Source organism: Microbacterium sp. 10L49 (assembly GCF_056395125.1).
Genome location: NZ_JBFTIW010000001.1, coordinates 447,722 through 560,709 on the forward strand (window position 1 = coordinate 447,722; position 112,988 = coordinate 560,709).

Sequence of the window (112,988 nt, forward strand, 5' to 3'; positions counted from 1 at the left end):
TCCTGTCGCGCTGTGCGTCATCGCGACCGCTGTCCTGCTGTGCGGATGCGGCGCGCAGAGCGTCACCGGGGCAGATCCGACCGCCGTCGCGGCCACGCCATCGCCGTCGCCCACGCCTGCGGACTCGGCCGTCGAGGAGGCTCAGCAGCGAGCAGATCTGTGGCTCGCGACGGCGTCGGTGCCTCCGGGCGCGGTGCGCGTCGAAAGCACAGGGGCTGCCTTCTCGTCGTATCAAGGCTGGGTCTGCACGCCGACGATCACGGAGAAGGGCTTCTGGACCGTCACGGGCACGACGGTCGTGGACGTAGCGAACTGGATGATGGATCACCCGACGCCGGGACTCCTGGCGAACCGCACGAGTCATCTCGATCCCGATCGTCCGGCTGATGGCGTTCTGATCGGCAACGTGCCGCGACGAGGCGCCCTCGAAGGTGTTGTCTTCACCGTGCAGTCGATGCCCGACGGTGGTGTCGCGATCCGCGCGGAGATTGGTGCCGAGGCGAAGAACGCGACGTGTCCAACTCCGCCCGGCGGTGGCCAGTGGGGAGAACCAGGAATGGGTTGAGGGGCGACGTTATGTCAGCTTTTTGAGCCCCCGTCGCCGGGCTCTCGGGGAGGAGCGCGCCGATCCGTCTCGGACGCGGTTGTCCTGCCCAAGGTGCTCGCGCCGAAGACCCCGGGTCCCGTTGATCGCACGGGAAACCTCGTACGATCCGATGCGCGCGCGAGGCCAGCGACCGAGACAGCTCCCGTACGTGGCGTTGCATCGTCGCCGCGTCCGACCGTCCATTTTTCGACCGTGCGCAGTCTCCGCGGCGCCTTCGATATCACCGATAATGCACATTATGTCAGATGAAAGTTGGGCGGATGCCACTCCTCCAGCGCTCTACACGGATGCGCTCCAGGCCGTGCTCCGTCAGCTCAGGGGTCAGCATGCCGCTCACTGCCAGGCTGGCGTATCCGTTGAGGCTGACGCGGGCTTACTGCAGGCCGTCTTCGCAGTTGCCACCGGGGCGCTGTCTCGACCACAGTTCGTACTCGGATCCGTCTTCGGTTTGGACCAACCACGGCGGAAACCTGACGAATTCATCCATCGCGAGGCCCCACGTCGAGCCTGCCGCAGCCCGGTGGGTCTTGGCCCATTCATACATCAGCTGACCGGTCTGAGACCAGTCCTGTTCGTTCATCTGCTGGGCGATGTCTGCCGGCATCGGTGCACTCCTCGGAGTGCTGTAGTCATACGTGCACGAATACGTTCGCCCGTTGTCGCTGACGTAGCTCAGCGAGATGGTGACGTTGACCGGGTATCTGAAGTCGCGCACGAGGTCCATCGTCGCGATGACAGCGGCAATGGCGACCGCTGGTACAACGACGATCGCGATGGCCATGATGATCCACGGCATGAGCCGTCGCCGAGCCGACCCGGTGACCGGCTGGACCGCGGTGTGGGTGCCTTCGACGGGCGTGACGCGCTCTGAATCGGGCATGGTCTCACGATACACTTTCTTGAACGCGTTCGAAACACGAGTGCGCCCAGCGCGCTGAGCCTCCGTCCAGGCCTCACCCGCCACGACCCTCTGTTGCCTCAGGGGCGCCCAGGCGACTCCGGTCCGTCTCGTCCGCACTCGCCGCCGGCGGCTGGGCTTCGCGCCAGTACGTCTGGACTACGGCCCCCGTTGCCAGAATCACTTTCGACCTCGGGCGGTACCCCAGAACCTCGTATCTCCTGTCGTTGACGGGATTGGAAGACTCCAGAAAGGTCGGGATGCCGAGCGCGTCGTAACGCGACAGTGCTGCGCGAAGCAGACCCATGCCGTGCCCTCCCCCGCGCCACTCGGGTGCAACGCCGAGGAGCGTGAGGTACGCGTGCGGTTCATCGGGTCGGGCGGCTGCGAACCGCTCCCCTGCTTGAGCGAGCCGGTCCGCAGCGGCGGCGCCCAGAAGTTCGAGAGTCATGGCGTCATAGGCGTCATGGGATGCGTCGGAGACCTCATTCGCGCCGGGTGGCAACCAGACGGATACAGCCTTGAGGGCTGGTCCTGCGGCGACCGTGACCATCGAGTCCGGGAAGCGTAGCGCCTCGGTGCACATGAAGTGCCAGAACGCGTCGGCCACCGCGCGCCGCCGACCGGACTCGGGAAATGCAGGCCCCCACACCGGGTCATCCAGGAACGCGAGCGTGAGTATTCGCGCCATCTCGTCCACGTCGGCTGCGCGTGCAGCGCGCGCGTCCTGCCTGAAGTCGCCCTTGCCCATGCTCTCCTCGAATCCGTTCCCGTCTGCCGCGCTGGTCGCCATCGGAAGCAATGGCCGAGCGATGGCAACCCTAACGCTAGTGCCCTCGGCGTGCATTATGCTGCACTCATGGATTCTCAGCCAGACCCACTTGCGCAGGCCATCGGCGTGCGAGTCAAGCGCGAGCGCATCGCACGCGGATGGACACTCGACCAGTTGGCGGAGCGCTCCGGAGTGAGCCGACGCATGATCGTCAACGTCGAGCAGGGCGCCGCCAACCCGAGCCTGGAGACGCTTCTGCGGATCTCCGATGCTCTGGGTATGGGCTTGCCTGCGCTCGTCGAGCCGCCTGCGCCCAAGACCGCCAAGGTGACCCGTGCCGGCGAGGGGGCGACTCTATGGAGGGGCGAACAAGGCGGATTCGGAATGCTCATGGCCGGCACGGAACCACCGAACGTCGTCGAGCTGTGGGAGTGGGTTCTCGCCCCCGGGGACCGCCATGAGAGTGACGCTCACGCCAGTGGGACCCGCGAGATGCTGCTCGTGACCGAAGGCGCGGTCACCGTCTCCGTCGGCAGCGACGCCTACGACCTGGCGGTCGGCGACACGGTGTCGTTCTATGCGGACATCGAGCACACCTACGTCAACGCTCAGGAGAGTCAGGCTCGACTGGTCCTTTGCGCATATGAGCCGGGCGTCGGGATCGCACATGGAGCGGAGACCGACAATGACTGAGACCTTCACATCGCAAGCGCAGGGATCCGCGGGCCCAGGTCGTGGCCGCCTTTCTCGGATCCCGGCGTGGACCATGGCCGTGGTGGCGATGATCTCGGTCCAGCTCTCCAATGCGCTCTCCGTGCCGGTCATCGAGCAGGTCGGCCCGGCGGGCACAGCATGGTTGCGCATGTGCTTCGGGGCGGTGTTCCTCTGGATCATCGCGCGACCCGCGATCCGTTCGCTGCGCGGCAAGGACATTCCTGCTCTGCTCGCACTGGGCGTCGTGACCGGATTCATGACGACCTGCTTTCTCGCCGCGGTCGAACGCATGCCGCTGGGCACGACCGTGGCGATCGAGTTCCTCGGGCCGCTCACTGTCGCAGGCCTGATGAGCAAGCGACGCCGGGCGCTCGTGTGGCCGCTGCTCGCGTTCGTCGGCGTCGTACTGCTCACCGAGCCTTGGCGCGGGAACTTCGATGCCGTGGGCGTCGGCTTCGCCGCCGCCGCCGGAACATGCTGGGGGCTCTACAACGTGCTCACTCAGCATGTCGGGGATCGGTTCTCCGGCATCAGCGGGCTGTCGCTGACCATTCCCGTCGCAGCTCTGACGACGCTGCCGATGGGCCTGCCCCAGCTCATCGGCGGGACGTTCACCTGGTGGGTGCTGCCCGCCGCGGCAGGTATCGCGTTGATCACGCCGGTGATCGCATTCGGTCTCGAGATGATGGCGCTGCGACGGATGTCTCACACCGCGTTCGGCACGTTGCTCTCCATCGAGCCCGCGTTCGGCGTCGTCATCGGGTTGCTCGTGCTGGCCCAGGCACCCAGCCTGGTGCAGGTCGTCGGGATCGCGATCGTCGTCATCGCCGGCGCGGCGGCTCAGCGCAGCGGCTCTCGCACCGAGGAGCCCACGGTCACCGACGCTCCTCCGTCCGCCAGTGAGAGCAGATAGTCCGTTTGTCCGACGGCGCGACCGTGCGGGCATCCTGCCTGCCGACCCGCAGCGGCAGGGGGATCCCGATGCCCTACGCTGACGGGGTGATGGCTGCACCCCGACGGATCCCTGCCGGCGCCGAGCTGGAAATCCTCATGCGACTCTACGGATACCGCTTCACGCGCACCGGTGGCGTGGTCGGCGCCCAGGCATCGAACGAGGCGATCGATGTGACGGCGGCCGAGTCGTCCGGCTGGCCGGTCCGTGTCATCGAGCGGATCCGGCCGGTCGATATCGTCGAGCGCTCGATCGCCACCGCATCGGTGCTGGACGAGGCAGCCGTGCTCGGCGCCTTCGTCGCAGGCCTCGGCAGTGCCCCGCACGGACGCCAGATCCTGATCTCCTTCGCCTGGGCACGGCATCTCGCGTCTGCGCCTGCGGCCGAGAACGGGTTGCCCGATTGCGGTCTGGACGCGCGTTCGGAGGATGCCTACGAGCTGGATTCGACCGAGGTGCTGCTGCGTCTCGCGCTCGGCTGGGCCTGGAACGAGCAGCCGCATCGCTATCTCCCCGATCTCGAGACCGCGGTCGCGGCGGGCCTCCCCTCCCCCACGGTCGATGACAAGGAGCGGCTACGCGCTTTGCTCGAGGTGATCTCAGCCCAGCCCGACGGCAGTCGCGCAAGCGAACTCGAGAAGGCGGTCGCGCGCGCGAAAGTCGTATCGGGCACAGACAAGTACCAGCGATATGGCATCCTCATCGGCGTTGCCGAGTACGGATTGCTGCCAAGCACTCTCGACCCCAGCTGGGACAGGTTCGTGTCTCGCCGCGAGATCGCCGAGGCTTGGTCCGGCGGACCTCGATCGGACATCACGCCGCCCCTGTCCGGCTGGCGCGGCGGAATCGACGCGGGACGGGCGGCGCGGCTGCTTGCCTTATGAGGATCCCCATGCTGGCGGAACCTCGGCGCAACAAGAAGCGGGCGTCCCGGCACGTGAGTGCCGAGGACGCCCGCTTGCCGTGAAGTCTCAGAGAGCCTGGATGTTCGCAGCCTGCATGCCCTTGGGGCCGCGCTCGGAGTCGAACGAGACCTTCTGGTTCTCTTCGAGGTTGCGGTATCCGTTACCGGTGATTGCGCTGAAGTGCGCGAAGACGTCGGCGCTGCCGTCGTCGGGCGCGATGAATCCGAAGCCCTTTTCGGTGTTGAACCATTTGACGGTGCCAGTGGCCATGTCGTCATTCCTTCTTGTCTGGGACCCGTTGAATGGTCCGCGAATCCGCGACGAGGCCGTCGGGAAATCTGGGGTGGCGCGTTCCGGCGCCAGGGTTCGTCCGTGAACGGACGGGCTGAGAGGGGTCCACGCGAGTCCCGGGGCCGGTGTCGGCCACGAGTCGGATACGGGAACAGCAGGAGAGATCAGAGAACCAACCGGTCAGAATGCATCACAATGGCTGACGCAACCAGAGTCACTGAACTGAATACCCGCTCGATCGATGATCGAGCCCAGAAGCTGGTCCGGAGCAGGACTCCGGCAGAAACCACAACTTCAACAACCTGGGCAACAGCCTATCCCTTCCCACCTGGGTGAAGGCCCAGAGCGTCACCGATCATGCAGGTCCGTCAGGATGTGCCAGGTCGTAGGCACGAGACACCATCTTCGGTACGACCATGCGCCACGCGTCGACGACGAACTCGCGTGCCTCCCCCGGGTCGAGCGCCGCGAGTTCGGAACGCACCCAATGGAATCGCATGTCGGACGGCGACGGCAGCTGGAATTTCTCGGGTTGACCTCCGACGAGTCCTTCGCGCAGTTCTTTGGGGAAGCCGAACTCCATCGTCCGTTCGTCCGCCGAGAACGCGACATACACGAGCTGACCGACGCGGAACTTCAGCCGCCCTCGGACGTAGACCTCGTACGAGCGTTCCAAGGTGGATCCGAGTGCGCGTACATCCTCGATCGTCGCCATGCTCGACCTCCTTGCGTCGAGAATAGGCCGGTCAGGGAGTGGGATCCCGCACGGTGAGCAGTGAACGACCGTGTGTGCCTTCCTTCGTCACCGTGCCGGTCTCGACGAACCCGAGCTTCTCCAGCGCGCGCCGTGACGCGAGGTTCCAGTCCCACACGCTCGCCCAGAGGCGCGCATGCCCGGACTCGCCGGCCCAGGCGATCACCGCGCGACCGGCTTCTGTGGCGTACCCGTGGTTGTGCACCTCGCGGAGGAGCTCGAAGGCCAGTTCCGGCTGGTTCGCATCGCCCGTGCCGTCGAACACCACACCGCAGTATCCGATCGCCTCACCGGTCGCGCGGAGCACCACGGTGAGCAGACCGGGAGCCTCCTGACCGCTCCCCCGACGGATGTCCTTCGCGATATCGGCGACAGTCGGTCGCCCCTCCGCATCGAGTCGACGGTGGGGAGGAACGCGCTCATCGCGCTCGGTCCACAGCTGATGGAACACGAGGGCGTCTGCTTCCTGCTGCGGTCGCAGGATCAGGCGCTCGGTCGTCAGCGTCGGACGCGTGCTCTCGGCCATGATGCCATCCTCGCATCGGTGTGCACGGTCGGGGGCGGTGGCGCCTTTCGATGGAACACGCTCGGCGGGCGTCAGCGCCGGGGCGTCCAGCCCGACGGCAGCGGACCGGCGAGAAGCGCTCTCTCCTCGTCCGCGTTGAGCGACCAGCCCTGGGCGGCGTCGACGCCGTCGAACCCGCCGCGGGCGAGGCGGAAGCCCAGGTCGTCCTGCGTGGTGCGGGGATCTCCCCCGCGACGTACCGATGCGCGCACGCTCCAGGCGTCATCGGCGAAACCGCCCCCGCGGAACACGCGGTACTCGCCGTAGCGCGCCGGATCCAGCAGATCCCAGCACCACTCCCAGACGTTGCCGAGGGTGTCGAAGAGCCCGTTCAGGTTCGGCATCCGCTCCCCCACACGTTGCGCGTGGCGCAGGCCATCAGCGGCGGTCCAGGCGATCTCCGGGAGCGGTCCGTAGTGCGGCGTGGTCGACCCGGCGCGGCACGCGTATTCCCACTCCGCCTCGGTCGGCAGGCGGTAACCGTCGGCTGTGACATCCCAGTGCACCTCCGTGCCATCGAAGCGATAGGCCGGATCCAGCCCCTCCCACTCCGAAGCGGCGTTGCAGAAGCGGATCGCGCGCTGCCAGGAGACGTCGACGGCAGGGCGATCAGGGTGCTCGGCCGCGATTCCGAGCAGCTCCGAGACCTGCTCCTCGGTCACCGCGAATGCGCCGATCTCGAATGGTTCCAGGTCCACTCTCCAGCGGCGCTTGGTCCGTGCATCGTGCAAGACGACGGAACCAGCCGGCAGGGCGCGCATCTCGATGTCACTCATCTCAGGGCAGTCTAGGAGCGGCCGAACGTACGATCGGGTCCATGACGGCCGCCGCTTCCCACCGCGCTCTGGATCGGGTCTTCGCGGTGAGCATCGTTCTCAAGGGACTGGACGGCGCGGCCGAGCTGATCGGCGGTCTTGCGTTGCTCTTCCTCTCACCCGCCCGACTGCGCGAGTGGCTCGGCGATGTGGTCGCCTTCGTCCTCGTCGGACACGAGCACTCCCCTGTCTTCCACTGGGCGATACACCTCAGAGACTCGTGGGGCACTAGGACGACGCTCTTCGCGGCCGCGTACTTGCTGCTGCACGGCGTCATCAAGGTGGTGCTCGTCTGGGCGTTGCTGAAACAGCAGTTGTGGGCGTATCCGTGGATGCTCGCGGCGCTCGCGGTCTTCATCGCGTTGCAGTGCTACGAACTGATCGTCCACTTCAGCTGGTGGATGCTCGCGCTCACCCTCTTCGACGTGTTCATCGTCTTCCTCACCGCGCGCGAGTGGCAACTGCACCTGAAGCGCCGCGCTGCGGGCGCCGATGTCGGAGCCGTCCCGTAGCGTCTCCGACATGACACGCGCGATCTTCTACACCGCCTCGACGCTGAACGGATTCCTCGCAGATCCCGACGACTCGCTGGACTGGCTCCTCACGATCCCGCAGGAGCAGGCCACGGGCGACATCGCGGCGTTCACCGAAAGTGTCGGCGTTCTCGTCGAGGGGGCGTCGACATACGAGTGGGTGCGCGACCACGAGGACCTCCTCCGCCACCCTGAGCGCTGGCAGCAGTTCTACGGCGATCGTCCGACATTCGTCTTCACACGGCGATCGCCGGAGCCCGTGCCGGGCGCCGACATCCGATTCGTGCAGGGAGAGGTCGCCGAGCACTGGCCCGACATCGTCGAGGCAGCCGGTGGCAGGGATGTGTGGATCGTGGGCGGCGGAGACCTGGTGGGCCAGTTCGCGGACGCAGGCCTGCTCGATGAGATCGTCGTCACCTTCGCTCCCGTGACTCTCGCGGCGGGCAAGCCGCTGCTCCCCCGGGACCTCGATCACACCAAGCTCGTGCTCACCAGTGTTCGCCAGGCTGGGCCGTTCGCCGAGCTCACCTATCGGCTGACCGGACGCTCCTGAGCGCCCTGATGGTGCACCGTCGCCCGGCGTCGGCGGACTGTGCGGAACCTCTACGCTGAACACGTGCCCGAAGCCCTCCTGACCGCCGAGCGACTCGTGCGACGGTTCGCCCGCGACACCAACCTGCTGGTGGCAGGCCGAACCTTCGACGTCATCGGCGAAGGCGATGTTCCCGACGAACTCCGCACGCTTCTCGTTCGCCTCGGAGCTCGCGTGGGCGATGGCGCCGTCGCGTTCGTCCCGGGGGAAGAGGCCGAGATCCTGCTCGACGGGGCCCCGTTCCCTCCGCGAGAGGGCGCCGATGACCGGATCGACTTCGCGGGCGACCACATGCCCGTGTCGCGCGACATCGCCGCGAGGCTGAGGGACACAGGTGCGGTGCGCGGCGTTCGCATCGGCATCGCGATGGTCCTCGAGCCGAAGACGGCGCAGCTCGCCCTGCTCCTGCGCGACGCCGGGGCCGAAGTCGCGGTCTACGCCCACCCGGATGAGATCGACGTCGACGTGGCCGCCGCTCTGCCCGCTCGAGGTATTCCGGTCGACGGGGATCCTGCGCTGTCCGGCGTCGCAGAGCGTGAAGCCGCCGTCGCGTTCCTCCGCCGGGGCCACGAGCTGCTGCTTGATGACGGTTCGCACTTGATCCGGCTCGCGCATGAGGCCGATGTCCTGGCCGACCTCAGAGGCGCGGCTGAGGAGACGACGAGCGGGTTGACTCCCCTGCGCCGGATGGCGGCCGAAGGCGCGCTGCGGATCCCCGTGATCGCCGTCAACGACGCGCCCATGAAGACAGCCTTCGACAACCGCTACGGCACCGGTCAATCCTGTGTGTTCGCGATCGCCGACGTTCTGGACGTGGCAGGTATCGGAATTCGGGACCAGCCTGCGGTCGTGGTCGGCTACGGCCCCGTCGGTGAGGGCGTCGCGGCGCATCTGCGCGCACTCGGCGCCGCGGTCGGCGTGACGGAGACGGATCCGGTGCGCGCCCTGCGCGCCGCGCACGACGGCTATGCGATCGGTCTTCTGAGCGACCTCGCGCCGAACGCCCTTGTCGTCTCGGCCACAGGTGCGCCGCACACGATCGATGCCGAGACCCTCCGCGCGGCCCGCGTCGTGGCCGTGGCCGGCGGCGTGCCCGAGGAGGTGGATCTCGACCCCACGAGCCTGCAGCCGGTCTCGCACGCGGGAGCCGTGCTCCCGCACCTGGAGCAGGTCGGCGACGGCGCCCTGCTCGTGGCTCGAGGAGGCTGCGTCAACCTTGCCGCGGCGGAGGGCAACCCGATCGAGATCATGGACCTGTCGTTCGCGGTGCAGCTGTCTGCTGTCGAGCAGCTGCTCGCCTCGCCGCTGCCGGCGGGAGTGCACCCGTTCCCCGGCGACGCCGACGAGCTCGTCGCCCGTGCTGCTCTCGCGGCGCGCGGCGAGGCCGTCGACGTCCGCAGCACGGCGCAGCAGCGCGCGCAGCAGGACTGGCGCTCCCCTCGCTACCGCCGGGAGGACGTTGCATGAACGACGTCACCCTCTACTCCGCGGGCCAGGTGTTGCCGATCACGGCACCGCCGATCACCGACGGCGCGGTGGCCGTGCAGAACGGCAGGATCCTGCACGTGGGTGAACGCGCCTGGGTGCGGAGATCCCTCTCGGATCGGGGTCTCACGCCCTCAGAAGTGCACTGGCCCGGCGTACTGATACCTGGGCTGGTCAACGCGCACACCCACCTGCAGTACACCGGGATGGCGGAGGTAGGTCGAGGCCGGTATCGCGGATTCGAGGACTGGGCGACGGCGTTCGACCCCGTGTACGAGCAGGGACGGGACTGGGCCGCGGATGCGGCGGACGGCGCGTCGCGCCTGATCCGCAGCGGGACGACTGCCGCCGCCGATGTCGTGACCGACCGCACCGCGGCATCCGCACTGCACGATGCGGGGTTGCACGGCATCACCTACTGGGAGGTGATGAGCTGGACCAATGCGGAGTGGGCCCGCACCGGACGCCGTCAGGTGGAGGAGTCGCTCGACGCACTGCCCACTCCCCCCGGCACCGGGCTGTCGCCGCACGCCCCCTACTCGCTCGATATCGAACCGCTCCTGGAGATCCCTGACATCGTCCGCGAGCGCGGCGGACGCATACACATCCACCTCGGTGAGGCGGCGTTCGAGAGCGAGTTCGCGCACGATCAGGCGCACGCCTGGCATACAGCGGGCCTGGCGAGCTTCCAGGAGCTGCGCGACGCCGGCTTCGGCACGAGCGCGACCGAGTTCGTGGACCAGCTCGGGGTACTCGGACCCGACTGCCATATCGCTCACGGCGTCTACATGAGCGCGCGCGATCGGGCGATCCTGCGCGAACGGCACACGAGCGTCGCGCTGTGCCCCCGCTCGAACGCCGTCATCGGGTTGGAGGAGCCGCCGATCGCCGCATACCTGCGCGAGGGCAACCCGATCGCGGTGGGGACCGACTCGCTCTCGTCCAGCCCCTCGCTGGACCTGCTCGCGGACGTCGCCGAGCTCGCACGCATCGCCCGGTCGCAGGGGTACACCGACCGTGACCTGCACGCGCGGCTCCTGAACGCCGCGACCCTGGGCGGCGCGCACGCCATGGGGATCGACGTCGGCCCGGACCGCACCGGCTACCTCGCCGTGGGCGCGCTCGCAGACCTGGCGTTCTTCGACGTCGCACCGGGGGCGGACGCGGTCGTCGAGCTCGTGGAGTCCGGCGCGGGGCGATCCGCTGCCACCGTCATCGCCGGCGAGGTCCGACACGCGACCGCCGCCTTCGAAACACCCCTGACCGCCCTGTAACGGAGCCACCCATGACTGCGCCTGTTCCCGCGACCGCGATCCGCCTCGATCTCGAACCGCACCCCGAAGGAGGCTGGTTCCGCCGCACCTGGACGAGCGCCATTCCGGTCGAGACCGTCGGCGGCACGCGCCCCGCGGCCACCTGCATCCACTATCTCCTCACGCCGGAGGAATCCAGCGCGTGGCACGTCGTCTCCAGCGACGAACTCTGGCTCTGGCACGGCCCCGGCCGCCTCGAGCTGAGTCTCGGCGGATCCGGAGCCGCTCCGGGAGAAGCCGAGAAGATCGTGCTGGGCCCCGGCGATGCCGCGCAGGCGCTGGTCCCCGCCGGAGTCTGGCAGGCCGCACGCCCCCTCGACGACAGCGAGGTGCTGGTCTCCTGTTTCGTTTCGCCCGGTTTCGACTTCGCCGACTGGCGTCTCGCCGATTCCTCTACGGTATGAACGGGGCACCTGCGCCCGCAGCCATACCCGTCCGCCCCCGCCCCCGCACCTCAGGAGTCCCCGTGTCCCTCGCACCCGCTCTGCGCCGCACCGCGCTCACGGCGACGGTCGTCGCCGCCGCCCTCGTCCTTGCCGCCTGCAGCGGCCCCGCCTCGTCGTCCACGCCGTCCGCTGGTGCGGACGCCACCGGCGCCGCCCTGCAGACCGTCACCGCGGGCAAGCTCACGATCGCCACGGGCGACCCCGACTACGAGCCCTGGTTCATCGACAACGACCCCGCCAACGGCAAGGGCTTCGAGGGTGCTGTCGCCCACGCCGTCGCCACCGAGCTCGGGTTCTCCGACAAGCAGATCGTCTGGACGCGCACCGGCTTCGACGCCGCGATCGCTCCCGGCCCCAAGGACTGGGATCTCAACATCCAGCAGTTCTCGATCTCCGAGGACCGCAAGAAGGCCGTCGACTTCTCGTCGTCGTACTACACGACCACTCAGGCGGTCGTCGCCGCGAAGGGCACCCCCGCCGCCACGGCCACGAGCATCGCCGACCTCAAGAAGGCCAAGGTCGGCGTCGCCACCGGCACGACGAGCTACACCGTCGCGAAGGCGCAGCTCGGCACCGGCGACCTCAGCGTCTTCAACTCGGTCGACGATGTCGTCCAGGCTCTCAAGGGCGGCCAGATCGACGCGATGATCACCGATCTGCCCGGGGCGTTCTACGTGACCGGGGCACAGCTCGAGAACGCCAGCGTGATCGGCCAGTTCGCCGATGACAAGGGCGGAGACCAGTTCGCCTTCGTGCTCCCGAAGAATTCCGCGCTGACTCCGGCCGTCACCAAAGCCGTGGACGCCCTGCAGAAGAACGGCACCATCGCCGAGCTGCAGAAGAAGTGGCTCAGCGAGGCCGTGAACGTCCCCGTCCTGAAGTGACCTCTCCCCTCGCCGACGCGGCGTGGCAGCCGAGCCCCCTCGAGCTGTCGCGTCGCGCACAGCGCCGCCGTGCGACGACGCTTTCCGTTCTGCTCGCGCTGCTGAGCAGCCTGGTGGTGGCTGGCGTCCTCGTCATCGTCATCGCCAACACCCCGGGATGGAAGGTCGTGCGTGAGACCTTCTTCGATCCGAAGGTGGCGGTCGCGAGCGTGGGCCCGATCTTCCAGGGCCTGCTGCTCAACATCCTCGTGCTCGTGATCGCGGCGGTCTGCGTAGCGCTGCTGGGCACGCTGCTCGCCGTCCTGCGCTCCCTTCGCGGTCCGGTGTTCTTCCCGCTGCGTCTTCTCGCGGCCGCGTAAACGGACTTCTTCCGCGGCGTCCCGCTGCTGATCGTGTTGTATCTGGTGGGCTTCGGGATCCCGGCGCTCATGATCTTCCCCCGGATGCCCGCGATGTTCTGGGGCACGATCGCCCTCGTGATCAGTTATTCGGCGTACGTCTCCGAAGTGCTCCGCGCCGGCATGGAGGCCGTGCACCCGTCGCAGCGGGTCGCCGCCCGGTCGCTGGGTCTCACGCATGGGCAGACCCTGCGGATCGTCGTGATCCCACAGGGCGTGCGCAAGGTCGTCCCCGCGCTCATGAACGACTTCGTCTCGATGCAGAAGGACGTGGGACTCATCTCAGTCCTCGGCGCCATCGACGCGGTCCGTGCGGCTCAGCTGCAGGTCGCCGAGACGTTCAACTTCACGCCGTACATCGTCGCCGGACTCTTCTTCGTGATCCTGAGCTGGCCGATGATCCGTCTCACGGACGTCGTCACCGCGCGTCTCAACAAGCGCGAGCAGGCCGGAGGGATCGTATGACCGCCCCCGTGATCGAAGCGATCGGAGTGCGCAAGCGCTTCGGCGACCATGATGTGCTGCGCGGGATCGACCTGGCCGTCGATGCGCATGAGGTCGTCGTGCTCATCGGCGCGTCCGGATCCGGAAAGTCCACGCTCCTCCGCACGATGAACCTCATCGAGCGCGTCGATGACGGGCAGATCCTGCTCTCGGGAACCGACATCACGGATCCGCGGATCGATGCGGACGCGATTCGCGCACGGATCGGGGTCGTGTTCCAGCACTTCAACCTGTTCCCGCATCTCACCGTGCTCGACAACGTCACGCTCGCGGCACGCCGTGTGCACCGCATGCCGAAGGCGGAGGCGAGCCGGCGTGGTAGGGAGCTGCTGACCGCGCTCGGCCTCGGTGACAAGGCGGATGCCTACCCCGACCGTCTCTCCGGCGGGCAGCAGCAGCGTGTGGCGATCGTGCGTGCCATCCTGATCGATCCGGAACTGCTGCTCCTCGACGAGATCACGAGCGCGCTCGACCCGCAGCTGGTCGGCGAGGTGCTCGATCTCGTCCGGGAGCTCAAGGGGCGCGGTACCACGATCCTCATGGCCACGCACGAGATGTCCTTCGCGCGCGACGTCGCCGATCGGGTCGTCTTCCTCAAGGACGGCGTGCTCGTGGAGCAGGGACCGCCCCAGCAGATCTTCGACGCACCGCAGCACCCTGCGACAGCCGAGTTCCTCGCCCGCGTCTCGCACTGACCGCACGGGGGCTGAGCAGTATCGCGCGACCTGCTCAGCCCGCGGAAGACGGTCTGATCTCGGTCCAGTCGGCGAACTTCGGCCGGCGGCCGTCGCCGGAAGACCGGCGCGTCACACGGCGCTTGATCCAGGGCCCGACGTGCCGCCGGTAGTACGCGGCGGTGCTCAGGGGCTCCTCCTCCGGCACGTCGCGGGCCTGCCACCACTCTTCGGGGGCACCGACGCCGACGGCATCCAGCACCCTCGCGGCCACGCGGTGATGTCCGTTGGCGTTCATGTGGAGGCGATCCTCGGCCCAGTACTCGGGTCGGCTGAGTTGGCGGTCCGGCCAGTTCAGCGCCTGGAGCACGTCGGGGCGATCCTGGATCCGGCGGAGCACAGCGGCGGACAGCTCGTCGCCGCGGCGCTGGATCAGTGATGACAACGGGAGTTGTCCCGAGGGGTTCGCTCCGGAGAGCACGATGAGGGTGGCGCCGGCCTCGTCGCAACGCCGGAGCACCCGCGTGAACGCATCGGCGATGTGCTCGATGTCGGCCTTGGGGCGCAGCATGTCGTTGCCGCCGGCGTTGAAGGACAAGTGGGTCGGCTTCAGGGCCAAGGCCGGTTCCAGCTGCTCCTCGACCACCGGCCATGCGAGGCGTCCGCGGATCGCCAGGTTCGCATAGGCGATCGGCTCGCCGAGCGCATCCGCCCAGCCCAGCGCGGCGAGATCGGCCCACCCGCGGACCGTGCCGTCGGGAAGCTCGTCACCGACGCCCTCACTGAAGGAGTCGCCGATGGCGACGAAACGAACAGCACTCATTCGTTCAGCCTACGACGACGGGGCCGGGCAGACGCACGACCGTCCGGCCCCGTCAGCGACCGACGTGGGTCAGTCCTCTGCGAGCAGCTTCCGCACCCGCGGGATCACCTCGGTGCCGTAGAGCTCGATGCTGCGCATGAGCGCCTCGTGCGAGGTCGTACCTGTCGCGTACTTGAGATCGAACCGGCCGAGACCGAGAGTGCGCACCGTGTCGGCGATCTTGGCGGCGACCCGCTCCGGCGAACCGGCGTAGACGGCGCCTTCCGGACCCACCTCGTTCTGGAACTGGGCTCGGCTGTACCCGGTGCCCCAGCCCCGCTCGGCGCCGATCGTGTTGCGCATCGTCTCGAAGCCCGGGTACGCGGTGGACCAGGCCTCGTCGTCGGTGTCGGCGATGTGCCCCGGTGAGTGCACCGCGATGGGGAGCGCCTTGTTCCCGAACGCGTCGACGGAGCGGTGGTACAGGTCGATGAACGGGCGGAACCGCGCCGCCGGTCCACCGATGATCGCGAGCATGAGCCCGAGGCTGTGTCGCGCGACGCGCACGACCGACTCCGGCGATCCCCCGACGCCCACCCAGGTGCGCATGCCTGCGGCGGTCTTCGGGAAGACGTCGGCGTTCTCGAGCGGGGGCCGGACGGTTCCCTGCCAGTTCACGGGCTCCTCCTTGAGAAGCTCGACGAACAGTTCGAGCTTCTCCTCGAAGAGCCGGTCGTAGTCGCGCAGATCGAAGCCGAACAGCGGGAAGGATTCGGTGAAGGAGCCGCGTCCCAGCACCACCTCGGCGCGACCGCCGGAGAGCGCGTCGAGCGTGGCGAAGCGCTCGTAGACGCGCACGGGATCGTCCGAGCTCAGCACGGTAACGGCCGTGCCCAGGCGCAGCCGCTCGGTGCGGGAAGCGATCGCGGCCAGCACCATCTCCGGGCTCGACACGGCGAAGTCCTTGCGGTGGTGCTCCCCCACGCCGAAGAAGTCGACTCCGACGCGGTCCGCGAGGGCGGCTTGCTCGACGATGTTGCGGATGGTCTGCGCGCCGCTGAGGGTGTTCCCCGCCGCGTCGACCGTGATGTCGCCGAACGTGTCCAGCCCGAACTCGATGTCCATACCCGATCCTCTTTCTATTCAGCTGAATGAACCGGGAAGGGGCCGCGGACATTCCCGCGACCTCTCGGGCCGGAGCGAGCGCGCTCAGTCGACCTGGAACACGCTCCGCAGCGTGTCGAGCCCGACCCCTCCCATGTCGAGGGCGCGCTTGTGGAACGCCTTGATGTCGAAGGCATCGCCCTCGCGCTCCTTGACCGCGTCGCGGACCTGCTCCCAGATGCGCTGGCCGACCTTGTACGACGGCGCCTGCCCCGGCCAGCCGAGGTAGCGGTTCACCTCGAACTGTCGGAACTCGTCGGACATGTTCACGTTGCGGCGCATCATGTCGAGTGCGTAGTCGTGATCCCAGACACCCTCGCCGTCGAGGCGCGGCTTGCCGAGATGCACGCCGATGTCGAGCACCACGCGCAGCGCGCGCATGCGCTGCCCGTCCAGCATGCCAAGTTGGTCGGCGGGATCGTCGAGGTAGCCGAGCTGCTCCATGAGGCGCTCGGCGTAGAGCGCCCAGCCCTCCGCGTGACCGGAGGTGCCGGCGAGCACGCGACGCCAGGTGTTCAGCTCCGCCCGGTTGTACGTGGCCTGGGCGATCTGCAGGTGGTGCCCGGGAACGCCCTCGTGGTAGACGGTGGTGAGCTCGCGCCAGGTGTCGAACTCCGTGACGCCCTCCGGCACCGACCACCACATGCGCCCGGGACGGGAGAAGTCATCGGTCGGGCCGGTGTAGTAGATCCCGCCCTCCTGCGTCGGCGCGATCATGCATTCCAGTTCGCGGATCTGCTCCGGGATGTCGAAATGCGAGGCGCCGAGCTCGGCGATCGCCCGATCGCTGGTCTCCTGCATCCATCGCTGCAGGGCGTCGGTGCCGACGAGCTTGCGCGCAGAGTCGGCCTCGAGGTGGGCCACGGCCTCCTCGACGGTGGATCCGGGCAGGATCTCGTTCGCGATGGCGGTCTGCTCGGCGACCATGCGCGCGAGCTCTTCGCGGCCCCATTCGTAGGTCTCGTCGATGTCGATCGTCGCCCCGAGGAACCGGCGAGAAGCCAGGGCGTACAGCTCGCGTCCCACCGCGTCCTGTTCGCCGGCGACGGGAGCGAGTTCAGCGCTGAGGAACGTGCGCAGGCCGTCGTAGGCGACGCGGGCGGCGGCGGAGCGGTCGGCGAGGTCGCGGGCGAGGCTCGCGGGCAGCTGCCCTTCGTCGGTCGAGGCCTCGGCGACGAACGCGGCGAAGAAGCCGTCGTCGGCCGTGTACCGCGCGATCTGCGTGGCGACCTCGACGACCTGTCGCCGGGCCGGGACGACACCCTTCGCGATGCCCTCGCGCAGAGTCTCGACATATCCGTCCAGCGCGGCGGGAATCGCGCCGAGACGCTCGGCGATGACGCTCCAGTCATCGGCCGTCGCCGTCGGCATGAGGTCGAAAGCCTGGCGCACATCCTGTGCGGCGGAGGCGATGACGTTCAGGTCACGCAGATGCCACTGCGCATCGTGCTGCTCCAGCGTCAGCCCGAGCTCGGCGGAGAGATCCGTCTTGGTGACCCGGTCGATCTCGTCGACGGGCTCCGCCGCCTCGAGCTCTGCGAGTACGCGGCGGGTCTGGGCGATGGCGTGCTCGTGGCCCGCCGGGCTGAAGTCGTCGAGGCGGCCGTTCACCTCGTTGCGGCCGATGTAGGTGCCGAGGATCGGCGAGAGCTCAGTCAGGGTGTCGACCCAGCCCTCCGCGATGTGATCGATGGTGGACGGCCTGCGCGTCGTGGGCTGCTCTGCGGTCATCCCTTGAGCCTATCCACGGAACGGGCTCCGCTCCACGGAACGACGCGGCTGAGGGCGCGCATCGTGGAGCGGTTCCCGTTCCGCGGCGTTGCGTCAGTGCGCGGCCTCGTTCCAGTCGCCGCCGCGACCGACCTGCACGTCCAGCGGCACAGACAGGTCCGCGGCGCCGGCCATGCGCTCGCGCACGATGCGCTCGGTGGCATCCCATTCCCCGGGCGCCACCTCGACCACGAGTTCGTCGTGGATTTGCAGCAGCACCCGGGAGGCGAGGCCGGCCTCGAGCAGGTCGGCGTGGATGCGGAACAGCGCGACCTTCATGATGTCGGCCGCACTGCCCTGGATCGGAGCGTTGAGCGCCGCCCGCTCGGCGTTCTCACGGAGCACGCGGTTCGGGCTGACGAGGTCCGGGAACGGTCGGCGTCGCCCGAAGATCGTCTCGGTGTAGCCGACCTCCTTCGCGGCGATCACCGAGGCGCGCAGGTAGTCGCGCACGGCGCCGAAGCGGGCGAAGTACTCCATCATGAGCTGCTTCGCCTCGGACTGCTCGATGCGCAGCTGCTTGGACAGGCCGAAGGCGCTGAGACCGTAGACCAGGCCGTAGGACATGGCCTTGACCTTGGTGCGCATGGCCGGCGTGACCTCCTCGGGCTCCACGCCGAACACGCGCGCACCCACGAAGCGGTGCAGGTCCTCCCCCGAGTTGAACGCCTCGATGAGGCCTTCGTCGCCGGAGAGGTGCGCCATGATGCGCATCTCGATCTGCGAGTAGTCCGCCGTCAGCAGCGTCTCGTAGCCCTCGCCGACCTGGAACGCGCTGCGAATGCGCCGCGACTCCTCGGTGCGCACCGGGATGTTCTGCAGGTTCGGGTCGGTGCTGCTGAGCCGGCCCGTCTGGCTGCCCGTCTGCACATACGTCGTGTGCACGCGGTGGTCGGCGCGGATGGCCGTGTCGAGCGACTCGATGATCTGCCGGAGCTTCGTGGCCTCACGGTGCTGCAGCAGCAGGTCGAGGAACGGATGCGGGTTGCTCTCCTGCAGGTCTGCGAGCACGGCCGCGTCGGTGGAGTACCCGGTCTTGGTCTTGCGGGTCTTCGGCAGCTCGAGCTGCTCGAAGAGGACCTCCTGCAACTGCTTGGGCGAGCCGAGGTTCACCTCGCGCTCGATGATCGCGAAGGATTCCTCCGCGATGCGGCTCGCGCGCTCCCCCAGCTCCTGCGAGAAGCCGGAGAGGATCTCGTGCGAGACGGCGACGCCCGCGAGCTCCATGTCGGCGAGAGTGATGAGGGTGGGCAGCTCGATCTCGCGGAGCACCCGGTCGACGCTCTCCGGAACGTCCGTGCGCAGGGCGGTGGCGACGCGGGCCGTGAACCAGGCGAGCTGGGCGGGCGAGGCTCCCTCCGTCTCCGGCACGAGCTGGCTCGGATCCGCCTCCGGCAGCTTCTCACCCAGGTAGCGGTCGACGAGGTCGGCGAGCGTCTTGTCGGGATAGCTCGGGCGGAGCAGCCATCCCGCGAGGTTCGTGTCGTAGGCCAGCCCGCCCAGGCGCACGCCTGCGCTGTGCAGTGCCTTCACCTGCGGCTTCGCGTCGTGGAAGATCTTCGGCGCGTCGGACGCGAGCCAATCGGCGAGAGCGGCCTGCACCTGCGGCGACCACGAGAGCTCGACGAGGTCGTCGCCGTGTGCGAGCCCCACGCGCCGTGGCAGTCCGCCGGCGGCGGTCACCTCGACCGCGACGTCGCCGGTGGCTGTGGCGAGCCACGCCGCGACCCCTTCGACGGAGAGCTCCGTGGCAGCCGGTACGGCGACGGTGGCAGCGGTCTCCTCGGCGGGCGCATCCTCGCCGACCGCCTCGAACACCCGCGGCAGCAGCGTGCGGAACTCCAGGCGGGCGAAGATGTCGCGCACGGCCTGCGCGTCGATCGGACGCGTCTCGAGGTCTGAGGGGCCGACGGGGAGCTCGACGTCCTGCAGCAGCCGGTTCAGCTTGCGGTTGCGGCGCACGTCCTCGATGTGCTCGCGGAGGTTTCCGCCCACGACGCCCTTGATCTCGTCGGCGCGATCGAGCAGCTCATCGAGCGATCCGAACTGCGTGAGCCATTTCACGGCGGTCTTCTCGCCCACCTTCGGCACGCCGGGCAGGTTGTCGCTCGTCTCACCCACGAGAGCGGCGATGTCGGGGTACTGCTCGGGGCGCACGCCGTAGCGCTCCTGCACGGTGATCGGGTCGTAGCGCTTGAGCTGCGACACGCCCTGCACGTTCGGGTAGAGCAGCGTGACCTCGTCGTTCACGAGCTGGATCGTGTCGCGGTCCCCGGAGACGACGAGCACGTCGAAGCCCTGCGAGGATCCCTGCGCGGCGAGCGTGGCGAGGATGTCATCGGCTTCGATGCCCTCCTTCGTCAGGACCGGGATCGACATCGCCGCGAGGCAGTCCTGCAGCAGCGGGATCTGCCCGCGGAACTCCGAAGGGGTCTCCGAGCGGGTCGCCTTGTACTCCGGGTATACGTCGGTGCGGAACGAGTGCCGCGACGTGTCGAAGGCGATCGCCATGTGCGTCGGCCGCTCCGCCTTGATGAGGTTCACCAGCATCGACAGGAAGCCGTAGATGGCGTTCGTGTGCTGGTTGTCCTTTGTGGTGAAGTTCTCCACCGGAAGGGCGAAGAACGCCCGGTATGCGAGCGAATGGCCGTCGACGACCATGAGGGTAGGCTTTGCGGAGTCCGTCACGACTCCAGCCTAACGAGCCCTGCGGACATCGAATCGAGGAGGATCCGCGTGAGCGACCCTGTGGACACGACCGCTGCACCGACCGGCTCCGGGATGGACTGGGCGGTCGAACGCGGCATGGGCGCCCTGGCGGAGAAGATGGGTCTGAGCTGGGTCGAGTTCTCGGTGGACCGCTGCGTGGCCACGATGCCGGTCGAAGGAAACACGCAGCCGGTCGGGCTCATGCACGGCGGCGCCTATGTCGTGCTCGGCGAGTCTCTGGGCTCGATGGCGGCGAACCTGCATGCCGGCCCCGGGCGACTCGCGGTGGGCGTCGACATCAACGCGACCCACACGCGCTCGGCCACCAGCGGCGTCGTCACGGGCGTGTGCACCCCGGTGCACCTGGGCCGCAGCATCACCGTGCACGAGATCGCCGTGAGCGACGATCAGGGCCGGCGCTGCTCCACGATCCGGATCACGAACATGATCAAGGACCTTCCCGGCGCCTGACCGCTCAGGACCCGCTGTCCGGAGCATCCTCCAGGATCCGCTGGAACAGCAGGTGGTCCTGCCACTCCCCCGCGATGCGCAGGTAGCGCGCAGCGTGACCGATCTCGGTGAAGCCGATGGCCCGCAGCACGCGCTGCGACGCCTCGTTGTGCACGAGCGTCGCCGCCTGGACCCGGTGCAGTCCGAGGTCGTCACGTGCGAGCGCGCAGACGGCGGAGACCGCGGCGCGCATGACCCCGCGGCCCGTCAGGTCCTTGTCGATCCAGTAGCCGAGGTGCGCACTCCAGAACGCCCCGCGCACGATGTCGCTGAGGTTCACCCGTCCCACGATGCGGTGGTCGGCGTCCTCCAGCACGTAGGCGGCAGTACGCCCTTCGTGCACACCGCGCAGAGACTCTCGGACGAACTCGTCCTGGCGCGCGGTGGTGAAGAACTCCGCTGTGCGGAGCGGCTCCCACGGCGCGAGGTGAGCGCGGTTACGGGTGTACGCCGCGGCGAGCTCGGCGCCGTCTCCGGGAAGAAGCGGGCGGAGCAGGATCCCGTCGCCGAGATCCACGCCCTTACTTCTTGGGGGCGAGCTGCTCGATGATCGCCTTCGCCACGTCCTGCATGGTGAGGCGGCGATCCATCGATGCCTTCTGGATCCAGCGGAACGCCTCGGGCTCGCTGAGGCCCATCTTCTCGTTCAGCAGGCCCTTGGCCCGGTCGACGAGCTTGCGGGTCTCGAAGCGCTCGACCATGTCCGCGACCTCGGCCTCGAGCGTGATGATCTGCTCGTGGCGGGCCAGGGCGATCTCGATGGCCGGGAGAAGGTCGTTCGGCGTGAACGGCTTGACGACGTAGGCCAGGGCACCAGCCTCGCTCGCGCGCTCGACGAGCTCCTTCTGACTGAACGCGGTGAGCAGCACGACGGGCGCGATGTTGCCCTTGTGCAGCTTCTCCGCGGCGCTGATGCCGTCGAGCTGGGGCATCTTCACGTCCATGATGACGAGGTCGGGACGCAGCTCCGTGGCCAACTGCACCGCGGTCTCTCCGTCTCCGGCTTCGCCGACGACATCGAAGCCGTTGTCGCGGAGGATCTCGACGATGTCGAGGCGGATCAGCGACTCGTCCTCGGCGACGACAACGCGTCGCGGAGCGGACGAGGCGGGCTGCTCAGGCTGCTGCTCTTCAGTCACGGATCCATCCTACTGGACAGCAGTTTCGGATCTTGTGAACCATGGTGCCGGCGGTGGGACTCGAACCCACACACCCTTCCGGATAGAGCATTTTGAGTGCTCCGCGTCTGCCATTCCGCCACGCCGGCCCGGATCGACTGTAGCGCACCTGCGGATGCCACGAGGGCCGGCCCCATGGGGCCGGCCCTCGTGTGCGCGTCCTACTTGGCCTGATAGGCCGGAGCGGCGCCGTGAACGGTGTCGCCGACACGGTGGATGCGCAGGTCGTTCGTCGATCCGACGATCCCGGGAGGGGAGCCGGAGATGACCACGACCTTGTCGCCCACTTCGGCGAGGCCCGACCCGAGCAGATGCTCGTCGACCTGGTGGAACATCATGTCGGTGTGCGGCACGAAGTTCACCAGGCTCGTGCTGACGCCCCAGGTGACGGCCATACGGCGGCGGATCGCCGGATCCGGCGTGTACGCGAGCATGGGGATGCGCGAACGGAGTCGCGACAGGCGCCGCGCCGAATCGCCCGACTGCGTGAACACGCAGAGGAACTTGGCCTCGACGAATTCGGCGACCTCGAGAGCCGCGAGCGTGATCGCGCCGCCCTGGGTGCGCGGCTTGGTGGTCAGCGGGGCGATCCGCTCCAGGCCGTGGTCCTCGGTGGACTCGATGATCCGAGCCATCGTCTCCACGACGATGACGGGATAGTCGCCCACGCTGGTCTCGCCAGAGAGCATGACGGCGTCGGCGCCGTCGAGGACGGCGTTCGCGACATCGGAGGTCTCGGCGCGGGTCGGCACCGGGCTGGAGATCATCGACTCGAGCATCTGGGTTGCGACGATGACGGGCTTCGCCATGCGGCGGGCGAGCTCGACCGCCTGCTTCTGCACGATCGGGACCGCCTCCAGCGGCAGCTCGACGCCCAGGTCGCCGCGGGCGACCATGATGCCGTCGAACGCGTCGACGATGCTCTCGAGGTTGTCGACGGCCTGCGGCTTCTCGATCTTCGCGATGACCGGGACCTTCACGCCCTCTTCGGCCATGATCTCGTGCACGCGGGTGACGTCGGACGCGTCACGGACGAACGACAGCGCGATGAGATCGGCGCCGATGCGCAGACCCCAGCGCAGGTCGTCCTCGTCCTTCTCGCTCAGCGCGGGGACGCTGACCGCGACGCCGGGCAGGTTGATGCCCTTGTTGTTGGACACGGCGCCGGCGACCACGACACGCGTGGTGACGACGGTGCCGTCGGTCTCGATGACCTCGACACGGACCTTGCCGTCGTCGATGAGGAGGAAGTCGCCGGGCTTGACGTCCTGCGGAAGACCCTTGAAGGTCGTTCCGCAGATGTCCTTGTTGCCCAGGATGTCCTCGGTCGTGATCTTGAAGATGTCGCCGACCGCGAGCTCGTAGGGGCCGGCCTCGAACTTGCCGAGGCGGATCTTCGGGCCCTGCAGGTCGACGAGGACGGCGACGGCGCGACCGGAGTCCTCCGCCGCGCGGCGGACGTTCGCGTAGTTGTTCTCGTGCACGGAGTAGTCCCCGTGGCTGAGGTTCAGCCGGGCGACATCGACCCCCGCATCGATGAGGGCCCGCACCGTTTCATACGTCGAGGTTGCGGGGCCGAGTGTGGCCACGATTTTGGCACGTCTCAATGCGTTCTCCGATAAGTGTCAGGGGGATGGAATAAGGGCCACGAGGCCGGGGCCAGCCTACGCGGGCTGGACCCCGATCGCGACATCAGACGGGCGGACCGGAGCGGGCAGCACGGTCTGTCCCATGAGGTGCCTGTCCACAGCGGCCGCTGCGGCGCGTCCCTCGGCGATCGCCCACACGATGAGGGACTGGCCTCGTCCGGCGTCGCCGGCGACGAACACGCCCGGGATGGTGGATGCGTAGTCCTCGTCACGCCGGAACGCGCCGCGCTCGGTGCGCTGCGGACCGTCCTCGCCGTACGCCTCGTGCTCGGGGCCGGTGAAGCCCATCGCGATGAGCACCAGATCCGCGGGGATCTCCCGCTCGCTGCCGCTCTTGGGAACGCGACGGCCGTCCACGAACTCGGTCTCGGCGACGCGCAATGCGCGCACCTCGCCCGCCTCGTTGCCGAGGAACTCCACGGTGGAGGCCAGGTACTGCCGCTCCCCGCCCTCCTCGTGCGCCGAGGAGACCTCGAACACGGTCGGCATCATCGGCCAGGGCTGGTGCTCCGGGCGTCCCGACGACGGCTGCCGTCCGATCGCGAGGTTCGTCACGCTGAGCGCGCCCTGACGGTGCGCGGTGCCGATGCAGTCGGCACCGGTGTCGCCGCCGCCGATCACGATCACGTGCTTGCCCTCGGCGGTGATCTGGTTCGACACGGGATCCCCGGCGACGGCCTTGTTCGACTCGACCAGGTACTCCATGGCGAAGTGCACGCCGTCCAGGTCCCGTCCGGGGATCGCGAGCTCGCGCGGCAGGGTCGCCCCGGTCGCGATCACCACGGCGTCGTACCGGGCGCGCAGATCGGCCCAGCTGATGTCGGTGCCGATGTTCACGCCGGCGCGGAACCGCGTGCCCTCCTCGGACATCTGGCGCAGGCGCGCGTCGAGGTGCGACTTCTCCATCTTGAAGTCCGGGATGCCGTAGCGCAGCAGCCCGCCGATGCGGTCGTCGCGCTCGAACACCGCGACGGTGTGCCCTGCACGCGTGAGCTGCTGAGCGGCGGCGAGACCGGCGGGGCCGGATCCGACCACGGCGACGGTCTTGCCCGTGAGCCGTTCCGGCGGCTGCGCCTCGACCCAGCCCGAGGCGAAGGCCTCGTCGATGATCGAGACCTCGATCTGCTTGATCGTGACGGCGGGCTGGTTGATGCCCAGCACGCAGGCGCTCTCGCACGGCGCCGGGCACAGCCGTCCGGTGAACTCCGGGAAGTTGTTCGTCGCGTGCAGGCGGTCGATCGCCGCGCGGCCTTCGCCGCGCCACGTGAGATCGTTCCACTCCGGGATGAGGTTGCCGAGCGGGCAGCCCTGGTGGCAGAACGGCACACCGCAGTCCATGCAGCGGCTCGCCTGGCGGCGGAGCACGGCCGAATCGCCCGGCTCGTACACCTCCTTCCAGTCCATGATGCGGACCGGAACGGGCCGGCGGGCGGGGAGCTCGCGCTCCGTGACGGTCAGAAAGCCCTTGGGGTCAGCCACCGGTCACCTCCAGGATGCGGGTCCAGACGATGGAGCCGTCGGGGTCGATCCCCTCGGCCTCTGCCTCTGCGCGGGTGCGCAGCACGGCGGCGTAGTCCCGCGGCAGGATCTTCGTGAAAGAGGCGGCGAAGTCGTCGTCCGCCAGGATCTCCGCCGCGAGCGGGGATCCGGTGCGCTCCACATGCTGCGACAGCAGCTCGCGCAGCTCCTGCGTGTCCACCTCGTCGAGAGCCAGGAGCTCCAGCTCCCCCGCGCTCAGCGAAAGCGGGTTCACGCGCTCGGTGTGCAGATCGCGCACGTAAGCGATGCCGCCGGACATGCCGGCGCCGAGGTTGCGTCCCGTGCTGCCGAGGATCACGGCGACGCCGCCGGTCATGTACTCGAGCGCGTGGTCGCCCACGCCCTCGGCGACGGCCGTCGCCCCGGAGTTGCGGACCAGGAACCGCTCCCCGACGACGCCGGAGATGTGGATCGTGCCGCTCGTTGCGCCGTAGCCGATCACGTTGCCGGCGATCACGTTGTGCTGCGGCACGAACGTCGCATCGGGATGCGGACGGACCGCGATCTCGCCACCGGAGAGACCCTTTCCGACGTAGTCGTTCGCGTCGCCCTCCAGACAGATCGAGATGCCCCGCGGCAGGAACGCGCCGAGCGACTGCCCGGCAGTGCCGTGCAGGGAGATCCGGATCGTGCCCGCGGGCAGCCCCTCTCCCCCGTGCTGCACGGTGACTTCGTGGCCGAGCATCGTGCCGACGGCGCGCTCGGTGTTGCGGATCGGCAGATCGAAGGAGACCGGCGTGCCCTGAGCGATCGCCTCGCGGGCGGCCTCGAGCAGAGGAGCATCGAAGTGCTTCTCCAGCTCGTGGTCCTGCGCGCGAGCACTGCGACGGGGCTCCCCGGCGGGGAACACAGGACCTTCGAGCACCGGGGCGAGGTCGAGACCGTCCGCCTTCCAGTGCTTGATGGCCGCGTCCGTGCGCAGCAGATCCGCCCGGCCCACGATCTCTTCCAGGCTGCGGAAGCCGAGTGCGGCGAGGTGCTCGCGCACCTCCTCCGCGATGAACTCCATGAAGTTCACGACGAACTCGGGCTTGCCCGTGAACCGCTCGCGCAGCACCGGGTTCTGGGTGGCGACACCGACCGGGCAGGTGTCCAGGTGACACACGCGCATCATGATGCAGCCGCTCACCACGAGCGGCGCCGTGGCGAAGCCGAACTCCTCCGCACCCAGCAGGGCGCCGATGATCACGTCGCGGCCCGTCTTCAGCTGGCCGTCGACCTGCACCACGACGCGGTCGCGCATGCCGTTGAGCATGAGCGTCTGCTGCGTCTCGGCGAGGCCGAGCTCCCACGGGGTGCCCGCGTGCTTGAGCGAGTTCAGCGGGCTCGCGCCCGTGCCACCGTCGTGGCCGGAGACCAGCACGACGTCGCTGAGCGCCTTGGCGACACCGGCAGCGACCGCGCCGATGCCGGACTGGCTGACCAGCTTGGTGTGGATCCGGGCGTTCGGGTTGGCGCGCTTCAGGTCGAAGATGAGCTGCTTGAGATCCTCGATCGAGTAGATGTCGTGGTGCGGCGGGGGCGAGATGAGCCCGACCCCGGGCGTCGCGTGCCGGGTGCGCGCGATCCACGGATACACCTTCTGCGGCGGCAGCTGACCGCCCTCACCGGGCTTGGCACCCTGTGCGAGCTTGATCTGGATGTCGTCGGCCGCCGTGAGGTACTGGCTGGTCACGCCGAAACGGCCGGACGCGACCTGCTTGATCGCGCTGCGGCGCTCCGGGTCGACCAGGCGATCCGGATCCTCACCGCCCTCGCCGGTGTTCGACTTCGCGCCGAGACGGTTCATCGCGATCGCGAGCGTCTCGTGCGCCTCCTGCGAGATGGATCCGTAGCTCATCGCACCGGTGGAGAACCGCTTGACGATGGAGGACACGGGTTCGACCTCGTCGATCGGCACCGGCGGGCGCTCCCCCGTGCGCAGCTCGAACAGGCCGCGCAGGGTCTTCAGCTCCTTGGCCTGGTCGTCCACGAGCTGCGTGTACTCGCGGAAGATGTCGTACCGCCGGGTGCGCGTCGAGTGCTGCAGACGGAACACGGTGTCCGGGTTGAACAGGTGCGGCGAGCCGTCACGGCGCCACTGGTACTCGCCGCCCGTCCAGAGGCGCTCGTGCGCACGCGCCGCGGCGTCCTCGGGGTAGGCGAAGTCGTGGCGCGCCTGGTTCTCGGCGAAGACGTCCTCGATGCCGATGCCGCCGAGCTTGGTCTCGGTGCCGGTGAAGTACGCGTCGACGAGCTCCTGGCTGAGGCCGACCGCCTCGAACACCTGCGCGCCGGCGTACGAGCCGACCGTGGAGATGCCCATCTTGGACATGATCTTGAGCACGCCCTTGCCGAGCGCGTAGATCAGGTTGCGGACGGCCTTCTCCGGCGTGATGCCGGTGATGTAGCCGGTGCGCACGAGGTGCTCCACCGTCTCCATCGCGAGGTAGGGGTTCACCGCGGAGGCGCCGTAACCGATCAGGGTCGCGACGTGGTGCACCTCGCGCACGTCTCCGGCCTCGACGATCAGCCCGACCTTCATCCGGTCCTCACGGCGGATGAGGTGGTGGTGCACCGCGGACAGCATGAGCAGCGACGGGATCGGGACGAGGTCCTTGTTGGAGTCCCGGTCGCTGAGGATGATCAGCTCCGCGCCGTCCTCGATCGCGGCGTCGACCTCGGCGCACATCTCCTCGAGGCGCCGTGCGAGCGCGTGCGGACCCAGATCGAAGTGGTAGAGCCCCTTGATCGTCGCGCTGGAGCGCTCCGGGCGGGCGCGATCGATGTGACGGAGCTTGGCGAGCTCGTCGTTGTCGATGACGGGGAAGTCGAGCACGATCGTGCGTGCGTGGTCGGGTCCCCAGTCCAGCAGGTTGCGCTCCGGCCCGAGACCGAGCGAGAGGCTCGTGACGACCTCTTCGCGGATCGCGTCCAGCGGCGGGTTGGTGACCTGCGCGAACTGCTGCACGAAGTAGTCGAAGAGCAGCCGCGGACGCTCCGAGAGCACCGCGATCGGCGCATCGCTGCCCATGGCGCCGAGCGGTTCGGCGCCGGTCTGCCCCATCGGGGTGAGCAGGATCCGCACCTCTTCCTCGGTGTAGCCGAAGGTGCGCTGACGACGGGTGATCGACGCGACCGGGTGCACGATGTGCTCGCGCTCCGGCAGATCGGCGAGGCGCACGCGTCCCTCATCGAGCCACTCCTGCCACGGGTGCAGGGCGGCGAGGTCGCGCTTGACCTCTTCGTCCTCCACGATGCGGCGCTGGGCGGTGTCGACGACGAACATCGTGCCGGGCTGCAGGCGGCCGCGGCGCTTGATGCGCTCGGGCTCGAACTCCAGGACACCGGTCTCGCTGCCGATCACGACGAGGCCGTCCGTCGTCTCGGTCCAGCGCCCAGGGCGCAGTCCGTTGCGGTCGAGCGTTGCGCCCACGACGGTGCCGTCGGTGAAGATGAGCGCGGCGGGACCGTCCCACGGCTCCATCTGGTTCGCGTGGTACTCGTAGAACGCGCGCAGGTCCGGATCCAGGTCCGTCTGACGCTCCCAGGCAGCCGGCACCATCATCATCACGGAGTGCGGCAGGCTGCGCCCGGTGAGGGTGAGCAGCTCGAGCACCTCGTCGAACGAGGCGGAGTCGCTCGCACCGTCGGTGCAGATCGGCAGCAGCGGGCGGATGTCGCCGAGCAGCTCGGACTCGAGCTGCGACTGGCGGGCGCGCATCCAGTTGCGGTTGCCGCCGACGGTGTTGATCTCGCCGTTGTGCGCGAGCATGCGCAGCGGCTGCGCGAGCGGCCAGGACGGGAAGGTGTTGGTCGAGTACCGGGAGTGCACCACCGCGAGCTCGGAGGCGAAGCGCTCGTCCTGCAGGTCGGGGTAGAACGGCTCCAGCTGCAGAGTCGTGACCATGCCCTTGTAGCCCAGCGTGCGGGCGGACAGCGAGACGAAGTAGGCCCCGAGCTCATGGCCGGCGCGCTTGCGCAGCCTGTAGGCGACCCGGTCCAGCGCGATGCCGGAAAGCGCCTCGGCTCCGCTCGAGGCGGGGCGCGAGACGAACAGCTGCTCGAAGGCGGGGCGGGCCTCGTCGGCGAGCTTGCCGAGGTGCTGGTTCGCGGTGGGCACCTCGCGCCAGCCGAGCACGGTGAGGCCCTCGGCGCGCGCGATCTTCTCGATCCCGGCCTTCTGCTCGCGACGCGACCGCGAGTCGAGCGGGAGGAAGGCGAGCCCGGCGGCGTACTCGCCCACCGGAGGAAGCTCGAACGAGGTGACCGCACGCAGGAACGCGTCCGGCATCTGCGTCAGGATCCCGGCGCCGTCGCCGGTGCCCGCGTCGGAGCCGATCGCGCCGCGGTGCTCCAGGTTGCGCAGCGCCTCGAGGGCGAGCGCGATGATGTCGTGGCCCGGCTCCCCGCGGAGCGTCGCGACCATGGCCAGGCCGCAGGCGTCCTTCTCGAACGCGGGGTTGTACATCCCCTGCTTCGGGGGGTAAGCGCCGGAAGCGCCGTGGGGAGGCTGGAAGTACACCAGTCACCGTCCTCAGATTTCTGATGAACCCGGGGACATCATCGGCCCGCTCGTTCAGTGCGATATTCCCGGTGGACGTACGTCCACCGCAGCGAGGCTCCTGTCGGCGCCGTTCTCAGGGGCGGGAGACGGCGCTCGTGGCGTCCGCCTCCGCGCGATTCTCGTCGGTCTGAGGCTCGCTCAGGTCGACGAAATCATCGGGGTTTTGCGATTCTACCCCAGCGGCGCTCGGCTCCCGACCCGGCTGGTACGGCGAAGGCTCGAAGCCGGGGTGACGGCGAGTCTGCACGAACAGGACGACGATGCCCAGCACGACGCCGAACAGCGCGGCCCAGACGTTCGTGCGCAGCCCGAAGTAGATCTCGCTCGGATCGATGCGGATCGACTCCCAGACCATGCGTCCTGCGCCGTACCAGATCAGGTAGACGGCGAAGAGCTTGCCCCACTGCAGGCGCAGCTTGTGGCCGAGCCAGAGCAGGAACAGGCAGCCCAGAGTGTTCCAGATGACCTCGTACAGGAACGTGGGGTGGAACAGGGTCCCGGGGGCGAGTCCCGCCGGGAAGGCGGAGTTCGTCGACTCGATCTCCAGGCCCCAGGGGAGGTCGGTGGGCAGGCCGAACAGCTCGTGGTTGAACCAGTTGCCGAAGCGGCCGAACGCCTGCGCGAGGATGAGGCCGGGGGCCAGCGCGTCCGCGAAGGCCGAGAAGCGCACTCCGGTCCACTTGCAGCCCAGCCAGGCGCCGATGGCGCCGCCGATGAGCGCGCCGAAGATGGCGATGCCGCCCTCCCAGATGGCCCAGACCGAGCCGGGCTCGAACGGGTTCCAGGTGTTCTTGTCCGGCCCGAAGTAGAAGCCGGGGTGCGTGGCGACGTGGAAGATGCGCGCGCCGATGATGGCGAGCGGCACCGCGATGATGCAGATGTCCACGACGACCCAGCGCTCCGCGCCGCGCTTCGTCAGCCGGTGGTTGGTCAGCAGCGTGGCCACGATGATGCCGGCGATGATGCACAGCGCGTAGAAGTGGATCTGCAGCGGCCCGACCTGGAAGTAGCTGATCGGCGGGCTCGGGATGCTGGCATGCACGCCGATGAGAGCGTTCTGGAGCGCGAAGGGCATGGTCACGAGTCTACGTCGTCAGAGCGCCGTCACCGTGCGAGCGCGGTGCCCGTGGCGAGTTCGCGGGTGACCTCCGCGAGCCGATCCACGCCCCCGTCCCGAAGAGCCCGCACGAGGGCGGTGCCGACGATCGCGCCGTCGGCGTACTCCAGCACGCCCGCGATCTGCTCCGCGGTGGAGATGCCGATGCCCACGCACGCACGACCGGCGCCATGTTCCCTGAGGCGTCCGACGAGCGTGCGGGCGGCCTTGTCCAGCTCGGCCCGCTCCCCCGTGATGCCCATGGTCGAGACGGTGTACACGAAGCCCGTGGAGCTTGCAGCGACCAGGTCGAGGCGGGCGTCGGTGGAGGTGGGCGCGGCCAGGAAGACGCGGTCGAGCCCCGTGCGCTCGCTCGCGGCGATCCACTCGGGTGCCGCCTCGGGAGTGATGTCGGGCGTGATCAGACCTGCACCGCCTGCGGCGAGCAGGTCGTCGGCATAGCGGTCGACGCCGTACTGCAGCACGGGGTTCCAGTAGGTCATGACGACCACGGGGGCGTCCACGGCAGCCGTGATGGCCGCGACCGCCGTGAAGAGATCGCGCATCCGGAAGCCGTTCGCGAGTGCCGCCTGCGTCGCCTCCTGGATGATCGCGCCGTCCATCACGGGATCGCTGTAGGGCGGTCCGAGCTCGATGATGTCCACGCCGTTGCGCGCCAGGGCGATCGCGGCGTCGATGCTGGTCTGCAGGTCGGGGTAGCCGACCGGGAGGTAGCCGATGAAGGCGCCCCGACCGGCGTCATGTGCGCGCTGGATGGCCTCTTCGACGCGGCTCATGCGCCGACTCCGTTCTCTGCAGCGCCCTCGTCGTACAGCCCGAAGTAACGGGCCGCGGTGTCCATGTCCTTGTCGCCGCGTCCGGAGAGGCAGACCGCGAGGATCGCGTCGCGGCCGAGCTCCTTGCCGATCCGCATGGCGCCGGCGAGGGCGTGCGCGGACTCGATCGCGGGGATGATGCCCTCGGTGCGGCTCAGCAGGCGCAGCGCCTGCATGGCCTCGTCGTCGGTCGCGGGGATGTACTCGGCGCGGCCGATCGCGGCGAGCCACGAGTGCTCCGGCCCCACGCCGGGGTAGTCGAGGCCCGCAGAGATCGAGTGCGACTCGATGGTCTGCCCGTCCTCGTCCTGCAGGACGTACGTGCGTGCACCGTGCAGCACCCCAGCGCGACCGCGTTCGATCGAGGCGGCGTGCTTGGGCGTGTCGACGCCGTCGCCGGCCGCCTCCACGCCGTACAGCCGCACGGTCTCGTCATCGAGGAACGCGTCGAACATGCCGATCGCGTTGGAGCCGCCGCCGACGCAGGCGAGCACCGCATCCGGCAGGCGCCCGGCCTCGTCGAGCAGCTGCTGACGAGCCTCCTCGCTGATGATCTTCTGGAAGTCGCGCACCATCGCCGGGAACGGGTGCGGGCCCGCCGCCGTGCCGAAGATGTAGTTGGTGGTCTCGACGGTCGCGACCCAGTCGCGGTACGCGTCGTTGATCGCATCCTTGAGCGTGCGCGATCCCGTGGTGACGGGCACGACCTCCGCGCCGAGCAGGCGCATCCGGGCGACGTTGAGCGCCTGACGCTCGGTGTCGACCTCGCCCATGTAGATCGTGCACTCGAGACCGAACAGCGCGGCGGCGGTCGCCGTGGCGACACCGTGCTGGCCGGCGCCCGTCTCCGCGATCACCCGGGTCTTGCCCAGGCGCTTGGTCAGCAGCGCCTGACCGAGCACGTTGTTGATCTTGTGGGATCCGGTGTGGTTGAGGTCCTCGCGCTTGAGGAAGATCCGCGCGCCGCCGGCGTGCTCGGCGAACCGCGGCACCTCGGTGATCGGCGAGGGACGCCCGGCGTAGGAGTGCAGCAGGGTCGCGAGCTCGGACTGGAATGCCGGATCGGCGATCGCCTCGTGGTACGCCACGGTGAGCTCGTCGATCGCCGCGATGAGCGATTCGGGCATGAAGCGCCCGCCGAAGTCACCGAAGAACGGCCCCGGCTGATCGCGCAGACTCATGATCCGGCCTCCAGGAAAGAATGCAGGGTGGCGACGGGATCGCCGGTGACGAGCGCCTCGCCGATGAGTACCGCGTCGGCACCGGCCGCGCGGTAGTGCGCGACGTCGGCGGGCGTGAGCACGGCGGACTCGGCGATCTTCACGGACGTCGAGGGGATCCGCTCGACCAGCCGGCCGAACAGGTCGCGGTCCAGCTCGAGGGTCTTCAGGTCGCGGGCGTTCACGCCGACGAGGTGCGCACCGAGATCGATCGCGACCTCGAGCTCCTCGGCGGAGTGCGTCTCGACGAGGGGCGTCATGCCCAGCTCGAGGATGAGGGCGTACAGCCGCTCCAGATTCGCGCGGTCCAGGCCCGCCACGATGAGCAGCGCGAGGGACGCACCCGCGGCGCGCGCCTCGAACACCTGGTACGGGGTGGCGATGAAGTCCTTGCGCAGCACGGGGACCTGCACGGCGGCGGTCACGGCCTCGAGATCGGCGAGGCTGCCCCCGAACCGACGTTCCTCCGTGAGCACGCTGATCGCAGACGCCCCGCCCTGCTGGTACAGGGATGCCTGCAGCGCGGGATCCGGGATCTCGGCGAGGGCGCCGCGCGACGGGCTCGCCCGCTTCACCTCGGCGATGATCTTGACCCGGTCCGCGGGCGCCAGCGCGGCGCGTGCGTCGAGGGCGGGGGCGCGATCGAGTGCGGCACGCTCCACGATCGCCAGCGGACGCTCCCGCTCGCGACGGGCGGCGTCCTCGACTGCGCCGGCCGTGAGGTCGGCGAGCACCATTAGTGCGCCTTCGGCTGGTACTTCGGGCCCTTCGCGCCGTATCCGGCCTTGGAGAGCACCCAGCCCACGATCGCGCCGACGACGATCAGCGCGACGCCCACCCAGACCACGACGGGGACGTCGAGGAAGAAGGCGGCGGTGCCCACGCTGAATCCGAGCAGCATGATCACCACGGCGGTCCAGGCCGCAGGCGAGTGTCCGTGGCCGGGATCTGCGATGGGGTTGCTCATGTTCTCCTCCGAGCGTCGGGTGGTGTGGTCAAGTCTATCGGGATCGTGCTTCTCGACGAGGACCGCGGACAGCGCGGGGCGTCGTCGAGGCGGTCTAGCGGGTGGGGTCGGTGCCGCGGCTGAGCTCGTCCCAGCTCTCCACCGCGTCCACCGGTCCGTCGTTCGGCGCCGGGGCGGTGCGATAGCGACGCCCGCCGCTGCGCCACTGCCCCGCGGTGACCAGGGCCAGCCCGCCGCCGAGGAGCAGCAGGATCCAGCCGACGAGCGCAGCCCAGGGCCAAGCGGTCACGGCGATGCCGTCGACGATGGCCTTCAGCGCGGTGTCCCCTGCGAGCCCCGTGGCCTTGGTGAGGGCGGGGCTCACTGCATCCAGCGGATGCTGGAACAGGATGCGCGTGGTCAGCACGAGCAGGAGGGCCCCGACAGCGACCGCGATCGCGGCGAACACGCGTCGCAGCACGGGCCCGACGAGAGCGATGGCTGCACACAGCGCGAGCGCCGTGAGGCTCAGCGGGGCGAGCACGGGCAGCGCCGCGTTGCCGGCGACGTCGAGCGACTCTCCCCCGTCGGCGCGGGTGACGGTCAGCCAGGTCTGCGTCGAGGACAGGACCCCGATCCCGCCCGCGAGCAGGATCAGCAGCAGGCTCGTCGACTTCGCTCGGCGGGCGAGCATCACGCCGTGGCCTTCCCGGCGTCGTCTGCCACAGCCCGGTCCTGCGCCGCGGCGACGACCGGATCCAGATCGCGCCCGTCGAAGCAGGTGCGGGTGCCGGTGTGGCAGGCCACGCCGATCTGGTCGACGAGCAGGAGCACGGTGTCGCCGTCGCAGTCCAGCCGAGCCCCGCGCACGTGCTGCACGTGGCCGGAGGTGTCGCCCTTGCGCCAGTACTGCTGGCGGGAGCGGGACCAGTACGTGGCGCGACCCGTGGTGAGGGTACGGCGCAGCGCCTCCTCGTCGGCCCAGGCCATCATGAGCACCTCGAGGGTGTCCCACTGCTGCACGATCACAGGGACGAGGCCCTGGTCGTCGTAACTCACGTCGGCGAGCCTGGCATCGAGATCCGTGTTCATCGCACCGTCACCCCCGCGGCGTTCAGCGCCGCCTTCACATCGCCGACGGTCAGCTGTCCGGAGTGGAACACGCTCGCGGCGAGCACCGCGTCCGCGCCCGCGGCGATGGCCGGAGCGAAGTCCTCGGCCTTCCCGGCGCCGCCCGAGGCGATGACGGGCACGCTGGAGACCTCGCGCATGAGGCCCACCAGCTCCAGGTCGAACCCGTCCTTGGTGCCGTCGGCGTCGATGGAGTTGACCAGCAGCTCCCCCGCGCCGCGTTCGATGGCCTCGCGGGCCCAGTCGAGGGCGTCCAGGGAGGTCTCGGTGCGCCCGCCGTGCGTGGTCACGGCGAATCCGGACGCCGTGCGCGGACTGCGCTTGATGTCGAGCGAGAGCACCAGCACCTGGGCGCCGAAGCGGTCGGCGATCTCGCCGATCAGAGCCGGACGGGCGATCGCCGCGGAGTTCACCCCGACCTTGTCGGCGCCGACGCCCTGCAGGCGGGCCACGTCGTCGACCGAGCGGACGCCGCCACCGACGGTGAGCGGCACGAAGACCTCTTCGGCGGTGCGGCGCACCACGTCGTAGGTGGTGGCGCGCTCATCGACGGTCGCGGTCACGTCGAGGAAGGTGATCTCGTCGGCGCCCTGCGCGGCATAGTGCCGGGCGAGCTCGACCGGATCGCCCATATCGCGCAGGTTCTCGAAGTTCACGCCCTTGACGACGCGGCCGGCAGCCACATCGAGACACGGGATGACGCGCGCGGTGAGCGACATCAGAGCCTCGCGGCGTGGATCGCGGTGACGAGGATGGCCCGTGCGCCGAGCGCGTAGAGCTGGTCCATCACCTGGTTCATGCCACGGCGCGGGATCATCACCCGCACGGCGACCCAGGCCGGGTCCCGCAGCGGCGACACCGTCGGGGACTCGCGCCCGGGCGCGATCGCGGCCGCCTTCTCGACGAGATCGGCGGGCAGGTCGTAGTCCAGCAGCACGAACCGGTGGGCGACCATGACGCCGCGGAGGCGGCGCAGCAGCTTCTCGGTGCCCTCGGCGTCGCCGGGGCGGCTGATCAGCACCGCTTCGGACTCGATGATCACGGGGCCGAAGATCTCCAGGCCCGCTTGGCGCAGCGTGGTGCCGGTCTCCACGACGTCCGCGATCGCGTCGGCGACCCCCAGACGCACGGCCGATTCGACGGCGCCGTCGAGCGGCACGAGCTCGGCGGTGACGCCGTGCTCCCGCAGGTAGTCGTCGACGAGCCCCGGGTAGGCGGAGGCGACGCGCACGCCGTTGAGGTCCTCCAGCGTCTTGAACCGTCCGGGCGGGGCGGCGAAGCGGAACGTCGAGCGGGCGAAGCCGAGCTGCTCGATCTCACGGGCGTCCGGGCGGCGCACATCGCGCAGCAGGTCACGTCCCGTGATGCCGACGTCCAGCGCGCCCGAGGCGACGTAGGTGGCGATGTCGCGAGGACGGAGGAAGAAGAACTCGACGTCGTTGTCGGCGTCGATCACGTGCAGGGTCTTGGTGTCGCGGCGGCCGGCGTACCCGGCTTCGGCGAGCATCTCGGCGGCGGTCTCGGACAGCGATCCCTTGTTCGGGACGGCAATGCGCAGCATGGGAGGTCTTTCGTTCGAAGCGATCTGTGTGCGAAAGGAGCCCCGTCGGGGCGCCTCACAGATGTCGGTAGACGTTCTCCAGGGTCATTCCCTTGGCCAGCATCAGCACCTGCAGGTGGTACAGCAGCTGGGAGATCTCCTCGGCCGCAGCCTCGTCGCTCTCGTACTCTGCGGCCATCCACACTTCGGCCGCCTCTTCCACGATCTTCTTGCCGATCGTGTGCACGCCCGCGTCGAGCTCGCGCACCGTCCCGGATCCCTCCGGGCGCTCGGCCGCTTTGCGGCTCAGCTCGGCGAACAGTTCGTCGAAGGTCTTCACTCTCCCAGGCTACCGGCTCGTGCGAGACCCCGGAGCCGCGTGACGGCGGCTTCGATGTCGGGGGAGCCGTAGACGGCGGATCCGGCGACGAACGTATCGGCGCCTGCGGCAGCGGCCTGCGCGATCGTCGCATCCGAGATCCCGCCGTCCACCTGCAGCCAGACGTCGGAGCCGCGCCGCTTCGCCTCGTCGGCCAGAGCTCGCAGCTTGGGCATCGTCTCGGGCATGAAGCCCTGCCCGCCGAAGCCGGGCTCCACGGTCATCACGAGAATCTGGTCGAACTCGCCGAGGATGTCGTAGAGCGGTTCCGCCGCCGTGCCCGGCTTGATCGCGACGCCCGCCCTGGCGCCGATGCTGCGCAGGGAGCGTGCGAGGGCGACGGGGTCGGACGCCGCCTCGAGGTGGAAGGTGACGCTCGCTGCGCCCAGTTCCGCATAGCCCGGCGCCCAGCGGTCCGGATCCGTGATCATCAGGTGCACGTCGAGCGGGATCGGGCTCGTCGCCTGGATGCGCTCGACCATCTGCGGTCCGAAGGTGAGGTTGGGCACGAAGTGGTTGTCCATCACATCCACGTGCGCGAAGTCCGCCGTCGCGATGCGGGCGAGATCCGCCTGCATGTTCACGAAGTCGGCGGCGAGGATCGAGGGATTGATCCGGGGGGCTGCGGGCAGTTCGGCGCGGGATGCGGGCATGCGCCCATTATCCCGGTGCCCGCCGCCGCGATCGTACCGATGCCGCCGTCCGATCGCGGTTCAGGCGTCCTTGACGAGCAGCGACAGGAACATCGCGTCGGTGCCGTGCCGGTGCGGCCAGAGCTGCGCGTGACCGGATCCGTTCGACGGCTCCGGCAGATCGATCGGCTGCTGCGACACGGCACCGAGTGCCTCACGGGCATCGAGCTCGTGCACGTCGTCCCGGTCGCGGAGCACAGTCTGCACGACCGCTGCGGTCTCGGCCAGGTGCGGGGAGCACGTGACGTAGGCGAGGATCCCGCCGGGCTTCAGCGCGCCGAGGGCAGCCGAGAGCAGCTCCTCCTGCAACGCGGCGAGTTCGGGGACGTCGGCGGCGGTCTTGCGCCAGCGCGCCTCTGGGCGGCGCCGCAGCGCTCCGAGTCCCGTGCACGGCGCATCGAGCAGGATCCGGTCATAGCCTGCAGGGCGCTCGGCGGCGAGCACGCGGCCGTCCTCCTCGGCGACCTCGACGTGCAGCGGCACCGCGGCGACTGCCTTGCGCACCAGTCCCGCCCTGGCGGGCGCCACCTCGTTCGCGTCGAGTGTCGCCCCGCTGCGCAGCGCCTCCGCGGCAAGCAGGGCGGTCTTGCCGCCGGGGCCGGCGCAGAGATCCAGCCAGCGCTCCCCCGCCGCCACAGGCCGGACGCCGACGAGCGCGAGGGCGACGAGCTGCGACCCCTCGTCCTGCACGCGCACCCTGCCCTTGTTCGCGGCGACGGTCGCTCCGGGGTCTCCGCCTTCGGATCCGAACGCCGTCGGTGCGTACGGCCGCCGGGGCTCGCGCGGTTCCGCAAGTCCGGGCAGCGCGACGAGCGTGACCTCGGGAGCCACGTTGTCCGCCGCGAGAAGCTCCTCGAGCTCGTCCTCCCGCCCCTCGGCCGCGAGAGCACGGCGCAGGGCACGGATGATCCAGACCGGATGCGCGTAGCGGAGCCCCAGGCGCTCGTCGTCGGAGCGCGCCGCGGCCGTGACGGCGTCGAACCATTCCTCCTGCGTGCGCGCGGCGACCTTGCGCAGCACCGCGTTCGCGAACCCCGACGCGCCGCGCCCACTCTCCAGGGCCACCAGATTCACCGACTCGTTGACGGCCGCGTGCGTCGCGACCCGGGTGGCGAGGATCTGGTGCGCACCGAGGCGGAGGGCGTCGAGCACCGGAGCATCAATGCCGGCGACTTCGCGTCCGGCCGCGGCGGCGATGATGGCGTCGTATGTGCCCAGACGGCGCAGCGTCCCGTATGTCAGCTCGGTCGCGAAGGCCGCGTCCGCAGCGTTCAGTCCCGCATCGCGGATCGCCCCCGGCAGCAGCAGATTGGCGTAGGCATCGGAGGTGCTGACAGCGCGGATCACGTCGTACGCGACGCGACGCGCAGGCTGCACGTCGCGGGGACGCGCGTTCCGCGACGCCGAGTGCTGCGTCGCTCCGCCGGTGTTCTGCCGGCGCGGTGCGCCCTGACCGGCCGCGCGCCGCTTCGGGCCCCGGCGGCCGTCGCCGTGCTGCCGTCCCTGTCCGCTCATCGTGCGTCGCTCTGCTCGCTCGAGGGCGCGGCGGCGTCGAACCGCACGGTCTCGCCGTCGCTGGCCCGCAGGCCGCGGAACCAGTCCGCGGCGGCCATCGCGGCCTTCCCCGCCGGTTGCACGCGCACGAGCAGCAGTGGCGCGCTGCCGGTGCCCACGAGCACGCCGCCCTTGATCCCGTGCAATACGCCCGGCGCCAGCGGATCCGCATCATGCGTCCGCGCGAGCTCGCGCACCTTCAGCGGCGCCCCGTCGATGGCCGTGTGCGCACCCGGCTCGCTGGTGACGCCGCGGTAACGGGCGAACACCATGTCGGCGGGCTCGGTCCAGTCCAGCAGGCCGTCCTCGAGGCCGAGCTTCGCCGCGTGCGTGGGTTCGCCCTGCTGCGGCACGGGGCGAGCGGTGCCACCGGCGATGGCGCCGACGGCTTCCGCGGTGAGCCCGGCACCGTCGATGGCGAGGGAGGCGAGCGCGTCGTCCGCGGTGGCGTCGCCGGCTACGGGGTACACCCGCATCGCGTGCACGTCCCCCGCGTCGAGCGCAGGGACGAGCTGGAACACCGTGGCGCCCAGCTCCGCGTCCCCCGCGATGAGCGCCCGCTGCACCGGGGCGGCTCCGCGCCAGGCCGGCAGCAGGGAGAAGTGCAGGTTGATCCAGCCGTGCTCGGGGGCGCTCAGCAGGGGTTCGCGCACGAGGCCGCCGTAGGCGACGATGACACCGAGTTCGGGGCGCAGCGCCGTGATCCGACCCGTCGCCTCCTCGTCCAGGCGCGCGGCCTTGATCACCGGGATCCCGAGCGCATCGGCCTCCTGCGCGACCGGCGAAGGGGTGAGTATCCGCTTGCGCCCGAGCGGCGCGTCGGGGCGGGTCACGACCGCGACGATCTCGTGCTCGCCGGCGAGGCGACGGAGGGTGGGTACGGCGGCCGCCGGAGTGCCGGCGAAGACGAGACGCATGAGGGTCCTTCGAAGGTGCTGCGGGTTGTTCGAGACGAACGGGGTGGATCGGGTGGTTCAGAGGTCGGGTTCGGTGACGTCGAGCCTCACCGAGAGCGTAGTCCGTGGGGTCCTGCCACGGGCTCGGCGACGGCCCATCGCCTCGGCGATCACGGCGGCGCGGAGCACGCCCGCCACGCGCGCGCCCTCGGCGTAGGGGAACCGCACGAGCGCGCGCTCCCGGCCGTCGTCGTCGCCTTCGATCGGTACGGGCCCCAGCACGGCGTCCGGCGGCAGCTGCAGCGCGGCGATGTCGTCGAGGGCGCGACGGATGGCGGCGCCGGTGCCCTCGACCTGGGCGACGCGCACGGACGGCGGCATGCGCAGCGGCGCGCGCTCGGCGAGCTCCGTCCGCGCGTACGACGCCTGGGACCAGGTCGCAAGAGCACGAGCCACGGCACCGTCGACGCCGACGAGATGGATCGGCGCTCCGGGCGCGGCGAGGGCGGCCGCGTTCGACCACCAGCGCAGGCAGGACTCCCCGATCCGCAGCTCCGGCGCCTGCAGCATCCGGGAGCCGTCGAGCAGCACGACCGCCCGGTAGCCTCCCTCGGCCAGAGGCTCGGCGCCGCGGGTCGCTACGACGAGGGCCGGCTTCGCGTCGACACGGACCACCGGATGGTTGCCGTCGGCGACGATCACGCGGATCCCCGGGAACGCGCGCCCCAGCTCCTCCGCGGTCCGCTCACTGCCGGATGCGGCAAGACGCACCTTCTCCCCGCCGCAGGAGCTGCACGCCCAGAGGCGCGCCCCGCGTCCGCACCAGGCGCACACCGGTGTCGCCCCGCGATGTGCGGCACCGAGCGGCCCTCCGCAGGCTCGGCAGCGGGCCGGCGCGCGACACGACGCGCACACGAGCGTCGGCGAGAACCCCGGTCGCGCCACCTGCAGCAGCACAGGTCCGGTCGCGGCGGCCTCCCGTGCCGTGAGGAACGCCCGGGACGGCAGGCGTTGACCGCGCCGGTCCAGATCCTCGGTGGAGTCCAGGACCACGCGCGGCAGCTGCCGCTTGGCGGCCGTGATCGCCCGGATCCACCCGGTCTCGACCAAGCGCTCCACGTCGGTCGTGCGGGTGTGGCCGGCGAACAAGAGGGCGGATCCCTCCTGCTCCTGCCGCAGCAGTGCGACATCTCGGGGATGCGCACCGGGCGCGAGCGGCTCGGCCAGCAGCCCGTCGCCGTCGTCCCACAGCATCACCAGGCCCGCTCGCACCGGGGCGTACACGGCGGAGCGGTTGCCGACCACGATGCACGGGGTGTCCTCGAGTGTGCGCAGATACGCGCGGTAGCGGTCCGGGCCCGTCTGCCGGGAGTCGAGGCGGGCTACAGGGGCGTCCGGCGCGAGCACGTCGAGGGCGGCGAGCAGCAGGTCGAGGTCGCGGTAGTCGGGGACGACCAGGATCGCCGAGGCACCGCCTGCGAGCGTGTGCGCAGCGGCGGCCGCGAGCAAGCGGGTCCACTCCGGCAGATCGTCGGAGGCGAGGCGCGGGATCGCCTCCACGGCCGCGCGGCCCGATTCCGCGAGCACGTCGGCGAGACCGGCGTATCGCGCGATCGTCTCGGAGACGGCGGGGACCGTCACCTGCGCGGCTGCCCCGTTGCCGCCCTCCGCGTCGCCGGCTGCCGCCAGCCACGCCTTCTCCACGCGGACCTGTCGCTTGGGCACGATCAGCCGCAGCACATCGGACGCACTGCCTGCGGCGCGGTCCGCCACGCGACGGGCGAGCATGCAGAGCGGCTCAGGCAGCACCCGGGCGCGGGACACCACGGCGTCGAGCTCCGCCAGCGTCCGGGCGTCGTCGTCCTCCGTGGCCACCTCGACCAGGTACCCGTCGAGGACCCGTCCTGCGGAACGCAGCGGAACCCGCACCCGCACTCCCGGCATCGCGTCGTCGATCAGCTCAGCCGGGATGGCGTAGTCGAACAGCCGATCCAGCTGCGGGACCGGCGAGTCCAGCAGTACGCGGGCGATCGGCCGTGGCACGAGCGGAGCTTGCGGGTGAACGGGGTCGATCAGAGTCCGGCGGCGCGACGCAGGTCGTCGGCGCGCGTCGTCTGCTCCCAGGTGAACGTCGGCAGCTCGCGGCCGAAGTGCCCGTAGGCGGCGGTGGCGGCATAGATCGGGCGCAGCAGATCCAACTCCTCGATGATCGCCTGCGGGCGCAGGTCGAAGACCGAACGGATCGCGCGGGTGATCGTCTCGTCGTCGACCTTGCCTGTGCCGAAAGTCTCCACGTACAGTCCCACGGGCTGCGCCACGCCGATCGCGTACGCGACCTGCACCTCGAGCCGGTCGGCGAGCCCCGCCGCGACCGCGTTCTTGGCGACCCAGCGCATCGCATAGGCGCCGGAGCGGTCGACCTTGGACGGGTCCTTCCCGCTGAAGGCCCCGCCGCCGTGCCGTGCGGCTCCGCCGTAGGTGTCGATGATGATCTTGCGGCCGGTGAGGCCCGCATCGCCCTTCGGACCGCCGGTGACGAAGGGGCCGGCGGGGTTGATGTAGTGCGTGACGCCGTCGAGGTCGAGGCCCGTCGTGGCGAGGACGGGGTCGATCACGTGCTGGCGGATGAGCGCCTTGAGCTCCTCCTGTGAGATCTCCGGGTTGTGCTGGGTGGACAGCACCACCGCGTCCACCGTCTTCGGGGTGAAGCCGTCGTAGCCCAGTGTCACCTGGGTCTTGCCGTCGGGACGCAGGAACGGCAGCGTGCCGTCGCGACGCACCTGGGTCAGGCGCTCCGCCAGGCGGTGCGCTGTCCAGGCCGCCATCGGCATGAGCTGCGGGGTCTCGGTCGTGGCGAAGCCGAACATGATTCCCTGGTCGCCGGCGCCGAGGAGGTCGCGCGGGTCGGAGGAGCCGCCCTCACGGTGCTCGTGCGCCTGGTCGACGCCGCTCGCGATGTCGGCCGACTGCTCCCCCACCGAAACGCTCACGCCGCACGAGGAGCCGTCGAATCCGGTGTCGCTCGAGGTGTAGCCGATGCCGTTGACGACGTCGCGGACGATCGTGGGGATATCGACGTAGCCGGAGGTGCGGATCTCGCCGGCGACATGCACGAGGCCCGTCGTGACGAGCGTCTCCACCGCGACGCGCGCTCCGGTGTCCACCGTGAGCAGGCCGTCCAGGATCGAGTCGGAGATCTGGTCGCAGATCTTGTCGGGGTGCCCCTCGGTGACGGACTCGGAGGTGAACAGACGCAGCGCGCTCATCGGTGCTCCTTGGTGTGGAGTGCGGTCGGGCGGGACGGGATGCGCCCCTGACAACGGGTCGGTGCGCCCATGCCCAGTATGGACGGAGCCGCCGACATCCACGGACGGGATGACGGCGGCTCCCTTGCGTCGTGCCGGCGGAGGGTCAGCTCACTCCGCGTGGCGGATGCGGAGCTTGTCCTCGTTGATCTCGTGCAGCGCGATGGTCAGCGGCTTGTCCTCGACGGAGGAGTCGACCAGCGGACCCACGTTGTCGAACAGGTTGCCCTCGTGCAGGTCGGAGTAGTAGTCGTTGATCTGGCGCGCGCGCTTGGACGCGTAGATGACGAGCTCGTACTTGGACTCGACGCGGTCGAGCAGGTTGTCGATGGGCGGGTCGATGATGCCGTTGTTGTGTCCGGCCATGGTGGACCTCCTGTTGGTGGGATGTTCGGCGACGCGTGTCGCGAAGAATTCGGGCGTGCGCACCGGCCCTGGACGAGTTCAGGACCGGAGAGAGCGGTCAGCGCGCAGACGCCGATGACAATTCTACGACCTCTCGGGCGGCGGTGGCGACGTCCTCGTTCACGACCCGGTGATCGAACTCCGACTGAGAGGCCAGTTCGACCTTCGCCGTGCGCAGACGCCGGGCGCGCTCCTCCGCGTCCTCGGTGCCGCGGCCGACCAGCCGCTGCACGAGTTCGTCCCAGGACGGCGGCAGCAGGAACACGAGGTTCGCGGAGGGATCCGCAGCCCGCACCTGACGGGCGCCCTGCAGGTCGATCTCCAGCAGGACGGTCTTGCCCTCGGCCAGGGCTGCATCGATGGGCCGGCGCGGAGTGCCGTAGCGGAACCGGTTGTGCACGGTGGCGTGCTCGAGCAGCTCGCCCGCGGCGATCATGCGATCGAACTCGGCGTCGTCCACGAAGAAGTAGTGCACGCCGTCCTGCTCTCCCGGGCGCGGTGCGCGCGTGGTCGCGGAGACGGAGAGGTGAATCTCGGGGTGATTCTCGCGGATGTGCGCGGCCACCGTGCCCTTGCCCACCGCGGTGGGTCCGGCCAGCACGAGCAACCGGCTCCGGCCCGCGCGGGGCACGGGCTGCGGGAAGCGCGTGTCGACCCAGCGACGCAGCGCCTGCTGCTGCCGCGACCCGAGGCCCCCGAGCCGCTTGACCGGGGAGATCTGCAGGTCGGCGAGGATGCGATCGCGCTTGCCCGCGCCGATCGCGGGCAGAGCCGTCAGGAAGTCCGGCACGCGCAGCGTTCCCGCCGTGGAATGCGGGTCGGCCGCGGCCGCGGCCAGCACGTCCTGCGGTGCGGTCACCCGCATGGTCAGATCGCGTTTCAGCGATGCGCGCGCGCGGCGGCGCTCGACCGCTCGACGAGCGGCGGCGACGCGATCGACCTCGGGGACTGCGCGTCCTGCCGGTTCAACCACCCATGACCTCCTGGTAGCGCGCGGCGCGCTCTTCGATCGTCGCTACGATCCGGTCCGGACCAGCGGACAGGATGCTCCGGCTTTCGGAAGCCAGGACGTTACCTGCCAGCGTACCGAATCTCGAACGCAGATCCGCTGGTGTCGCACCCTGTGCGCCGAATCCCGGGGCCAGCAGCGGCACCGTGCGCAGTGTCTCGTCGTCCAGGCCGAAATCGCCCCGGTCGATGGTCGCCCCCACCACCAGGCCGACGGATCCGAGCCCGCCCTGCGGCGAGTCGTACGCCGTGACGTCCCGGGTGATGCGCAGCGCGGTGGTCTCCCCCGGCGTGGCAGCGAGCGCTGCGGGGACGAGCGCCTGCTGCACCGGCGCCCCCTCGGGGTTGCTCGTCGCGGCGAGCACGAAGACGCCCTTGCCCGCGGGAAGAGCGCGTGTGATCGCCTCGGCGAGCGACCCGCCGCCGAGGTAGGGGCTGATCGTGAGCGCGTCGGCCTCGAGCGGCGAGCCCGGCTCGAGCCACGCCTGCGCGTATCCGGCCATGGTGGTGCCGATGTCGCCGCGTTTCGCGTCGGCGACGACCAGGAGCCCCGCCGCGCGCGCCGCCGACATCACGTCTTCGAGCGCGGCGAACCCCCGGGATCCGAAGCGCTCGAAGAACGACACCTGTGGCTTGACGATGCCGACGCGCCCCGCGGCGGCCTCGACCGTCGCGAGTCCGAACGCCCGCACGCCGTCGGCCGTCTGCGGCAGGCCCCAGGCGTCCAGCAGCGCCGCGTGCGGGTCGATCCCCACGCACAGCGGGCCATGCGCATCGAGCGCCTGGCGCAGCCGCGCTCCGAAGGACGTCACGCTCACGCGCGCGCCAGCCGGTCCTGGGCGTACTCCTGCAGGCTCCGCACCTCGAAGCCCTTGTCCGCCGCGTCCATTCCGCTGACGGCGGCCCCGAGCGTCGCGATCGTCGTGAACAGCGCCTTGTCCGCGGCGACCGCGGCCGCGCGGATCTCGTAGCCGTCGGCACGTGCGGCGCCGCCGGAGGGCGTGTTCACGATGATGTCGATCGCGCCCTGGTCGATCAGGTCGACGATGTTGGTCTCGCCGCTCGCCTGGGTCTCGCTGTACTTCTCGACGACGGTCACCGGGATGCCGTTGCGGGACAGGATCTCCGCCGTGCCCGTGGTCGCCACGATCGTGAAGCCGAGCTGATGCAGCCGGTGGGCGGGCAGGATGACGGCGCGCTTGTCGGCATCGGCGACCGAGATGAACACGGTGCCGGACGTCGGCGTTCCGCCGTAGGCCGCGGCCTGGCTCTTCGCGAACGCGGTCGGGAAGTCGCGGTCGATGCCCATCACCTCGCCGGTCGAGCGCATCTCCGGCCCGAGGATCGAGTCGACGATGCGGCCGTCCTTGGTGCGGAACCGCTTGAACGGCAGCACGGCCTCCTTGACCGAGACCGGCGAGCCGAGCGGCACGCGGGAGCCGTCGACCGGCGGCAGCATCCCCTCGTCCTTGAGCTCGGCGATCGTGGATCCGGACAGGATCCGGCTCGCCGCCTTCGCGAGCGGGATCCCGAGCGCCTTCGAGACGAACGGCACGGTACGGCTCGCGCGCGGGTTCGCCTCGATGACGTAGAGCACGCCGGCGCTGATCGCGAACTGCACATTGAGCAGGCCCCGCACGCCGACGCCCTCGGCGATGGCCAGGGTGGCGGTGCGCACGCGGTCGATGTCGGTGCGGCCGAGCGAGACCGGCGGCAGCGTGCAGCTCGAGTCGCCGGAATGGATGCCGGCCTCCTCGAGGTGCTCCATGACGCCGCCGATGTAGAGCTCCACGCCGTCGTACAGCGCGTCCACGTCGATCTCGATCGCGTCGTCGAGGAAGCGGTCCACGAGCAGGGGCTTGCCCTCCTCGATGATGACCTCGCCCGCGGTGCGCACGAAGTAGTCGCGCAGCGCCGGGGTGTCGTAGACGATCTCCATGCCGCGGCCGCCGAGCACGAAGCTGGGGCGGACGAGCACCGGGTAGCCGATCTCCTCGGCCACCGCGACCGCGCCCTCGACGTCGATCGCGGTGCCGTTGCGGGGCGCGACCAGACCGGCCGCGTCCAGCAGCCGGGAGAACAGCTCCCGCTCCTCGGCGAGGTCGATCGCCTCCGGGCTGGTGCCGAGCACGGTGTATCCCGCCGCCTCGATCCCCTTCGCGAGTCCGAGCGGGGTCTGCCCGCCGAGCTGGCAGACGACGCCGAGGATGGTGCCGGACTGCGCCTCGGCGTGCAGCACCTCGAGCACGTCCTCGAGCGTGAGGGGCTCGAAGTACAGCCGGTCGCTGGTGTCGTAGTCGGTGGAGACGGTCTCCGGGTTGCAGTTGACCATGACCGTCTCGTACCCGGCGGCGGACAGCGCGAAGGACGCGTGCACGCAGGAGTAGTCGAACTCGACGCCCTGGCCGATGCGGTTCGGCCCGGATCCGATGATGACGACCTTGGTCCGGTCGCTCGGGGTGACCTCGGTCTCGCTGTCGTAGCTGGAGTAGTGGTACGGCGTGAGGGCCGGGAACTCGCCGGCGCAGGTGTCCACGGTCTTGTAGACGGGCCGGATCCCGAGCCCGTGCCGGACGCCGCGCACCTCGGCCTCGGTGAGCCCGCGGAGCTCGGCGAACTGCACGTCCGAGAAGCCGTGGTCCTTGCCGAGGCGGATCGTGGCGGCGTCGAGCTCGGGCGCGGTGCGGATCTGCTCGGCGACCTCGTTGATGAGCACCATCTGGTCGATGAACCAGGGGTCGATCGCCGTGGCCTCGAACGCCTGCTCGATCGTGGCGCCCTTGCGCAGCGCCTGCTGCAGCACGACGATGCGCCCGTCGGTCGGCGTCTTGGAGATCTCGAGGAGCTCCTCGACGCTTCGGCTCTCGGGACCCCAGTGGAACGAGGATCCGCGCTTCTCGAGCGAGCGGAGCGCCTTCTGCAGCGCCGTCGTGTAGTTGCGGCCGATCGCCATGGCCTCGCCGACCGACTTCATGGTCGTGGTGAGCGTCGCGTCGGCGGCCGGGAACTTCTCGAACGCGAACCGCGGGGCCTTGACGACGACGTAATCGAGCGTGGGCTCGAAGCTCGCCGGGGTCACGCCCGTGATGTCGTTCGGGATCTCGTCCAGGCGATAGCCGAGCGCGAGTTTGGCGGCGAGCTTCGCGATGGGGAATCCGGTCGCCTTCGACGCGAGCGCCGAGGAGCGCGACACGCGGGGGTTCATCTCGATGACGATGACGCGGCCGTTCTCCGGGTTCACTGCGAACTGGATGTTGCAGCCGCCGGTGTCGACGCCGACGGCGCGGATGATGTCGATGCCGATGTCACGCAGGTTCTGGTACTCGCGATCGGTGAGCGTGAGCGCCGGGGCGACCGTGATCGAGTCGCCGGTGTGCACGCCGACCGGGTCGACGTTCTCGATCGAGCAGACGACGACCGTGTTGTCGGCCGTGTCGCGCATGAGCTCGAGCTCATACTCCTTCCAGCCGAGGATCGACTCCTCCAGGAGCACCTCGGTGGTCGGCGAGTCGTGCAGGCCGGCGCCGCCGATGCGGCGCAGGTCGCGTTCGTCGTACGCGAAGCCGGATCCGAGTCCGCCCATGGTGAAGGACGGTCGCACGACCAGCGGGTAGCCGAGCTTCTCAGCACCCTCGAGGAGCTCGTCCATCGTGTGGCAGATCACGGACGCGGCGACGTCGGCGCCGGCGTCGAGCACCAGTTGCTTGAAGATCTGGCGATCCTCGCCCTTCTGGATCGCCTCGACCTTTGCGCCGATGAGCTCGACGCCGTACTTCTCCAGGATGCCGCGCTCGTGCAGCGCCATGGCGGCGTTCAGCGCGGTCTGGCCGCCGAGGGTCGGCAGGATCGCATCCGGCTTCTCCTTGGCGATGATGGTCTCGATGACCTCCGGAGTGATCGGCTCGATGTAGGTCGCGTCCGCGAAGTCCGGGTCGGTCATGATCGTGGCCGGGTTGGAGTTGACGAGGATGACGCGCACGCCGTCCTCGCGCAGGACGCGGCACGCCTGGGTGCCGGAGTAGTCGAATTCGCAGGCCTGACCGATGACGATCGGGCCGGATCCGATGACGAGGACGGAGTGGATGTCGTCGCGCTTGGGCATTACTTGCTGTCCTTCGTGGAGAGGTGGGCGACGACGACGTCGCGGAAGCGGTCGAAGAGGTAGTTGGCGTCATGCGGGCCGGCGGCGGCCTCAGGGTGGTACTGCACCGAGAAGGCCGGGATCTCGAGGGCGCGGAGGCCCTCCACGACCTGGTCGTTGAGGCCGACGTGGCTGACCTCGACCTTGCCGTACCCGTTCGGGCTGTCGAAGGATCCCTCGATGGGCGCCTCGACCGCGAAGCCGTGGTTGTGGGCAGTGATCTCGACCCGGCCGGTGGCCTTGTCGAGCACGGGCTGGTTGATGCCGCGGTGGCCGAACGTGAGCTTGTAGGTGCCGAGACCCAGGGCGCGGCCGAACAGCTGGTTTCCGAAGCAGATGCCGAAGTAGGGCAGACCTGCGTCCAGCACCTCCCGGAGCACGGCGACCTGGGCGTCGGACGCCGAGGGGTCACCGGGCCCGTTCGAGTAGAACACCGCGACCGGGTCGATGGCGGTGATGTCCGCGAACGTCGAGGCCTGCGGCAGCACGTGCACGTCGAACCCGCGGGCGGCGAGGTTGTCGAGCGTGGACTGCTTGACCCCGAGGTCGAGTACGGCGAGGTTGCCGATGCGCTCCCCCGTCGCCGGCGTGACCTGTGCGACCTCGACCGACACGGCGGCGGACAGGTTCTGCCCGGCCATCTCGGGCGCCTCCGCCACGCGGCGCAGCTGCTCGTCCGCGTCCAGCGCGGCGTCCGTGCCGGAGAAGATGCCGCCGCGCATGGATCCGGCCGAGCGGATGTGACGCGTGATCGCGCGGGTGTCGATGCCGCTGATGCCGACGATGCCGTCGCGCACGAGGGTGTCATCGAGCGACGCGTTCGCCCGCCAGTTCGAGACGACGCGCGAGGGGTCGCGCACGATGTAGCCGGCGACCCAGATGCGGCGGGACTCCGGGTCCTCGTCGTTCATCCCGGTGTTGCCGATGTGCGGCGCGGTCTGCAGCACGATCTGTCCGGCGTAGGACGGGTCGGTGAGCGTCTCCTGGTAGCCGGACATGCCGGTGGCGAAGACGACCTCGCCCAGGGCGGTTCCGGTCGCGCCGTAGGCGCGTCCGACGTGGCGGGTGCCGTCCTCGAGGACGAGCACGGCGGAGTCGTGAGGAAGGGTCATGCGGATTCTCCAGTCTCGGAGGCAGCGCAGAGGCGCTGAAGGTCGGTGAGCGCGGCGCCGGCGGCATCGGTGTTGCCCAGGTCGCCGGTGATGCGGAGATAGCTGTCGACGACGGTGCCGTCGTCCGTGCGCCAGACCAGGCGGATCAGCCCGCCCGGTTCGACGACCCGGTCGATCGTGACCGTCGCGCGGTCGGCGCCGAGCAGCCGCGCCGAGGAGAGGAACACCGTCGGCGAGCCGTCCAGGCTCAGCGCCGCGCCGCGGTCGGTGATGGTGAGCTCGCCCCGTGCTCGATACACGAGGGGGCGCACCGCGAGGCGCTCGAGCGAGTGGTCGTGCCGGGTGGTCGCGACGTAGAGAGTCTCGTAGCGCGCCTGGACCTCGGCATGCTCGGGAACCCCGATCGGTGCCGCGAGGCCGGAGTCGCGCCGCAGCCGGGCGCGCCACGCCCAGACTCCGGCGAGGATGAGCAGCACGGCGACCCCGAGGACGACCGCGCCGGCGACCTGCTGATTCACGAGCCGAGCTCCACGAGCGCGCCGTCGGCGAGCGTCGCGTACCCGCGATGCACGGTCCAGAGGACCTTGCCCGGCAGGTCGCGACCGAGGTACGGCGAGTTCGTGCTCTGGCCGTGCAGGTCCGCCTCGGCGAACACTCCTTGCGCAGCGGCGTCGTACAGCGTGAACTCGGCCGGCTGCCCGGCGGCGATCGGCGTGCCGTGCCCGGCGAGGGATCCGATCCGCGCCGGAGCGGAGCTCATGACGCGGGCGACATCGGTCCAGTCCAGCAGTCCGGTCTGCACCATGGCCTGGTGCACGACCCGCAGCGCGGACTCCAGGCCGACCATGCCGTTCGCGGCGGCCTGCCATTCGCAGGCCTTCGCCTCGCTCGGGTGCGGAGCGTGGTCGGTGGCGACGATGTCGATCGTGCCGTCGGCGAGGCCCTCACGCACGGCGAGCACGTCCTCCTGGGTGCGCAGCGGCGGGTTGACCTTGAATCGCGCGTCGTAGCCGCGCGCCAGCTCATCGGTCAGCAGCAGATGGTGCGGGGTGACCTCGGCGGTCACCGCCACGCCGCGCTTCTTCGCCCAGCGGATCAGCTCGACGGATCCGGCGGTGGACAGGTGGCAGACGTGCAGCCGGGATCCGACGTGCTCGGCGAGCAGGATGTCTCGCGCGATGATCGACTCCTCGGCGACCGCCGGCCAGCCCGCGAGGCCCAGTTCCGCCGATACGGCGCCCTCGTTCAGCTGCGCGCCCTCGGTGAGCCGCGGGTCCTGCGCGTGCTGCGCGATCACCCCGTCGAAGGCCTTCACGTACTCGAGCGCGCGGCGCATGATGAGCGGATCCCAGACGCAGAAGCCGTCGTCGCTGAAGACCCGGACGTTCGCGCGGGACGAGGCCATGGCGCCGAGCTCGGCGAGCCGCTCCCCCTTCTGCCCGACGGTGACCGCGCCGATCGGCTGCACCGTCGCGTAGCCGGCGGCCTCGCCGAGGGCGAACTCCTGCTCGACGACGCCCGCCGAATCGGCGACGGGTGAGGTGTTGGGCATCGCGAACACCGCTGTGAAGCCTCCGCCGGCGGCAGCACGGGTGCCGGACAGCACGGTCTCGCTCGCCTCGAAGCCGGGCTCACGCAGGTGCGTGTGCAGGTCGACGAGGCCGGGCAGCGCGACCAGGCCGTCGGCGTCGACGGCGCGGGCACCTGCGGCGGAGAGGCCGGCGCCGACTTCGGCGATCCGTCCGTCCTGGACGAGGATGTCCGCGGAATCGGCGCCGAGGATCTTCGCGCCTCGGAAGAGCAGGCTCTCGGTCATCGGTCTCCTCGATTCATTTGAAACTCCTCGGTCCCTGAGCCGGTCCCTGTTCTGACGGGCTCAGAGCGCTCCCCGGCCAGCAGCATGTACAGCGCCGCCATCCGCACCGAGACCCCGTTCGCGACCTGCTCCAGCACGGTGGAGCGGGCGGAATCGGCGGCGTCGGAAGAGATCTCCAGTCCGCGGTTCATCGGGCCGGGGTGCATCACGATCGTATCCTCGGGTAGCCGCCGCAGCCGGGCTGCGTCGAGCCCCCAGTGGCGGGCGTACTCGCGCTCGCTCGGGAAGAAGGCCGCGTGCATGCGCTCGAGCTGGATGCGCAGCATCATCACGGCGTCCGGCTCCTCGGCCAGCGCCGTGTCGAGGTCGTACAGCACCCGCGCCGGCCATGCGGTGACGTCCTGCGGGATCAGCGTCGGCGGGGTGACCAGGGTGACCTCCGCGCCGAGCGTCGCGAGCAGCCACACGTTGGAGCGGGCGACGCGGGAGTGCAGCACGTCGCCGACGATCACGACCCGTACTCCGCTGAGATCGCGTCCGCGGCTGTCCGCGCCGAACCGGCGCTTGCGCATCGTGTACGCGTCGAGCAGTGCCTGCGTCGGGTGCTCATGGGTGCCGTCGCCGGCGTTCACGACGCCTGCCGAAATCCAGCCGCTCGTCGCGAGAGTGCGGGGCGCGCCGGACGCGGGGTGGCGCACGACCACGGCGTCGGCGCCGATCGCCTCCAGCGTCTGCGCGGTGTCCTTGAGGCTCTCGCCCTTGGAGACGCTGGACCCCTTGGCGGCGAAGTTGATCACGTCGGCGGAGAGGCGCTTGGCGGCGGCCTCGAACGAGATGCGAGTTCGGGTGGAGTCCTCGAAGAAGAGGTTCACCACGGTCTTGCCGAGCAGAGTGGGGAGCTTGCGCACCTGGCGGGACTGGGCGTCTGCCATGTCCTCCGCGATGTCCAGGATCTGCAGCGCGTCCTCGCGGGCGAGGGTACGGGTGTCGAGCAGGTGCCTCATTCGTCGCCTCCCTCGATCGAGACGAACTCTTCGCCGTCGTCGTCAGTCAGGCGCACGAAGACGCGCTCCGCGCGGGACGAGGGGATGTTCTTGCCGACGAAGTCGGGGCGGATCGGCAGCTCGCGATGCCCGCGGTCGACGAGGATCGCGAGGCGCACCACCGCGGGGCGGCCGATGGACTGCAGCGCGTCGAGGGCGGCGCGGATACTGCGTCCGGAGAAGAGCACGTCGTCGACGAGGACGACGGTCTTGCCGTCGATCCCGCCCGCGGGGATGTCGGTGCGGTGCGGGGATCGGGTCGGGTGCTTCGCCAGATCGTCGCGGAACAGCGTCACGTCCAGCGAGCCGACGGGGACGGCGGTCTGTGCGATCTCGGTGATCAGCAGCGCGAGGCGCTCGGCGAGAGGGACACCGCGGGTGGGGATGCCCAGGAGGACCAGATCCTCCGCTCCCCGGTTGGATTCGAGGATCTCGTGGGCGATGCGCGTCAAAGCGCGCCTGATGTCGGCTTCCTGCAGCACGATACGTGCGCTCATCTGCCGGCTCCCTTCTCCGCCTCACGGGACGGTGTTAAAGGTTGCTTCTGAGGATGACCTCAGTCTAGCCGAGGCAGCTCCCCGCCATGGACACGACGAGGCTCCGCGGAACTCAGGACGCTTCGCTGAGCACGGCGTCGGTCACCGGATCGATCTGCTTGGCGCGGATCGGATGACCTGCGGTGGAGAGGCACCGGCCCGTTTTCAGATCCCACTTCCAGTCGTGCATGCTGCAGGTCAGCACGCCGTCCTCATCGATGGATCCGGTGCGGGTGAGGTCAGCGCGCAGATGCGGGCACCGGCGCTGGACGACCCAGTCGCCGATCTCGGCGTCCTCGGTCTGATCCGTCTGCTCCTGATACCAATTCTCGACGTACTCGATCCGGTCGACCGACAGGCACTTGAGGAAGGTGGTGAGGAACTCGTTGAACTTGCCGCTGCGGCCCACGGAGAACTGCATCGACAGGAAGATCGAGTTGGACCAGTCGATCTCGTGGTCGGCGATGTTCGTCGAGACCAGGTCTGCGGGGATCGTGTACCAGTAGATGCACTCCTCCCCCGCGTACTCGCGCACCTTCGCCTTCGGGAAGTCCACGACCATGTCCAGCTCGCCGATGCGGAACCGGACGTTGCCGCCGACGCCGAGGCGGATCGTGCGGGACTTCTTCAGCAGCGGCTCCCACCACTCCTTGATCGCGGCGAGCATCTCGTCGGGCGCAAGGATCGGCGAGCGACGTGCCTCTTCGTCGCGGATCTCCTGCTGCCGGCTTGCGCGCTGCTCCTCGAGGTAGTCCCACTTCTCGTCGAAGATGTGGGACAGCTCATCCTCGGTGTACAGGGTCTGCTCGACCGACGCCACCTCGCGGTCCTCCAGCGTCACCACCGTGCCGGGCACGAACAGGTGCCCGTCGTACTGCGGGGCGAGCTCGTTCATGTGCGCCAGGAACTGCTTCTGGTCCGTGAAGATCGACTCGCCGTTGCGGCCGATCCCGTTGAAGTCGAAGAGCTCGTCGCGCAGGAACATCGGCGGGCCTGCCATCGGGAACACGTGCGGCGCGTCGACCTTCTCGATGTAATACATCGCGCGCTTGTTCTGCGCCTCCCGCTTGAGGCGGGCGAAGTTCTGCTTGGCGTCGAGGGGCAGGTCGTAGACCATCGGCCACCAGATCGCGCCGGAGACCTGTGTGAAGTACGCGTCGGGCGTGCCGAACTTCATCAGCTTCTCGAGGTCGAGCGGGTGCGAGTCGTTCTGATTCAGGACGGATCCCGAGCCGTCGTCCACGCTGAGCGACGAGTCTCCGATCGGGCCGTCGCTCGGGGCCCGCAGCGGCGTGATCATGATCTTGAGCGCGCCGCGCTCGATGACCTCGCCGGCAGGCGCGTAGGTGATGTTGTCATACCCGAGAGCGCGGAGATCCTTCTCCAGGTCGTCGGTCGGGTACTCCGGCAGGAGCACCTCGATGTCCTTGCGGATGTAGCGCCCGAGCAGGCGCGGGTCGAAGTGGTCGCGATGCCGGTGCGATACGTACAGGAAGTCGGCCTCGCGTCCGAAGCGCTCCCAGTCGAGGCCGCGGTTGTCGGGGAACGGGAACCAGGAACCGTAGAAGGACGGGCCGAGGACGGGGTCGCAGATGATGTTCCCGCCGACCGTCTCGATGAACATCCCGGCATGCCCGAGTCCCGTGATCCGCATGTTTCTCCTCCTGTGTGGACCTGTCGATCCTACCGGGGCGATTCACGGCGGCCCTGGAGACGGCCCGTGCATAACCCGGATCCGAGCGCTGGCGGCGCCGGGCCTCAGCCGAGCAATTCCCGGATGTCATCCGCGGTCAGGGTCTGCGCGAACAGATCCTCGTCGTCCAGCACCGCCGAGAACAGGCGCGCCTTTCGCTGCTGCAGCGCGAGCACCTTCTCCTCGATCGTGCCTTCGGCGATCATCCGGTACACGAAGACGCGGTTCTGCTGACCGATCCGGTGAGCGCGGTCGGCGGCCTGGGCCTCGGCCGCCGGGTTCCACCAGGGATCGAGCAGGAACACGTAGTCGGCCTCGGTGAGCGTGAGGCCCGTGCCGCCCGCCTTGAGGCTGAGCAGGAAGGCGTCCTGATCCCCCTCGCGGAACTCCTGGACCACGCGGTCCCGGCCCCTGGTCGATCCGTCGAGGTAAGAGATCCGCAGGCCGGCACGGCGCAGGCGTTCGGCGGCGAGCCCGAGGAACGACGTGAACTGGCTGAACACGAGTGCCCGGTGTCCTTCGGCACGCAGTTCGAGCAGTCGCTCAACGAGCTCCTCGAGCTTGCGGGACGCGATGCCGGCGTCGTCGGGCTCGATCAGGCCGGGCGCCAGGCTCAGCATGCGCAGCATCGTGAGCGAGCGGAAAACGATGAAGCGCTGCCGGTCGAGGTCCTCCAGCAGCCCGAGGATCTTCTGCCGTTCGCGCTGCAGCACCGTGTCGTAGCGATGGCGGTGCGCGGGGGCGAGCTCGACGCGCAGCACCTGCTCCTGCCGCTCGGGGAGGTCCCGGGCGACCAGCTCCTTCGTGCGGCGGATGAGGAACGGGCGGATCCTCCGCCGCAGCAGGTCGATGCGCGATCGACGGTACGGGGCGCCCTCGGCGTTCTCGGGCACCTTGCCCTGCTCGATCGGCTGGATGAAGTCCTCCCGGAACTTCCGCGCCGAGGCGAACAAGCCTGGCGACGTGAGGCCGAGCAGCGCCCACAGCTCCCCCAGGCCGTTCTCCAGCGGCGTGCCTGTGGCGGCGTACACCGCCCCGGCGTCGAGCGCGGCGACTGCCTGATGCTGCCGGGTGGCCGGGTTCTTCACGTTCTGCGCCTCGTCGAGCACGACGCCCGACCACGGCCGGCGGGCGAACTCCTCCGCGTCCAGGCGCAGCAGCGTGTACGAGGTGACCACGAGGTCCGCACCGTCGATGTGCGCGGCCAGCTCGACCCCGTGCGCGCCCCGGGTGCGATCCACGATCGCGACCCGCATCCCGGGCGCGAACCGCTCTGCCTCGCGCTGCCAGACCGCAAGCACCGACGTGGGCGCGACGACGAGCCACGGGGCGTCTCCTTCGGCGGCATCCTCGCGGGCGTGCGCGATGAGCGCGAGCAGCTGCAGCGTCTTGCCGAGGCCCATGTCGTCGGCGAGGATGCCACCGAGGCGGTGCTGCCACAGGCGCGCGAGCCGCGTGAAACCCTCACGCTGGTACGGGCGCAGCTCCGCGGTGATGGCGGCGGGCAGGGGAACCGGATCCTGGCCCGGATCGGCTCTGAGGCCTTCGACAGCGGCGCGCCAGGCCTGTGCGGGCACGGTCTCGTCGGCAAGATCCTCGAAGTCCTCCCAGAGCGTCACGTGGGTGCGCGCGATTCGCGGACCCGTCTCCCACTCCGCGAGCTCCGCGGCCTCGTTCAGCAGCTCCTTGAGCCGGTCGAAGGCGGGATGCCGCAGCGAGAACCAGGTGTTGTCGACGAGCTTGAGCTTGCCCTGCCGCAGGGCGAGCGCGCGGAACAACGGCTCGAACGGGATCGAGCGCCCGTCGATCCGCACCAGGATGCCGAGCTCGAACCAGTCCGGATCCGTGCTCTCCACTGTGCTGACGGTGATCGACGGATCGCCGGTGAGCTCCGCGTACGTGCGCGGCGTGCCGGTGCGCTCGACGACGAAGCCGCGCTCTTCGAGAGCCGGCACGAGGTGCGAGACGAACTCGGCCGCATCGGCGTCGCGCAGCGTGCCCGCCAGCGTGAACGGCAGGCCGGTGACCTCGGTCCATGCCGCGAGCACGGACGGACGCAGCCGCGCTTCCACGGCGCCGTCGCGCACCCCGGTGTCGGCGGCCCGCTCATCGAGGGGGAAGCGCGCGTACCCCGGGTAGTCCCAGTGCAACCGGTACGCCACGACGTCGTCGGGGCGGAAGTCGACCACGAGCAGCGGGACCGGTTTCGGCGGCGCCGGCAGCGTGACCCCGTGTTCCGCGCGCACGGCAGCGCCGCGCAGGAGCGTCGGATACCCGTCCCGGAAGAACGCCTTCTTGTCGACCGGGGCGACGGTCAGTCCGGCCGGGGCTGCGAGGAGCGCCCGCACACCGTCGGTCAGCGCCACCGGCCCGAGCACGAGATCGATGCGCTTTCCGATGACGCGATGCGCGTACACCCCACCCGATCCCAGCGCCTGTGTGGTCGCGGCGGGGAATGCCTCGCCCATGGCGTCGACCGCGCCGGAGAGCAGGAGCCCGCCATGGCCGTCCGCCGCGATGTCCACCACGATCCGCAGCTCGTCGGACCACTGCAGACGGGTGCTGCGCTCCGTGGCGACCATGCGGATTCCCGCGTCTGCGGCCGATTGCAGGTGCGGCCACAGCAGCGGCGACGCCACGGGATCCAGCAGCAGCCAGTCCCCCGCCGTGCCGGACAGCAGCGAGTCGCGCGAGATGCTCAGCAGATCGGCGAACCAGCGGGAGTGCGCCGCGTCGTATCGCGTGCCAGGGCGGCGGACCGCGTCCCAGTCAGCGTCCGCCTGCACCCAGGCGGATCCGGCGTCGCTGCGCCGCAACGGACGGACGGCGAGGAACAGCTCGCCCGGATCCTTGACCAGATCCCGTGCGGTGGCGGTGCGCAGCGGTCGTGCGGCCCAGTGCCGTGCGTCTGCACGATCGCGTCGACGCAGTTCGATGCCCAGCGCCAGTGGCACTCCGCTCGCCCGCGCGGACTGCAGCAGTACGCGCCAGTCGTCGGCGTCAGCGGAGGTCATGATCATCCATCCTCCCCCGCGCCGCCGACATCCGAGACCGCGGAGACGGCGAAGCGCCCCACCCGGATTCGCGGGAGTGGCGCCTCGACGGAATGCGTGAGGTCAGGCCGTGCGGGCGACCCGCGCCAGCACGCCGTGCACGAATGCGCCGGACTCGTCGGTGGAGAACTCCTTGGCGAGTTCCACGGCCTCATCGATCGCGACGGCCGTGGGGACCTCGTCGTTGCGCAGGATCTCCCACACGCCGATGCGCAGCAGCGCACGGTCCACGGCCGGCATCCGCTCGAGCTTCCAGTCCCGGCTGTGCGTGGTGATCTGCTCGTCGATCTCGTCGCGGTGGTCGATGATCCCGTCGACGATCTCGCGCGCATAGAGCCACGATCCTTCGCGCGCGGGCTCGGCGGCGGCGCGCTTGGCCTCCGCGGCGAGGGTCACGGCGAGGTCGTCACCGCGTACGTCGGCGGAGAACAGGATGTCGAGGGCGCGCTTGCGCGCCTTGGTCCGGGCGCCCACGCGTCAGTCGTTGATGCGGCCGAGGTAGCCGCCGGTGCGCGTGTCGACCTTGACCTTGGTGCCGGTCTCCAGGAACAGCGGAACCTGGATCTCGTACCCGGTCTCGAGCGTGGCGGGCTTGGTGCCGGCCGAGGAGCGGTCGCCCTGCAGGCCGGGCTCGGTGTAGGTGACCTCGAGCACGACCGAGGCCGGCAGCTCGATGTAGAGGGGGTTGCCGTTGTTCAGCGCGATCTGCACCTGCTGGTTCTCCAGCATGAAGTTCTTCGCGTCACCGACCGTGGCGGCGGCCACGTTGATCTGGTCGTAGTCCTCCTGGTCCATGAAGACGTAGTTGTCGCCGTCCGTGTACAGGTAGGTGAAGTCGCGGCGGTCGACGTTCTCGATGTCGATCTTGGCGCCCGCGTTGTAGGTGCGATCCACGACCTTGCCGCTGACGACGTTCTTCAGCTTCGTGCGGACGAACGCGCCGCCCTTGCCGGGCTTGACGTGCTGGAACTCGATGACGTTCCAGAGCTGTCCGTCGATCGAGAGGACGACGCCGTTCTTGATGTCTGCGGTGGATGCCATGGGTCTGAGAAGTCCGTTCTGAAGTCTGCGCGGTCGATCGACCGACGTCCCATCTTACGCGATGCCCGCCGGACGGCCGGTGGGAGCGGCTCTCGCGTGGGGATCAGCCGTCGGCTTGGCCGGCGATCACGAGGATCAGACGGCGGGTCGCGGTCGCGTAGCCCTGCACGCCCTCCCCTACGACGTGCACGGCGGCGACGTCGGTCAGGTACGAGTGATGGCGGAACTCCTCGCGGGCGTACACGTCCGAGATGTGCACCTCGGCGAACGGCAGCGCGACCCCCGTGAGCGCATCCCGCAGCGCGACCGAGGTGTGCGTGTAGGCCCCGGCGTTGATCACGATGCCGGCGCAGTCCTCTCGGGCGTCGTGGATCGCGTCCAGGAGCACGCCCTCGTGGTTGCTCTGCACGGCTCGGATCTCGTACCCGTAGGCCGCCGCGGCCTCGGCAGTGAGACGCTCGACGTCGGCGAGCGTCGCGGATCCGTAGATCCCCGGCTCGCGCAGACCCAGCAGATTGAGATTGGGCCCGTTGACGAGCAGAAGACGGCGCGGCGTGGTCACATGCTCACGGTATCAGCGCGCGACGGGCACGACCGGGCGGGTCATCACGTACTCGCGTCCGTTCTCGAGCTCGGTGATCTGGCCCGTGCGCGTGAAGCCGCAGCGCTCGTACGCGGCCTGCGCGCGGTGATTGTCCACGTGCACCTCGAGCGTGAGCTCGGTCAGGCCGCCCTCAGCCGCCCACGCCGCACATTCGTCGAACAGCGCCTCGATCGCCCCGGAGCCGCGATGCCCGTCCGCCACGTACACGCCCACCACGAGCGCGGAGGGGGCCGCGTCCCGATCTCCGATCACCGTGGCCGATCCGAACCACTCGCCGTCGTCCGCGATCGTGACGAACTGGCCGTTGGGGCCGCCCTCGGCAGCCTGCTTCGCGCGGTGCTGCCAGAACTCGTCGGGCTGCTCAGACGCGTTCTCGAACGTGTCGAGGAATGCGAGCGCGGCGACGGGATCCTGCAAGGCTCGCAGACGAAGATCCCGCACTTCGCGCCATTCGTCGGTCTCGATGCGCCGGATCGAGAAAGTCACTCGCCGACCTCCTGGTACGCGGCGAAGAGCAGGGACTCGTCGGGTGCCTGCAGCACAGTGGGCTTTGCGATGCCGTCCAGCACGATGAAGCGCAGCATCCCCCCGCGGCTCTTCTTGTCGCGCTGCATGGTGGACAGCAGGGTCGGCCACGCGCCGGCGCGGTACGACGTCGGCAGCCCCAGCGATTCGAGGATCGCGCGGTGCCGGTTGGCGTCGTCGTCCGAGAGCCGTCCGGCGAGCCGGGACAGCTCGGCCGCGAACAGCATGCCGACGGAGATCGCGGCGCCGTGCCGCCAGCGGTAGCGCTCGGCGTGCTCGATCGCGTGCCCGAGCGTGTGGCCGTAGTTGAGGATCTCGCGCTGCCCGGCCTCACGGAAGTCGTCGGAGACGACGCTCGCCTTCATGCCGATCGCGAGCTCGACGGCCCGCCGGAACTCCGGGGTGAGCGGATCGACGGCGCGAGCCGGATCCGCCTCGATGATGTCGAGGATCTCAGGCGACCAGATGAACCCGGCCTTGACGACCTCGGCGAAACCGGCGGTCGCCTCGTTCGGAGTCAGGCTGGACAGTTCGTCCAGGTCGCCGATCACCGCACGCGGGGCCCAGAAGGCGCCGACGAGGTTCTTGCCCTCGTTCGTGTTGATGCCGGTCTTGCCGCCCACGGCGGCGTCGACGAGCCCGAGCACGGTCGTCGGCACCTGCACGATCTGCACGCCGCGCAGCCAGGTCGCCGCGACGAAGCCGGCAAGGTCGGTGACCGCCCCGCCCCCGTAGCCGACGACTGCATCGGTGCGGGTGAAGTCGGCCTGGCCCATGATCTGCCACAGGAACTGCGCGACCTCGATGCGCTTGCCCTGCTCGGCATCGGGGATCTCGGCCAGCAGCACCTCGCGCGGGCCGTTCGCCGTGTCGGCGACGATCCGGTCGCGCAGCTGTGCGGCGCGGTCGGCGAGCGTCGGCGGATGCACGACGAGCACCTTGCGCACGCTCGGCGCCAGCGCCGCAGTGACGCGATCGAGGATCCCTCGTCCCACGGTGATGTCGTAGGGGGTGCTCCCCGTCACGCCGATCGTCGTGACGCCGTCGTTCTGCTCCGCGCTCATGCTCGTCCTCTCATCCATTCCACGACCTGCTCCGCCACCCGCGACATCGGCACCCGTGAGGTGTCGAAGTGCACGTCGGCGACCTCCTCGTACAGTGCGCGCCGCTCGGCGAAGATCCTCGTCCAGCGCTGCACCGGATCCTCCTCGCCCTGCAGGAGCGGACGGGCATCGCCGGCGATCCGCGCCGCCACGGCCTCCGGCGACACCGTCAGCAGCACGACCGGAACGCTCTGCAGCAGCGCTCGGGTCTCGGGGGCGATCACCGCGCCGCCGCCCAGGGAGATCACTCCCCCGCCCGCGATGGCTTCGGCGACGGCCTCTCGTTCCCAGGCGCGGAACTGCGTCTCACCGTGCTCCGTGAAGATCGCGGGGATCGGTCCGTGCTCGCGCGCGATGGCCTTGTCCGTGTCGACGAAGTGGAGCCCTGTGGCCTTCGCGACCCTGCGGCCGATGCTGGTCTTGCCGGACCCCATCGGCCCGATCAGGACGATCGCCGGCTCAGCCGAGTTCATCGTGCAGGATCAGCGCCGCCTCGGAGGCCGGCGTGGTGCGCAGCTCCTCCGGGATCGCGGCGAGGTACGCCTCGAGGTTGCGCCGGGTCTCGGCGACGTTGTCGCCGCCGAACTTCTCCAGCACGGAGTTCGCGAGCTCGATCGCGACCATCGCCTCGGCCACGACGCCCGCGGCGGGCACGGCGCACACGTCGGAACGCTGGTGATGCGCGGTGGCCTGCTCGCCCGACGCCACATCGACCGTGCGCAACGCGTGCGGGATGGTGGCGATCGGCTTCATGCCGGCGCGCACGCGCAGCACAGTACCGGTGGACATGCCGCCCTCGGTTCCTCCGGCGCGGTCGGAGCCGCGGCTGATGCCGGCCCCGGTGGCGAACAGCTCGTCGTGCGCCGCGGAACCGCGCCGGCGCGTGGTATCGAAGCCGTCGCCGACCTCGACGCCCTTGATCGCCTGGATTCCCATCAGCGCGTACGCGAGGCGCGCATCCAGACGACGGTCCCAGTGCACGTGAGAGCCCAGCCCCGGCGGCAGACCGTAGGCGAGCACCTCGACGATGCCACCGAGGGTGTCGCCGTCCTTGCGGGCCGCGTCGACCTCCTCGACCATGCGCGCGGAGGTCGCGGGGTCGAAGCAGCGCAGCGGATCCGCGTCCAGCGCGTCGACGTCGTCGGGAGTGGGGAGGTCGGATCCGTCCGGCACCTGGACGGGCCCGATGGACAGGGTGTGGCTGACCAGGCGGATCCCGAGCTCGCCGAGGAACGCGCGCGCCACGGCGCCGAGCGCGACCCGGGCTGCGGTCTCGCGAGCGCTCGCGCGCTCCAGGATCGGGCGGGCCTCGTCGAAGCCGTACTTCTGCATGCCGACGAGGTCGGCGTGGCCGGGACGAGGGCGGGTCAGGGCCGCGCTGCGGCCCCGGGACTTCTCGGTGAGCTCGACGGGATCGGCGCTCATGACCTCGACCCACTTGGGCCACTCGGTGTTGCCGATCCGCATCGCGATCGGGCTGCCGAGTGAGAAGCCGTGGCGCACGCCACCGGAGATCGAGAGCTCGTCCTGCTCGAACTTCATCCGCGAGCCGCGCCCGTAGCCGAGCTTGCGGCGCTGCAGGTCGGACTGGATCGCCTCACGAGACAGCGGGACGCCCGCAGGCAGGCCCTCCATGACGGCAATGAGTTCGGGGCCGTGCGATTCGCCGGCCGTGAGCACGCGGAGCATTCCCCTAGTCTCCCATGCGTTCAGAGCGCGACCGGCCGGATGACTTCCGTGTGCGCGTCAGCGCAGAGCCGCCCGCATGACGCCGAGCACGGCGGGCTCGTCCGGCAGCGCTGCATCCGGTGCACCATTGAGGAAGATCCGGATCTGGGCGACCGCCTGGTGCAGCAGCATCTCCAGTCCGGTCAGCACCGGCGCATCGGTCCACGCCTGTGCGAGCGGGGTCGGCCACGGCGCGTACGCGGCGGAGAACAGCGCGCCGCCCTCTCGCGCGAGCACCGTCATCACGTCATCCGGCAGCGCCGCGCTGCCGGGCAGAGTCGAGACGGTCAGATCCACCGACGGCGGCGGCGAGCCGGATCCGAGCTCATTCGTGGTCGCTTTCAGGCCGATGCGCTGGGCGAAACCGGCGAGCTCCTCGGCCTGCTCCGGTCGCCGCGTCCGCAGCTCGACCTCATCGACGCCCAGGCGCAACAGTGACACCAGAGCCGACCGGGCCGTCGCTCCCCCGCCGAGCACGCGCGCGGTGCGCACCTGCGCGAGACCTGCCGCCAGGAGCGCGGAGGTGAGCCCGCCGACGTCGGTGTTGAAGCCGTGGATCTCCTCGCCCAGCAGCAGCGTGTTCACGGCGCCGGTGAGGCGGGCGTCGTCGTCGAGGGCGTGGGCGCGTGCATGGGCCCGCTCCTTCAGCGGCATCGTCAGTGAGAGTCCGCGCCAGGTCGCGTCGAGGGAGTCCAGGGCCTCGTCGAAGCCCGCCTCATCCACTTGGCGACGGCCGTACTCCCAATCCAGTCCGAGCAACCGGTAGGCGGCGTTGTGCAGATCGGGAGAGCGGCTGTGGTCGATCGGATCCCCCCAGACGGCCAGCCGTGACGGAGAGGTCACGTCAGCATCCGGAGTCGGGGTTGGCCTTGCACCAGTCCTGCCACTGCTTGACCGCGGCCTCGTGCTCGGCGTAGGTCGTCGAGAACACCGTCTCGCCCGTGTCCAGGTTGACGGTGACGAAGTACAGCCAGGGTCCGTCCGCGGGGTGCATGGCGGCGTCGATCGCCTTGTCGCCCGGATTGGCGATGGGGGTCTTCGGCAGCCCGTCGATCACATACGTGTTCCACGGGTTGTCATCGGTCTGCGCCTCGTCGGAGGTGCTGGCCGAGCCGCTGTGCAGTTCGCCGTAGCCGTACTGCGCGGTGGAGTCCATCTGCAGCTTCATGCCCTGATCCAGGCGGTTCTGGATCACCCGCGAGACCTTGTAGAAGTCCGCCTCGGCACGAGCCTCGCGCTGGATGATCGACGCGATCGTGAGCACGCGCTGCTCGTCGCTCGCGGGGACGGCCGCGGAGGCGAGCGAGTCCCTGGTGCGCTTCACCATCGTGGCGACGATGTCCTTCGCGGTTGCTCCGGGGCCGAACTCGTAGAGAGCGGGGAAGAGCCAGCCCTCCAGCGACGGGGCGTTCACCCCGTAGTCAGCCGGACTCTGCACGGCCGCCTGGAGATCTGCCAGCGGCACATCCACGCTCTTCGAGATCCGTTCCACGGTCTCGGCGACGGTGTATCCCTCGGGGATCACCGCGGAGTTCTGCATCTTGTTCTTCGGGTCGTTGAGCGCCTTGAGCGCGGCGGCGGCGGTCATCTTCTGCTGCAGCTTGTAGACGCCCGGATAGAACGTGTTGACGATGTTCTCCTTCACCATCATGGTGTAGAACACGTCGGAGGTCTTCGTGACGCCGGCCCGGTAGAGCGCCTCGGACACCTGGTGCCCGCCGTCGCCCTTGTTGATGGTGACGAGCGCATTGCCGGTGGCCTGACCCGCTTCATAGTCCTTCGACGGGCCCCAGCCCATGACCTCGCTGATCTTGTCGCCGTAGGCGTTCCAGACCCAGAGCCCACCGCCTGCGGCGCCGGCGACCAGCACGAACACCACGAGCAGGGCCACCAAACAGCCGCGCCGCTTCTTCCGCTTCGGCGCGACGGGCGGCTCGGCCTCATGGCGGAACAGCGCCTCGAGCGTCGAATGGGTCTCGTCGTGCCGTTCCGCGGGGGTCCCGGTGCCCTCGTCGGAGGCTGCCGGCGTGGACGGGGAGGACGCGGCCGCGCGGGCCGCACGACGGGAACCGGGAACCGCAGGCTGTTCGGCCGGGCGCGGGGTCTGCACCTGCGGATCCGGCAGTGCGCCGAACAGGTCGTGCGAGACGGGGTCGTTCTCCGGCGTGGCGGCCGATGGCGATCGGTCGGACATGTCAGGGGTTCTCCTCGTCGAGGATCAGCGGGGAACCGGCTGGGTTGCCGGTGTTCTTCTCGATGTCGATCGCGTGCTGCAGCAGCACGACGGCGGCGGCCTGGTCGACCACGCCGCGCGAGTTGCGCTGCGTGCGTCCCGAGGCGCGCAGCGCCTGGTGCGCAGTGACCGTGCTCAGGCGCTCGTCGATCAGCCGGACGGCGATCCCGCTGGCACGGCCGAGGGACTCGGCGAACTCGCGGGCGTCGGCGGTCGAGGCGGTGTCCTCACCGCGGAGGTTGATCGGCAGGCCCACGACGAACTCGAGCGGTTCGTATTCGGCGGCGAGTTCCGCGATCCGGCCAACCGCCCCGTCGCCGCGGGGCACGGTCTCCACGGGCACGGCGAGCATGCCGTCAGGATCGCACCGGGCCACGCCGATCCTGGCGCGGCCCACATCGATGCCGAGCCGTACGCCCCGTCGGAACCCGGTCACGCGCGACGCAGCTCCTGCTCGATCGCGGAGAACGCCGCCGGCAGTGCCGCCGCATCGGATCCGCCGCCCTGTGCGACGTCGTCGCGGCCGCCGCCTCCGCCGCCGAGCACGCCGGCCGCGATCTTCGCGAGGGCACCGGCCTTCGCGCCCTGGGCGCGGGCGGCGTCGTTGGCCGCGATGACCACCATGGGCCGGCCGTTCGCCACGCCCGAGATCGCCACGACCGCGGCTGCGGATCCGAACGTGTCTCGCACGCCGGTGGCGATCTCGCGCACCTCGTCCGCGCCGCCGACCTCGCCGAGATCGTGCGCGACGAACTGCAGCGAGCCGAGGGATGTGGCGGTCTGCGCGATCGCCGGGACCCGGCCGGCACGTTCTGCGGCCTCGAACTGCGCGATCCGCTTCTCCGCCGCCTTCAGCTGCGCGGCCAGATCCGTCACGCGCTCGGTGAGCTGGTCGCGCGGCGTCTTCAGCGCAGAGGTGAGCTGTGACACGAGGGCGCGCTCGGCGGCGAACTCGCGGAACGCGTCCGCGCCGACGAGAGCCTCCACACGGCGGTTCGATGCGCCGACCGACGACTCGCCGACGAGATTGATGAGTCCGATCTCAGCGCTCGAGGACACGTGCGTGCCGGCGCACAGCTCCCGCGACCAGGGGCCGCCGATATCCACCATGCGCACGGTCGAGCCGTACTTCTCGCCGAACAGGGCCATCGCGCCGGCGGCCTTGGCGTCGTCCAGGGACATGATCCGCGTGGTGACCTCGAGCCCGTCCTGCACGGCGCGGTTCGCGATCTCCTCGATCTCGGTCTTGGTGTCTGCGGAGAGCGCCTGTCCCCAGGAGAAGTCGAACCGCAGGTAGCCGGCGCGGTTCAGGGATCCGGCCTGAGTGGCGGTCTTGCCGAGGGTGTCGCGCAGGGCCGCATGCACGAGGTGCGTGGCGGAGTGCGCCTGACGGGCGGCTCGGCGGTTGGCGGCATCCACGCTCGTCGTCGCGGGCGCATCGACGGACACCACGCCCGTGGTCACCTCGACGGTGTGGCTGATCAGCCCCGGAACGGGACGCTGGACGTCCAGCACCTCGAGTGCGTAGCCGGGCCCGGTGATGACGCCCTTGTCGGCGACCTGGCCGCCCGACTCGGCGTACAGCGTGGTCTCGGCGAGGACGACCTCGGCCACTTGGCCCTCTGCGGCGCTGCGCACGGGCTGGCCGTCGACGAGGATGCCGAGCACGCTCGAGCTGGTCTCGAGCTCGTCATAGCCGAGGAACGCGGTCTCACCCTTCGCGCGCAGGTCGCCGTAGACGGACACGTCGGCGATCTGCCGCTTGCGATTGCGTGCGTCGGCCTTGGCGCGGGAGCGCTGCTCCTGCATGAGCGAGTCGAACGCGGCGCGGTCGACGTTCAGGCCCGCTTCCTCGGCGATCTCGAGAGTGAGGTCGATCGGGAAGCCGTAGGTGTCGTGCAGCAGGAACGCCTCGGAGCCCTTCAGCGTCTCGGATCCGGCCTTCTTCGTGTCGGCGAGGGCGAGGTCGAGGATCGTGGATCCGGCGTCCAGCGTGCGGCGGAACGTCTCCTCCTCCGCGTCCGCGGCGGCCGAGAGCTGCGCCCAGTCCTGCTCGAGGATCGGGTAGGCGCTCTTCATGGCGTCCTTGGACACCGCGAACAGCTCGGGGAACACCGGCTCGTCGACGCCGAGCAGACGCATGGAGCGGACCGTGCGGCGCATGAGCCGGCGGAGGATGTAGCCGCGGCCCTCGTTCGACGGTCGCACGCCGTCGGAGAGCAGCATGAGCGCGGAGCGCACGTGGTCGGCGACGACGCGGAAGCGGACGTCGTCGGCGTGATCGGCGCCGTAGCGGCGGCCGGAGAGCTCGACGGCGCGGTCCAGCACGGGGCGCACCTGGTCGGTCTCGTACATGTTCTCGACGCCCTGCTTGAGGAAGGCGACGCGCTCGAGCCCCATGCCGGTGTCGATGTTCTTCATGGGCAGCTCGCCCACGATGTCGAACTCGGTCTTGCCGCGGATGTTCTCGATGAAGTCCTGCATGAACACGAGGTTCCAGATCTCCAGGAACCGGTTGTCGTCTGCGGCCGGTCCCCCGTCCTGGCCGTACGCCGGTCCGCGGTCGAAGAAGATCTCGCTGTCGGGGCCGCCGGGGCCGGGCTGACCCGTGTTCCAGTAGTTGTCCGCACGGCCGAGGCGCTGGATGCGCTCCGGCTTCAGGCCGATGACGTCGCGCCAGATCGCCTCGGCCTCGTCGTCCGTCTCGAAGACCGTGACCCAGAGGTCCTTCTCATCGAAGCCCAGGCCGCCGTCGCTCTCGGAGCCGGTCAGCAGCTCCCAGGCGTACCGGATCGCGCCTTCCTTGAAGTAGTCGCCGAACGACCAGTTGCCGAGCATCTGGAAGAAGGTGCCGTGCCGGGCCGTGCGGCCGACCTCTTCGATGTCGTTGGTGCGGATGCACTTCTGCAGGTCGGCGATGCGCGGGTGCGGTGCGGGGACCACGCCGGTGAGGTAGGGGATCATCGGCACCATGCCGGCCACGGTGAACAGCAGCGAGGGGTCGTCGCTGACCAGTGACGCCGAGGGGACGATCAGGTGATCGTTCTTCTCGAAGTAGCTCAGGTAGCGCTGCGCGATCTCCGCGGTCTTCATGCTCGTCGAGGGGTCCTTGCTGTCAGGGCGCGCCGGAGCGCAGGTTTCGGGAGAGGGAGCGATCCGCGTCAGTCCGCGGCGCCGTCCTGAGTGAGGCGCGCCTCCTCGGCGTGGAAAGCGCCGGCGAGGATCCCGGTGAACTCGTTGATCCGGTCGTCGACGGCCGCCAGCACGTCGTGTCCTCGCGGATCCTTGTTCATGAAGTGCGCGGCGACGAAGCCGCCGATCACGCCGATGAGGAACCACAGCAGGGTCTTCATGTCACCACCTCCGGTTCGGGCCCGCTCGTCACAACGCTCTCCATCGTATGCGCAAACGCGAAGGAGGCGCCGGGGATACCCCCGACGCCTCCTCGGCGTGTTCGCAGAGTTCGCTGAACTCCGAGAGCAGAGTCGCTGCGGATCAGCGAGCCGCGTAGTACTCGACGACCAGCTGCACGTCACAGGTCACGGGGACCTCGGCGCGCTTGGGACGACGGACCAGACGGGCCTCCAGCTTGTCGAGCTCGACCTCGAGGTAGCCCGGAACCGGGGGCAGGACGTCGGCGTGACCGCCGGCGGCCGCCACCTGGAAGGGCTCGAGGCCCTCGCTCTTGGGCTTGACGTGGATGAGCTGACCCGGCTTCACGCGGAAGGACGGGCGGTCGACGAGCTGGCCGTCGACGAGGATGTGACGGTGCACGACGAGCTGACGCGCCTGCGCGGTGGTGCGCGCGAAACCGGCGCGGACCACGAGTGCGTCCAGACGCATCTCGAGCTGCTCGACGAGGTTCTCACCCGTCAGGCCGTCCTTGCGACGGGCCTCGTTGAACTGGATGACCAGCTGCTTCTCGCGGATGCCGTACTGCTCGCGGAGACGCTGCTTCTCGCGCAGACGGACGGCGTAGTCGCTGTCCTGCTTGCGCTTGGTGCGGCCGTGCTCACCGGGAGCGTAGGGACGCTTCTCGAGGTACTTGGCCGCCTTCGGGGTGAGGGCGATGCCGAGTGCACGGGACAGGCGGACCTTGCGGCGGTCCTGGGACTTCGTGACCACGAAGTGTTCCTTTCGATACGCGGCCGTGTCGATCACGGCTCGCGGACGTATCGTCTCGATTCCGCCCCTCACGAGCGCACGCCGGGGCGGACGAGAGGGTGGTGCAGGAGTGGAGAGATGCCCGAAAACACGGTTTCGAGCCGATCCATGCTATCAGATCAGGCCTGAGCGCCTGTCGCAGTGGCTCTGAGTGCGACGACTTGTGCCACGCCCCGCCTACGCCTCCCCCAGGATCCTCCTGATGCGCTCGAGCCGCGCCTGCACCTCGCGCTCTCCGCCGAGCGCCTTGGGCTGATAGTAGCGGCGCCCCTGCAGCTCGTCAGGGAGATACTGCTGCGGCACGATGCCGGCGTCGCTGTCATGCGGATAGCGGTAGCCCTTGCCGTGTCCCAGGCGCTTGGCGCCCGGATAGTGCGCGTCGCGCAGATGCACGGGTACTCGCCCGAACCCACCCGCACGGATATCCGCGATCGCCGCGTCGATGGCCAGGTACGCGGCGTTCGACTTCGCCGTGGTCGCGAGGTAGATCGTCGCCTCGGCGAGCGGGATCCTGCCCTCCGGCATGCCGATGAAGGCGACGGCATCGGCCGCCGCCGCGGCGATCACGAGCGCTTGCGGGTCCGCGAGGCCGATGTCCTCCGACGCCGAGATGACCAGACGCCGCGCGATGAAGCGCGGGTCCTCGCCCGCCTCGATCATCCGGGCGAGATAGTGCACGGCGGCATCGACGTCGGATCCTCGGATCGACTTGATGAACGCGCTGATGACGTCGTAGTGCTCGTCGCCCTGGCGGTCGTACCGAAGCAGCGCGCGATCCACAGCCTGCGCGACGTCGTCGTCGGTGACGGTCGGCGTCTCGTCCTCGGTGAGGCGATCCGGCGATGCCGCGACGGCCGCCGCAGCCTCGAGTCCGGTGAGCGCCCGCCGCGCGTCGCCCGAAGCGAGCCGGATCAGGGCGGCCCGCGCGGAGTCGTCCAGCGCCGCGCGCCCGCTCAGCCCACGCGGATCGGACACGGCCCGGTCGATCAGAAGGCCGATGTCCTCATCGGTGAGGGGCTGCAGCGTGAGCAGCAGCGATCGCGACAGCAGCGGGGAGATCACCGAGAACGACGGGTTCTCCGTGGTCGCCGCGATGAGGATGACCCAGCCGTTCTCCACGCCCGGCAGCAGGGCGTCCTGCTGCGCCTTCGTGAAGCGGTGGATCTCGTCGAGGAACAGGATGGTCGACTGGCCGTAGAGGTCGCGCTGGTTGAGCGCCTCTTGCATGACCTCGCGCACGTCCTTCACCCCCGCTGTGATCGCCGACAGCTCCACGAAGCGCCGCCCTGACGAGCGCGCGATGGCCTGCGCGAGGGTGGTCTTGCCCGTGCCGGGCGGGCCCCACAGGATCATCGAGACGCCCGACGCGGTCTTCGCCGCGGGATCCGCGAGCGCCACGATCGGCGAACCCGGCCGCAGCAGGTGCTGCTGCCCGGCGACCTCGTCGAGCGAGATCGGACGCATCCGCACGGCGAGCGGCGTCTGGCCGCTCATCAGCGGTGCTGCAGGAGTCATGCGGTCAAGGCTAACGTCGTGCACCGACACGGGGACGCGCGGCACCCCTGCGAAGTCTCGCGTCGCACGGCGCGCCGAGGCGCACGCGATATAAGCTCGGTCCTCGACATCCAGGGAGGATCCATGGCCGCTCGCCGCCCGACGAACGCCCGCGATCAGCGCGCTCGCACGCAGCAGGAGCGCGCGCGCCTGCACGCCGCACGCCAGGGCCTGCACGCCGCGAGCGTCCGGCGCAGAGTGCGTGACAACACCGTCGCCGTGGTCGTGGGAGCCGTCATCGTGATCGGCGCGATCGTGAGCCAGGTCGTGCATGCGGAGGCGACCGCGCCCGCCCCGTCCCCCTCTCCGACGGTCAGCCCGACGGCGGCTCCGAGCTCCGTTCCCGCGCCTGCCCCGACGGCGACGGAGACCCCGGCCGGCTGAGCGGCAGCCCTCTCGCGCCCCGCCCCGGCGTACTAGGCTGGCCCTGTCCTTTCCGCCTCCCGCGGCATGCCGCGCAAGGAGTTCACCGTGTCCACCGAAGAGCACACCCCCGAAAACCCGACGTCCGCCGAGCAGACCTCGCAGACCGACGCCGAGAACGCCACGACGCCCGTCGCCGACGCAGCCGAGGCCCCGACCGCGGAATCGCCCGAGGTCGCCGCGGCACCCGTCGAGAGCGCCGACGCCGAAACTGCTGCACCGGTCGAGGACGCCAGGCCTGTCGAGGAGTCCGCGCCTGCCGAGCAGACCGGTGAGGAAGCTTCCGCTCCGGCCCCTGCCGTCGAAGCGCGCCCCTCGGTCCCGGCTCCGCGTCCGCCGGCGATGCCCCGGCCTCCGGCCATGCCCCGGCCCCCCGCCTCGGCGATCCGCCCCGCCGTGCCGGTGGCGCCCGTCGTCCCGGCACCGGTGAGCACCAGCGACGCGGCCGAATGGGGTCGCGTCACCGAGGACGGGACGGTGTCCGTTCGCGAAGGCGATGAGTGGCGCGAGGTCGGGCAGTACCCCGACGGGACCCCGGCCGAGGCGCTCGCCTACTTCGTGCGCAAGTTCGAGGATCTGGCCTTCAAGGTGAACACCCTGGAGCAGCGGGTGCAGGCCGGCGGGTCCGGCGCCACGGATCTCGCCAAGCAGGCGCAGCACCTCGTCACCGAGGTCACCGACGCAGCTGCGGTCGGCGACCTCGCGAACCTCCGTGCCCGCCTCGACGCGCTGACCGGATCCCTCGCCGACGCCTCTGCGGCAGAGGCGGCCGAGACCAAGGCCGCCGTCGACGCGGCCATCGCCGAGCGCACCGCTCTCGTGGAGCGTTCCGAGGCGATCGCCGCGCAGGACCTCTCCTCCGTCCAGTGGAAGAAGGTCACCGAGGAGATGGGCGCGCTGTTCGACGCGTGGCAGAGCCACCAGCAGAACGGCCCGCGCCTCCCGAAGGGTGCGGCGAATCAGCTCTGGAAGCGATTCCGCGATGCTCGCGCGACGGTTGACCGTCAGCGCCGGGCCTTCTACGCCGAGCTCGACGAGACCCACAAGACCGCGCGCGACCGCAAGTCGCGCCTGGTCGAGCGCGCCGAGGCCCTGGCGCCCAAGGGCGTGGACGGGATTCCCGCCTACCGCAGTCTTCTCGACGAGTGGAAGGCCGCCGGTCGTGCGGGGCGCAAGGCCGACGACGCGCTGTGGGCGCGGTTCAAGGCCGCGGGTGACGCGCTCTACTCAGCGCGCGCCGAGCAGGCGGCAGCGACCGAGGCGGAGTCCGCTCCCCGTATCGAGGCGCGCACCGCGCTGCTCGAAGAGGCCAAGGCCGTCGCTGACGAGCCGAACCTCGCCAAGGCGCGAGCCATGCTGACCCGCATCCAGCGCCAGTGGGATGAGGTCGGACGGATCTTCCCGCGCGAGAAGGAGCGTGCCCTGGACGATCGCCTCCGCGTCATCGAGCAGGAGTTGAAGTCGCGTGAGGACGTCGATTGGAAGCGCAACAACCCCGAGACGAAGGCCCGCGCCGGCGCGATGAGCGATCAGCTCCAGCAGGCCATCGCCAAGCTCGAGGCCGAGCGCGACGCCGCGGAGCAGTCCGGCAACGCCAAGGCGCTCAAGGAGGCGACCGAGGCTCTCGAGGCCCGACGCGCCTGGCTGAACGCTCTCGGGGGCTGAACGACGACACGCACCCCGCATTCGCGGGAGTTGTCCACAGGGCGGGGTTCTCCGGATCCCCGCCCTGTGTCGTGTACCGCACACTGGAGGCATGCGCGGCGCGTTCCTGCACCTCCCCGGAGATCGGCTCTCCCTGCCCGAACTCGCGGCAGCGCGCCTGGATGGGGATGTGGTCGAGCTCGGCGAGGCATACGCTCCGGCGGACCTCGTCGAGACGGCCGCTCTCCGGGCCGCTTCACTGGCCTCCCTCGTCGCGGGGCTGCACGGTGCCGCGTTCGCCGGCATGACCGCAGCGTGGATCCATGGCGCTGGGGATTCCCCACCGGATCCGCACGAGTTGCAGAGCGCGACCGGCCGCCGGCTGCGCGCCCCCACGACGCGACGGATCATCGTGCATGATCCGGTGCTGGACCCTTCGGACGTGCAGCACCTCGGCGGCCACGCGGTGACGACCCCGGAGCGCACACTCATCGACCTGCTGCGCTGGCCCGTGACGGTGCCGGAGCGGCATGACTGGGCCCGACTGCTGGTTCTCGCGGATCCGTCGCTCGTCGCCCGCACCGCTGTCCGCCTGGCACGGCTGCACCACGGCCCCGGCTATCACCGCGTCGCACGGTTCCTCTCCGCTTACGGAGCAGAACCGCCGTCCTGCTGAGCGAGACGACCGCGCCTCGGGGCGCGAAGACCTCGCTCAGGACGAGGTGACGCGGTAGACGTCGTAGACGGCGTCGATCCGGCGCACCGCGTTGAGCACGCGGTCGAGGTGCACCGTGTCGCCCATCTCGAAGACGAAGCGGCTGAGCGCCAGGCGATCGTTGGTCGTCTGAACGGTGGCGGAGAGGATGTTCACGTGGTGCTCGCTGAGCACCCTGGTGACGTCGGACAGCAGACCGGAACGGTCCAGCGCCTCCACCTGGATCTGCACCAGGAACACGCTGCGCGTGGTCGGCGCCCATTCGACGTCCACCATCCGGTCCTTCTCGACCGACAGTGCCTTGACGTTCACGCAGTCGGAGCGGTGCACGGACACGCCGCTCCCCCGCGTGACGAAACCGACGATCTCGTCCCCCGGCACCGGGGTGCAGCACTTTGCGAGCTTCACCAGGATGTCGGCCGCGCCGCGCACCAGCACCCCGGAGTCGCCCTCGCGCGGAATGCGGCTGCGTCCCTGGGCGGGGATGTCGATCGCGCCGGTCGAGGTGTCCTCGGTCGTGGAGATGAGCGCGGTGACCTTCTCCAGCACGGACTGGGTGGACACGTGCCCCTCACCGACCGCGGCGTACAGCGCCGAGACGTCCTCATAGCGCAGCTGGTGCGCGACCTCGGTGAACGACTCCTGGCTCATCAGCCGCTGCAGGGGCAGGTTCTGCCGGCGCATCGCACGGGCGATGGCCTCCTTGCCCTGCTCGATCGCCTCCTCGCGGCGCTCCTTCGTGAACCAGCCGCGGATCTTGTTGCGCGCGCGCGTGCTCTTCACGAACGTCAGCCAGTCCTGGCTGGGTCCGGCGTCGGGGTTCTTCGAGGTGAACACCTCGACCACGTCACCGCTGTTCAGCGCGGTCTCCAGCGGCACGAGCCGGCCGTTGACCTTGGCGCCCATCGTGCGGTGGCCGATCTCGGTGTGCACCGCGTAGGCGAAGTCCACTGGCGTCGCACCGGAGGGAAGCCCGATCACGCGGCCCTTCGGCGTGAAGACGTAGACCTCCTTCGCGCCGATCTCGAAGCGCAGCGAGTCGAGGAACTCGCTGGGGTCGGCGGTCTCGGCCTGCCAGTCCGAGATGTGCGCGAGCCAGGTCATGTCCGCGTCGGCGGTGCCCTTGCCCGTGCCGTTCATCCGCTCCTTGTACATCCAGTGCGCGGCCACGCCGAACTCGGCCTGCTGATGCATCTCGTGCGTGCGGATCTGGATCTCCACCGTGCGGCCGCCGGGGCCGATCACCGTGGTGTGCAGCGACTGGTACAGGTTGAACTTCGGGGTGGCGATGTAGTCCTTGAACCGGCCGGGCAGCGGGGTCCATCGGGCGTGGATCGCGCCCAGCACCGCGTAGCAGTCGCGCACCGTGCCGACCAGGACCCTGATGCCGATCAGGTCGTAGATGTCGTCGAACTCGCGGCCCCGCACGACCATCTTCTGGTACACCGAGTAGAGCTGCTTGGGCCGCCCGGCGACCTTCCCGCGCACTCGCAGGTCACGCAGGTCGCTCTCGACCGCGTCGACCACTTCGTGGATGTACTTCTCGCGCTGCGGCGTGCGCTGTTTGATGAGGCTGTCGATCTCGGCGTAGATCTTCGGATGCAGCACCGCGAAGGACAGGTCCTCGAGCTCGGACTTGATCGCCTGGATTCCGAGCCGATGCGCGAGCGGGGCATAGATCTCGAGGGTCTCGGTGGCCTTCTTCGCCGCCTTCTCCGGCGGCACGAAACCCCAGGTGCGGGCGTTGTGCAGGCGGTCAGCGAGCTTGATGATGAGCACCCGGATGTCCTTCGACATCGCGACGATCATCTTGCGAACCGTCTCGGCCTGCGCGCTGTCGCCGTACTTCACCTTGTCGAGCTTGGTGACGCCGTCGACCAGCATGGCGACCTCGTCGCCGAAGGTCGCGGTCAACTCGGTGAGCGCGTAGCCGGTGTCCTCGACCGTGTCGTGCAGCAGGGCGGCCGCGATCGCTCGCGGGCCGAGCCCGAGATCCGCGAGGATCTGCGCCACCGCGAGCGGGTGCGTGATGTACGGCTCGCCGCTTTGTCGCTTCTGCCCCTGGTGCTTCTCCGCCGCGACCGCGTAGGCGCGTTCGATGATCGCGAGATCGCCGCGCGGGTGGTTCTGCCGCACCGTGCGGATGAGGTTGTCGAGGTCGTTGATCCGGGGCGCGCGCGAGAAGATGCGCGGGACGAGCCTGCGCAGACTCGACCCCTGCGCCGACGCCCCAGGCGTCGTGCCGACCTCGCTCATCCGACCTCCAGGCAGATCATCCTACAAGCGCCGGGGACGGCCGGACGCATCGAGGCTCAGACCTCCACCGCGGTGGCCGTGGCGCGCTCCCGCGCCGCGAGCACGCGCTTGTCGTGCTCACGGATCGCCGGCTCGTTCTCCCGGAACAGCGAGTACAACGGTGCCGCGACGAACAGCGTCGAGTAGGCGGCGACGATGATGCCGACGAAGATCGACAGCGAGATGTCGGTGAGGGTCTGCGCGCCGAGCCAGAACGCCCCGATGAACAGGATCGCGCCGACCGGCAAGGCCGCGATGACGGCCGTGTTGATCGATCTGACGAGCGTCTGGTTCACGGCGAGGTTCACGGCCTCGCCGAACGTGCGGGAGGACTTGGCGCCCTCCTCGGTCGTGTTCTCGCGGATCTTGTCGAACACGACCGTGGTGTCGTACAGCGAGTAGGCGAGGATCGTGAGGAAGCCGATCACGGCCGCCGGGGAGATCTCGAACCCGGCCAGCGCGTACACCCCGACCGTGATGATCAGCACGTCGAGCAGACCGAGGATGGACGCCGCCGACATCTTCCAGGTGCGGAAGTAGATCGCGAGGATCAGGAACGTCAGCGCGAGGAAGATCGCAAGGCCCCAGAGCGACTGGCGTGTCACGCCTTCGCCCCAGCTCGGGCCGATGAACGAGGTGTTCACCTTGTCCTCGGCGACGCCGTACGCCTTCGCGAGGGCGGCCGCCACGTCGTGGCTCTCCTGCTCGCTCTTGAGCTGGGCGGTCTGCACCCGGATGTCGCGGTTGTTGACGGTGGTCACCTTCGTGGTGACATTCGGCAGCACCGAGCGCACCGCGGTCGTCGCGATGTCCTGGTTGCGGTTCGCGGGGGCTTCGACCGTGAACTGGGATCCACCGGTGAACTCGATCGAGAACTGCACCGGACGGAACAGCGGCACCAGCGCGGAGCCCACGACGAGCAGGATCGCGATGATGAACCAGAGCCGCCGCTTCCCGACGAACGGGAACGAGGTCTTGCCGGAGTAGAGGTCGTTTCCGAACTCGTTCATGGAGCGCATCAGTCGTTCTCCCCGTTCCGGCTCGCGCCCTGGGACGCTTCGGCAAGAGCCTCCGCGCGCTTTCGTTCGGCGATGGTCTGACGACGCTCCGCCTCGCCACGGGAGCGGCCGGCGCGAGCCGCCTTGCCCTGAGAGCCGGTGGCGACGGCGCGGTACTCGGTGCGTCCGCGGTAGACGGCGCCGAGCGCCTCCGGGTCCATGCCCGAGAGCGGGTGGCCGTTGCCGAAGAAGCGCGTGCGGGCGAGGATCTGCATCACCGGGTGCGTGAACACCACGAAGATCAGCACGTCGATGAGGGTGGTCAGACCCAGCGTGAACGCGAAGCCCTTCACCGTTGCGTCGGCGAGGATGTACAGCACCACGGCGGCGAGGATGTTGATCGACTTCGAGATGTAGATCGTGCGCTTGGCGCGACTCCAGCCGTCCTCCACCGCACCGGTGATGGACTTGCCGTCGCGCAGCTCATCCCTTATTCGTTCGAAGTAGACGATGAAGGAGTCGGCCGTGAATCCGATCGAGACGATCAGACCGGCGACGCCGGCGAGCGAGAGGCGGAAGCCCATCCGCCAGCCCAGGATGCAGATCAGCACGTAGGTGATGACGGCCATCACGGCGATCGACGCGATGATCACGAAACCGAGGGCCCGGTAGCTGAGCAGCGAGTAGATCGCGACGAGGCCGAGACCGATCAGGCCCGCGATGAGGCCGATCTGCAGCTGCTGGGATCCGAGCGTCGCGGAGATGGTGTCGGAGCTCTGCACCGTGAAGCTCAGCGGCAGCGCACCGAACTTGAGCTGGTCGGCGAGGCTCTTCGCCGTCTCCTGGGTGAACGAGCCGCTGATCGAGGGACGCCCGTCGAGGATCACGCCGTTCATGGACGGCGCGGAGATGACGGATCCGTCCAGCACGAACGCGAACTGATTGCGCGGCGTCTGGTTCTGCTGCGTGAACGCGTAGAGGCGCTGGCTGACCTTGCCGAACGCGTCGGTGCCCTTGCCGTCGAAGGTGAGGTTGACCTCCCACTGGGCATTCTGCTGGTTCAGGCCGGCGACGGCGTCCTTGATCGACGTGCCGTCCAGTTCCACCGGACCGAGCAGGTACTTGGCCTGGCCGCTGCTATCGCAGGCGATCAGCGGCTGGTCGGTGGGCTGCTTCGCCGCATCGCGCTTGGTCTTGCAGTCGTATGCGAGGAACTCGGCCTGCAGCTTCGGCGTCACCCACGACATGTCGCTGCCGTCGGTCGGTGACGGCGACGGCGTGGAGGCGAGATCCGGCGCGGGGGTCGGATACGGCGTCGACTTGCCGTCGTCGCCGACGAAGGACGTGGACGGCGCCGTGGCCGCCAGCACGGCACGCAACTCCATCTTCGCGCTGGCCTGAATGCGGTTGCGCGTCGCCTCGTCCGCCTTGCCGGCGATCTGGACGACGATGTTGCGGCCGCCCTCCGTGGTGATGTCCGACTCGCCGACACCCGAGGCGTCCACGCGCTGGCGGATGATCTGCGCCGCCTGATCGAGCTGCTCGGCGTTGGGATCCTTGCCGTCCGCCGTCTGCGCGCTGAGGATGATCTGCGTGCCACCCTGCAGGTCCAGTGCGAGTTGCGGCGACCAGGAGCTCTTGCCGAAGCCGTACACGCCCAGGGCGTTCAGGCCGAAGAGCACGCCGATGGCGATGAGCAGGCCGAGCAGAACCCGCCAGGCGTGCTTGACGGGAGAAGACGATGCCACGAAGGTTCTTCGCTTTCTGAGGGGGACGGTCTGTCCGGAGGGACGGTCGAGCGGCGCGCGCGGACCGCGTCAGTTCTTGTCGTCGGCGTCGCGCTCCAGGCGCGCCTTGGTCTCCTCGGCCGACTCGATGCGGATGTCCTTGGCGCGCTCGTCCAGCGGGGTCTGCGCGTCGAGAGTCGTCTGCTCGTCGAGCGGCGTGTGCGCCTCATCGGCGACCGGAGCGTTCTGCTCCTCGTCCACGACCCGCAGGATCGCCTGCGAGTGCACCTCGATGACCACGCCGGGCGCGATCTCCACCTTCGCGGGACGGTCCAGGTTCTCCGGGTCGAACTCGACGATCGTGCCGTAGAGTCCGCCCTGCAGCAGCACCTTGGCTCCGGGGACGGTCTGCGTGGCCTTCTTCTCCTGCTCCTCCTTCATTCGCTTGTTGCGCTTGCGGGTCGAGAGGACCATGAAGACGAGCAGGATGGCCAGGACGAAGAACAGGCCGTACTGCGAGAAGAACGTCGCGAGATTCATGCGAGGAGGAGCCTTTCGAGGCGCGCGCCGGCGGTGGGGCGCGGAAGGGGTGGGGAAGGTGAAAGTCTCCAGCGATTATAGGTCATCGAACAACGCGGCCCCCTCGGGGTGCGCGATGCCGAGATGGGCGTACGCCTCCGGCATGGCGATGCGCCCGCGGGGAGTGCGGCCGAGGAATCCGATCCGGACCAGATACGGCTCCACAACGCTCTCGATGGTGTCCGCTTCCTCTCCGACCGAGACGGCGAGTGTGCTGAGCCCTACGGGTCCCCCGCGGAAGCGGCGCACGATCGCATCCAGCACGGCGCGGTCCAGGCGATCGAGGCCGATCCGGTCCACGTCGTAGAGCTCCAGCGCCGCCCGCACGTCATCGACGGAGGCCGAGGATCCGCCACCGTGCACGAGGGCGTAGTCCCGCACGCGCCGGAGCAGTCGGTTCGCAATGCGGGGAGTGCCCCGGGAGCGCCGTCCGATCTCGGCACGCGCGATCGGGGGCACCTCCACGCCGAGGACGTTCGAGGAGCGCTCCACGACCCGTTCGAGCTCCTCCGCCTCGTAGTACTCCAGGTGGGCCGTGAAGCCGAAGCGGTCGCGCAGCGGGTTCGGCAGCAGACCCGAACGCGTGGTGGCGCCGACGAGCGTGAACGGGGCGAGATCGAGCGGGATGCTCGTCGCCCCGGCACCCTTGCCGACCATGATGTCGATCCGGAAGTCCTCCATCGCGAGGTACAGCATCTCCTCGGCGGACCGTGCCATCCGATGGATCTCGTCGATGAACAGCACTTCGCCGGGCGTGAGGCTCGACAGCAGCGCGGCGAGGTCACCCGCGTGCTGGATCGCCGGCCCGCTGGACAGGCGCAGCGGGCGCCCGCTCTCATGCGCCACGATCATCGCCAACGTGGTCTTGCCGAGTCCCGGGGGGCCGGAGAGCAGGATGTGATCAGCCGGGCGATCCTGGATCCTCGCGGCCTCGAGAAGCAGAGTCATCTGTCCGCGCACCTTGTGCTGGCCGACGAACTCGCTCAGGCTCGCCGGCCGCAACGCTCCCTCGACGGCGAGCTCGGCCTCGTCGACGACGTCGCCGGAGTCGTGGAACTCAGCCACGAGCACTTCCGCCCTGGGCAGGACCGAGGGTGGCGAGCGTGCGGCGGAGAAGCAGCGCGACGGATCCGCGCTCGGTCTCGCTGGCCTCGGCGGCGCTGCGTTCCGCGGCGTCCGCGGCGATGCGCTCCGACCATCCCAGTCCGATCAGGGCGGCGATCAGCTGCGTTCCGATCTCGTCGGGGACGGACGCGGCGGCGGATGCGGCGACCGGCGCATGGAGCTTGCCGGTGAGCTGCACCACGATGAGCTTGGCGGTCTTCGGGCCGATGCCGGAGACCCGGCGGAAGGGCGCGTCGTCGTCAGCGGCGACCGCGCTCGCGATCTGGTCCACGGAGAGGTGCGAGAGCACCCCGAGCGCGGACTTCGGTCCCACGCCCGTCACCGACAGAAGATGACCGAACACCTCGAGCTCGGCCTGGTCTGCGAAGCCGTACAGCGACAGCGCGTCCTCCCGGACGATGAGCGACGTGTGCAGTCGGAGTTCGTGCCCGACCCTGGCGGTGTGCGCGACGCCGCCGGGCACGGCGACCCAGAAGCCGACTCCCCCGACCTCGACGACGACGGAATCCGTGCTCGCGGACAGCACGATGCCGCGCAGGGAAGAGATCATGAAAGCAGTCTACGCACGTGCTCGTATGTATGTTCGAGCGACACGCTCCGCGTCGGCCCAGGCCTTCTGCGCCGGGGTCAGGGCGTCGGATCCCGGATCCGCTCCCCCGCCGAGTCCCGCACCGCGCCAGGCATGGCAGAGCGCGATCGCGAGGGCGTCGGCGGCGTCGGCCGGCTGCGGGGGTGCGTCGAGCCTCAGGATCCGGGCGATCATCGCCTGCACCTGCTTCTTGTCGGCGGAGCCGTACCCGGTGACGGCCGCCTTCACCTCGCTCGGGGTGTGCGTGGCCGCCGGCAGCCCGTGCTCGGCGGCGATCAGCAGTGCCACGCCGCTGGCCTGTGCGGTGCCCATCACGGTGTGGCTGTTCTGCTGGGCGAAGACGCGTTCCACCGCGACCGCGTCGGGACCGTGTTCGGCGATCACCGCACGGATCCCCGCAGCGACAGCGGCAAGGCGCTCGCCGATCGGCGCATCCACGGGCGTGCGGATCACGCCCACGTGCACGAGAGTGCCGCGGCGCCTCGCATCGACGTCCACGACGCCCACACCGCAGCGCGTGAGGCCGGGGTCGATGCCCAGAACCCGCCGTACGCCCGTCATGCCTCCAGGCTAGGCGCAGCGCAGTCGGTCGGCGCCGAGGCGCGCGGCCAGCCCATCGCCGCCTGCGCGCGATCCATGAAGGCGCTCTTCGCGCGGGTGTAGTCGTCGTAATCGTCGGCGCCCGCGTGAACCGCGGCGAGGGATCGCTTCAGCCGTTCATACTCCGCCCGTCCCTCGGGATCCGCGCGCAGCCAGTCGCGGAACGAGACCACGAAGTCGGCGAACGGCGAGTCCGCGCGACGGATGTGCAGGATGAGTCCGCGCAGAGAACCGCCGTCGTCCAGGTCCCGGAAGTAGAGCAGCTTCTCGTGGCGGCGCGGGTCGGATCCGGGTCGAGGGATGTCGGCATCGACGCCGGGCGAGTCAGGCCGGGAGCCTCGCGCCCTTTGGATGCCGAGAGAGGCGAGTGCGGCGGTCGCCGCGCCCTCGTCCGGGACCGCGGGCAGAACGGCCTGGAGATCCAGAAACGGCTTCGCCGCGAGCCCCGGCACCGCGGTCGAGCCGATGTGCGCGAGGTCTGTCATGTCGATCCCGGCCCGAGTGAAGGCATCGCGTATCCGGGCGCTCCAGCCGGAAGCGAGAGATGGCCACGCCGGATCATAGGGGACGATCTGCGGCGCGGCCATCGAAAGGGTTCCCTCGGGCTTACTCGTCGTTCTCGAGCTCGGCCTGCACCTCGGCCGTGAGGTCGAAGTTCGCGTAGACGTTCTGCACGTCGTCGCTGTCCTCGAGCGCGTCGATGAGGCGGAAGATCTTGCGCGCCGCCTCGGCGTCGATCTCGACCTTGAGGTTCGGCACGAACTCGACGTCCGCCGATTCGTACTCGATGCCCGCCTCCTGCAGCGCGGTGCGCACCGCGACCAGGTCGGATGCCTCGGTGATGATCTCGAAGCCCTGCGCGTGCGGCTCGATCTCCTCGGCCCCTGCCTCGAGCGCCGCCATCATGACGTCGTCCTCGGTGGTGTTCTCGCCGTCGACGACGATGACGCCCTTGCGGGTGAAGTTGTAGGCGACGGATCCGGGATCGGCAAGCGTGCCGCCGTTGCGGCTGAGCGCTGTGCGCACCTCGGCGGCGGCCCGGTTCTTGTTGTCGGTCAGACATTCGATCATGAGAGCGACGCCGTTCGCGCCATAGCCTTCGTACGTGATCGAGGAGTACTCGACCGACTCGCCGCCGATGCCGGCACCGCGCTTGATGGCGCGGTCGATGTTGTCCTTCGGGACGGAGGTCTTCTTCGCCTTGAGCACGGCGTCGAACAGCGTCGGGTTGCCCGCGAGATCAGCGCCGCCGAGCTTCGCGGCGACCTCGATGTTCTTGATGAGCTTGGCCCAGGACTTCGCACGGCGCGAGTCGATGACGGCCTTCTTGTGCTTGGTGGTGGCCCACTTGGAATGCCCGGACATATCTCTCCCGCTCGAATCAGCCCCGCGGTTCGTCCCGCCAGGGCATCGTCCATTCTAGAAGATCCGCGTCGGAAGCACCGACGGCGGGGCGCAGAGCCGCGAGACTACGCTGCGACAGCAGCCCGTCGGGCCGCGACCAGCTCCAGGAACCGCGCGTGCAGCCGCGCCTCGCCGTTCATCTCAGGGTGGAAGCTCGTGCCCAGCAGGTTCCCCTGCTGCACTGCCACCACTCCGCCGTCGGGCAGCGCCGCGATCGCCGTCGCCTTCGGCCCGACCCGCGTGATGAGCGGCGCCCGGATGAACGTGGCGTCCACCGGCCCTTCGATACCTTCGACCTCCAGCTCGGTCTCGAAGGACTCGACCTGACCACCGAAGGCGTTGCGCGCGACCGTGACGTCGAGACCGCCGAAGGTCAGCTGGCCATCGATCGCGCCCTCGATCTCATCCGCGAGCAGGATCAGCCCTGCGCAGGTGCCGTAGACCGGCAGTCCCTCGGCGATGAGCGCCCGCAGCGGCTCGCGCAGGCCGAAGATCCGGGACAGCTTGTCGATCACGCTCGACTCACCGCCCGGGATCACCAGGCCGTCGAGCCCGTCCAGCTGCTCGGGGCGGCGGACGCGAACCGCCTCCGCCCCGAGCGAGGTGAGGATCGCGGCATGCTCGCGCACGTCTCCCTGCAGCGCGAGCACACCGATCCGCACGGCGGTCGTCACCAGCCGCGCTCCGCGAGGCGGTGCGGTGCGGGCAGGTCGGACACGTTGATGCCGACCATGGCCTCACCGAGCCCGCGCGAGACCTGGGCGATCACGGCGGGGTCGTCGAAGGCGGCCGTCGCCTTCACGATGGCGGCGGCGCGGGCGGCCGGGTCGCCGGACTTGAAGATGCCGGATCCGACGAACACGCCGTCGGCGCCGAGCTGCATCATCATGGCGGCGTCCGCGGGAGTGGCCACTCCCCCGGCGACGAACATGACGACCGGCAGAGCGCCCTTCTCGGCGACCTCGGCGACGAGCTCGTACGGGGCCTGCAGCTCCTTGGCCGCCACGTACAGCTCGTCCTTGCAGAGCGTGGTGAGGCGCGCGATCTCACCGCGGATCGTGCGGATGTGCTTCATCGCCTCGGAGACGTCTCCGGTGCCCGCCTCACCCTTGGAGCGGATCATCGCCGCGCCCTCGGTGATCCGACGCAGCGCCTCGCCGAGGTTGGTCGCACCGCAGACGAAGGGCACGGTGAAGCCCCACTTGTCGATGTGGTTCACGTAGTCCGCGGGAGAGAGCACCTCGGACTCGTCGATGTAGTCGACACCGAGCTCCTGCAGCACCTGCGCCTCCACGAAGTGGCCGATGCGCGCCTTGGCCATGACGGGGATCGAGACGGCGGAGATGATGCCGTCGATCATGTCCGGGTCGCTCATACGCGACACGCCGCCCTGGGCGCGGATGTCGGCCGGCACGCGCTCGAGCGCCATGACGGCGACGGCTCCGGCGTCCTCCGCGATCTTCGCCTGCTCGGGGGTGACGACGTCCATGATGACGCCGCCCTTGAGCATCTCCGCAAGGCCGCGCTTGACGCGACCGGTGCCGGTGGTCGATTCGGGTGCAAGTTCTGTCATAGGACAGATAATACGCTGTCTGCCACGAACCCTGACACTCAGGAGTCGGTGACCGGATCCGCTCCCGCCGGATGAGAGGATCGGAGGATGCTGAAGGTGCTCTCGATCCAGTCCGCCGTCGCGTACGGCCATGTCGGCAACTCCGCGGCCGTGTTCCCGCTGCAGCGCATCGGGGTCGAGGTGCTCCCCGTCTACACCGTGAACTTCTCCAACCACACCGGCTACGGCGCCTGGCGCGGACCGCTGATCGCCCCCGACGACGTGCGCGAGGTCATCACCGGCATCGAGGAGCGCGGCGTGCTCGGCGAGGTCGACGCGGTGCTCAGCGGCTACCAGGGCGGCGAGGGCATCGGCGACGTCATCATCGATGCCGTGGCGCGGGTCAAGGCCGCCAACCCGCAGGCGGTGTACGCGTGCGACCCGGTCATGGGCAACGCCGCGTCGGGGTGCTTCGTCGCGCCTGCGATCCCCGTGCTGCTGCGGGAAAAGGTCGTGCCCGTGGCCGACATCATCACCCCGAACCAGTTCGAGCTGGGTTTCCTGACCGAGACCGAGCCCGACACGCTCGAATCGACCCTGGCCTCGGTCGACAAGGCGCGCGCCATGGGGCCGAAGACCGTTCTCGTGACGAGCGTCGCCCGACCCGATCGGGAAGAGGACACCATCGAGATGCTCGCCGTGGACGACAAGGGCGCATGGCTGGTCGCGACTCCCCACCTGCCGATGAAGGCGAACGGATCCGGCGATGTGACCGCGGCGCTGTTCACCGCGCACTATGTCGAGACCGGCGATGCGAAGCTCGCGCTCGAGCGCACCGTGTCGAGCGTGTATGAGCTGCTCCGCCTCACGCTCGAGTCGGACGAGCGCGAGCTGCAGCTCGTGCCGGCTCAGGAGTTCTACGCGAACCCGCCGCTCCAGTTCGAAGCCCGCCGGGTGCGCTGATCGCCCCACGCCCTCGCGCGGCGCACGGCCGCCTCAGACGGGCCAGGCCGCCGCGACCGTGTTGCGCACGTCTCCGAGCAGCTGCGGCAGTGCCTTCGTCTTCGCGATGATCGGGAAGAAGTTGGCGTCGCTGTTCCAGCGCGGCACCACGTGCTGATGCAGGTGCGCATCCACGCCGGCGCCGGCGACCGCGCCCTGGTTCATGCCGATGTTGAAGCCGTCGCAGCGCGATGTCGCCTTCAGCACCCGCATCGCGGTCTGCGTGAGCGCACCGATCTCGGCGACCTCCTCCGCCGTCGCCTCGTCGTAGGTCGCGATGTGACGGTACGGGCAGACGAGCAGGTGGCCGGAGTTGTACGGGAACAGATTGAGCAGCACATAGGCGGTATGCCCGCGGGCGACGATGAGCCGCTCCTCGTCGGGGTGCTTGGGCGCCTCGCAGAACGGGCACTCCTCGCGCAGCGGCTCCGGGCCCGCCTGGATGTACGTCATCCGGTGCGGGACCCAGAGGCGCTGGAACTCGTCGGGGACGCCGGCGAGGTGCGCGGCGTCTTCCAGCTGCGCCCCGACGCCCGCGTCCCCGACGTCGCTCATGCCAGGTCGCCCGCGGTCTGGATCAGCGCGTGGCTCTCGATCGCTCGACGCACGCGCTCGACGGCCTCTGCGAGCGGCACGCCGTTCTCCTGCGTCCCGTCTCGGAACCGGAACGACACCGTGCCCGCAGCGCGGTCCTGCTCGCCCGCGATGAGGATGAGCGGGACCTTGCCCGTGGTGTGGTTGCGGATCTTCTTCTGCATACGCTCGTCGGAGTGGTCGACCTCGGCGCGCACGCCCGCCTCGCGCAGGGCCGCGACGGCGTCATCGAGGTAGTCGGCGAACGCCTCGGCGACAGGGATACCCACGACCTGCACCGGCGACAGCCAGAGCGGGAAATCGCCCGCGTAGTGCTCGAGCAGGATCGCGAAGAACCGCTCGATCGAGCCGAACAGCGCGCGGTGGATCATGATCGGGCGCTTCTTCTGCCCGTCCTTGTCCGTGAACTCGAGTCCGAAGCGCTCCGGCAGGTTGGGGTCGACCTGCACCGTGGACAGCTGCCACACGCGGCCGATCGCGTCGGTGGTCTTCAGGTCGATCTTCGGGCCGTAGAAGGCCGCCTCGCCGGGCACCTCGGTGAGCTTCAGACCGGAGGCCAGGGCGACGTTGCGCAGCGCATTCGTCGAGTACTCCCAGAACTCGTCGGATCCGATCCACTTGTCCTTCTCGTCGTCACGCATCGAGAGCTCGAGCTCGAAGTCGCTGAGTCCGAAGTCGCGCAGCATCGAGAGGATGAACTCGAGGACCTTGGTGACCTCGGACTCCAGCTGCTCCGGGGTGACGAACAGGTGCGAGTCGTCCTGGGTGAAGCCGCGCACGCGGGTGAGGCCGTGCAGGGCGCCGGAGAGCTCGTTGCGGTAGACGGTGCCGTTCTCGGCGAACCGCAGCGGCAGGTCGCGGTAGCTGCGCGCACGCTCCTTGTAGATGAGGATGTGCATCGGGCAGTTCATGGGCTTCAGGTAGTAGTCCTGGCCCTGCTTGGTGACGTGGCCGTCCTCGTCGCGCTCCTCGTCCATCCGGATGGGCGGGAACATGCCGTCGCGATAGGTGACGAGGTGGTTGGAGGTGAGGAACAGATCCTCCTTGGAGATGTGCGGCGTGTAGACGTAGTTGTATCCGCCGGCGATGTGCCGGCGACGCGCGTGCTGCTCCATCTCGCCGCGGATGATGCCCCCGCGCGGATGCCAGACCGACAGGCCGGATCCGATCTCGTCGGGGAAGGAGAACAGGTCGAGTTCTTTGCCGAGGCGGCGATGGTCGCGCTTGGCCGCTTCTTCGAGGCGCTGCTGGTAGGCGCGCAGCTCGTCCTTGGTGGGCCAGGCGGTGCCGTAGATGCGCTGCAGCTGCGGGTTCTTCTCGGATCCTCGCCAGTACGCCGCGGCGATCCGGGTGAGGTCCCAGCCGTTGCCGATCATGCGGGTGTTCGGCAGGTGCGGACCACGGCAGAGGTCCTTCCAGACGACCTCGCCGTCCTTGGCGACGTTGTCGTAGATGGTCAGTTCGCCCTCGCCCACCTCGACCGATGCGCCTTCGGTCTTGTCGGCGCCTGGACCCTTCAGCCCGATGAGCTCGAGCTTGAACGGCTCGTCGGCGAGCTCGGCGCGCGCCTCGTCGTCGGTCACGACCCGGCGCACGAAGCGCTGACCCTCGCGCTGGATCCGCTGCATCTCCTTCGAGATCGCCTTGACATCCTCGGGGGTGAACGGGGTGTCGACGCCGAAGTCGTAGTAGAAGCCGTCGGTGATGGGCGGACCGATGCCGAGGTTGGCCTGAGGCTTGATGCGCTGCACGGCCTGCGCGAGCACGTGCGCCGTCGAGTGGCGCAGGATCGCGAGCCCCTCGGGGCTGTCGATGGTGATGGGCTGGACGTCGTCGTCCTCGTTCACGAGGGCGGCGAGGTCCTTCTGCTGCCCGTTCACGAGCATGGCGACGACGGAGCGGTCGCTGAAAGGTCCGTTCGCGCCGTAGAGCGCGAAACCGTCGCAGGGATAGGACGGCAGTTCGGGGGCGGACGCCGCGGCTTCAGACGGCACAGGATTCTCAGACAAAGGAAGTTCTCCAGTTTGGCGATGGTCTCGGCTCAGCTTCGGACGCGAAGGCGCCCTGCCCGCTCAGGCCCTGAGAGTTCGCGTGCCGGTGACCGCGATCACAGTCGCGTGCGTCACCCGGGCGAAGTCCATAGGAGAATCCTACGCCGCCCCGTGCGGCCGGCCGGTCACGGCTCCACCCAGCGCCTCGTCCAGATGCCGCTGCGCGAGCCGCCAGCCGCCGGCCTCGTAGGCGACCACGACGAGCACCGGCCCGGCCAGCACCACGAGCAGGCAGCCCCACAGCGGGAGCCCGCCGAAGGCCAGCACGATGCCGAGGAGCGGCAGGATCATCGCGATCACGTGCAGCAGCAGGCCCCGCATGAGCGAGTGCACCAGATAGGAGTGCAGCAGCGCGACCGACACCATGAAGACGATCACGGGGACCGCGATCATCAGGATGACGACGGGCGTGGCGAGCGGATCCTCATGCCGGTACGCGAACCCGATCGCGTGCAGTCCGGCGCCGACGGCGGCGACGCTCGCGAAGACGAAGGCATGCCCGTAGCCCCATACGAAGGACCGACTCCGGTGCACGGCGAGGATCGGGCCGGACGGCATCACGGTGTACGACCACCACAGGGCGAAGGTCATCGCGACACCGGCGCCGATCACGACCACCGTGTCTCCGGACCACCCCTTCTCGTGCGAGACCTCCTGCGCGGCGGCGAGGGTGCCGATGACCGTCTCGCCCAGCGCGATGATCGTCAGGAGCGAGTAACGCTCCGCGATGTGGTGTGCGTGCCAGGGCGTTCCCCTGCGCTCGCCGTCGCCCTTGCGCTCGGCCACGACGGGGCCGCCCAGTTCGATCAGCCAGCACACCGCTGCGGCCGCGAAGGCGGCGCCGAGGGGCAGCGGCGCCCAGGCCACGATGACCCAGCCGATCTGCGCGACGGCGACGAACAGCACATAGGTGAGAGCGTGCCGGCGGTAGGCGGGTTCGCGCGAGGCGCGCAGCCACTGTGCGAGCAGCCCCACTCTCATGACGATGTAGCCGGAGACCATGACGCGGTTGTCGAAGGCGCCGTGCTCCTCGAGCGACGCGAACATGGCCGGCAGGCCGATCGCGAGCACGATGACGCCCGCCATCTGCACCATCGTGAACACGCGGAACAGCCAGTCGTCCGTGTCGAACGCCGACGCGAACCAAGAGAAGTTGATCCACGCCCAGATGATCGCGGCGACCGCGAAGGCGAACGCTCCGACCGCTGCGCCACCGTGTCCGGCTGCGACGCCCTCCACCAGCTGTGTGCTGGCGACCCCGAACGCGGCGGCGAAGACCAAGTCGTACAAGAGCTCCAGCGGCGTGGCCGCTCTGTGCTGCTCATGCAGCGACCGCCCGCGCATCGGGCTCAGCCCATGCCGGTATCTTTCGACGGCGTTCGTCATGCTCTCCCCGATCCCCTCGGACTTCCAGTCCCCTTGGATATGCAGCGTCCAACCTAGCGCGAGCCCGGATCCACCCGACTCCGACGGCGCTCGACGAGCGCGAGCGCGGCGGCGACGGCCTTGATGACCGGAATCTCGCCGAACCGATAGTCGTCCGCGCGGATGAGTCTGGCGGCCAGATCCGGCCGGCGCTCGCGCAGCAGTCCCCTGGCCCGTTCGGCGTGCAGCGCGTTCGAGACGACGGCGATCTCCTCCGCCCCCTCGAGCAGAGGGATCGAGTTGCGGATGTTCTCCTCGGTCGAGTGGCTCTCCGTCTCCAGGAGGACCCTTCCTGGGCATCCCCTCTCGGCGGCGTACCGGGCCAGGATCCGCGCTTCCGGCTCCGGACCCCGCACTGCGCCGCCGGAGAAGATCAGCACGTCATCGGCGCTTCGCAACGTGCGAAGGCCGGCGCGCACGCGGTAGCGGTTCACGGCGTTGGCCCGAGGTCCGCGATTGCCGAAACCCAGCACCAGCACGGCACGGCGCGTGCCGGGGCGACCTTGCTCGAGACCCCGCGCGCTCGCGTGCGCCGAGACCACCTCGCCCCACAGTAAGAATGCGAACCCCGCCGCGGCTGTGCCGGCCGGCAGCATCAGGAGCAGCGACTTCCGCATGCGCCCCAGGTTAGACAGCCGAGGAGCAGTGTGCGCTCCGGCTCGCCTCGGAAACGACAAAACCCCCGGAGGACCGGGGGTTTCTGTTGTGCGCGATACTGGGATCGAACCAGTGACCTCTTCCGTGTCAGGGAAGCGCGCTACCGCTGCGCCAATCGCGCCTGTTCAGGCTATTCAGTTGAGAAGAGCGAGGTGGCGACGGGATTCGAACCCGTGTAAACGGCTTTGCAGGCCGGTGCCTAGCCTCTCGGCCACGCCACCATGTGGATTCGAACCCACATGCGGAAGCCCCCGAAGGGGCTCCTGCACTGGAGCGGATGACGAGACTCGAACTCGCGACCCCAACCTTGGCAAGGTTGTGCGCTACCAACTGCGCTACATCCGCGTTTTGTGTTTCCCCGGTGTCCCGGGCACTTGAAATACATTAGCCGAGGTTTGAGGCTTCGCCAAACCGGGGCCCGTTCTCGGGCGTGTCCGGCGCGCGCCCTGGCACAGTCTGCCGCTCAGACGCGCGGGTTCTCCTGAGGCTCGGCGCCACCCCAGTACGCCCAGCACCAGCGACCGCCCTCACGCGTGAAAACCCCGGTGCTCCAGTACGGAACCCGGGCCACCGCGCCATTCTCGATCACATCGACATGGCCCAGGACCTGCGCCCACGCCACGTCCCCTCGGCGCCACACTCGCACGCCTTCCACGCCCCAGGCGAGCTCGAGCGACGCGATCCTGCGGGCGACGGCGATCACGCGATCCGGGCCGTCGATGAGCTCACCCAGGCCGGATCCTGCGACGGTCATGTCTTCGTGACCGAAGATCGAGGCGAAGTCGCTGCCTGGTGTCGACATCGCGTCGTACGTCCGCTCGACGAGTACCCGGACAGCATCGAACGTCGCCTGATCGGCCTCCATGGCGGTCAGCCTAGGCATGCACGGGCTCGCGACGGAAGCCCCGGCGTTCTCGTCGGGACGCGTCAGGAACAGATCTTCGATGTGGGCGAAGCCGCTTTCACACAGAGGTGCTGACTCAGTCGACGAGCGCTCCCGCCGACAGGTTTGCGATCGCTCCCGTCATCGAGGCGGCCCGCTCGGATGCGGCGAACGCCAGATACTCGGCCACCTCGTCCAGCACCGGCAGCCGGCCGAGCAGTGTCGTACCGACGAGGCCACCGACCCAGTCCCCCATCGGGATCCCTCCCGCCGCCGCGATACGTCCGAACATCTCCCGCGTGTAGGACGTCTCCATCGCATCGGAGATGGCGTGCGGGCGCACGCACACGACCCGCACGCCCGCGGGTCCGAGCTCACCCGCCAGCGCGCGCGAGAACCCCTCGAGCCCCGCGGACTGCGCCGCGTTGCCGATCAGCCCGCGTCCCGTGAGGCGGGCGCCCGGCGTGGAGATCGTCAGGATCACTCCACCGCCCTGCGCGATCATGTGGCGCGACACGGCCTTGGCCGTCACGAAGTTGGTCTGCAGGTAGCCCACGACGGGGCGCAGATAGTCCTCCAGCGATGTCTCGCCGATGGGCAGGCCCTGCACGTGGTCGAAGCCGACAGCGTTGAGCGCGACGTCGATGCGCCCGGCCTCCGCGACGACGTCATCGGCATGGCGGTCGACGGCGGCCTGGTCCATCGCATCGACGACGGTGACGGAGACCTCTCCCCCCTCGCCCCTGGCCGCGACTGCCGCGGCCTCGAGGCGAGGGAGCGACCGACCGGTCAGGAAGAGCCTCGCTCCCTCACGGGCGAACACTCGCGCGGCCGCCGCGCCTATCGACCCGCCACCGCCGTGGATCACTGCGACCTTGTTCTCGAGCAGCATGATGCCGCCTCCTCTCCTGTCCTGTTGTGCAACTTTAGAATTGCACAACAGGACAGGGTACTGCAACCATTGAATTGCAGTAAGCGGATCTACAGTCCCTCGGCGATCTCCTTGATCGCGGCCAACCGGTGTTCCCATTGCCGCCCGATCGCATCGAGCCGTCGCGCGGTCGCACTGAGCTCCTCACCGACGACGCGGTATCGGACCTCGCGCCCCACGCGGACGGGCTCGACCAGAGCGACCTCCGCGAGAACAGTCAGGTGCTTGGCGATGGCCTGCCGCGACACGGGGAACCTCTCGGCAAGAGCGGACGCCGACGCGTCGCCTTCGCCGAGTGCGGCGAGAATGCTCCATCGCGTCTCGTCGCCGAGCGCGGCGAAGACGGGAACGAGGGTCGATGTCATGCGACACCCCCGAACAGGGCGATGAGCTTGTCGAGCTCGGCATCCCACCCGCGACGATGGCTCTCGATGTTCGGCAGCGGATCCGAGGTCTTCTCGAACCCCGACTCCACGACGGTGAGTCGCGTGCCTTCTCCCTCGGGGGCGAGGGTAAAGCGAAAGACGGTCGAGTTCTCCTCATCGAGCTCGACCGGCAGCCGGTCGAGAGCGTTGTCGTTGCTCCAGCGGTAGGTCACCGATCGAGGCGCGTCGATCGCCTCAACCCGGATCGGGACGGCACCATGCCCGTCGAACGTCATCGTCCCGACACCTGCTCCGTCGAGAACGGTGCGCCCGAACCAGAGCGAGAGATGCTCCGGTTCGGTGATCGCGCGCCACACCTTCTCCGCGGGCGCAGCGATCGAGATGCTTCGAGTGACGGTGAAGGTCCGGTCGTCCGCGATCGATGCCTCATTGCGTGTCGTGCTCGTCATAGACGTGCCTCCCGTGGCCCTCCGGAGAGCCTGCGATACCCTCCTGCAACCCAGAGGTTACATCAGGAGTGTGGATCCGATCACGATGCCGGGTCCGCCGTGCGAGTCGACAAGCACCGGAACGACGAAAGCCCCTGGGTCTCCCAGGGGCTTTCTATGGTGGGCGATGCCGGACTCGAACCGACGACCTCTTCCGTGTGAAGGAAGCGCGCTACCAACTGCGCCAATCGCCCATGTGTGGTTTTCCCGTGCCCTGAGGCACAGGTAAAGAGCATACCCGATCCGACGAGCGCACGAGGACAGCGCGGGTCGGCCGGGCGTGGCGAGCCGACCCCGCTCACCGATGTCGGAGGGCGCGGATACCGTCGGCCTCGTGAGCAGCACAGACGTGATCGAAGAGCTGGACGAGATGCAGCGGCGCGCCGTCGAGCATGGCGAGGGACCGCTCGTCGTCGCCACCGGCGCGGGGACCGGCAAGACGCGCGTGCTCACCAGCAGGGTGGCACGGCTGATCGATACGGGCGTGCCCCCGGAGCGGATCCTGCTTCTCACGTTCACCCGGCGCGCAGCCGCCGCGATGACCGCGCGTGCGGCGGCGATGGTCGGCGACACGGCGCTCGCCCAGCGCATCGCGGGAGGGACGTTCCACGCCGTGGCGCACCGCGTCGTCGCCGAGTACGCGCAGCACCTGAGCCTGGCGGACGTCTCTGTGCTGGCCCCCGACGACGTCGTCGACCTGATCGATCTGCTGCGTAGCGAGCACGGGCTGGACGGCACCGACCGGCGGATGCCTACGAGCAGGGCGATGGCCGACATCGCCTCCCGCGCCGTGAGCCTGGAGAAGCCGGGACGCGAGGTGATATCCGAGCAGTTCCCCTGGGCGCTCGGACACGCCGACGAGATCATGGGGATGCTCCGCGCCTATGCGCAGCGGAAGCGCGCCCGCGGCCTTCTCGACCTCGACGACCTCCTGGTGGCGTGGCGCGCGCTCGTACGCGACTCCCATGTGGGTGCGAGGCTGCGCACGCGCTGGGACTGGGTGCTCGTGGACGAATACCAGGACGTGAACCGCGTGCAGGCGGACATCGTGCACGGACTCGCTCCCGACGGGCGTGGCCTGACCGTCGTGGGTGACGATGCCCAGGCGATCTACGGCTTCCGCGGCGCCGGGGCCGGCCAGCTCCAGGAGGTGCTCGAGCGTCATCACGACGCCGAGCTCATTCGCCTCGAGCGGAACTTCCGCTCGACGCAGCCGATCCTCGACCTCGCGAACGCCGCCCGGCCGGAGGACTTCCCGATCCGGCTCGTCGCGGATCGTGCGGGAACCGCGCTGCGCCCCGAACTCGTCCGATGCGAGAACGCCGACGACGAGGCCCGCGCCGTCGCAGATCGGATCCTGGCCGTCCATGCCGACGGGGTGCCCTTGCGGGAGCAGGCCGTGCTGATGCGCACCGGATCGCACAGTGCGATGCTCGAGGTCGAGCTCAAGGTCCGCGACATCCCGTTCGTCAAGTTCGGGGGCATCGGCTACCTCGAGACCGCCCACGTCCGAGACCTGCTCGCGGCATTCCGTGTGGTGCTCAATCCGGGCGACGAGATCGCGTGGTACCGCCTGCTCACCCGGCACCGCGGCCTCGGCAAGGTGAGCGCGCGGCGGCTCGCAGGCATCCTCGCGGATCAGGGCATCGCAGGAGGGTCCGAGGCGATCGCCGCCGCACCCCCGACCGCCCGCGTCGGGCTCGCGACCACGCTCTCACTGCTCGGCGTCGTCGATGCCCAGTCCCCCGTGCCGGATCTGGTGGAGGCCTGCCATGACGCCGTCTCGGCGCTGCTGGAGCAGCACTACCCCGACTGGCAGCGCAGAGCGTCCGATGTCCAGGAGATCGCCGAAGCCGCGGGGCGTCAGAGCGACCTCCGCACGTTCGTCGGCGAGCAGGCGATCGATCCGGTGACGCGGACAGGTGACTGGGCCGCGCAGCCGCATCTGGACGAGGACTGGGTGACGCTTTCCACGATCCACTCGGCCAAGGGCCTGGAGTGGTCGCACGTGCACCTGCTTCGCGCCACGGACGGCGCGATGCCATCGGACATGGCCCTCACTTCGCCCGCCGGCCTGGAGGAGGAGCGGCGCCTGTTCTACGTCGGGCTCACCCGCGCACGCGACACGCTGAGCGTCTATGCACCGGCGACGCTGCCGACGCACCCGACGGCGTTCACCGCACGGCATGTGCAGACCAAGCCGAGCAGATTCCTGACGAGTGCGGCGCTCTCATTCATGACGGTGCTCGATTCGAGGATCCCCGAGCCGGGTCCGACGGCGGCCGCTCCCGGTCCTCGCGTGAGTCTGGGAGAGCTGGACGCCCTGTTCGCGTGACGCACGGGGCGCGGCTGTTCATGGCAGTGTCTGCACTGTCTGGCGGGCGATCTCGAGTTCCTCGTTCGTCGGCACCACCAGCACCGTCACTCGGGACGCATCCGTCGAGATGACGCGGATCCCCGCCCCGGACGCCTCGTTGCGCACCGGGTCGATCTCGACGCCCGCGAAGCCCAGCGTCGCCATCGCCTCCCGGCGGACCAGCGCGTTGTTCTCGCCCACCCCGGCGGTGAACGAGATGACGTCGACGCCGCCGAGCTGGGCGATGTACGCCCCCGCGTACCCGCGCAGACGGTGGATGTACACCTCGAACGCAAGGGCCGCGTGTTCGTCGCCCGACGCCGCACGGGCGAGGACGTCGCGCATGTCCGAGACGCCTGCGAGCCCCTTGAGCCCGCTGCGAGCGTTCAGCAGCTCGTCGAGGTCGTGGGTCGTCATGTCGGCCCGACGGGCCAGCGTGAACAGCACGGCGGGGTCGATGTCGCCCGAGCGCGTGCCCATCACGAGCCCTTCCAGGGGCGTCATGCCCATCGACGTCTCCACCGAGCGTCCTCCGCGCACCGCGGTCACCGAGGCGCCGTTGCCGAGGTGGAACACGATCTGGCGCAGGTCGTCCCGCTCACCGCCGACGAACGCCGCGGCCGCCTCGGACACGTACTTGTGCGAGGTCCCGTGGAAGCCGTACCGGCGGATCCGGTGCGCCTCGGCGAGCTCGCGGTCGATCGCGTAGGTGTACGCGGCGGGCGCGAGGGTCTGGTGGAAAGCCGTGTCGAACACTGCAACATGCGGCACGTCCGGGAAGGCGGCCTTCGCCGCGCGGATGCCCTGGAGCGCGCCGGGATTGTGCAGCGGAGCGAGCGCGGAGAGCTCGTCGATGTTGATCTCCACGAGCGGGGTGATGAGCGTCGGCTCGAAGAAGCGCGCGCCGCCGTGCACCACCCTGTGCCCGAGCGCCGTGGGAGGGGACTCCTCGAGGGACGGCCCGTGCGCATCGAAAGCGTCCAGCATCACCTGGAACCCGACGGTGTGGTCGGGGATCGGCAGGATCCGCTCAGTCTCGCGTCCTTGAGCATCGACATGGACCGCTCGACCCTCCGGCTGGCCGATGCGCTCGACCAGCCCCGAGGCCAGGGCGACACCGCCGGCGACGTCGACGAGCTGGTACTTGAAGGACGAGGATCCGCTGTTGATGACCAGGACGATGCTCACGAGGCGCTCCCCTGCTGGGCCTGGATCGCGGTGATCGCGATCGTGTTGACGATGTCCTCGACGAGAGCGCCGCGGGAGAGGTCGTTGATGGGCTTGTTGAGCCCTTGCAGCACCGGCCCCATCGCCACCGCGCCGGCGGATCGCTGCACGGCCTTGTACGTGTTGTTGCCGGTGTTCAGATCCGGGAACACGAACACGGTGGCCCGGCCGGCCACCGATGACCCGGGAAGCTTCGCCCTGGCGACCGCCGCGTCGGCCGCGGCATCGTACTGGATCGGTCCCTCCACGGGCAGCTCCGGCGCACGTTCACGCACCAAGTCGGTCGCGGCGCGCACCTTCTCGACTTCGGCGCCGGATCCGGAGTCCCCCGTCGAGTACGAGAGCATCGCGACCCGGGGCTCGATGCCGAACGCGGTCGCCGTCGCGGCCGAGGAGATCGCGATGTCGGCGAGCTGCTCGCTGGTCGGATCCGGGATCACCGCGCAGTCACCATAGACCAGGACGCGGTCCGCGAGAGCCATCAGGAAGACCGAGGACACCACGGAGACCCCGGGCCGCGTCTTGATGATCTCGAACGCGGGGCGGATCGTGTGCGCGGTGGTGTGCGCGGCACCGGACACCATGCCGTCGGCGAGGCCCAGGTGCACCATGAGGGTGCCGAAATAGGAGACGTCGGTGACGGTGTCGGCCGCCTGGGCGACGGTGACGCCCTTGTGCGCACGCAGCCGCGCGTACTCCTCCGCGAACCGCGGCACGAGCTCGGGATCCGTCGGCGACACGATGCGCGCCGCGTCCAGGTCGACTCCGAGCTCCCTGGCGCGAGCCCGCACCGCCGCCTCCTCACCGAGGATCACCAGGTCTGCGATCCCACCGGCGAGGACCGCCCCCGCAGCCCGGAGCACGCGATCGTCGCCACCCTCCGGGAGCACGATCGTGCGGCGCTCGGTGCGCGCCCGGTCGAACAGCTCGTACTGGAACATCAGCGGCGTCACGACATCCGAGCGCGCGACGCCCAGCCGCGCGATGAGAGCCGGCACGTCGACGTTCTGCTCGAACATCGCCAGCGCCCGGCCCACCCTGTGCGGAGCGTCCACCGAGAGGCGGCCCGGCGCATTCATGATGCGCACGGTGGTGTCGTAGGTGCCGTGATCCGTCGCGATGATGGGCACCCGCGGCCCCAGCCCGTCGAGCAGGCGTTCGATCGGCTCTGGCAGCGCGAACGGCCCGTTCAGCACGATCGCGGCGATCGACGGGAAGGTTCCCGCCGCCTGCGCCAGCAGGGTGGCCAGCAGTACCTCCTCGCGATCGGCAGGCACCACGACCACCGACGACTCGATGAGCCGTGGCAGCACGTTCACCATGGACATGCCCGCGATCACCACGTCCAGCACCTCACGGTCGAGGAGCTCCTCATCACCGCGGACCATTCGCCCGTCCAGTGCCGTGCGCACACCGCGCACGGAGGGCGCAACGAGCGAGCGATCCTCCGGGATCACCCACACCGGCACCTCCTCGGCGGTCGGCGGCCGCTCCCCCAGCACCGCCGCGACGGCGGCCGCGATCTGATCGCGCTGCGCACCGTCGGCGCGGTTGACGACGATCGCGGAGAGCACGGCCCGCTCCTGTGCCAGCTCGGCCATGCCGAGCCTGGCGAGCTGGCCCACCTGCGCGGGTGTGCGCGCTTCGGTGACGCCGAGGCGCTCGCCGTGCCCCGCCGTGTCTCTTCCGCCCAGCACGAGCAGCACCGGCGCCCCCAGGTTCGCCGCGATCCGCGCGTTGACCCCGAGTTCCGCGGGAGCCGCCACATCGGTGTAGTCGCTGCCCAGGATCACGACAGCGTCGCACTGCGCCTCCACGGCCCGATAACGCTGCAGGATCCGCCCGAGGGCCGCATCGGGGTCGGCGTGGAGCTCGTCATAGCCGACGCCGATGCACTCGGCCGCATCGAGCCCGACCTCGGTGCGGCTCAGCAGCATCTCCAGCACGTCGTCGGAGCCGTCGCTTGCACGGCTGACCGGACGGAACACGCCCACTCGGGCAGCGGCTCTGCTCAGCGCGTCGATCACACCCAGCGCGACAAGCGACTTGCCGGAGTGACCTTCGATGGACGTGATGAGGATGCTCTTCGCCACGCCCTCAGCCTACGTGCCCGCTCCCTCGCTGCCGCTCATGGCTTCTCGCTGAACGCGGCGAAGAGGCGATCCCGGAAAGCGTCCATGCGCCAGATCGGAGAGCCGTCACGCGGCTGAAGGCCGCGCGTCCACCCCCAGCCGTCGATCGCCGCGAACACCGCGGGGTCGCGGGCGATGACGCTGATCGGCACGTCGTGCGAGGCGCCGGCGCCGCTCACGATCGCGGCGGGCTGGTGATCGCCGAGGACGATGACCACGAGGTTCGGATCGTCGACGTTCTCGAGGAACGAAAGCAGGGATCCGAGCGAGTACTGCACCGACTGCCCGTAGAAGCGCTGGACGGTCTCCGCGCTCTGCCAGACCGTTCCTGCGGATTCGCTCTGACCCGGCTGCGGTTCGTAGACGGAGCCGTCGCCGATCTGCTCCCAGGGCACCAGTTGCGGCAGTGGCGCCCACGGGGTGTGCGACGACACCAGGTCGATCTCGGCCATCACGGGATCATGCGGACCCGTGAGCTCCGTGTCGGCGAAGTGCTTGAGTGTGAACTGGTCGGGAATGCGCGCATAGCCGAAGCCAGGGCCGCGGTAACCGACGTCCGTCGCGCCGACCAGCGAGTCATATCGATAGAAGGACGACCCGGTGCGCCAGGCCTCGGTGTCCGAGGGCACGTCGGACACCGTCCGCCACCCGGCTTCACCGAACGCCCGCGCCAAGGACAGGCGGTCGCTGGCGACGAGCTGATCGTATGCCTGCTGCGTCGGCGTCCACACGCCGGTTTGCAGGGTGCCGTGCGCGAGCCAGCTCAGCCCGCCGTAGGTGGGCGATGTGAGCCAGGCGCTTTGCGCGGCGTACCCGTCGGCGACCAGGGAGGCGTTCCCGGCCCGGAGCACATCCGTCACGCCGTCGGCGATCCCCGCGCCCTCCAGCGCGACCCGGCCGTAGCTCTCGACGAACGCGACCACGACGTCCTTGCCCCGGAGTCCGCTGAGCAGGCGAGACGAGGGCATGGCCGCGAACGGATCCTCCGCGATGGCACGCGCGACCGCCGCCTGCTCCGCGAGCACGCGCTCGGTGCGCGACACCGCGGTCGCGACGGAGCCGACCGAGGCGGCGGAGGCGAGGGGATCGCCGGTCGGCGGCGGCGCCACGACCCCTGCGACCAGCCACACCACCGCGAGTCCCGCGATCACGACTCGCCCCGCGCCACGTCGCTGCACCACTTCCGAGACGCGGAGGGAGGCCCAGGCCAGCAGCATCGCGCACGCGAGGGCCGCGCAGAGGAGGCCGACCAGCAGCAGCTCCGCGAGGAAGGGGCCCACCGAGTCGACGACGACCCCATAGGCGGATCCGAGCTGCGGCCAGTCCACGAGGACGAACGGGGTTCCGACGGTGGTACGGAATCCGCGGTCGATTCCGGCGAGAGCAAGGGCAGAGGTGACGAACACACCGAACACCCCGGCTAGGACACGGCGCACGGCGCGCCACGGAACGAGCAGGAGCAGAAGCACGATCAGGAGCGACTCCGCGGGGATTCCGAGGAGTCCGTTCAGTCCGGGAGAGGGCCGGTCCGTCCCCAGCAGTCCCGGAGCGAGCGGGAGGACGACGAGCGCCACGATCGCGACGGTGAGCCCGGCCGCGCCTCTCCCCTGCCACGGGGCCGCGCCGAGGTGCGTCCCACGTGAGGTCCAGCTCCCGGCCTGCAGGCTCATGGCCATGCGGAAGCGGCGATGGCGTGATCCCGGACGGCGGGATCGCCGTCATCCGTAGGGACGTCGCAGCGATCCGACAGCGCGTAGCGCAGCAGCACGACGTCGCCGATCTGCCGCGTGTCCGCCAGACGGGCACGACGCGAAGCCGTCCAGGGATACCGGCCCGCGGCCGCGGCCCGGGGCGCTCCCGGCTCGCCGACGAAGAAGGGCGCGATCACGAGCTGCAGCTCGTCCACGAGATCGGCCTGGAGGAACTGGGTGAGAACGGCACCGCCTCCCTCGACCATGAGCCGGCGGACTGCTCGGCGTTCGCCGAGGTCGTCGAGCACGGCGGCCATGGTCACGTGCTCGCCGAGGCCGACCACCGTGGCCCGCTCGCCGAGCCGTGAGCCAAGACGGCGCACGCCCTCCGACGGCGTGTACACGAGACGCGGCACCTCCCCCGTCGTGAAGAACGCGGCGTCCGGGGACAGAGCGCCCGACGCCGTCACCGTCACCTTCATCGGAGACGCAGCGCATCCGGACGACAGCCGCCGCGCACGCCGCGCGGCATCGCGGACCAGCAGTCGAGGGTTGTCCCGCCGCACCGTCGACGCGCCCACCAGGATCGCGTCGTTGCGGGAGCGCACCTCGTCGACCCGGTCGAAGTCGGCCTCGTTCGACATCGCCAGGCGGCGCGGTGCGGAGCCGTCGAGGTACCCGTCGATCGACATCGCACAGCTGAGAGTGACGTACGGTCGCTCGCTCATAGCCTTCTCCTCTGCTCGACGAGAAGCACGACCGCGCCCGGCAGCACGCCGATGAGCGCCAGCGCGCCGAACGCGGCGGAGGCGGACACGCCGGCGGAGGCGCCGAGGCCGACGAGTGCGAATGCCGCGCCGGCCACGGCCTCCCTCGGGCCCCAGCCGCCGACGTTGAGCGGGATGGCGGAGGCTGCGAGCACGACGAGGCCGACCGCCGCGATCGCACCGTCGGGCCGCAGTCCGACGGCGAGGGACGCCACGAGGAACAGCGCGACGTGCGCCGCCACGACCACGACCGATGCGGTGATGATCGCGAGCAGCGCGGCCGGTCTTGCCAGCACCGGGCGGAGCAGGAGATACTCCTGCTGCAGGAGCCGCCGCGGGCGCGGCAGGATGACCGCCGTCGCCGCCATCACGGCGATCCCGGCCGCGATCGCTCCCGCGCCCCAGACGAGCGGCACGAGCCGGGACCCGAACCCGAGCGGCAACAGGATCGCGAGCGTCAGCGCGACCTGCACGATCTGCCCGAGGATCCGTTCGACGGCCACGGCACGAGCGGCGATGCCCAGGCGCGCCTGGTCCCGGCCGTGCGCCCAGGCGCGATGCACATCGCCGAGGATGCCCGCCGGAAGCACGGCATTGAGGAATTGCGACCGGTAGTAGGCGGCGAATCCGGCGCGCCGGCTCAGCGTCAGCCCGTAGCCGGTGGCGACGACCCTCCAGCGCCACGCGGCGGCCGAGGTCGCGATCACCGCGAGCGCGAGGGCCGCCAGCACGGACAGCGGCGAGATGGCGGCGAAACCGTGCAGGAACGGGCCGAGACCGACGACCAGCACCGTCGCGACCAGGATCGCGATTCCGGCGCCGACGCGGGCGGCGAAGCGGATCCGGGGATGATCGCGCCGCCGATCCGCTGCGTCTGGCGCGTACGGGAGGGCGCCCTCCGAGAAGGGGCTCACCGCGGCCATGCGAGCACATCCTGGTGCGAGACGGTGACGCGCAGCGTTCCCCCGTCGAGCTCGGCACTTCTCCGGGCGAGATAGCCGGCGGCATCGTCTGCGAGTTCGGGACGCTGCTCGACGGCCGCACCGACCCAGCCGTCCAGCCAGGCGGCGAGCAGGGGCCCGTCCGCGGGGCCGAGATGCCACGGCGTCGAGCTCGTTCGGATCCTCCATCCGGCGTCGGCGAACAGCCTCGCCAGGACGGGAGCGGCATCCGGGCCCAGCAGCCGCCGCCCGTCGGCATCCCGCCGCTGGTGCGCGTTGAACGCGTCTCCGAGGGTGGCGTCGATGTCATCGGGAGGATCGAGGACCACCACTCCCGTGACGGAGAGGCTGAAGAACGCGGGAGCACCCGCCGCGACGCACGCACTGACGATGCGGGCCGCCTCGTCGCGGGTGACGACGTCGAGCAGGGCGGAGGCAGTGACGGCGGACGCGCCGGCGAACGCCCGAGCATCCAGTGCTTCCAGTACCTCGACGTTCGTGAGGAAGCGGATCGGCCTCCCGGCGTCGTCGGCGACCGCGTCGAGGTCGAGGTGCTCGAGGATCCCTGCGTCCCCGTCGCGCAGCACCCACTCCTGGGGGCCGGGCAGCCGAGGGGCGAGCCACCGGGTCATGCCGCCGGTTCCGGCCCCGAGGTCGTGCAGCACGACCGGCCCGGATGGCAGCAGGCGCGCGAGCACGGCAGCGAGCTCCGTCGAGCGGGCGGCGTCATCCGCCGCGGAACGCAGCGCGAGCCACGACGGCGTGGCGGTCGAGACGGAGCTCATGACGTCTCCAGCGCGACGGACACGGCATCCACCGTGTCCGACCAGCTCGGCAGGCTGTCGCGAGCGGCGCGGGTCTCGGCGCGCAGCCGCCGGCGCAGCGCCGGATCCGTCATCCAGCCGTCAAGAGCGGCCGCGAGGGCACCGGGATCCTCGGGTGGGACGAGGAGGGCCCCGCCTCCGGCCACGGTGTCGGGGATGCCTCCCACCGCCGCGGCCAGGACGGGCATGCCGTGCCCGCGGGCCTCGGCGATCGCCATGCCCGAGCTCTCCACGCGGGACGGCGCCACGAGCAACCCACTGCGGCGATACTCCGCGGCGAGCTCCGGCCCCTCGAGCACACCGGTGAGTCGCACCCTGCCGGAGAACCGCTGTGCCTCGCGTGCAACCGAGGAGGCGAAGCTGCCGGACGGTGGGGAGGATCCGACGATGCGGCACGTCCAGCCCCGTCCTGACAGCCGATCGAGTGCGGCGAGCAGCACGTCCTGTCCCTTGTGCGGCGCCACGACGCCGACGCAGAGGAGATTCTGCCCGCTCGCCTGCGCACCAGAGGACGAGGGAGCCTGTGGCACGTCGACTCCCGGCACCGCGATCGTCACGCGGTCGGAGTCCGCCAGCCCGCGCCGGCGGAGCTCCTCCGCTGTCCACCGGCTCGTCACGATCACGTGGTCCGCTGCCGTCAGGGCACGACGCTCCGCATCCGTCGTCCGCGCCGTCGCATCCGGGAACGCCGCCGCGACCATGTGCGCCAGGACCACCGTCCGCACCCGGGCCGACGCCTCGGCCAACGCCTCCGATGCCCTGAGGGCGATGAGCCCGTCCACGAGCACGGTCGCGCCGCGCGGAACCTCCCCGAGGGCCGCCGCCGCGTCGGAGGAGCCGCTCGTCTCGACGGTCGTGACGCGCCATCCGCGGGCGCCCAGGCCGTCGCGCACGCGCCGGTCGTACACGTTTCCGCCGCTCACCCGGGCGGGATCGTCGATCCCCTCGGGGACGAGGAAGGTGACGGCGCGGCCGGTCACATCGTCACCTCGTAGGAGGCCCACGCGATGTGCGATTCGTGCAGGGTCACGGCGATGCCGGTCAGCCTGGCATCGCCGAAGCCGCCGTCGCGCGCCCGCCCTGCGAGCCTGTCGCCGATGATCTGGCACAGCCGCTCGGTCGTGGTGTTGACGCCCTGCAGGTCGGGCTCGTCATCGAGGTTGCGGTACGAGAGCGCATCGACGATCTCGTGCAGCGCGGCCGAGGCCCGACCGATATCCACGACGATTCCGTCCGGATCGAGCTCCGCGGCGCGGAAGGAGGCGTCGACGACATAGGTCGCGCCATGCAGTCGCTGCGCGGGTCCGAAGACTTCGCCGCGAAGGCTGTGGGCGATCATCAGGTGGTCACGGACCGTCACGGCGAAGGTCATGGCCTGCTCCAATCGATGGTCTGGCAGAGCTCGGCCGCGGTGCCGTCGGCGAGGCCCGCAGTCACGTCCGGCAGCTGCCGCCACGATGCGGTCGCCCCGAGCAGGACGTCGAACGCGGGGTCCTGCAGAAGGCTGAGCGCGAGTGTGAGCCGATCCCGCGTGCTCCGCCGACCGCGACGGGTCGTGGCGACTGCGCCGACCTGGCTCGAGCGGATCCTCAGCCGGCGCGAGTGGAAGTCTGCACCCAACTCGAGCGACACCGGTTCGGCGCCGTACCAGCTCGCCACGAGCACCTCGCCGTCCGTGGGCGCGCACCGCAGCGCCAACTGCAGTCCGGCACCGGATCCGCTGGCCTCGATCACCACGTCCGCGTCGCCGGGCGGAGCCGCAGCGCCGGCGAACCGCGCACCGAGCGCCTCGACGACGCTCCGCTTCTCGGGGTCGATGTCGACCACGGTGACCTCGACTCCGGGGATGCCGCTCGCCAGGCGTGCCACGGCGCAGCCGATCATCCCGGCCCCGACGATGAGCACGCGGTCGCCGATGGCGGGTGCTGCGTCCCAGAGCACGTTCACTGCGGTCTCCACCGCCCCCGCGAGCACCGCCCGCCGGGCCGGCACGCCCTCGGGCACGGGCACGACGGCTCCCTCCGGCGCGACGTACCCCGACTGGTGCGGGACCAGCGCGAACACCGTCCGTCCCCGCAGCGGCAGCGGGCCGTCCTCGACCACGCCGACGTTGAGGTAGCCGTATTTGACGGGGAAGGGGAAGTCGCCGTCCTGGAAGGGAGCGCGCATCCGCTCGTGCTCGGAGTCAGGCACCGCCCCGCGCGCGACGAGCGACTCCGTGCCGCGGCTGATCCCTGTCCACAGGGTGCGCACCGAGACCTCGCCCGGGGCGGCGGGCCGCACCTGTTCGCTGCGGAACTCGCCATGTCCCTGGCCCGTCGTCCACCACGCGGTCGCCGTCTCTGCGCGATCCGCGTGAACCTCGACCGCCCGCTGCGTCGTGTCACCCATGACTACCATGAAAGTAACACGGAGGCCGGATGCGAAAGGTTCAGCTCACGCCCTGGCTGTGGGGGGCCGCAGGAGTCCTCGCGCTGCTCACGCTCGGTGCGTTCGAACCGCTGTCGCCGGCGGGTTGGACGGCTGCGCTCGGCTACCTGGCCGTGTCGTCCCTGCTGGTCTCACGCGGGCTCCGACGGCGCGGCAGCACGCGCTTCGGCGCCGCCAACGCCGTCACGGCCGCCCGATCGATGCTCGTCGGCATCGCGACGGGCCTCGTCGTGACCTCGTTCACGGATGGAATCTCCGTCGCGCTCTTCGCGACGATCGTGGCCGCAGCCCTCGCCCTCGACGGCGTCGACGGGTACGTCGCGCGCCGCACCGACAGCGTGAGCGAACTCGGCGCCCGCTTCGACATGGAGGTCGACGCGTTCCTGCTGCTTGTGCTGTGCGTGTACGACGTGCGATTCGTCGGCGGCTGGGTGCTCGCGATCGGGCCCATGCGGTACGCCTTCGTCGCCGCGGCATGGGCGCTGCCGTTCCTCGGCCGCACACTCCCCTACCGGTACTGGCGGAAGGTCGTCGCTGCGGCGTGCGGCATCGCGCTGGCGCTGATCGCCACGCAGCTGCTGCCGCCTGTCGCGAACATCGCCATCGCGGCGGGAGCGCTCCTCCTGCTGTGCGAATCCTTCGGTCGCGATGTCGTCTGGCTCGTCCGGATGAACCGGACGAGCTCGCATCTCGTGTCACCCCAGAAGGCCTCGGCTCGAGACGGAAGCAGGTAGCACGATGACGTCGACCACCACCCCGGCGCTGCGGGTCATGCGGATCCTCAGCGCGCTCGTCCTCCTCACCACCGGCGGGATCCACCTCTTCCTCGTGTTCGCAGGAGTCGGCGGGATCCTCGGCGTGATGTTCGTGCTCAACGCCGTGGCGGCACTCGTGCTCGCGGTCGGGATGCTCGTGCTCCACGGCAGGCTCGCGCAGGCCGCGACGGTGCTGTCCCTGCTGTTCCTGATCGCCACACTGGGCGCGCTTCTGCTTGCGCTCACCGTGGGTCTGTTCGGGATCACCGAGGTGTGGACCTTCACGCTCGTCCCGCAGACGGTCGTCGTGGAATCGATCGGGATCGTCGTCCTCGCGGTGACGACTGTGCTCGTGCTGCGAAGCGGATCGCCGGCGCGGCGCTGAGCAGTGCGTTCAGCCCGCCCTCAGGCGGCCGCGGTCCATCCGAACCGGCGCTCCAGCACGCTCGCCACGCGCTCGAAGCGGGCGCGGTCGAGAGCGGCCGCTTCGCGCCGCACACCGGAGATGTGCACGCTGTAGAGCTGGTCGATGTCGACCCAGCTCTCCCTGCCCTGCCCGTCCCAGGGTCCAGATCCGAGCGAGAGGAAGTCGCGGTCCCCGTCGTGCGACTTGCTGGTCAGCTTGACCGCGTACACCCGCTCCGCCGACTGCCCCGCGATCACGAGCACCGGCCGGTCCTTGCCCCGGCCGTCGCGCTCGGCGTACGGCACCCAGGTCCAGACGATCTCCCCCGCGTCCGGAGCACCGTCGCGCCGCGGCGCGTAGGCGACGTGAAGGCCGCGCACCGAGCGGGGATCGAGCTCGAGGGTCTCGGTCGCTCCGCCGTGGCCCACCGTCGGCTCCAGCGTCGCGGTGCCTGTTGAGGCGCCTGCCGTCGTGCGAGCTGCGGGGCCCTGCGGCGCCTTCTCACGGGTGGAGGTGTTCGTGACTGCCTTCGCGATCGCCGCCACGGCGGCGAAGAGCGCGGACAGGATGCCGTTGCCATTGGTGGTCACAACGACACCCTATCCGCGCCTGTCCCGCATCCCCGCGGGCCTCAGGAGGTGAGCGCGTAGCCCTCCTCGCCGTGCACTACGAGGTCGACGCCGGCGATCTCGTCCTCGCTGGTGACACGGAAACCGACGGTCTTCTCGATGGCGAAGCCGATGACCAGCGCCACGACGAAGGAGTAGATCAGCACGCCGCCCGAAGCGAGCACCTGCACCACGAGCAGCCGGAGGTCGCCGCCCGTGAACAGGCCCTGCCCCGTCGCGAAGAAGCCGAGGTAGATGGTGCCGATGAAACCGCCGACCAGGTGCAGACCGACCACGTCGAGCGAGTCGTCGTAGCCGAGACGGAACTTCAGCTCCACCGCCAGCGCGCACACCGCGCCGGTCAGCGCCCCGAGCAGCAGTGCCCAGCCCGGCGTCAGGTTGGCGCACGCCGGCGTGATCGCCACGAGGCCCGCGACGGCACCGCTGGCGGCACCGATCGAGGTGGCCTTGCCGCCGCGGATCCGCTCGATCAGGATCCATCCGAGAATGCCCGCAGCGGCCGCTCCGAACGTATTGATCGTGATCAGCCCGACGCCGTCCATACCCTTCGTGGTCCACTGCGCGCCGGCGTTGAATCCGAACCAGCCGAACCACAGCAGCGCGGCACCGAGCAGCGTGAGGGGCACGTTGTGCGGCTTCTGGATGCCCTTCTGGAACCCGATCCGCTTGCCGAGCACGAGCGCGAGGGCGAAGGCCGCGGCGCCGGCGTTGATGTGCACCGCGGTGCCGCCGGCGTAGTCGATGAACTCGATGCCGCTGTCGGCTCCGAACAACATGGCGCCCAGATGCATGATCCAGCCGCCGCCCCACACCCACGCGGCGATCGGGAAGTAGCCGACGGTCGCGAAGACGCCGACGAAGATGAGCCACGGACCGAACTTCGCCCGGTCCGCGATGGCGCCGGAGATGAGGGCGACCGTGATGATCGCGAACGTGGCGCCGTACCCCACGGTGAGCAGCGCGACGTTGGATCCCTTGCCGCTCGCGAGCGAGGCCAGGCCGAAGTCGGCGAACGGGTCACCGGCGAACTGCGTCGGCGAGGACACACTCGCCATCGACGACCCGAACAGGATCCACAGCACGGCGACGAGCCCGATCGCGCCGAAGCTCATCATCATCATGCTGATGACGCTCTTGGCCTTGACAAGACCGCCGTAGAAGAACGCCACTCCTGGCGTCATGAGCAGTACCAGCGCCGTCGCCGTCACTCCCCAGGAGATGTTCCCTGTTGCTTCCATACTGTGCGCCTCCACCTGATCGCGTCGTGCGTTTCAGTGTGGCGGCGCTGTGTTTCGCGGGAGGGAGGCGCATGTTGCGCCGGTGTTACAGGATCCGCCGCTGTGTGAACAGCGTGTTTCGCGCGTCCGGATCAGCCGGCGACGGGGAGCTCGGCGTGCGAGAGAGCGTTCAGACGAGAGATCGCACGCAGGTACTTCTTGCGGTAGCCGCCGCCGAGCATCTCCTCGCTGAAGACCTCGTCCAGAGGACGTCCGGTCGCCAGGATCGGGATCTGCGCGTCATACGCGCGGTCGACGAAGGCGACGAACCGCAGCGCCTCGGACTGGTCGGTGAGCTGGCGCACATCGCGGATCCCCAGCGCCTCGACTCCGGCGATGAGGCGGATGTAGCGAGACGGGTGCACCTGCGCGAGGTGCTTGACGATGTCGTCGAACGCGTCGTCCGAGACGCGGTGACCTGTGCTCAGCACCGCGATCCGTTCGGCGTAGTCCTCGCCGGACAGCGCCACGGCGTGCCCGTCCAGCGCGCGCTGGCGGAAGTCGACGCCGTCGATGCGGATCGTCTCGAAGCTGTCCGACATCGCATGGATCTCGCGGAGGAAGTCCTGTGCGGCGAAACGGCCCTCGCCCAGCGCGTTCGGCGGGGTGTTGGAGGTGGCCGCGAGCTTCGTGCCGGTGCCGACGAGCTCGCCGAGCAGTCGGGTCATCACCATGGTGTCGCCCGGGTCGTCGAGCTCGAACTCGTCGATGCAGAGCAGATCGGATCCGCGGAGCAGGTCGACGGTGTTGCGATAGCCGAGCGCGCCGACGAGAGCCGTGTACTCGATGAAGGATCCGAAGTACTTCCGCCGGGCGGGCATCGCGTGATAGATCGACGCGAGAAGGTGGGTCTTGCCGACGCCGAAGCCGCCGTCGAGGTAGACACCGGGCTTCGTCTCGGGCACCTTAGGCGCCCGCCGGAACAGGCCGCCGCGCTTGACCGGCTGCGCGCCCGTCGCGAACGTCATGAGATGCTGCTTGGCCTCCTCCTGGGAAGGGTAGGCCGCGTCGGAGCGGTAGCTTTCGAACGTCGCGCCGTCGAACTGCGGCGGCGGCACGAGCCCCGTCAGCAGTTCTGCGCCGGTCATCTGCGGCTGGCGGTCGATGAGGTGGACGACGCCGGAGGTGGCGGCCTGATCGGTCATGCGGATCCTGTGTCGAAGTCTTACCCCGCGGGTGCGCAGGGGCGCACGGGGTTCTAGTGTCGAAGAGACGGATCAACCCTACGCCGTCGCCGTCACCGGTTTCACCGCGCGTCATCGCGCGCGACGGGCCGTTCACGGACATCGTCGCCCTGCATCACCACTTCCGAGGGAGCCCCCTGTGACCGTCGAATTCGACACCGCGTCCGCATCGTTCGCCGAGTACGCCGAGCCCGGACGGCTCGTCAGCACCGACTGGCTCGCCACGCACCTCGGCGAACCGGGCCTGGTCGTGGTGGAGTCCGACGAGGACGTGCTGCTCTACGAGACCGGGCACATCCCGGGTGCGGTCAAGGTCGACTGGCACACCGAACTGAACGACCCGGTCGTGCGCGACTACGTCGACGGCGCCGGGTTCGCCGCGCTCCTGAGCCGCAAGGGCATCTCCCGCGACGACACGGTCGTGATCTACGGCGACAAGAACAACTGGTGGGCCGCCTACGCCCTCTGGGTCTTCTCGCTGTTCGGTCACGAGGATGTACGCCTGCTGGACGGCGGGCGCGACCGCTGGATCTCCGAGGGCCGCGAGATCACCACCGAGCTCCCCGGCCGCGCGGCCACCGAGTACCCCGTCGTGGAACGCGACGACTCAGTGCTGCGCGCCTACAAGGACGACGTGCTCACGCATCTGGGCAACCCGCTCATCGACGTGCGCTCGCCGGAGGAGTACAACGGCTCGCGCACGTCGGCACCGGCCTATCCCGAGGAGGGCGCGCTGCGCGCCGGGCACATCCCGACCGCGCAGAACGTGCCATGGGCGAAGGCCGTCGCCGAGGACGGCGGGTTCAAGCCCCGTACCGAACTCGAAGCGATCTATCTCGATGGCGCCGGGCTCAAGGCCGGCGACGACGTGGTCGCGTACTGCCGCATCGGTGAGCGCTCGGCGCACACCTGGTTCGTGCTGAAGCACCTGCTCGGGTTCGAGAACGTGCGCAACTACGACGGATCCTGGACCGAGTGGGGCAGCGCCGTGCGGGTCCCGATCGTCACCGGCGAGGAGCCCGGGTCGCTCTGAGCATGGGAGGATTGCGGTGATGACTGACACCGCTGCTTTCGCCCTCCCCGACGCGCTCGCAGAGATCCGGGACGCGTTCCTGGAGCTCCCCGAAGCGGACCGGCTGCAGCTCCTGCTCGAGTTCTCGAACGAGCTGCCTGCGGTCTCCGAGGAGGTCGCCGCTCATCCCGAGATGGCTGAGCGCGTGGCCGAGTGCCAGTCGCCCGTCTACATCTACCTGGAGCTGGCGGGCGGCGCGGTGACGATGCACGCCACCGCGCCCGCAGAGGCTCCGACCACGCGCGGGTTCGCGAGCATCCTCGCGCAGGGCATCGCCGGTCTCAGCCCGGAGGCCGTGCTGGCGATCCCCGACGACTTCCCGCAGTCCATCGGTCTCACCCGCGTGGTGTCGCCGCTGCGCATCTCCGGCATGACAGGGATGCTCATGCGCGCCAAGCGGCAGGTGCGCGCCCGCCTCGCGGCCGCCTGACCGATACGCGGCGGAGCCGGCCGACGGAGAGCTCTCAGCCCAAGGAGCTGTCCTGCGCGAAGCCCTGTTCGCCGAGCCAGTCCGTGATCGCGTCGGTCCACCGGTTCTGGTCGTAGTTCCACAGTTTGGTGTGGCGCGCGCCGGTGAACGGCGGCATGGTCACCAGATCCGGCCGCGCCCTCGCCAGTGCGTGCGAGGCGTCCGAGGGCACGAAGCCGTCGTCGTCGCTGTGCAGCAGGAGGATCGGCACGTCGAGCTCGGCGGAGCGGGCGACCATGTCCAGCGCATCGAACGGGATCGCCTGGTCCGCACCACTGAGCCGTGCGGACCAGGGCTGTTCCAGCGCGTCCATCGCGAGCTGCGGAAGCGGATCCGGCAGTCTCATCGCCTTCGCCTGGAAGCGCAGCACCGTCCGCCAATCCACGACCGGGGAGTCGAGGATCATGCCGACCACGGCGCCGCCGTGGTCCGACCTCACCAGGGTCTGCAGCGCGATCGCGCCACCCATCGACCACCCCATGAGCAGGATCCGCTCCGCGCCGTGGCGGAGCGCGTACGCGATCGCCGTATCGACGTCGCGCCATTCCGTCGCGCCGAGGCCGTAGGAGCCCGGACGCGTGCGCGGCCCCTCCCCGTCGTTGCGGTAGGACGTGATGAGCACCGGCAGCCCCGCGGCATGCAGGACGGGAACGGCGCGAAGGCACTCGGAGCGGGTGGCACCCCGGCCGTGCACCTGGATCACCCAGGTTGCCGACTCCGCCGGGAACAGCCACGCAGGACACGGGCCCGCAGGCGTGCCGATCAGCACCGACTCGTACGGCAGGTGCAGCTCACCCGGTGCGAGGTAGTAGGAGCCGCTGAACCCGGCGCGGCGTCCCACCTCAGCGCCCGGCTCGATCTGCGTCAACAGCTTCCGGCGCACGCTGTCGGCGTCCGCGTGCAGCACCGCGCCGAGCTTCACATAGCCGGGGGTGCCGTCGACGTAGAGGCCGTAGCGCCCGGGCAGCTCGGTGTCCGGCGTGCGTGAGAGTTCGATCGTCTGCGCGCCGGTGTCGATCCAGAGCACATCGGTGTCGTTCTTGCGAGGGGCGGGGGTGACCACCTGGCGCGCGATGCGCAGCACGAGGGCGCTGCCGATCGCCGCGCCCAGAGCCGCGGCGCCTGCCAGCGCGATCGCGCCGACCGTCGCGGCGTGCCTGAGACTCTTCATCGCCTCCTGACTCTAGTCTGTCCGCGTGAGCGCTCATCCCGGATCCGACGGCGTCTTCGCGCATGCCGCCGAACAGCTGCGGGCGCTGCGATTCCGCGACGACATCGTGGTGCACGAGATCCCCGCACCGTCCGGCCTCGCGCCCGATGCCCTCGCCCTCGCAGCCGACGTGCGCCCCGACGACAACGGCGACTCGCTGTACGGCACCGGGCGCTTCGTGCTGCTGCACGATCCGTCGGAACCGGACGCCTGGACGGGCCCCTGGC

At 69.8% G+C, this 112,988-nt stretch carries 111 protein-coding genes and 5 tRNA genes (1 of these 116 cut by a window edge); 24 read left to right on the top strand and 92 right to left on the bottom strand.

What is annotated here, in order from left to right; translation table 11 throughout:
- Positions 1 to 193: 193 nt before the first annotated feature.
- A complete protein-coding gene (locus AC1DCT_RS02165; protein ID WP_477384514.1) occupies positions 194 to 565 on the top strand; it encodes a hypothetical protein in 372 nt (123 codons plus the stop codon).
- Between the two features lie 415 nt (positions 566 to 980).
- Here the strand turns inward: AC1DCT_RS02165 and AC1DCT_RS02170 are convergent, their stop codons facing one another.
- A complete protein-coding gene (locus AC1DCT_RS02170; RefSeq protein WP_477427211.1) occupies positions 981 to 1,487 on the bottom strand; it encodes a hypothetical protein in 507 nt (168 codons plus the stop codon).
- A gap of 73 nt (positions 1,488 to 1,560) precedes the next feature.
- Entirely contained in the window at positions 1,561 to 2,256 is a 696-nt protein-coding gene (locus tag AC1DCT_RS02175; RefSeq protein WP_477427213.1) for a GNAT family N-acetyltransferase, read from the bottom strand.
- Between the two features lie 108 nt (positions 2,257 to 2,364).
- Here AC1DCT_RS02175 and AC1DCT_RS02180 point away from each other — a divergent pair, with 108 nt between their 5' ends.
- The 3 genes from AC1DCT_RS02180 (at position 2,365) to AC1DCT_RS02190 (ending at position 4,827) form a co-directional block, all read left to right on the top strand.
- The gene (locus tag AC1DCT_RS02180) at positions 2,365 to 2,970 is read left to right on the top strand and encodes a helix-turn-helix domain-containing protein (protein WP_477427215.1); all 606 of its coding nucleotides are present in this window, start codon (positions 2,365 to 2,367) and stop codon (positions 2,968 to 2,970) included.
- Complete coding sequence (locus AC1DCT_RS02185; protein WP_477427217.1) at positions 2,963 to 3,904, top strand: EamA family transporter; 942 nt, start codon at positions 2,963 to 2,965, stop codon at positions 3,902 to 3,904. The genes AC1DCT_RS02180 and AC1DCT_RS02185 overlap by 8 nt, the downstream gene beginning before the upstream one ends.
- An 86-nt stretch (positions 3,905 to 3,990) precedes the next feature.
- Entirely contained in the window at positions 3,991 to 4,827 is an 837-nt protein-coding gene (locus AC1DCT_RS02190; protein ID WP_477427219.1) for a hypothetical protein, read from the top strand.
- A gap of 87 nt (positions 4,828 to 4,914) precedes the next feature.
- Here AC1DCT_RS02190 and AC1DCT_RS02195 read toward each other — a convergent pair whose 3' ends face one another.
- From AC1DCT_RS02195 to AC1DCT_RS02210, 4 genes are all read right to left on the bottom strand, one after another.
- Positions 4,915 to 5,118 (bottom strand): cold-shock protein, encoded by a 204-nt coding sequence (locus tag AC1DCT_RS02195; RefSeq protein ID WP_440731741.1) that lies wholly within the window; start codon positions 5,116 to 5,118, stop codon positions 4,915 to 4,917.
- Positions 5,119 to 5,494: 376 nt separating this feature from the next.
- Positions 5,495 to 5,854 (bottom strand): MmcQ/YjbR family DNA-binding protein, encoded by a 360-nt coding sequence (locus AC1DCT_RS02200; protein WP_440731742.1) that lies wholly within the window; start codon positions 5,852 to 5,854, stop codon positions 5,495 to 5,497.
- A 31-nt stretch (positions 5,855 to 5,885) separates the two neighbouring features.
- Entirely contained in the window at positions 5,886 to 6,419 is a 534-nt protein-coding gene (locus AC1DCT_RS02205; RefSeq protein WP_441975899.1) for a GNAT family N-acetyltransferase, read from the bottom strand.
- 71 nt (positions 6,420 to 6,490) lie between these two features.
- Positions 6,491 to 7,234: a formylglycine-generating enzyme family protein gene (locus AC1DCT_RS02210; protein WP_440731744.1), complete on the bottom strand. Its 744-nt coding sequence runs from the start codon at positions 7,232 to 7,234 to the stop codon at positions 6,491 to 6,493.
- 41 nt (positions 7,235 to 7,275) lie between these two features.
- Here AC1DCT_RS02210 and AC1DCT_RS02215 point away from each other — a divergent pair, with 41 nt between their 5' ends.
- The 9 genes from AC1DCT_RS02215 (at position 7,276) to AC1DCT_RS02255 (ending at position 14,123) form a co-directional block, all read left to right on the top strand.
- Positions 7,276 to 7,785: a DUF2127 domain-containing protein gene (locus AC1DCT_RS02215; protein ID WP_477427222.1), complete on the top strand. Its 510-nt coding sequence runs from the start codon at positions 7,276 to 7,278 to the stop codon at positions 7,783 to 7,785.
- A 10-nt stretch (positions 7,786 to 7,795) separates the two neighbouring features.
- Positions 7,796 to 8,359, top strand: coding sequence for a dihydrofolate reductase family protein (locus AC1DCT_RS02220; RefSeq protein ID WP_477427224.1), 564 nt, complete (start codon positions 7,796 to 7,798; stop codon positions 8,357 to 8,359).
- Positions 8,360 to 8,422: 63 nt separating this feature from the next.
- A complete protein-coding gene (locus AC1DCT_RS02225) occupies positions 8,423 to 9,865 on the top strand; it encodes an adenosylhomocysteinase (protein ID WP_477229097.1) in 1,443 nt (480 codons plus the stop codon).
- Complete coding sequence (locus AC1DCT_RS02230; RefSeq protein WP_440731748.1) at positions 9,862 to 11,157, top strand: amidohydrolase family protein; 1,296 nt, start codon at positions 9,862 to 9,864, stop codon at positions 11,155 to 11,157. Before AC1DCT_RS02225 ends, AC1DCT_RS02230 begins: the two co-directional genes overlap by 4 nt.
- A gap of 11 nt (positions 11,158 to 11,168) precedes the next feature.
- Positions 11,169 to 11,600: a cupin domain-containing protein gene (locus AC1DCT_RS02235; protein WP_440731749.1), complete on the top strand. Its 432-nt coding sequence runs from the start codon at positions 11,169 to 11,171 to the stop codon at positions 11,598 to 11,600.
- Positions 11,601 to 11,662: 62 nt separating this feature from the next.
- Entirely contained in the window at positions 11,663 to 12,526 is an 864-nt protein-coding gene (locus AC1DCT_RS02240) for an ABC transporter substrate-binding protein (RefSeq protein WP_477229094.1), read from the top strand.
- Entirely contained in the window at positions 12,523 to 12,885 is a 363-nt protein-coding gene (locus AC1DCT_RS02245; protein ID WP_477427226.1) for a hypothetical protein, read from the top strand. Before AC1DCT_RS02240 ends, AC1DCT_RS02245 begins: the two co-directional genes overlap by 4 nt.
- A gap of 33 nt (positions 12,886 to 12,918) precedes the next feature.
- Positions 12,919 to 13,389, top strand: a complete 471-nt coding sequence (locus AC1DCT_RS02250) for an ABC transporter permease subunit (protein WP_477427228.1) — start codon at positions 12,919 to 12,921, stop codon at positions 13,387 to 13,389.
- Positions 13,386 to 14,123: an amino acid ABC transporter ATP-binding protein gene (locus tag AC1DCT_RS02255; RefSeq protein WP_477427230.1), complete on the top strand. Its 738-nt coding sequence runs from the start codon at positions 13,386 to 13,388 to the stop codon at positions 14,121 to 14,123. The genes AC1DCT_RS02250 and AC1DCT_RS02255 overlap by 4 nt, the downstream gene beginning before the upstream one ends.
- A 34-nt stretch (positions 14,124 to 14,157) precedes the next feature.
- Here AC1DCT_RS02255 and AC1DCT_RS02260 read toward each other — a convergent pair whose 3' ends face one another.
- The 4 genes from AC1DCT_RS02260 to polA all read right to left on the bottom strand — a co-directional run bounded on the left by AC1DCT_RS02260 (position 14,158) and on the right by polA (position 20,526).
- Positions 14,158 to 14,925, bottom strand: coding sequence for an SGNH/GDSL hydrolase family protein (locus AC1DCT_RS02260; RefSeq protein ID WP_440731753.1), 768 nt, complete (start codon positions 14,923 to 14,925; stop codon positions 14,158 to 14,160).
- 69 nt (positions 14,926 to 14,994) lie between these two features.
- Entirely contained in the window at positions 14,995 to 16,029 is a 1,035-nt protein-coding gene (locus AC1DCT_RS02265) for an LLM class flavin-dependent oxidoreductase (RefSeq protein WP_477427232.1), read from the bottom strand.
- 84 nt (positions 16,030 to 16,113) lie between these two features.
- Positions 16,114 to 17,799: a DUF885 domain-containing protein gene (locus AC1DCT_RS02270; protein ID WP_477427234.1), complete on the bottom strand. Its 1,686-nt coding sequence runs from the start codon at positions 17,797 to 17,799 to the stop codon at positions 16,114 to 16,116.
- 93 nt (positions 17,800 to 17,892) lie between these two features.
- The gene (polA, locus tag AC1DCT_RS02275; RefSeq protein WP_477427236.1) at positions 17,893 to 20,526 is read right to left on the bottom strand and encodes a DNA polymerase I; all 2,634 of its coding nucleotides are present in this window, start codon (positions 20,524 to 20,526) and stop codon (positions 17,893 to 17,895) included.
- Positions 20,527 to 20,619: 93 nt separating this feature from the next.
- On the opposite strand from polA, the gene AC1DCT_RS02280 reads away from it, so the two are divergent.
- On the top strand, positions 20,620 to 21,018 hold the full coding sequence (locus AC1DCT_RS02280; protein ID WP_440732429.1) for a hotdog fold thioesterase: 399 nt from the start codon (positions 20,620 to 20,622) through the stop codon (positions 21,016 to 21,018).
- Between the two features lie 4 nt (positions 21,019 to 21,022).
- Here the strand turns inward: AC1DCT_RS02280 and AC1DCT_RS02285 are convergent, their stop codons facing one another.
- The 46 genes from AC1DCT_RS02285 to AC1DCT_RS02510 form a co-directional block, all read right to left on the bottom strand.
- Positions 21,023 to 21,574, bottom strand: coding sequence for a GNAT family N-acetyltransferase (locus AC1DCT_RS02285; RefSeq protein ID WP_440731757.1), 552 nt, complete (start codon positions 21,572 to 21,574; stop codon positions 21,023 to 21,025).
- Positions 21,575 to 21,578: 4 nt separating this feature from the next.
- Positions 21,579 to 22,196 carry an ANTAR domain-containing response regulator gene (locus AC1DCT_RS02290; RefSeq protein WP_045252013.1) on the bottom strand — a complete coding sequence of 206 codons (618 nt, stop codon included), beginning with the start codon at positions 22,194 to 22,196 and terminating at the stop codon, positions 21,579 to 21,581.
- A gap of 42 nt (positions 22,197 to 22,238) precedes the next feature.
- Positions 22,239 to 22,324, bottom strand: a tRNA-Leu gene (locus AC1DCT_RS02295).
- A 72-nt stretch (positions 22,325 to 22,396) separates the two neighbouring features.
- Positions 22,397 to 23,842, bottom strand: coding sequence for a pyruvate kinase (gene pyk / locus AC1DCT_RS02300; RefSeq protein WP_440731758.1), 1,446 nt, complete (start codon positions 23,840 to 23,842; stop codon positions 22,397 to 22,399).
- A gap of 57 nt (positions 23,843 to 23,899) precedes the next feature.
- On the bottom strand, positions 23,900 to 25,363 hold the full coding sequence (locus AC1DCT_RS02305) for a glutamate synthase subunit beta (protein WP_477427238.1): 1,464 nt from the start codon (positions 25,361 to 25,363) through the stop codon (positions 23,900 to 23,902).
- The gene (gltB, locus tag AC1DCT_RS02310; protein WP_477427239.1) at positions 25,356 to 29,873 is read right to left on the bottom strand and encodes a glutamate synthase large subunit; all 4,518 of its coding nucleotides are present in this window, start codon (positions 29,871 to 29,873) and stop codon (positions 25,356 to 25,358) included. The genes AC1DCT_RS02305 and gltB overlap by 8 nt, the downstream gene beginning before the upstream one ends.
- Positions 29,874 to 30,042: 169 nt before the next feature.
- A complete protein-coding gene (gene lgt, locus AC1DCT_RS02315) occupies positions 30,043 to 31,044 on the bottom strand; it encodes a prolipoprotein diacylglyceryl transferase (protein WP_477229088.1) in 1,002 nt (333 codons plus the stop codon).
- 29 nt (positions 31,045 to 31,073) lie between these two features.
- Entirely contained in the window at positions 31,074 to 31,862 is a 789-nt protein-coding gene (trpA, locus tag AC1DCT_RS02320) for a tryptophan synthase subunit alpha (RefSeq protein WP_441975915.1), read from the bottom strand.
- Positions 31,859 to 33,082 (bottom strand): tryptophan synthase subunit beta, encoded by a 1,224-nt coding sequence (gene trpB / locus AC1DCT_RS02325; protein ID WP_477427241.1) that lies wholly within the window; start codon positions 33,080 to 33,082, stop codon positions 31,859 to 31,861. The genes trpA and trpB overlap by 4 nt, the downstream gene beginning before the upstream one ends.
- The gene (trpC, locus tag AC1DCT_RS02330) at positions 33,079 to 33,855 is read right to left on the bottom strand and encodes an indole-3-glycerol phosphate synthase TrpC (RefSeq protein WP_477427742.1); all 777 of its coding nucleotides are present in this window, start codon (positions 33,853 to 33,855) and stop codon (positions 33,079 to 33,081) included. The genes trpB and trpC overlap by 4 nt, the downstream gene beginning before the upstream one ends.
- Positions 33,856 to 33,857: 2 nt before the next feature.
- The gene (locus AC1DCT_RS02335) at positions 33,858 to 34,088 is read right to left on the bottom strand and encodes a DUF6704 family protein (RefSeq protein ID WP_440731764.1); all 231 of its coding nucleotides are present in this window, start codon (positions 34,086 to 34,088) and stop codon (positions 33,858 to 33,860) included.
- Positions 34,089 to 34,182: 94 nt separating this feature from the next.
- The gene (locus AC1DCT_RS02340) at positions 34,183 to 34,761 is read right to left on the bottom strand and encodes a Trp biosynthesis-associated membrane protein (RefSeq protein WP_441975964.1); all 579 of its coding nucleotides are present in this window, start codon (positions 34,759 to 34,761) and stop codon (positions 34,183 to 34,185) included.
- Positions 34,761 to 35,159: a phosphoribosyl-AMP cyclohydrolase gene (gene hisI / locus AC1DCT_RS02345; RefSeq protein WP_477427243.1), complete on the bottom strand. Its 399-nt coding sequence runs from the start codon at positions 35,157 to 35,159 to the stop codon at positions 34,761 to 34,763. The genes AC1DCT_RS02340 and hisI overlap by 1 nt, the downstream gene beginning before the upstream one ends.
- A complete protein-coding gene (gene hisF / locus AC1DCT_RS02350; protein WP_441975919.1) occupies positions 35,156 to 35,917 on the bottom strand; it encodes an imidazole glycerol phosphate synthase subunit HisF in 762 nt (253 codons plus the stop codon). The genes hisI and hisF overlap by 4 nt, the downstream gene beginning before the upstream one ends.
- Positions 35,917 to 36,759, bottom strand: coding sequence for an ATP phosphoribosyltransferase (gene hisG, locus AC1DCT_RS02355; protein ID WP_477427245.1), 843 nt, complete (start codon positions 36,757 to 36,759; stop codon positions 35,917 to 35,919). Before hisG ends, hisF begins: the two co-directional genes overlap by 1 nt.
- 55 nt (positions 36,760 to 36,814) lie before the next feature.
- Positions 36,815 to 37,078 carry a phosphoribosyl-ATP diphosphatase gene (locus AC1DCT_RS02360; protein WP_440731769.1) on the bottom strand — a complete coding sequence of 88 codons (264 nt, stop codon included), beginning with the start codon at positions 37,076 to 37,078 and terminating at the stop codon, positions 36,815 to 36,817.
- The gene (gene rpe, locus AC1DCT_RS02365; RefSeq protein ID WP_477427247.1) at positions 37,075 to 37,770 is read right to left on the bottom strand and encodes a ribulose-phosphate 3-epimerase; all 696 of its coding nucleotides are present in this window, start codon (positions 37,768 to 37,770) and stop codon (positions 37,075 to 37,077) included. Before rpe ends, AC1DCT_RS02360 begins: the two co-directional genes overlap by 4 nt.
- A gap of 60 nt (positions 37,771 to 37,830) precedes the next feature.
- A complete protein-coding gene (locus AC1DCT_RS02370) occupies positions 37,831 to 39,324 on the bottom strand; it encodes an RsmB/NOP family class I SAM-dependent RNA methyltransferase (RefSeq protein WP_477427249.1) in 1,494 nt (497 codons plus the stop codon).
- A complete protein-coding gene (locus tag AC1DCT_RS02375) occupies positions 39,321 to 40,280 on the bottom strand; it encodes a methionyl-tRNA formyltransferase (protein ID WP_477229087.1) in 960 nt (319 codons plus the stop codon). The genes AC1DCT_RS02370 and AC1DCT_RS02375 overlap by 4 nt, the downstream gene beginning before the upstream one ends.
- Positions 40,281 to 40,337: 57 nt before the next feature.
- On the bottom strand, positions 40,338 to 42,302 hold the full coding sequence (locus AC1DCT_RS02380; RefSeq protein WP_477427251.1) for a primosomal protein N' family DNA-binding protein: 1,965 nt from the start codon (positions 42,300 to 42,302) through the stop codon (positions 40,338 to 40,340).
- A 29-nt stretch (positions 42,303 to 42,331) separates the two neighbouring features.
- Positions 42,332 to 43,525, bottom strand: a complete 1,194-nt coding sequence (gene metK / locus AC1DCT_RS02385; RefSeq protein WP_477427253.1) for a methionine adenosyltransferase — start codon at positions 43,523 to 43,525, stop codon at positions 42,332 to 42,334.
- A 150-nt stretch (positions 43,526 to 43,675) separates the two neighbouring features.
- Complete coding sequence (gene rpoZ, locus AC1DCT_RS02390) at positions 43,676 to 43,930, bottom strand: DNA-directed RNA polymerase subunit omega (RefSeq protein WP_045273081.1); 255 nt, start codon at positions 43,928 to 43,930, stop codon at positions 43,676 to 43,678.
- Positions 43,931 to 44,027: 97 nt separating this feature from the next.
- The gene (gmk, locus tag AC1DCT_RS02395; RefSeq protein WP_477427255.1) at positions 44,028 to 44,942 is read right to left on the bottom strand and encodes a guanylate kinase; all 915 of its coding nucleotides are present in this window, start codon (positions 44,940 to 44,942) and stop codon (positions 44,028 to 44,030) included.
- On the bottom strand, positions 44,935 to 45,789 hold the full coding sequence (gene pyrF / locus AC1DCT_RS02400) for an orotidine-5'-phosphate decarboxylase (RefSeq protein WP_477427744.1): 855 nt from the start codon (positions 45,787 to 45,789) through the stop codon (positions 44,935 to 44,937). Before pyrF ends, gmk begins: the two co-directional genes overlap by 8 nt.
- Before the next feature lie 2 nt (positions 45,790 to 45,791).
- A complete protein-coding gene (gene carB, locus AC1DCT_RS02405; RefSeq protein ID WP_477427257.1) occupies positions 45,792 to 49,079 on the bottom strand; it encodes a carbamoyl-phosphate synthase large subunit in 3,288 nt (1,095 codons plus the stop codon).
- Positions 49,079 to 50,230 (bottom strand): glutamine-hydrolyzing carbamoyl-phosphate synthase small subunit, encoded by a 1,152-nt coding sequence (gene carA, locus AC1DCT_RS02410; RefSeq protein WP_477427259.1) that lies wholly within the window; start codon positions 50,228 to 50,230, stop codon positions 49,079 to 49,081. The genes carB and carA overlap by 1 nt, the downstream gene beginning before the upstream one ends.
- The gene (locus AC1DCT_RS02415; RefSeq protein ID WP_477427261.1) at positions 50,227 to 50,748 is read right to left on the bottom strand and encodes a PH-like domain-containing protein; all 522 of its coding nucleotides are present in this window, start codon (positions 50,746 to 50,748) and stop codon (positions 50,227 to 50,229) included. The genes carA and AC1DCT_RS02415 overlap by 4 nt, the downstream gene beginning before the upstream one ends.
- Positions 50,745 to 52,046 (bottom strand): dihydroorotase, encoded by a 1,302-nt coding sequence (locus AC1DCT_RS02420; RefSeq protein ID WP_477427263.1) that lies wholly within the window; start codon positions 52,044 to 52,046, stop codon positions 50,745 to 50,747. Before AC1DCT_RS02420 ends, AC1DCT_RS02415 begins: the two co-directional genes overlap by 4 nt.
- Positions 52,043 to 53,050 carry an aspartate carbamoyltransferase catalytic subunit gene (locus AC1DCT_RS02425; RefSeq protein WP_477427265.1) on the bottom strand — a complete coding sequence of 336 codons (1,008 nt, stop codon included), beginning with the start codon at positions 53,048 to 53,050 and terminating at the stop codon, positions 52,043 to 52,045. Before AC1DCT_RS02425 ends, AC1DCT_RS02420 begins: the two co-directional genes overlap by 4 nt.
- Positions 53,047 to 53,586, bottom strand: coding sequence for a bifunctional pyr operon transcriptional regulator/uracil phosphoribosyltransferase PyrR (gene pyrR, locus AC1DCT_RS02430; RefSeq protein WP_477427267.1), 540 nt, complete (start codon positions 53,584 to 53,586; stop codon positions 53,047 to 53,049). Before pyrR ends, AC1DCT_RS02425 begins: the two co-directional genes overlap by 4 nt.
- A gap of 112 nt (positions 53,587 to 53,698) precedes the next feature.
- Positions 53,699 to 55,279 (bottom strand): Rieske 2Fe-2S domain-containing protein, encoded by a 1,581-nt coding sequence (locus tag AC1DCT_RS02435; RefSeq protein ID WP_477427268.1) that lies wholly within the window; start codon positions 55,277 to 55,279, stop codon positions 53,699 to 53,701.
- A 104-nt stretch (positions 55,280 to 55,383) separates the two neighbouring features.
- A complete protein-coding gene (locus AC1DCT_RS02440) occupies positions 55,384 to 58,332 on the bottom strand; it encodes a DEAD/DEAH box helicase (protein WP_477427270.1) in 2,949 nt (982 codons plus the stop codon).
- A 102-nt stretch (positions 58,333 to 58,434) separates the two neighbouring features.
- The gene (gene nusB, locus AC1DCT_RS02445; RefSeq protein ID WP_440731784.1) at positions 58,435 to 58,845 is read right to left on the bottom strand and encodes a transcription antitermination factor NusB; all 411 of its coding nucleotides are present in this window, start codon (positions 58,843 to 58,845) and stop codon (positions 58,435 to 58,437) included.
- 3 nt (positions 58,846 to 58,848) lie between these two features.
- A complete protein-coding gene (gene efp, locus AC1DCT_RS02450; RefSeq protein ID WP_045273064.1) occupies positions 58,849 to 59,412 on the bottom strand; it encodes an elongation factor P in 564 nt (187 codons plus the stop codon).
- 103 nt (positions 59,413 to 59,515) lie between these two features.
- Positions 59,516 to 59,974, bottom strand: a complete 459-nt coding sequence (gene aroQ / locus AC1DCT_RS02455) for a type II 3-dehydroquinate dehydratase (RefSeq protein ID WP_441975931.1) — start codon at positions 59,972 to 59,974, stop codon at positions 59,516 to 59,518.
- Between the two features lie 12 nt (positions 59,975 to 59,986).
- Entirely contained in the window at positions 59,987 to 60,502 is a 516-nt protein-coding gene (locus AC1DCT_RS02460; RefSeq protein ID WP_441975932.1) for a GNAT family N-acetyltransferase, read from the bottom strand.
- Positions 60,499 to 61,605 (bottom strand): 3-dehydroquinate synthase, encoded by a 1,107-nt coding sequence (gene aroB, locus AC1DCT_RS02465; RefSeq protein WP_477427272.1) that lies wholly within the window; start codon positions 61,603 to 61,605, stop codon positions 60,499 to 60,501. Before aroB ends, AC1DCT_RS02460 begins: the two co-directional genes overlap by 4 nt.
- Positions 61,602 to 62,117: a shikimate kinase gene (locus tag AC1DCT_RS02470; RefSeq protein ID WP_477427274.1), complete on the bottom strand. Its 516-nt coding sequence runs from the start codon at positions 62,115 to 62,117 to the stop codon at positions 61,602 to 61,604. Before AC1DCT_RS02470 ends, aroB begins: the two co-directional genes overlap by 4 nt.
- The gene (gene aroC / locus AC1DCT_RS02475) at positions 62,104 to 63,333 is read right to left on the bottom strand and encodes a chorismate synthase (protein WP_477427276.1); all 1,230 of its coding nucleotides are present in this window, start codon (positions 63,331 to 63,333) and stop codon (positions 62,104 to 62,106) included. Before aroC ends, AC1DCT_RS02470 begins: the two co-directional genes overlap by 14 nt.
- 57 nt (positions 63,334 to 63,390) lie before the next feature.
- The gene (locus AC1DCT_RS02480) at positions 63,391 to 64,215 is read right to left on the bottom strand and encodes a shikimate dehydrogenase family protein (RefSeq protein WP_441975936.1); all 825 of its coding nucleotides are present in this window, start codon (positions 64,213 to 64,215) and stop codon (positions 63,391 to 63,393) included.
- Position 64,216: 1 nt separating this feature from the next.
- Complete coding sequence (gene mltG, locus AC1DCT_RS02485) at positions 64,217 to 65,566, bottom strand: endolytic transglycosylase MltG (protein WP_440731791.1); 1,350 nt, start codon at positions 65,564 to 65,566, stop codon at positions 64,217 to 64,219.
- Between the two features lies 1 nt (position 65,567).
- The gene (gene ruvX, locus AC1DCT_RS02490) at positions 65,568 to 66,041 is read right to left on the bottom strand and encodes a Holliday junction resolvase RuvX (RefSeq protein WP_440731792.1); all 474 of its coding nucleotides are present in this window, start codon (positions 66,039 to 66,041) and stop codon (positions 65,568 to 65,570) included.
- Entirely contained in the window at positions 66,038 to 68,698 is a 2,661-nt protein-coding gene (gene alaS / locus AC1DCT_RS02495) for an alanine--tRNA ligase (RefSeq protein ID WP_441975938.1), read from the bottom strand. The genes ruvX and alaS overlap by 4 nt, the downstream gene beginning before the upstream one ends.
- A gap of 68 nt (positions 68,699 to 68,766) precedes the next feature.
- The gene (locus AC1DCT_RS02500; RefSeq protein WP_440731794.1) at positions 68,767 to 68,958 is read right to left on the bottom strand and encodes a hypothetical protein; all 192 of its coding nucleotides are present in this window, start codon (positions 68,956 to 68,958) and stop codon (positions 68,767 to 68,769) included.
- A 142-nt stretch (positions 68,959 to 69,100) separates the two neighbouring features.
- Positions 69,101 to 69,730, bottom strand: coding sequence for a 30S ribosomal protein S4 (gene rpsD / locus AC1DCT_RS02505; RefSeq protein ID WP_440731795.1), 630 nt, complete (start codon positions 69,728 to 69,730; stop codon positions 69,101 to 69,103).
- A 216-nt stretch (positions 69,731 to 69,946) separates the two neighbouring features.
- A complete protein-coding gene (locus tag AC1DCT_RS02510; RefSeq protein ID WP_477427278.1) occupies positions 69,947 to 71,284 on the bottom strand; it encodes a replication-associated recombination protein A in 1,338 nt (445 codons plus the stop codon).
- A gap of 123 nt (positions 71,285 to 71,407) precedes the next feature.
- On the opposite strand from AC1DCT_RS02510, the gene AC1DCT_RS02515 reads away from it, so the two are divergent.
- The 3 genes from AC1DCT_RS02515 (at position 71,408) to AC1DCT_RS02525 (ending at position 74,066) form a co-directional block, all read left to right on the top strand.
- Positions 71,408 to 71,707 (top strand): hypothetical protein, encoded by a 300-nt coding sequence (locus AC1DCT_RS02515; RefSeq protein WP_441975940.1) that lies wholly within the window; start codon positions 71,408 to 71,410, stop codon positions 71,705 to 71,707.
- Positions 71,708 to 71,794: 87 nt separating this feature from the next.
- On the top strand, positions 71,795 to 73,411 hold the full coding sequence (locus tag AC1DCT_RS02520) for a DUF349 domain-containing protein (RefSeq protein ID WP_477427280.1): 1,617 nt from the start codon (positions 71,795 to 71,797) through the stop codon (positions 73,409 to 73,411).
- Positions 73,412 to 73,502: 91 nt separating this feature from the next.
- Complete coding sequence (locus AC1DCT_RS02525) at positions 73,503 to 74,066, top strand: type IV toxin-antitoxin system AbiEi family antitoxin (RefSeq protein WP_477229072.1); 564 nt, start codon at positions 73,503 to 73,505, stop codon at positions 74,064 to 74,066.
- A gap of 36 nt (positions 74,067 to 74,102) precedes the next feature.
- Here the strand turns inward: AC1DCT_RS02525 and AC1DCT_RS02530 are convergent, their stop codons facing one another.
- The 11 genes from AC1DCT_RS02530 to pdxS all read right to left on the bottom strand — a co-directional run bounded on the left by AC1DCT_RS02530 (position 74,103) and on the right by pdxS (position 84,995).
- Positions 74,103 to 76,361, bottom strand: a complete 2,259-nt coding sequence (locus tag AC1DCT_RS02530; protein WP_440731800.1) for a RelA/SpoT family protein — start codon at positions 76,359 to 76,361, stop codon at positions 74,103 to 74,105.
- Positions 76,362 to 76,417: 56 nt separating this feature from the next.
- The gene (gene secF / locus AC1DCT_RS02535; RefSeq protein WP_441975943.1) at positions 76,418 to 77,419 is read right to left on the bottom strand and encodes a protein translocase subunit SecF; all 1,002 of its coding nucleotides are present in this window, start codon (positions 77,417 to 77,419) and stop codon (positions 76,418 to 76,420) included.
- Positions 77,419 to 79,146 (bottom strand): protein translocase subunit SecD, encoded by a 1,728-nt coding sequence (gene secD, locus AC1DCT_RS02540; RefSeq protein WP_441975944.1) that lies wholly within the window; start codon positions 79,144 to 79,146, stop codon positions 77,419 to 77,421. Before secD ends, secF begins: the two co-directional genes overlap by 1 nt.
- A 69-nt stretch (positions 79,147 to 79,215) precedes the next feature.
- A complete protein-coding gene (locus tag AC1DCT_RS02545) occupies positions 79,216 to 79,665 on the bottom strand; it encodes a preprotein translocase subunit YajC (protein WP_440731803.1) in 450 nt (149 codons plus the stop codon).
- A gap of 75 nt (positions 79,666 to 79,740) precedes the next feature.
- Positions 79,741 to 80,769 carry a Holliday junction branch migration DNA helicase RuvB gene (gene ruvB, locus AC1DCT_RS02550; protein WP_477427282.1) on the bottom strand — a complete coding sequence of 343 codons (1,029 nt, stop codon included), beginning with the start codon at positions 80,767 to 80,769 and terminating at the stop codon, positions 79,741 to 79,743.
- Entirely contained in the window at positions 80,762 to 81,379 is a 618-nt protein-coding gene (gene ruvA / locus AC1DCT_RS02555; protein ID WP_477427284.1) for a Holliday junction branch migration protein RuvA, read from the bottom strand. The genes ruvB and ruvA overlap by 8 nt, the downstream gene beginning before the upstream one ends.
- A 9-nt stretch (positions 81,380 to 81,388) precedes the next feature.
- On the bottom strand, positions 81,389 to 81,979 hold the full coding sequence (gene ruvC / locus AC1DCT_RS02560; protein ID WP_441975947.1) for a crossover junction endodeoxyribonuclease RuvC: 591 nt from the start codon (positions 81,977 to 81,979) through the stop codon (positions 81,389 to 81,391).
- Entirely contained in the window at positions 81,976 to 82,605 is a 630-nt protein-coding gene (locus AC1DCT_RS02565; RefSeq protein ID WP_441975948.1) for a GrpB family protein, read from the bottom strand. Before AC1DCT_RS02565 ends, ruvC begins: the two co-directional genes overlap by 4 nt.
- A gap of 19 nt (positions 82,606 to 82,624) precedes the next feature.
- Entirely contained in the window at positions 82,625 to 83,383 is a 759-nt protein-coding gene (locus AC1DCT_RS02570; protein WP_440731808.1) for a YebC/PmpR family DNA-binding transcriptional regulator, read from the bottom strand.
- 104 nt (positions 83,384 to 83,487) lie between these two features.
- Entirely contained in the window at positions 83,488 to 84,099 is a 612-nt protein-coding gene (pdxT, locus tag AC1DCT_RS02575) for a pyridoxal 5'-phosphate synthase glutaminase subunit PdxT (RefSeq protein ID WP_477427745.1), read from the bottom strand.
- Positions 84,093 to 84,995 carry a pyridoxal 5'-phosphate synthase lyase subunit PdxS gene (gene pdxS, locus AC1DCT_RS02580; RefSeq protein WP_477427286.1) on the bottom strand — a complete coding sequence of 301 codons (903 nt, stop codon included), beginning with the start codon at positions 84,993 to 84,995 and terminating at the stop codon, positions 84,093 to 84,095. The genes pdxT and pdxS overlap by 7 nt, the downstream gene beginning before the upstream one ends.
- A gap of 90 nt (positions 84,996 to 85,085) precedes the next feature.
- Between pdxS and pdxY the strand changes: the two genes are divergently transcribed.
- Complete coding sequence (gene pdxY, locus AC1DCT_RS02585) at positions 85,086 to 85,937, top strand: pyridoxal kinase PdxY (RefSeq protein WP_441975966.1); 852 nt, start codon at positions 85,086 to 85,088, stop codon at positions 85,935 to 85,937.
- Positions 85,938 to 85,970: 33 nt separating this feature from the next.
- Here the strand turns inward: pdxY and AC1DCT_RS02590 are convergent, their stop codons facing one another.
- The 12 genes from AC1DCT_RS02590 to AC1DCT_RS02645 form a co-directional block, all read right to left on the bottom strand.
- On the bottom strand, positions 85,971 to 86,531 hold the full coding sequence (locus tag AC1DCT_RS02590) for an HIT family protein (protein WP_477427288.1): 561 nt from the start codon (positions 86,529 to 86,531) through the stop codon (positions 85,971 to 85,973).
- A complete protein-coding gene (gene thrS, locus AC1DCT_RS02595; RefSeq protein ID WP_441975967.1) occupies positions 86,528 to 88,456 on the bottom strand; it encodes a threonine--tRNA ligase in 1,929 nt (642 codons plus the stop codon). The genes AC1DCT_RS02590 and thrS overlap by 4 nt, the downstream gene beginning before the upstream one ends.
- A 264-nt stretch (positions 88,457 to 88,720) precedes the next feature.
- A complete protein-coding gene (locus tag AC1DCT_RS02600; RefSeq protein ID WP_477427290.1) occupies positions 88,721 to 90,007 on the bottom strand; it encodes a low temperature requirement protein A in 1,287 nt (428 codons plus the stop codon).
- 53 nt (positions 90,008 to 90,060) lie between these two features.
- Positions 90,061 to 90,663 (bottom strand): YdcF family protein, encoded by a 603-nt coding sequence (locus AC1DCT_RS02605; protein ID WP_440731812.1) that lies wholly within the window; start codon positions 90,661 to 90,663, stop codon positions 90,061 to 90,063.
- Positions 90,664 to 90,752: 89 nt separating this feature from the next.
- A tRNA-Val gene (locus tag AC1DCT_RS02610) sits at positions 90,753 to 90,824 on the bottom strand.
- Positions 90,825 to 90,853: 29 nt separating this feature from the next.
- Positions 90,854 to 90,924 (bottom strand) — tRNA-Cys (locus AC1DCT_RS02615).
- 48 nt (positions 90,925 to 90,972) lie between these two features.
- Positions 90,973 to 91,048 (bottom strand) — tRNA-Gly (locus AC1DCT_RS02620).
- Positions 91,049 to 91,166: 118 nt separating this feature from the next.
- The gene (locus AC1DCT_RS02625) at positions 91,167 to 91,568 is read right to left on the bottom strand and encodes a nuclear transport factor 2 family protein (RefSeq protein WP_477427292.1); all 402 of its coding nucleotides are present in this window, start codon (positions 91,566 to 91,568) and stop codon (positions 91,167 to 91,169) included.
- 115 nt (positions 91,569 to 91,683) lie between these two features.
- Entirely contained in the window at positions 91,684 to 92,478 is a 795-nt protein-coding gene (locus AC1DCT_RS02630) for an SDR family NAD(P)-dependent oxidoreductase (RefSeq protein WP_477427294.1), read from the bottom strand.
- An 89-nt stretch (positions 92,479 to 92,567) separates the two neighbouring features.
- A complete protein-coding gene (locus AC1DCT_RS02635; protein WP_440731815.1) occupies positions 92,568 to 92,882 on the bottom strand; it encodes an ArsR/SmtB family transcription factor in 315 nt (104 codons plus the stop codon).
- On the bottom strand, positions 92,879 to 93,352 hold the full coding sequence (locus tag AC1DCT_RS02640; RefSeq protein ID WP_477427295.1) for an SRPBCC domain-containing protein: 474 nt from the start codon (positions 93,350 to 93,352) through the stop codon (positions 92,879 to 92,881). Before AC1DCT_RS02640 ends, AC1DCT_RS02635 begins: the two co-directional genes overlap by 4 nt.
- Before the next feature lie 157 nt (positions 93,353 to 93,509).
- A tRNA-Val gene (locus tag AC1DCT_RS02645) sits at positions 93,510 to 93,585 on the bottom strand.
- A 140-nt stretch (positions 93,586 to 93,725) separates the two neighbouring features.
- Here AC1DCT_RS02645 and AC1DCT_RS02650 point away from each other — a divergent pair.
- Entirely contained in the window at positions 93,726 to 95,726 is a 2,001-nt protein-coding gene (locus tag AC1DCT_RS02650) for an ATP-dependent helicase (RefSeq protein ID WP_477427297.1), read from the top strand.
- An 18-nt stretch (positions 95,727 to 95,744) separates the two neighbouring features.
- On the opposite strand, the gene AC1DCT_RS02655 is transcribed toward AC1DCT_RS02650, so the two are convergent.
- From AC1DCT_RS02655 to AC1DCT_RS02695, 9 genes are read right to left on the bottom strand one after another with little or no spacing between them, the layout of a single operon-like run.
- Complete coding sequence (locus AC1DCT_RS02655) at positions 95,745 to 96,935, bottom strand: acetate/propionate family kinase (RefSeq protein WP_477427298.1); 1,191 nt, start codon at positions 96,933 to 96,935, stop codon at positions 95,745 to 95,747.
- Entirely contained in the window at positions 96,932 to 99,067 is a 2,136-nt protein-coding gene (gene pta, locus AC1DCT_RS02660; protein ID WP_477427300.1) for a phosphate acetyltransferase, read from the bottom strand. The genes AC1DCT_RS02655 and pta overlap by 4 nt, the downstream gene beginning before the upstream one ends.
- 35 nt (positions 99,068 to 99,102) lie before the next feature.
- Positions 99,103 to 100,782: an alkaline phosphatase family protein gene (locus AC1DCT_RS02665; RefSeq protein ID WP_477427302.1), complete on the bottom strand. Its 1,680-nt coding sequence runs from the start codon at positions 100,780 to 100,782 to the stop codon at positions 99,103 to 99,105.
- Positions 100,773 to 101,525, bottom strand: a complete 753-nt coding sequence (locus tag AC1DCT_RS02670; protein ID WP_477427304.1) for a RibD family protein — start codon at positions 101,523 to 101,525, stop codon at positions 100,773 to 100,775. Before AC1DCT_RS02670 ends, AC1DCT_RS02665 begins: the two co-directional genes overlap by 10 nt.
- The gene (locus tag AC1DCT_RS02675) at positions 101,522 to 102,487 is read right to left on the bottom strand and encodes a lysylphosphatidylglycerol synthase transmembrane domain-containing protein (RefSeq protein ID WP_477427306.1); all 966 of its coding nucleotides are present in this window, start codon (positions 102,485 to 102,487) and stop codon (positions 101,522 to 101,524) included. The genes AC1DCT_RS02670 and AC1DCT_RS02675 overlap by 4 nt, the downstream gene beginning before the upstream one ends.
- On the bottom strand, positions 102,475 to 103,290 hold the full coding sequence (locus AC1DCT_RS02680; RefSeq protein ID WP_477427308.1) for an SAM-dependent methyltransferase: 816 nt from the start codon (positions 103,288 to 103,290) through the stop codon (positions 102,475 to 102,477). The genes AC1DCT_RS02675 and AC1DCT_RS02680 overlap by 13 nt, the downstream gene beginning before the upstream one ends.
- On the bottom strand, positions 103,287 to 104,309 hold the full coding sequence (locus tag AC1DCT_RS02685) for a glycosyltransferase family 4 protein (RefSeq protein ID WP_477427310.1): 1,023 nt from the start codon (positions 104,307 to 104,309) through the stop codon (positions 103,287 to 103,289). The genes AC1DCT_RS02680 and AC1DCT_RS02685 overlap by 4 nt, the downstream gene beginning before the upstream one ends.
- Entirely contained in the window at positions 104,306 to 104,701 is a 396-nt protein-coding gene (locus tag AC1DCT_RS02690) for a 6-pyruvoyl trahydropterin synthase family protein (RefSeq protein WP_440731825.1), read from the bottom strand. Before AC1DCT_RS02690 ends, AC1DCT_RS02685 begins: the two co-directional genes overlap by 4 nt.
- Complete coding sequence (locus AC1DCT_RS02695; protein WP_477427312.1) at positions 104,698 to 105,720, bottom strand: zinc-dependent alcohol dehydrogenase; 1,023 nt, start codon at positions 105,718 to 105,720, stop codon at positions 104,698 to 104,700. The genes AC1DCT_RS02690 and AC1DCT_RS02695 overlap by 4 nt, the downstream gene beginning before the upstream one ends.
- Before the next feature lie 29 nt (positions 105,721 to 105,749).
- On the opposite strand from AC1DCT_RS02695, the gene AC1DCT_RS02700 reads away from it, so the two are divergent.
- A complete protein-coding gene (locus AC1DCT_RS02700; protein ID WP_477427314.1) occupies positions 105,750 to 106,493 on the top strand; it encodes a CDP-alcohol phosphatidyltransferase family protein in 744 nt (247 codons plus the stop codon).
- Between the two features lie 4 nt (positions 106,494 to 106,497).
- The gene (locus tag AC1DCT_RS02705) at positions 106,498 to 106,899 is read left to right on the top strand and encodes a hypothetical protein (protein WP_441977785.1); all 402 of its coding nucleotides are present in this window, start codon (positions 106,498 to 106,500) and stop codon (positions 106,897 to 106,899) included.
- A 20-nt stretch (positions 106,900 to 106,919) separates the two neighbouring features.
- Here the strand turns inward: AC1DCT_RS02705 and AC1DCT_RS02710 are convergent, their stop codons facing one another.
- From AC1DCT_RS02710 to zapE, 3 genes are all read right to left on the bottom strand, one after another.
- Positions 106,920 to 107,510, bottom strand: coding sequence for a type II toxin-antitoxin system PemK/MazF family toxin (locus AC1DCT_RS02710; protein WP_477427316.1), 591 nt, complete (start codon positions 107,508 to 107,510; stop codon positions 106,920 to 106,922).
- A 41-nt stretch (positions 107,511 to 107,551) separates the two neighbouring features.
- On the bottom strand, positions 107,552 to 108,787 hold the full coding sequence (locus tag AC1DCT_RS02715; protein ID WP_440731830.1) for an ammonium transporter: 1,236 nt from the start codon (positions 108,785 to 108,787) through the stop codon (positions 107,552 to 107,554).
- 131 nt (positions 108,788 to 108,918) lie between these two features.
- Positions 108,919 to 109,971, bottom strand: a complete 1,053-nt coding sequence (gene zapE, locus AC1DCT_RS02720) for a cell division protein ZapE (RefSeq protein WP_440731831.1) — start codon at positions 109,969 to 109,971, stop codon at positions 108,919 to 108,921.
- 178 nt (positions 109,972 to 110,149) lie between these two features.
- Here zapE and AC1DCT_RS02725 point away from each other — a divergent pair, with 178 nt between their 5' ends.
- Entirely contained in the window at positions 110,150 to 111,043 is an 894-nt protein-coding gene (locus tag AC1DCT_RS02725; RefSeq protein WP_440731832.1) for a sulfurtransferase, read from the top strand.
- A gap of 19 nt (positions 111,044 to 111,062) precedes the next feature.
- Complete coding sequence (locus AC1DCT_RS02730; protein ID WP_477427318.1) at positions 111,063 to 111,512, top strand: SufE family protein; 450 nt, start codon at positions 111,063 to 111,065, stop codon at positions 111,510 to 111,512.
- A 34-nt stretch (positions 111,513 to 111,546) separates the two neighbouring features.
- Here the strand turns inward: AC1DCT_RS02730 and AC1DCT_RS02735 are convergent, their stop codons facing one another.
- On the bottom strand, positions 111,547 to 112,722 hold the full coding sequence (locus tag AC1DCT_RS02735; RefSeq protein ID WP_477427319.1) for an alpha/beta hydrolase family protein: 1,176 nt from the start codon (positions 112,720 to 112,722) through the stop codon (positions 111,547 to 111,549).
- A 25-nt stretch (positions 112,723 to 112,747) separates the two neighbouring features.
- On the opposite strand from AC1DCT_RS02735, the gene AC1DCT_RS02740 reads away from it, so the two are divergent.
- A protein-coding gene (locus tag AC1DCT_RS02740; RefSeq protein ID WP_477427321.1) for a DUF3000 domain-containing protein crosses the window boundary here: on the top strand, positions 112,748 to 112,988 show its 5' portion. It continues 341 nt past the right edge of the window; the window shows 241 of its 582 coding nt (coding positions 1-241); the start codon lies at positions 112,748 to 112,750; the stop codon falls past the right edge of the window.

Coding starts and splice junctions, on each gene's coding strand:
- lgt (WP_477229088.1), bottom strand. CDS start 31,044: ATGCCCTTCGCGCTCCAGAACGCTCTCATCGGCGTGCATGCCAGCATC.
- trpA (WP_441975915.1), bottom strand. CDS start 31,862: ATGAGCCGCGTCGAAGAGGCCATCCAGCGCGCACATGACGCCGGTCGG.
- AC1DCT_RS02570 (WP_440731808.1), bottom strand. CDS start 83,383: ATGTCCGGGCATTCCAAGTGGGCCACCACCAAGCACAAGAAGGCCGTC.
- AC1DCT_RS02590 (WP_477427288.1), bottom strand. CDS start 86,531: ATGAGCGACGTCGGGGACGCGGGCGTCGGGGCGCAGCTGGAAGACGCC.
- ruvA (WP_477427284.1), bottom strand. CDS start 81,379: ATGATCTCTTCCCTGCGCGGCATCGTGCTGTCCGCGAGCACGGATTCC.
- AC1DCT_RS02235 (WP_440731749.1), top strand. CDS start 11,169: ATGACTGCGCCTGTTCCCGCGACCGCGATCCGCCTCGATCTCGAACCG.
- AC1DCT_RS02200 (WP_440731742.1), bottom strand. CDS start 5,854: ATGGCGACGATCGAGGATGTACGCGCACTCGGATCCACCTTGGAACGC.
- AC1DCT_RS02340 (WP_441975964.1), bottom strand. CDS start 34,761: ATGCTCGCCCGCCGAGCGAAGTCGACGAGCCTGCTGCTGATCCTGCTC.
- AC1DCT_RS02705 (WP_441977785.1), top strand. CDS start 106,498: ATGACGTCGACCACCACCCCGGCGCTGCGGGTCATGCGGATCCTCAGC.
- zapE (WP_440731831.1), bottom strand. CDS start 109,971: ATGACCGATCAGGCCGCCACCTCCGGCGTCGTCCACCTCATCGACCGC.
- AC1DCT_RS02530 (WP_440731800.1), bottom strand. CDS start 76,361: ATGAGCGAGGTCGGCACGACGCCTGGGGCGTCGGCGCAGGGGTCGAGT.
- hisG (WP_477427245.1), bottom strand. CDS start 36,759: ATGCTGCGCATTGCCGTCCCGAACAAGGGATCGCTGTCCGAGACCGCC.
- gltB (WP_477427239.1), bottom strand. CDS start 29,873: ATGTACAACCCCGCGTTCGAGAAGGACGCCTGCGGCCTGGCCATGGTC.
- secF (WP_441975943.1), bottom strand. CDS start 77,419: ATGCGCTCCATGAACGAGTTCGGAAACGACCTCTACTCCGGCAAGACC.
- AC1DCT_RS02280 (WP_440732429.1), top strand. CDS start 20,620: ATGGACTGGGCGGTCGAACGCGGCATGGGCGCCCTGGCGGAGAAGATG.
- AC1DCT_RS02630 (WP_477427294.1), bottom strand. CDS start 92,478: ATGCTGCTCGAGAACAAGGTCGCAGTGATCCACGGCGGTGGCGGGTCG.
- AC1DCT_RS02525 (WP_477229072.1), top strand. CDS start 73,503: ATGCGCGGCGCGTTCCTGCACCTCCCCGGAGATCGGCTCTCCCTGCCC.
- AC1DCT_RS02680 (WP_477427308.1), bottom strand. CDS start 103,290: ATGAGCTCCGTCTCGACCGCCACGCCGTCGTGGCTCGCGCTGCGTTCC.
- AC1DCT_RS02565 (WP_441975948.1), bottom strand. CDS start 82,605: ATGGCCGCGCCGCAGATCGTCCCCTATGATCCGGCGTGGCCATCTCTC.
- AC1DCT_RS02735 (WP_477427319.1), bottom strand. CDS start 112,722: ATGAAGAGTCTCAGGCACGCCGCGACGGTCGGCGCGATCGCGCTGGCA.
- hisF (WP_441975919.1), bottom strand. CDS start 35,917: ATGTCGCTCACCGCGCGCGTCATCCCGTGTCTCGATGTGGCTGCCGGC.
- AC1DCT_RS02665 (WP_477427302.1), bottom strand. CDS start 100,782: ATGGCCATGAGCCTGCAGGCCGGGAGCTGGACCTCACGTGGGACGCAC.
- AC1DCT_RS02210 (WP_440731744.1), bottom strand. CDS start 7,234: ATGAGTGACATCGAGATGCGCGCCCTGCCGGCTGGTTCCGTCGTCTTG.
- AC1DCT_RS02500 (WP_440731794.1), bottom strand. CDS start 68,958: ATGAAGACCCTGCTGTGGTTCCTCATCGGCGTGATCGGCGGCTTCGTC.
- rpe (WP_477427247.1), bottom strand. CDS start 37,770: ATGCCCGCATCCCGCGCCGAACTGCCCGCAGCCCCCCGGATCAATCCC.
- AC1DCT_RS02635 (WP_440731815.1), bottom strand. CDS start 92,882: ATGACATCGACCCTCGTTCCCGTCTTCGCCGCGCTCGGCGACGAGACG.
- AC1DCT_RS02600 (WP_477427290.1), bottom strand. CDS start 90,007: ATGACGAACGCCGTCGAAAGATACCGGCATGGGCTGAGCCCGATGCGC.
- AC1DCT_RS02220 (WP_477427224.1), top strand. CDS start 7,796: ATGACACGCGCGATCTTCTACACCGCCTCGACGCTGAACGGATTCCTC.
- carB (WP_477427257.1), bottom strand. CDS start 49,079: ATGCCCAAGCGCGACGACATCCACTCCGTCCTCGTCATCGGATCCGGC.
- AC1DCT_RS02605 (WP_440731812.1), bottom strand. CDS start 90,663: ATGCGGAAGTCGCTGCTCCTGATGCTGCCGGCCGGCACAGCCGCGGCG.
- AC1DCT_RS02695 (WP_477427312.1), bottom strand. CDS start 105,720: ATGGGTGACACGACGCAGCGGGCGGTCGAGGTTCACGCGGATCGCGCA.
- AC1DCT_RS02425 (WP_477427265.1), bottom strand. CDS start 53,050: ATGAGGCACCTGCTCGACACCCGTACCCTCGCCCGCGAGGACGCGCTG.
- AC1DCT_RS02230 (WP_440731748.1), top strand. CDS start 9,862: ATGAACGACGTCACCCTCTACTCCGCGGGCCAGGTGTTGCCGATCACG.
- AC1DCT_RS02625 (WP_477427292.1), bottom strand. CDS start 91,568: ATGGAGGCCGATCAGGCGACGTTCGATGCTGTCCGGGTACTCGTCGAG.
- AC1DCT_RS02260 (WP_440731753.1), bottom strand. CDS start 14,925: ATGAGTGCTGTTCGTTTCGTCGCCATCGGCGACTCCTTCAGTGAGGGC.
- AC1DCT_RS02375 (WP_477229087.1), bottom strand. CDS start 40,280: ATGCGTCTCGTCTTCGCCGGCACTCCGGCGGCCGCCGTACCCACCCTC.
- pyrR (WP_477427267.1), bottom strand. CDS start 53,586: ATGAGCGCACGTATCGTGCTGCAGGAAGCCGACATCAGGCGCGCTTTG.
- AC1DCT_RS02440 (WP_477427270.1), bottom strand. CDS start 58,332: ATGACCTCCGCTGACGCCGACGACTGGCGCGTACTGCTGCAGTCCGCG.
- rpoZ (WP_045273081.1), bottom strand. CDS start 43,930: ATGGCCGGACACAACAACGGCATCATCGACCCGCCCATCGACAACCTG.
- AC1DCT_RS02730 (WP_477427318.1), top strand. CDS start 111,063: ATGACTGACACCGCTGCTTTCGCCCTCCCCGACGCGCTCGCAGAGATC.
- AC1DCT_RS02435 (WP_477427268.1), bottom strand. CDS start 55,279: ATGCGGATCACGGGACTCGGGCATGCCGGGATGTTCATCGAGACGGTC.
- metK (WP_477427253.1), bottom strand. CDS start 43,525: ATGAGCGCGCTGCGTCTGTTCACCTCCGAGTCCGTCACCGAGGGGCAC.
- AC1DCT_RS02370 (WP_477427249.1), bottom strand. CDS start 39,324: ATGAGCGGACAGGGACGGCAGCACGGCGACGGCCGCCGGGGCCCGAAG.
- AC1DCT_RS02175 (WP_477427213.1), bottom strand. CDS start 2,256: ATGGGCAAGGGCGACTTCAGGCAGGACGCGCGCGCTGCACGCGCAGCC.
- AC1DCT_RS02185 (WP_477427217.1), top strand. CDS start 2,963: ATGACTGAGACCTTCACATCGCAAGCGCAGGGATCCGCGGGCCCAGGT.
- AC1DCT_RS02690 (WP_440731825.1), bottom strand. CDS start 104,701: ATGACCTTCGCCGTGACGGTCCGTGACCACCTGATGATCGCCCACAGC.
- hisI (WP_477427243.1), bottom strand. CDS start 35,159: ATGAACACGGATCTCGATGCCAGGCTCGCCGACGTGAGTTACGACGAC.
- ruvC (WP_441975947.1), bottom strand. CDS start 81,979: ATGACGGGCGTACGGCGGGTTCTGGGCATCGACCCCGGCCTCACGCGC.
- AC1DCT_RS02180 (WP_477427215.1), top strand. CDS start 2,365: ATGGATTCTCAGCCAGACCCACTTGCGCAGGCCATCGGCGTGCGAGTC.
- AC1DCT_RS02545 (WP_440731803.1), bottom strand. CDS start 79,665: ATGAATCTCGCGACGTTCTTCTCGCAGTACGGCCTGTTCTTCGTCCTG.
- pdxS (WP_477427286.1), bottom strand. CDS start 84,995: ATGACAGAACTTGCACCCGAATCGACCACCGGCACCGGTCGCGTCAAG.
- AC1DCT_RS02265 (WP_477427232.1), bottom strand. CDS start 16,029: ATGGACATCGAGTTCGGGCTGGACACGTTCGGCGACATCACGGTCGAC.
- AC1DCT_RS02205 (WP_441975899.1), bottom strand. CDS start 6,419: ATGGCCGAGAGCACGCGTCCGACGCTGACGACCGAGCGCCTGATCCTG.
- AC1DCT_RS02670 (WP_477427304.1), bottom strand. CDS start 101,525: ATGAGCGAGCGACCGTACGTCACTCTCAGCTGTGCGATGTCGATCGAC.
- aroB (WP_477427272.1), bottom strand. CDS start 61,605: ATGAGCGCGGAGCAGAACGACGGCGTCACGACGATCGGCGTGACGGGG.
- AC1DCT_RS02270 (WP_477427234.1), bottom strand. CDS start 17,799: ATGACCGCAGAGCAGCCCACGACGCGCAGGCCGTCCACCATCGATCAC.
- AC1DCT_RS02420 (WP_477427263.1), bottom strand. CDS start 52,046: ATGACCGAGAGCCTGCTCTTCCGAGGCGCGAAGATCCTCGGCGCCGAT.
- AC1DCT_RS02640 (WP_477427295.1), bottom strand. CDS start 93,352: ATGACGAGCACGACACGCAATGAGGCATCGATCGCGGACGACCGGACC.
- alaS (WP_441975938.1), bottom strand. CDS start 68,698: ATGAAGACCGCGGAGATCGCGCAGCGCTACCTGAGCTACTTCGAGAAG.
- efp (WP_045273064.1), bottom strand. CDS start 59,412: ATGGCATCCACCGCAGACATCAAGAACGGCGTCGTCCTCTCGATCGAC.
- AC1DCT_RS02255 (WP_477427230.1), top strand. CDS start 13,386: ATGACCGCCCCCGTGATCGAAGCGATCGGAGTGCGCAAGCGCTTCGGC.
- carA (WP_477427259.1), bottom strand. CDS start 50,230: ATGACCCTTCCTCACGACTCCGCCGTGCTCGTCCTCGAGGACGGCACC.
- thrS (WP_441975967.1), bottom strand. CDS start 88,456: ATGCTCGTGAACGGGCAGCAGAAGGACCTCGCCGCCCTCGTGAACGAG.
- trpB (WP_477427241.1), bottom strand. CDS start 33,082: ATGAGTCTGCGCGATCAGCCGGGGCCGTTCTTCGGTGACTTCGGCGGG.
- AC1DCT_RS02170 (WP_477427211.1), bottom strand. CDS start 1,487: ATGCCCGATTCAGAGCGCGTCACGCCCGTCGAAGGCACCCACACCGCG.
- AC1DCT_RS02470 (WP_477427274.1), bottom strand. CDS start 62,117: ATGAACTCGGCTGAGCCGGCGATCGTCCTGATCGGGCCGATGGGGTCC.
- AC1DCT_RS02700 (WP_477427314.1), top strand. CDS start 105,750: ATGCGAAAGGTTCAGCTCACGCCCTGGCTGTGGGGGGCCGCAGGAGTC.
- AC1DCT_RS02675 (WP_477427306.1), bottom strand. CDS start 102,487: ATGGCCGCGGTGAGCCCCTTCTCGGAGGGCGCCCTCCCGTACGCGCCA.
- AC1DCT_RS02195 (WP_440731741.1), bottom strand. CDS start 5,118: ATGGCCACTGGCACCGTCAAATGGTTCAACACCGAAAAGGGCTTCGGA.
- aroC (WP_477427276.1), bottom strand. CDS start 63,333: ATGCTCCGCGTGCTCACGGCCGGCGAATCGCACGGCCCCGAACTCATT.
- AC1DCT_RS02515 (WP_441975940.1), top strand. CDS start 71,408: ATGGCCGCTCGCCGCCCGACGAACGCCCGCGATCAGCGCGCTCGCACG.
- AC1DCT_RS02510 (WP_477427278.1), bottom strand. CDS start 71,284: ATGACTCCTGCAGCACCGCTGATGAGCGGCCAGACGCCGCTCGCCGTG.
- AC1DCT_RS02335 (WP_440731764.1), bottom strand. CDS start 34,088: ATGAGCAACCCCATCGCAGATCCCGGCCACGGACACTCGCCTGCGGCC.
- AC1DCT_RS02715 (WP_440731830.1), bottom strand. CDS start 108,787: ATGGAAGCAACAGGGAACATCTCCTGGGGAGTGACGGCGACGGCGCTG.
- AC1DCT_RS02215 (WP_477427222.1), top strand. CDS start 7,276: ATGACGGCCGCCGCTTCCCACCGCGCTCTGGATCGGGTCTTCGCGGTG.
- mltG (WP_440731791.1), bottom strand. CDS start 65,566: ATGTCCGACCGATCGCCATCGGCCGCCACGCCGGAGAACGACCCCGTC.